Here is a 114150-nt window from a genome sequence, read left to right on the forward strand (position 1 = left end):
TATATTACCTTCAGTTGCGTACCGAGGAGGTACACAACCGAAGGAGAGAGACATGAACAAGGCTCGCATCATCGCCGTCGCAACCATCCTCGCATTCGCCGGTACCAGCCAGGCATCCGCTGGTGGCCTTCTCGGCCTCGGCATTCTCGGCGGCAACAAGACCGGCGGCATCGTCATTGCCCCGAGCGTCGGTGTCGGCGTCGGTAACATCCTCAGCGACAATGACGGCAACAACATCCTGAACGGCGTTCTGAACAACACCCTCAACGGCACGCTGTCCGGCATCCTGAACGGCAACACGCTCGGCATCCTCGGCGGCAGCGACTGCGGCTGCAAGAAGCGCAAACACTGACCGCACCATCCCCGCCCATGCGGTCTGTCGGGAGCCCGGGAGAGCTTCGCTCTCCCGGGCTTTCGGCATTGTGGATTTCAACTGTCAGGGCGCGAAAGCCGTTCTGCGCTCTAAAACAAAAAAGCCCGCGATCATCTCGCGGGCTTCTTCATTTCGTGCGTTTGCCGATCAGTGGTTCATGGCCTTGACGATGTCGTCCGTCATCTTCTTGGCGTCGCCGAGCAACATCATCGTGCCGTCCTTGTAGAACAGCGTGTTGTCGATGCCGGCATAGCCGGAGCCGAGCGAGCGCTTGACGAAGAGGCAGGTTTTGGCCTTGTCGACGTCGAGGATCGGCATGCCATAGATCGGCGAGGACTTGTCGTCGCGCGCGGCCGGGTTCGTCACGTCGTTGGCGCCGATGACATAGGCGACGTCCGCCTGGGCGAACTCCGAGTTGATGTCTTCCAGTTCGAAGACCTCGTCATAGGGCACGTTCGCTTCGGCGAGCAGCACGTTCATATGACCGGGCATACGGCCCGCGACCGGATGGATCGCGTATTTCACCTCGACGCCGGCCTTCTTCAGCGCGTCGGCGAGTTCGCGTACCGCATGCTGCGCCTGTGCGACTGCCATGCCGTAGCCGGGCACGATGATGACCTTGGAGGCATTCGCCATCAGGAAGGCCGCATCGTCGGCCGAACCCTGCTTGACCGTGCGCTGCACGCCGTCGTCACTCGCTGCCGCCCCGCTATCGCCGCCGAAGCCGCCGAGGATGACCGAGATGAACGAGCGATTCATGCCTTTGCACATGATGTAGGACAGGATCGCACCCGACGAGCCCACGAGGGCACCGGTGATGATCAGCGCAAGGTTGCCGAGCGTGAAGCCGATGCCGGCCGCGGCCCAGCCCGAATAGGAGTTGAGCATCGACACGACGACGGGCATGTCCGCGCCGCCGATCGGTACGATCAGCAGCACGCCGAGTGCCAGCGCGAGGATGACGATCAGCCAGAAATCGAAGTGGCTTTCCGACAGCGTCAGGCCGACGATGAAGAAGATGACCGCGGCGAGCAGCACAATGTTGATGACGTGCCGATAGGGCAGCATGATCGGCTTGCCGGACATGCGGCCGTCGAGCTTCAGGAAGGCGATGATCGAGCCGGTGAAGGTGATCGCGCCGATCGCGGCACCGAGCGCCATTTCGACGAGCGCCTGGCCATGGATTTCGCCGACCTGGCCGAGGCCGAAGGAGACCGGAGAATAGAGCGCTGCGGCCGCCACCAGCACGGCGGCAAGGCCGACCAGCGAGTGGAAGCCGGCGACGAGTTGCGGCATCGAGGTCATCGGGATGGAGCGGGCGATATAGGCGCCTGCACCGCCGCCGATGGCAAGGCCGAGCACGATGAGCACGAGGCCGCCGAAGGATGGCGTCGCGAGCAGCAGCGTCGTGCCGATGGCGATGCCCATGCCGATCATGCCGAGCGTGTTGCCACGGCGGCTGGTCGTCGGATGCGACAGGCCGCGCAGTGCCATGATGAACAGCACGCCGGAGACGAGATAGAGGAAGGCTGCGAAATTCTCAGACATCGGCCAGCCTCACTTCTCTTTTTTCTTGTACATCGCCAGCATGCGCTGGGTGACGAGGAAGCCGCCAAAGATGTTGACGGAGGCGAGGATCAGCGCGACGAAGCCGAAGCCGGTCGCGATACCCGAGAGCGAGATGCCGACGGCGAGCAGTGCGCCGACGACGATGACCGAGGAGATCGCGTTGGTGACGGCCATCAGCGGCGTGTGCAGCGCCGGCGTCACCGACCAGACGACATAATAGCCGACGAAGATCGACAGCACGAAGATTGCCAGGCGGAAGACGAAGGGGTCGATTGCCCCGCCGGAAACGCCGTGCGCCGCAACAGCAGCCGCATCAGGCACATATTCGGAGGCCGTGCGCACGGCTTCCACGGCGCGCTCAAGCTCGATGATGGCCTTGTCCAGAAGTTCGTTCGCCATCACTTGGCCTCCCCTAGCTGTACGGCAGCGCTGCCGAAGTTCGGATGCACCACGGAACCGCCATGGGTCAGCATCGTTGCCTTGACGAGTTCGTCCTCGACATTGACCGAAACCGACTTGTTTTCCTTGTCGACCATGGTCTCGAGGAAGGTCAGCAGGTTCTTGGCATAGAGCGCGGAGGCGGAGGCGGCGATGCGGCCCGGCACGTTGAGATAGCCGATAACCTTGACGCCCTCGACTTCGGCGACCTTGCCGGCCTCGGAGCCCTCGATATTGCCGCCGCGTTCAACCGCGAGGTCGACGACGACGGAGCCGTTGCGCATGGCGGCCAGCATCTGGCGCGTCACGAGACGCGGTGCCGGGCGGCCGGGAATGAGCGCGGTGGTGATGACCATGTCCTGCTTGGCGATATGCTCAGCCACGAGTGCCGCCTGCTTCGCCTGATATTCCTTGGACATTTCCTTGGCGTAGCCGCCCGCGGTTTCGGCGGCCTTGAACTCATCATCCTCGACGGCGATGAATTTTGCGCCGAGCGAGGCGACCTGCTCCTTGGCGGCGGGACGAACGTCCGTCGCGGACACGGCTGCACCGAGACGGCGTGCCGTCGCGATGGCCTGAAGACCGGCAACGCCGGCACCCATGACAAAAACCTTGGCGGCCGGAACGGTGCCGGCGGCGGTCATCATCATCGGCATGGCGCGGTCGAATTCGTGGGCCGCGTCGATCACCGCCTGGTAGCCGGCGAGGTTTGCCTGCGAAGAGAGAATGTCCATTGACTGGGCGCGCGTTATGCGCGGCATCAGTTCCATGGCAAAGGCGGAGAGCCCGGCATTGGCCATTTCGGCGATCGCCGCCTCATTGCCATAGGGGTCCATGGTGGCGATGACGATGGCGCCGGATTTGTAGGTGGCGATCTCGGCCGAGGTCGGCCGTCGCACCTTCAGGACGACGTCCGCAGACTTCGCCTCGTCCGGACCGACGATGCGGGCACCGACCGCTTCGTAATCCGCATCCAGGATACGCGACTTGAGACCTGCGCCGGCTTCCACCAGCACATCGAGCCCCAGGCCTTTCAATTTCTTGACAGTTTCCACGGAACCCGCAACGCGGCCCTCCGCCGCGTCGCTTTCCCGCGACACAAAAATACACTGACTCAAACCGTGGTCCTCCCCCCGAGACTGGCCGTGTTGAATCACGACGCCGGATGGCACCGTGACAAACCGCAAATGCGGCTGTTTGGATCAACGCAGCAGAATGAAGCCGGCGACGTTGAGAATGATGAAGAGCAGAACTGCGCTGAAGAAGCCGGCGCTGGTGAAGAAACCGGCGGCCATGGCGACCAGCAGGGCGACGCAGAACAGCGTGCCGAACTTGGCTGCATTGATGAAGAAATTGTAGGTCTTCTCGTGCTCGGGATAATCCATCGGAGCGCCCATTTCGACCGGTCCGGAATGATGTTCAGCCATAGTCACCTTCTCCTAAGCAGCCACACCCGCCAGACGGAAAAGTTCCACCCGATGAGTGCCTAAAACACGCCGGAACCAAAGCATCCCGGCTTTTCCCCCTTGCGCGGCAAGCGCGCGGTCTTCAGGCCATACACAATGGATCGGCAAAGCGCAACGGCAAGGCGGGGGGTGCCGATGCACCTGTATCGTTTCCGAAACAGATCGGGCCGGTTTCGCAAGAAACCGGCCCGCCATGTGACATCAAAACGCAGGTCTCATCCGGCGAAGGCATTGCCGGAAAGCTGGATCCGGCCATCGCCGAAATGGGCGCGGCGGGCCGTCGGGCGCACCGTCAGCGGGCTGAACGTCAGGTCCTCGCCGCGGGCGAACATCATGCGGCGCTCGTAGGGTTCGGACTTGAAGAACGGGAAGCGCTGGTAGAGCGACGGCAGCGTCTCCTTGACGTTGGTCGCCAGCAGCATCAGGTCGATGATGAACTTGCCGTGGTTGCTCTTCGGCGAGGCGACGAAGTCGGCATCGAAGACGCGCTTGTAAAAGGCGGAATGGGCGGGCTTGACCATCTGCAGGCAGCGATCTGCCTGGAAATAATCCGTCGCCATCGTGGCGATGCGCAGCGTCAGATAGGGGATCGCCGGCATCTCCCGCCAGATTTCCGGATCGGCGGCAAGGCGCACGGGATCGATCAGCGACAGGCCTGCATCGAGGAAGGCATTGATTTCGTCCGGGAAAACCTTGCCCGACGAGGTGACGCGATGGTCCGGCGTCACATGATGCAGGCGCACCGTCGAGATCAGCCGCTCTTCATAGTAGATGCCGAAGACATAGGCCTGGCTGTCGAAATCGGAGTCGTCGATCAGCACTGCCTGTTCGTCGAGGTGCATGACGGCGCCGGCCTTGTAGGCCTTGTAGCGGATGCGAGCGACGTCTTCCATGTCCTCGCCCGTCTCGACCCGGCGGTATTCGATCCTGTCGAGCAGTCCCAGAAGCTTGTCCGAAAAGCGATTGGTCGCCGTCTCCACGCTGGCCATTGTCCCCGTATCCCCGATTGAAAAAGCCGCAGCCACCGCGCTGCTATGCTTAACAATCTCCGATATAAGACAATTTGTGTAAAATACCATTCGTTAACCTTAATGAGTGGTTAACGCTAAATTTGAAGAAGCTGATACACGGTATCGAATTTATACGATCCGTTGAAAAGTCAGGGGAGGGTTTTCAGGCGACGCGGCGGCCGCGGCGGCGGGAATCGCCGGGTTTACGGGCGAGGGTCTCGTAAAGATCACGCAGCGCATCCGGCGACATGGGCGCGGCAAAGACGTAGCCCTGCACGAGATCGGCACATTGGTACTTGTTGATAAGTGCAAGCTGCTCGCGCGTCTCCACACCTTCGACGACAATGCGCAGGCCCAGTTCGCGCGAAAGGTTCACCGTGCCGCGTAGCAATTTGAAACGGCGCGGGTCCTCGCCGATGTTGCGCACGAAGGACCGGTCGATCTTGATGACATCGAGCGGCAGCTGGTCGAGATAGCTGAGGCTCGAATAGCCGGTGCCGAAATCGTCGATGGCGATGGTGATGCCGCGTGCGCGCAGCTCCTGCAGGATTGCCTGCACCTTCACCGGCTCCTCCATGAGGCAGCTTTCGGTGACTTCGAGATGCAGCCGGTGCGGCGCGAGTTTTGCGGCCTCCAGTGCCTCGGCGACGAGGTCGATGATGCTGGTGCCGCGCAGGTCCTGCACGGAGAGATTGACCGAAACGCCCATATGCGCCGGCCAGGTCGCGCAGTCGGCGCAGGCCCGCATGACCATGAAGCGGGTGATGTCGGAGACGATGCCCATCTCCTCGGCGATCTGGATGAACACGGTCGGCGGCACGGGGCCGCGCTCCGGATGTGTCCAGCGCGACAGGGCCTCGCAGCACTCGATGCTTGAACCGTCCGGCACGAACATCGGCTGGTAGGCGACCGACAGCGTGTTGCTGGCAAGCGCATCGCGCAGGTCGTCCTTGAGCTTCTGGCGATCCGTATAGCGCTCGTCCATCTCCTGTTCGAAGACGGTGACGCTGCCCTTGGCGCGCGATTTCGTCTCGAAAAGCGCGAGGTCGGCGCGGATCTGCATTTCCTCCAGCCGGAAATCGCCGCTCGGCACGGTCACGCAGCCGGCGCTGAAGGAGACGAGGAAGGTCATGCCGTCGAATTCGTAGTTGCCACGCAGCTGCTCGTGGAAGCGGTGCATGCGCGCCTCGAGATCGCGGCGGTTCGTCTCGTTCGGAAAGAAGACGATGAACTCGTCGCCCATCAGGTGGCCGACGATCATTTTGTCGCTGGCAAGCCGGCGCAGCCGCTCGGTGATGGCGCAGAGCAGCCGGTCGCCGGTGACGTGGCCCTTCATGTCGTTGACATGTTTGAAGTCGTCGACGTCGAGCACCATGAAGCCGACCGTGCCGGGCTTCTTGCGTTCGGCCAGCGCTTCCTGCACGAGATCGGAGAAGTAGGTGCGGTTCGGCAGGCCGGTGAGGCTGTCGTAGCGCACCATGTGCAGGATCTTGTTTTCCGCCCGCACACGCGCCGTCACGTCTTCGAAAATCAGAACTGCGCCGCCGTTTTCACGGGGCGATGCGGTGAATTCCAGATAGAGCCCGTCCGTCACCTGGATGAGCGCACGCGATCGCTCGCCCTTCAGAAGTTCGTCGAGCCGGCGCAGGATCGTCTTGCTCTGCTCGGCGTTGACGAACGTGTTGCGTACGCCGAAGCGCAGGACGACATCGAGATGGCAATCCTTCAGCCGTTCCTGGTTGCCGAGATGAAGAAGCTCGCAGGCCCGGCGGTTGGCGACGAGGATACGATGGTCGGCATCCAGCATGAACAGGCCGTGCGGCATGTTGTTCAGCGCCGTGTCGAAACGGTCGGCAATGATCGAGACTTCGCGCGTCGCCAGCACGTTCCTGTAGAGGAAGTCGCGCACACCGTTCGCCATCATGCGGGTCGTCATCACGAAGGGCAGGATGAGGACGGCGAGCACCGCGTGGTAGAAATCCTGCAGGCCCAGGAAGCCGACGACCATGGGGAAGCAGGCGGTAAAGGTCATGTAGTCGACGGCCCGCTTCGAGCCGCAGTTGCGGCCAACGACGGAGACCATGGTGGCGAGCGTCACCGCAATGGTGGCGAGCTCGGCGAAACTGTCGCGACTGAAGAGCAGGCTGTAGCCGCAGGAGATGCCGAGCGCCAGCGTCGTGCCGACGGCCCCGAGATTGTACCAGTTCTCCCAGTAGCGGATGCCGTCCATGTCGAGCGTGGACTGGTCCACCCGGTCGAAATGGCGCATGCCGACAGCACGCGTCGACCAGATAAGTATGACGAGCCCGCTCCAGATCAGGAAGAAAGGGTCGGCGGTTTTGGCATAGACGAACGAGAACGTGATGACATGCGAAATCATGCCCACGAAGAGGGTCTGGCGGTTCCCGTACAGCGAGCTGACGAACGACAGGTACACATCAGCCGGCAGTGTGTTTTGACCCTTATCCTTCATGGACTAGGCACTCCCTTGACGAGAGAGGGTTACCGACCAAAATTTAATGAATGATTTCGGGAAATTACCCAATAACGAGGGTGCACCCGGGCATTCTTGCACGCTTGTTCAACCGAAGGAAGATAGCTTCAACCTCATATTGTAGTATTGCTGCTTTTCGGCCCATAGATTCAACCTGGCATGGGCATGGCGCGCAATATCCTTACCTGGCAACGACACACAATTACGCGAAAGAAAGGCGAGAAAAATCCATGCCGCAATCGCTGTTTGCAAGGCTTTGGTTAACAACCCCTGGCGGACACTCTGACAGATTTTATCGGTCCCGGCTACGTTGCACAGGCTGTCATACCCCCTGCAACGATTGATCTGTCGTCATTTCGCCAGAATAGGGGAATTGACTGATCGCGGATTTGATAGCAAATCCTCATTTGGTATTTCTTTTTCCGGAGCCCATCATGTCGAAACCCGTCGTCGCCATTCCCGCCGATATCAGGGAGATCGAAGGCAACGTCTGGCAGGCCACCCCGAACCAGTATGTCCGCGCTGCCGTCAAGGGCGCCGACGTCACCGTTTTCCTCGTCCCCGCACTGGATGCCGACAACGATTTCGACGGTATCCTCGATCGAGTGGACGGGCTTCTGGTCAGCGGTTCGCGCACGAACGTGCACCCCTCGCTCTACGGCAAGGAGGCCACGGCGGCGGAAGGCCCCTATGACATGGCGCGCGATGCGACCAGCCTGCCGCTCATCAAGCGGGCGCTCGAGCGCGGCATTCCGCTGCTTGCCATCTGCCGCGGCATTCAGGAGCTGAACGTCGTGCTGGGCGGAACACTCGCCAACGAAATTCAGGAGCAGCCCGGCGTATGGGACCATCGCAAGCCCGACACGCCCGTGCTCGACGTCGCCTACGGCATCCGCCAGAAGGTCACTGTCAAGGAAGGCAGCTGCCTCGCCGCGGTGCTCGGCGCCGGCGAGGTGCAGGTGAATTCGCTGCACCGCCAGGCGATCTCCGAATTGGCGCCGCGGCTTGCGCTGGAAGCGGTCGCCGAGGACGGCACGATCGAAGCCGTCTCCGTTATCGGAGCCAAGGCGTTTGCCGTCGGCGTGCAATGGCACCCGGAATACTGGGTCGGCTCCGACCAGCCGTCGAACAAGCTTTTTGCCGCCTTCGGCGAAGCGGTGCGCGACTATGCGGCTGCCAAGCAGGGCGCAAGCGCTCCCGCCACCGAGGCGGACGTGCTGGCCTTCGGTTCGGTCAAGTCGGCCTGATCCAGACCAGCCCGGCATTCTCCTGCACCCGGCGATGCATGTTCACGAAACACGCGGCCGGGTCTTTGCATAAGAGCGGGCCCAGAGAAGCAATCCGGCCAGGCTAAAAGCCGCTCCGGTGAGGCAGACACCCGTCCAGCCGTAACGGGCATAACTCGCCGTCGAAGCAATGGCGCCAAGTGCACTGCCGGCCGAGTAGAAGACCATGTAGCCGGCGACCAGCCGGCTGTGGGCTTCGGGGCGAGTGGCGAAGATCAGGCTCTGATTGGTGACGTGCACGGCTTGCACGGCAAAATCGAGCAGCACCACGCCGATCGTGAAGACGAAAAGCGCGTGCGGCAGAAAACCGATCGCCACCCACGAGACCACGAGCAGTACCAGTGAAAAACCCGTCGTCCGCTCGGCAAGCCCACGATCCGCCAGACGCCCTGCACGGCTTGCGGCAAGGGCGCCCGCCAGCCCCGCGAGGCCGAAGAGGCCGATGGCGGTGTGAGACAGGTGAAAGGGTGCCGCGCTCAGCGGCAATACCATGGCGGTCCAGAGCGTGCTGAAGCTGGCAAAGATCAGGAAGGCCAGCCCGGCCCGAAGGCGCAGCAACGGCTCCCGCAAAAAGAGGGTGGGAACCGACTTCAGCACCGTGCCGTATCGCTCGGCACTGGCGACGGGAATGTGCCGCGGCAGACTATAGGCCAGAAGCAGTCCCATCAGTAGCATGAGGCCGGCGGAGGAAAAGTAGACGGCTCTCCACCCTCCGGCGTCAGCCAGGACACCGGCGACGAAGCGCGCCGCCAGGATGCCGATCACGACGCCGCTGGTGACCAGACCGACGGATCGGCCGCGCTCCTCCGGTCGTGCCAAGGCGGCGGTCAGCGCCACCAATACCTGAACGACGACAGCCAGCAGCCCCACCAGGACCATGCCGGCGAACAGGAAAGGCGCACCGGGCGCGCTGCCGACACCGGCCAAGGCAACGGCGGACAACAGGGCCTGCGCCACGATCAGCTTGCGCCGATCGACGAGGTCGCCGAGGGGGACGATGAAAAGCAGGCCCGCCGCGTAGCCTATCTGGGTCAGCGTCACGACGAGACCAACACGCGCGGCGTCGATGTCGAAACTCGTTGCGATCGTATCGAGCAGCGGCTGCGCATAGTAGATGTTTGCGACGCTGCTTCCGCAGGTGATGGCAAATACGACCAGCATCCAATGCGGCAGGCCGGACGCCTGCCTGCCGCCGGCGAAGTCGTGACCCGCTCCTTTTCGGCAATCTCTCTTATCCATTGTGTCCATCGTCGTTCTTGCTCCTTTTGGTCTTATAATGAGACTACTTGCGGCAAGATGCTTCCAGTTCTATTTTAGAACCAGTTTTAAGCGCGAGGTCCGGAATGAAACGCAGGAGTTTTCGTGAAGCGGAGTGCCCGGTTGCGCGGACGCTGGATGCCATCGGTGACTGGTGGTCGCTGCTGATCGTCCGTGATGCCTTCGATGGCATCCGGCGCTTCAGCGCCTTTCAGCAAAACCTCGGCATCGCCAAGGGCATGCTGAGCACGCGCCTGCGCGATCTCGTAGAGGCTGGCGTGCTAGCGCTCGCGCCGGCATCCGATGGCAGCGCCTATCAGGAATATGTGCTGACCGAGAAGGGGCGCGGCCTCTTTCTCGTCATCGTCGCCTTGCGGCAATGGGGTGAAGATCATCTCTTTCGGGCGGGCGAGCGGCGGTCCAAGCTAGTGGATGCGGCGACAAACGCGCCCGTCGACCGCCTGAAACTCCACGCGTCCGATGGGCGCGGCCTGACCTGGGCAGATACGCGTCTCGTCGACGCTGCGTCCAACGCCGCAACGGGTTCGGCTAGTCCGCAGAAATCAGCGTAACCATCGCGTCGGCCGGCTCGACCGCTTCATAGGCAAGGCCGTCGCCGTCGACGACGGTCAGGATCGCCTCGCCGCGTGCATCAGCAACGACAACGGTGCCGTCGCCGTTGCTGATCCATGTCCTGGCCGTCGAAAGACCCGGCCAGACCGTCTCGCAATCGGCATTCGCCGAGAACTGTTCACTCCGGCTCGAAATCCGGCTGCCGCGCTCGGCAAGGCAGGCGGTGTTCGCCACCACGTTGGAAATCGTATAGCTATGGCTGCCCGGCGCCTTCGCGGGAATGGAATTCGAGATCACCGGGTCGACCGAAGGTGCCTCGTGCCCGATGACGTTCCAGAGACCCAGCGACACCAGGCCCGCGGCGGCGGTTATCATCAGCGTCTTCATGGGCGTCTCCTTCGCAACGACTCGATCGGGCAAGCATGCATCCACAAACTTGCCGGAGGGTTAACGAAGGCTTTCCAGCCTCTACCCCGTTTTTCGCGTAAAGGGCGTTTCCGGCACCGGCGTCAGCGCCGCCCCACGATCAAACCAGGCAAACAGATTGTCCGCCACCAGATCGGCCATCGCATCGCGCGTCGCCACCGAAGCCGAGGCGACATGCGGCAAAAGCGAGATGTTGGGCAGGTCGAGCAGGGCCTGCGGCACATTCGGCTCGTCATAGAAGACGTCGAGGCCCGCCGCTGCGATGACCTCGTCCTTGAGGGCCGTCGCAAGCGCGTCCTCATCGACCGTCCAGCCGCGGCCGACATTGATCAACACGCCGTTCGACCCCAGCGCCCGCAGAACCTCGGCATTGATCGTCCTGTGCGTTTCCGCTGTCTTCGGTACGATGGCGATCAGGATATCGACGGCCTCCGCCAGCTCCAGCAGCGAGGGATAATAGGCATAGGACACACCGTCGCGCGGGCGGCGCGTGTGATACGCAATATCGACGCCGAACCCTTTCAGCCGTTCGGCGATTGCCATGCCGATACGCCCAAGCCCGTAAATGCCGGCCCTGCGGCCGCGCAGGCTGAGCGGCGCCAGCGGAAAGGCGCCGTCGCGCTTCCAGCGGCCATCGCGCAGCCAGGCTTCCGCCTGCGGGAAGCGGCGCACCGTGTTGAGCAGCAGGCCGATCGTGGTATCGGCGACCTCGTCGTTCAGCACGTCCGGCGTGTTGGTGACGGTGATGCCGCGCTCGGCCGCGGCGGCCGCATCCACGCCATCATAACCAACGCCGAAACTGGCAATGATCTCCAGAGCCGGCAGATGTTCGATCATCGCCGCATCGAAGCCGCCGGAAACGGCAACACCGGCAATGCTTGCCGCTTCCGAGCGCGCGAGCAGCGCCGGGTCCGCCCGGTCGATGCGCACCACGTCGAAGCTTTCCTTCAGGCGATCGAGTACCCGCTCGCGGATCGTGCCGGGCACGAGGATGCGTGTCTTGGCCGACATGGCAAAGCTCCTTCTGTCTGAAATGCCTCAGCCTTCCGGATGTGGCTTCAGCGGTCCGGTGGATTGCCGGATACGCATTTCCGGCTTGATGAGATGGATGCCATCCGGCTCGTGACTACCCGAGAGCTTGTCGAGCAGCGCGCGGGCGGCATTGCGCCCGACTTCGGACTGGCCGTTCCAGACGGTGGTGAGTGCCGGCGTCGCGATCGCCGCTTCCTCCAGGTCGTCGTAACCGGTGACCGAAACGTCGCGGCCCGGCACGAGGCCGGCGCGTGCAATGCCGTTCATCAGGCCGATCGCCACGAGGTCGTTCCAGCAGACGGCCGCCGTCGGTTTCTGCGGCAGCGAGAGGAAGTGCACCGCCGCCTCGAAACCACCCTGCTTGGTGCGGGGGCCGGGAATGCGCAGGCTCGGATCGACGTCGATATTGGCCTTGCGCAGCGCGTTGACATAACCCTGGTAACGGTCGCGACCGGTGGAGGTCTGGTCCGTGCCGCCGACCATGGCGATGGTGCGGTGGCCAAGGCCGATCAGGTGGTTGGTGGCAAGCGAAATGCCATAACTGTCGTCGCCGCGGAAGATCGGTACATCCAGCCCCTCGATCGAGCGCGCGATCAGGATCGCCGGCATGCCATTGTCCTCGGCAAGCTGGATATCCTCGGGCGGCGTGCCGATGGCCGGCGACATGATGACGCCGTCACCACCGAGCTGCAGCAATGTCTCGATGAAATTGCGCTGCTTTTCGACCGAATCGTAGTGGTTGGAAAGGATGAAGGTCTGCCGGTCCCGATCGAGTTCGCTTTCGATCGATTTCAGGATTTCCGCGTAGAACGGGTTCATGATGTCGTGCACGACGACGCCGATGATGCCCGACCGGGAGGTACGCAGGCTCGCTGCCCGGCGGTTGTAGATATAGCCGAGTGCGCGGGCCTGTTCCTTGATCTTGTCGCGGGTGGTCGCCGCGACAAGCGGACTGTCCCTCAGCGCAAGCGATACCGTCGCCGTGGAAACGCCGAGCGTCTCCGCGATGGTGGAAAGCTTGATTTTCTGTGCCACGACCCCTCCCGACGAACGCCAAGCAATGTGACGTTTAAAACCGTTTATTTAAACAGTTTAAATCTCGTCGGCAACAGGCTTTTCGCCGTTGCGGGGCAGCTCCGGCAGCGTTGCGTGCAGGTTTTCGTCCATCGCGCGCAGCAATTTCAGGAGATTGCGCACATCCTTCTCGCTCAATCCCTCTGCCGCCTGCTCCTCACTGAGCCGGCCGGCTTCGGTGATTTGCTCGACGGAGGCCTTGCCGGCCTCGGTGAGGTGGACGACGGTCAGGCGGCCATCCGTCTCGTCCGGCTGGCGCGCGACGAACCCTTGCGCCTCCAGGCGCCCGATCGTGCGCGTCATCGTCGGTGCCTTGACGCCGAGCCGGGTGGCAAGCGCGCCTGCCGTCAACCCGCCGTCTTCCGAAAGCGCCAGGATCACACCGTCCTGTCCGGCATAGAGGCCGGTGGCCAGCAGGTTGCGCGATAGCACTGTGCGCATGGACCGGGCGGCATTGACGACGGCGGCGGCAAGACCCGCACCCGAGACGTCGTCGTGCGATTTCTTCTTCTTGACCTTCTTCCCGTCCTTGCCGTCCTTGTGCTTCTTGCCCATCGATCGCCTCGTTAGAACGTGCTGCCCTTGCATCGCGGGCTCGGGCTTCATATGACTCAGTAAAGCGGCAGGCGGCAAGTGAAGATCGGAGGCCCGGAATGGCGCATCCCAAGATGCGATGGACCGACAACGATCTGGACCTGTCGCCGGAGGCGCGCGCAGGCTGGATCGCCGTATTGCCGCTTGGCGCCCATGAAGGCCATGGCCCCCACCTGCCATTCGAAACGGATACGCTGATCGCCGAGGGCATTGCCGCCCGGCTGGCTGCCGTGCTGCCCACGCATCTGCCGGTAACATTCCTGCCCGCCGAGCCCGTCGGCTATTCGCCGGAACATCTCGACGTGCCGGGTACACGCTCGCTGGGCTACGCCGAGGCCATCGAACGCTGGCTCGGCATTGCAGGGGATCTCAATCGCTTCGGCATCCGCAAGCTCGTGCTGCTCAACGCGCATGGCGGCAATTCGCCCCTGATGACGATCGTCGCGACCGAGGCGCGCATTCGCTTCGACATGCTCGTGGTGGCGACGGCCTGGACTCGTTTCGGCCAGCCGGACGGCTGGATCGCTGCGGAGGACAAGGCAATCGACATCCATGGCGGCGATATCGAGACGTCCGTGATGCTGGCGCTTCATCCGGACCTCGTCCGCATGGACAAGGCGGAGCGTTTCGGCTCTCGACAGGCGGAGTTTGCCGCCCGCTTCGCGCATCTGCGCGCCTACGGGCCGCATGCCTTCGGCTGGAAAATGTCCGACCTCAACCCGCAGGGTGTCGCCGGCGACGCCAGCGCTGCGACAGCGGAAAAAGGCGAGCGGCTGATTGCCCATGCCGTCCGCGGCCTCGTCGCCCTTCTTGAGGACGTCGCCGCATTCGATGCGGATACGCTCCGCTAACGCCATCCGGCATTTGCGCTGGCCCGTTCGATCTCCTATATCAGTCGCCAACCGGACGTCTCAGCCGTCCCTGCTACCGCTCGAGGTTCCCATGACCGAAACAGCCCTTCCCAAGCCCATTCCCGTCACCGTGCTCACCGGCTATCTCGGCGCCGGCAAGACGACGCTGCTCAACCGTATCCTCACCGGCAACCACGGCAAGAAATATGCCGTCATCGTCAACGAGTTCGGCGAGATCGGCATCGACAACGACCTGATCGTCGAGTCGGACGAAGAAATCTACGAAATGAACAACGGCTGCATCTGCTGCACCGTGCGCGGCGACCTGATCCGCGTCGTCGAAGGCTTGATGCGCCGCCCCGGCCGCTTCGACGCGATCATCGTCGAAACCACCGGCCTTGCCGATCCGGTGCCGGTCGCCCAGACCTTCTTCATGGACGACGATGTGCGCCAGAAGACCGAACTCGACGCCGTCGTCGCCCTCGTCGACGCAAAACACCTGCCGCTGCGCCTCAAGGACAGCCGCGAGGCCGAGGACCAGATCGCCTTCGCCGACGTTGTGCTGATCAACAAGACCGACCTCGTTAGCCCGGAAGAGCTGGCGCGGATCGAGGCAACGGTGCGCGTGATCAACCCGTCCGCCCGCATCCACCGCACCACCCGTTCGGAAATCGACCTCACCAAGGTTCTGGATCAGGGTGCGTTCAACCTGGAGCGTGCGCTCGAAAACGATCCGCACTTCCTCGACCATGACCACCCGGACCATGCCTGCGGCCCGGATTGCGGCCATGACCATCATCATCACCACGACCATGATCATGCGCACCATGATCACGATCATCACCACCACGATCATGACCACCATCACCATGACCACGGCGTCTCGCCGATCCATGACGTGACGGTGCAGTCGATCTCGCTGCGCGGTGGCGAGATGAACCCGGACCGCTTCTTCCCGTGGATCCAGAAGATCACCCAGACCGACGGCCCGAACATCCTGCGCCTCAAGGGCATTATCGCCTTTGCCGGCGATGATGAGCGGTATGTCGTGCAGGGCGTGCACATGATCGTCGAGGGCGACCACCAGCGCGCCTGGAAGGATGGCGAGAAGCGCGAAAGCCGCCTCGTCTTCATCGGCCGCGACCTCGACCGCGAGAAGATCGAACGCACCTTCAAGGCCTGCGAGGCAGCCCAAGCATGACGCCGAAAAGTGTGAAGCGGTTTATGGACACCGTCATGTGGACGAAAGACACCTACTGATGCCGACAGTCGCGCCTCTTGATCTCGACGGCCACATTGTTGCGGCCGCCTTCCTCGGCGACGTGCCGTTCTTCGCCTCCGCCTCCGGCGCCATCCATCGCCTCGACCATGGCCAAAAGGTCACCGAGGCGCATGACGGCCTGCTCGCCTGTGTGCGTGATGACGCGAACGACACGCTGATCACCGGTGGCGAGGACGGCAAGGTGCAGCGCATCGCTGCCGATGGCACGGTGACGCTGCTTGCCGAAGTGCCGCGCAAGTGGATTTCCATCGTTGCCGCCGGGCCGCAGGGTGCCGTCGGTTTCGCGGAAGGTCGCACGGCGCGGGTGCGGCTTGCGGACGGCACGATCAAGGAGTTCGTCGAGACACGGTCCGTCGAAGGCGTTGCCTTCGCGCCGAAAGGACTTCGCATCGGCCTGGCGCGCTACAACGGCGCGTCGCTGCATTGGGTAGCCATGGCGGCCCAGCCGGTCGATCTCGAATGGAAGGGCGCCCATACCGGTGTCACTTTCTCGCCCGATGGCCGTTTCGTCGTCACCAGCATGCAGGAAAACGCCCTGCATGGCTGGAAGCTCGATAGTAAACCGGGTGGCGACACCCGTCACATGCGCATGACCGGTTACCCCACCAAGGTGAAGTCGCTCTCCTGGTCCGCCAAGGGCAAGTGGCTCGCCTCCTCGGGTGCACCCGCCGCCATTGTCTGGCCTTTCTCGGCCAAGGACGGCCCGATGGGCAAGCCGCCGCTGGAACTCGGTACCCGCGCCGACGTCATGGTCACGGCCGTCGCCTGCCACCCGGCGGAAGAGGTCGTCGCCATCGGCTACTCCGACGGCATGGTGCTCGCCGCCCGGTTCGCCGACAGCCGTGAAGTGCTGCTGCGCCGTCCCGGCAAGGGTGCCGTTACCTCCATGGCCTGGAGCAAGAACGGAAAACTGCTTGCCTTCGCCAGCGAGGCTGGTGATTGTGGCGTCATCGACCTCGCCGGATAGGAGATCGGCCATGGCGCCCCAGGCGAGCCTGCATGTATTGCCTGTCGCCAATCGCCCGGACGGAGCGATCTGGGCGCAGATGCGCGCCTCCGCCGAGATTATCGGCAATCGCCAGCCCCATCTGGCCGAGCTTCTCCTTCCCGTCCGCAAGGCCTCGACCGGTCGGCAGATGCTGATCGGCACGCTCGCCGCCCGGCTTGCCCATTCGGCCGGCGACCGGGCACTTGCAGTGCAGATTCTCGCCTCCGTCGAAGACGGGGAACTGCTCGCCGAGACGGAAGCCGATCTCATTGCCATCACGACACGCGATCCGGCCAATCCCGATCCGCTTGCCGCGCTCCTCAACCTCAAGGGTTTTCAGGCTCTTCAGGTCCATCGCTTCGCCCACCGCCTGTGGTGCGACGGCCGGATAGAGGGCGCGCGCTGGCTTTCCTCGCAAGCGTCGCTGGTCTTCGGTGTGGACATCCACCCCGCCGCACGCCTCGGCCGCGGCATCATGCTCGACCATGGCTCGGGCATCGTGATCGGCGAAACGGCGGTGGTCGAGGATGACGTTTCGATGTTGCAGCAGGTGACGCTCGGCGGCACGGGCCGCGACAAGGGCGACCGGCATCCGAAGGTGCGCCGCGGGGTGCTCATCGGCGCCGGCGCGCAAATCCTGGGAAATATCGAGATCGGTGCCTATAGCAAGGTCGCGGCGGGCAGCGTGGTGCTGGAAAACGTTCCGCCGCACACCACGGTCGCCGGTGTTCCGGCAAAGATCGTCAGGCAGCATCCTGCGCACGAAGTGCCGGCGGCAACGATGGACCAGCGGATCGATTGAGCGCCGCGGAGCAGGTTCCAGCGGTATCGGGCTCGTCGATCACCCGTTCTTGATGCTGGAAGAGGCCGCATCATCAAAACGCGTTGTACGGAACTCAGAGCCAGGCAAAGGTCGGGAGCCGCGGCCTTGTCGGCATGCGGAATGATGATCACCCTAAACGCGAGAATGCGGGAGCACACCGCAGCGGCATAAAAACGTTATGCCGCCGCTTTTCCGTTTGGTCGATGGGCGGTAGCGATCAGGCCGGCTTGGCGGTGTTGACCGCGCCGCGGGTGCGGGCGAGGCCAGCCTTGGCCGGCGCGTAGTTCGGATCGAGCTTGAGGGCGTGTGAATAGGACTTGGCGGCGCGCGCCATCTCGCCGCGACGCTCATAGATCAGCGCCTGGTTCGCCCAGGATTCGGCCAGCTTGCCGTCGAGGTTGATCGCCGTGTTGAAATCCGAGAACGCATTGTCGTCGTCGCCCTGCGCGGCATAGGAAATGCCGCGGCCGTTATAGGGTTCGGCCGAGTTCGGCGAGAGCGAGATGGCCTTCGAGAAGTCGTCGATCGCCTTGTCGTGCTGGCGGCGGACCTGATAGATCAGGCCGCGATTGTGATAGGCGCGCGGATCGGTCGTATCGAGCTGGATCGCCTTGTTGAAATCGCCGAACGCGTCGTCGAGGCGGCCGGCCTGCCGGTAGAGGTTGCCGCGGCCGATATAGGCGACGTCATAATTGGGGTTGAGCTGCAGCGCCGTGTTGTAGTCGGCTGCCGCCTGCGCCGTGTCGCCCGTGCTGCGCTCGACGAGCGCGCGGTTCGCATAGGCCTGGTAGAGGCGCGGGTTGAGCTCGATTGCACGGTTGAAGTCATCGATGGCACGACGATGCTGACCGGCACGGCCATAGGCCGAACCGCGCACGTTGTAGGCTCCGGCATCCTGCGGATTGGCGGCAATGACGGCCGACAGCGAGGAGATGTTCTCTTCCGAGCCCTGCGCGCGCTCGACCTTCAGCACGTCCGTGGACGTTGCGGTCGACTGGCAGCCGGTGAGCAGCAAGGCGAGGGACGTGGCGGCGACAGCGGCCATCAGGGGGCGGCGCAAGCGGGCGGCCGAGGAGGAGAAACGGTCGATCGGGAACCCGGTAGATGCAGCCATGTCCAAGTGCGAATCCTCAAAGTGGGCTTCTGTCGCGCCTCATGCGCGAAGAAATACGCTACGGCCTTCACAGCGTGACGCGTCATCTATGACACGTTAAGGACGCCGCGGTCCTTTAATTGTTGCTGGTTACCTTTGAAATCGGCGTCGATTGCAGAGGTAACCAGCGGGCAATTCGGGGCAAAGACGCGTAGCTGATACGCCCGAAATCGCACGGGAAGTCTTTCACAATGGTGAAAAAATTCCGATCACGTCAAAAAAGGCGGCGGCGATATGTTCGCCCCCGCCCGGTCTTGCATTCGAAAACGTCGAAATGACGGCCGATTAACGGGCGCCCGGACGAGCAGTGACGCCGCCAGCTTCGCGCTGTGCGCGCTTGCGGGCCAGCTTGCGAACGCGGCGAACGGCTTCGGCCTTTTCGCGCGCACGCTTCTGCGACGGCTTCTCATAGAAGTCGCGCATCTTCATTTCACGAAAAATACCTTCGCGCTGCATCTTCTTCTTGAGAGCGCGGAGAGCCTGATCAACGTTGTTGTCGCGGACTAGTACCTGCACGAGAATCCCGTTCCTTCGGTTGGTTGTAAGCCCGGCGATCAGAGTCCGTCAGGCAAATAGATTGCGTTCGCGCAGCCCGCTGGGCCGGCAATTGGTGGGTCGGATACCAGATCGTCGCGGAGAAGTCCAGCCTCGACCTCGCCGATGTTAAGGATATTTGTGCCAGGCCCCTGCAAAACCGTCGCAGCAGCCTCAATGTGGGTCATGTCGCATGTGGTACAAGGTGCGCCTGATTGCGTCGCAAAGAATACGTTGTCCGGCGCCAGGATTTGCTTTCTATCGAGGCAGGAAACAAGCCGGCCAATGCTGGCGAGACGTTGAGGACTTGGGATGCGCAAATATTCGGTTTTCGCCGTCGCCCGCGAGGCGCTGCGCGGCCACAAGGGGTGGGAGGCACAGTGGACCTCGCCCGAGCCGCGCAAGGAATACGATGTGATCATCATCGGCGGGGGCGGCCACGGGCTGGGCGCTGCCTATTACCTTGCCAAGGAGCACGGCATCACCAATGTCGCGGTGATCGAGAAGGGCTGGCTCGGCGGCGGCAATACCGGCCGCAACACGACGATCATCCGCTCGAACTATCTCTATGACGAGAGCATGGACATCTACGAGCATTCGCTGAAGCTCTGGGAGGGGCTCAGCCAGGACCTCAACTACAATGTCATGTACTCGCCGCGCGGCGTGATGATGCTGTCGCACAATGTGCACGACAAGCAGTCCTTTGGCCGTCACATCCATGCCAATCGTCTGCACGGCATCGACAATGAATGGCTGACGCCGCAGCAGGCGAAGGAATTCTGCCCGCCGCTCGATATCTCCGCGACGGCCCGCTACCCGATCAACGGTGCGGCCCTCCAGCGTCGCGGCGGCACCGCCCGCCACGACGCCGTTGCCTGGGGCTATGCGCGTGCTGCGTCGGATCGCGGCGTGCATGTCATCCAGAACTGCGAGGTCAAGGGCATTCGCCGCGGGCCGGACGGCGCGGTGACGGGTGTGGAAACCTCGAAGGGTTTCATTGGCGCCAAGAAGATTGCCGTGTCGGCTTCCGGCCACAACTCGGTCATCCTGTCGATGGCCGATGTCAAGCTGCCGCTGCATTCCGTGCCGCTGCAGGCATTGGTATCCGAGCCGATGAAGCCGATCTTCCCCTGCGTTGTCATGTCCAACTCGGTGCACGCCTATATCTCGCAGTCGGACAAGGGCGAACTCGTCATCGGCGCGGGCACGGACCAGTACAATTCGTATTCCCAGACGGGCGGTCTGCAGATCATCACGCATACGCTGGACGCAATCTGCGAGCTCTTCCCGATGTTCCGCCGCGTCAAGATGATGCGCCAGTGGGGCGGCATCACCGACAACACGCCGGACCGTTCGGCGATCCAGGGCGTGACGCCGGTTCCGAACCTCTTCGTCAATTGCGGCTGGGGCACCGGCGGCTTCAAGGCGACGCCGGGTTCGGCGCATCTCTTCGCGCATCTCATTGCGAAGGGCGAGCCGCACAAGCTGGCGTCCGGGCTGACGCTCGACCGCTTCCGCACCGGTCGCCTCATCGACGAGGCAGCGGCGGCGGCGGTGGCCCATTGATGCATGGCGTGCTCGTTGCCGGGTTGCTGATGACCGCTGGTGTGGTTCCGGTGAGTTCGATCATTCCTGAACCCGATGATTTCCGGTTTCAGACGATCCACAAGGCGGCGGGCGAGCAGAATTGGCCCTTTATCGCTGAGAGCGGGATGCTGGGATGCGCAAAAATGCTCGGGGAGCGGTTGGTCTACTTCATCCCGGGCGAAGACGTGGAGCGCGCCTATCATATCGACATCAACCTCTTTGCGATGAGCATGGCCAATATCGGAATAACGGACGTGCTGGCCCCCTATGACAACACGGCGCAACTGCTTCATCGGATTGTGCCTTTCGTCACCATGGGCCAACGACTTTGCGACCAGGAACCGGGCACGCACGTGACGGAACCAGAGCTTTAAACAGGTAGGAACCAATGCTGCTGATCTACTGCCCCTACTGCGAGGAAGAGCGCTCGGAGCTCGAATTCCGCCACGGTGGCGACGCGCACATCGCCCGGCCGACCAACATGGCCGACATCACCGACGAGGAGTTCCAGGAATTCTTCTTCCTGCGCGACAACCCGAAGGGCCTGATCTTCGAACGCTGGCGCCATATCCATGGCTGCGGTCGCTTCTTCAATGCGGCACGCGACACGGTGAGCGACAAATTCGTCATGAGCTACAAGGCCGGCGAGCCGAAGCCCGATCTTTCCGGCGCCGCGCCCGCCACGGAAAAAGCCCCCGCTGAAAAAGTGGGCGAAAACTATGAAGCCACGGAAGGAACCGCGCAATGAGCGGTGCTAATCGTATTGCCGGCCAGGGCCGCCTGACGCCCGCCAAGACGGCGCGTTTCACCTTCGACGGAAAGACCTATCAGGCGCTGGAGGGCGATACCGTCGCCTCCGCGCTGCTTGCCAACGGCGTGCACCTCGTTGGCCGGTCGTTCAAGTATCACCGCCCGCGCGGCATTCTTTCGGCCGGTCCGGAAGAGCCGAATGCGCTGATCGACGTGTCGCGCGACGCTGCCCGCCGCCAGCCGAACGTGCGCGCGCCGGTGCAGGAAGTCTTCGACGGCATGAAGGTGGAATCGCAGAACCGCTGGCCGTCGCTGTCGTTCGATATCGGCGGCGTCAACAACCTGATGTCGCCGTTCTTCGCCGCCGGCTTCTACTACAAGACTTTCATGTGGCCGAAGGCCGCCTGGGAGAAGGTCTACGAGCCCTTTATCCGCAAGGCCGCCGGCCTCGGCGTCGCGCCGACCGAAGAAGATCCTGATCACTACGCCAACCGTTATGCCTATTGCGATGTTCTGGTCGCCGGCGGTGGTGTTGCCGGCCTTTCCGCAGCGCTTGCCGCCGCGGAAGCCGGTGCCCGCGTCATCCTCGTCGACGAGCAGCCGGAAGTCGGCGGTGCGCTGCACTACGACACCTCCGTCACCATCGACGGCAAGAGCGGTTACGAATGGGCGCAGGCGACGGCCGCCAAGCTGAAGGCGATGGAGAACGTCACCGTTCTCACCCGCACGACGGCCTTCGGCTACTACAACCACAATTTCGTCGGCCTCGTCGAACGTGTGACGGATCATCTCCCGCGCCCGGACAAGAAGCTGCCGCGCGAACGGCTCTGGCAGGTCCGCGCCAAGCGCGTGATTATCGCCACGGGCTCGATCGAGCGCCACATGGTGTTCGCCAACAATGACCGTCCGGGCATCATGCTCGCGTCGGCGGCGCGCACCTATCTCAACCATTTCGGCGTCGCCGTCGGCCGCAAGATTGGCGTCTATACGGCAAGCGACTCGGCCTATGAAGCCGCGTTCGATCTCAAGCGGGCGGGCGTTACCATCGCCGCCATCGTCGATAACCGCGAAAAGCCGGGCGATGCCGTCCTGACGGAAGCCCGCAAGCTCGGCATCGAAGTGCTCACCGGGCATTCGGTCGTCGACACCAAGGGCAAGCTGCGCGTCTCATCCATCTCGGTCGCCCGCAATGGCGGCGGTTCGGCCCGCGCGATCCCGGTCGATGCGCTCCTGATGTCGGCCGGCTGGACGCCGTCCGTGCATCTGTTCTCGCAGTCACGCGGCAAGGTCGCCTATGACGCGGCCTCCGGCCGCTTCCTGCCGGGCACGTATGCGCAGGACTGCCTTTCCGTCGGTTCGTGCAACGGCACGGACGGCCTTCAGGCGACGATCGAGGAATCGCTGGCTGCCGGCGAGCTGATGGCCCGCGCCACCGGCAACGAAGGCGGCAGCAAGGTCGAGCTTCGCGGTGAAAATGCCTTTGAGTGGACCGGCGGCATGGCAGGTAGCGCCGAGGGTGCTGGCGTCGATACGACGGTGAAGGCCTTCGTCGACTTCCAGAACGACGTCTGCGCCAAGGATATCCGCCTTGCCGTGCGCGAAGGCATGCACTCGATCGAGCATATCAAGCGCTTCACCACCAACGGCATGGCGACCGATCAGGGCAAACTGTCCAACATCCATGGCCTTGCCATTGCCTCCGAAGTGCTGAACCGCGAAATCCCGAAGATCGGCCTCACCACCTTCCGCGCGCCCTATACGCCGGTGACCTTCGGTGCGCTGATCAGCCATTCGCGCGGCGACCTGTTCGATCCGGCGCGCAAGACGCCGATGCATGCCTGGGAGGAGGCGCACGGCGCCGTCTTCGAGGATGTCGGCAACTGGAAGCGCGCCTGGTACTATCCGCGTTCCGGCGAAACCATGCACGATGCGGTCAACCGCGAGTGCCGTACGGTGCGTAACGCCGCCGGCCTGTTCGATGCCTCGACGCTCGGCAAGATCGAGGTGGTCGGCCCGGATGCGGCCGAATTCCTCAACCTGATGTACACCAACGCCTGGGACACGCTGAAGCCCGGCCGCTGCCGCTATGGCATCATGCTGCGCGAAGACGGTTTCGTCTATGACGACGGCGTCGTCGGGCGCCTCGCCGAAGATCGCTTCCACGTCACCACCACGACGGGCGGTGCGCCGCGCGTCATGAACCACATGGAAGACTATCTCCAGACGGAATTCCCGCATCTCAAGGTGTGGCTGACCTCGACCACGGAACAGTGGGCGGTCATTGCCGTGCAGGGCCCGAAGGCACGCGAAATCCTCGCGCCGCTCGTCGAAGGCATCGACATGGCGAATGAGGCCTTCCCGCATATGAGCGTGCGTGAAGGCAAGATCTGCGGCGTGCCGACAAGGCTCTTCCGCATGTCGTTCACGGGTGAGGCGGGCTTCGAAGTCAACGTGCCGGCCGATTATGGCCAGGCCGTCTGGGAAGCCATCTGGGCGCGTGCCGAACCGCTCGGCGCCTGCGCCTACGGCACCGAGACCATGCACGTCCTGCGCGCCGAAAAGGGCTACATCATTGTCGGCCAGGATACGGACGGTACCGTCACGCCGCACGATGCCAGCCTCAGCTGGGCGGTCTCCAAGAAGAAGACCGACTTCGTCGGCATTCGCGGCCTGAAGCGGCCCGACCTCGTCAAGGAAGGCCGCAAGCAGCTCGTCGGCCTGTTGACCAAGGATCCGACCGTGGTTCTGGAGGAGGGCGCGCAGATCGTCGCCGATCCGAACCAGCCGAAGCCGATGACCATGCTCGGCCATGTGACATCGTCCTACTGGTCGGAGAACTGCGGCCGCTCGATTGCCATGGCACTCGTCGCCGGTGGCCAGGCCCGTTTGGGCCAGACGCTCTACGTGCCGATGCCCGACCGCACCATCGCGGTCGAAGTCAGCGACATGGTCTTTGTCGACAAGGAAGGAGGACGCCTCAATGGCTGATCAAGCTCTCCGCAAGGCGCCGCTCGCCGGCCGTCATGGTGGTTCCGCCGGCGCGCGCGTCACGCCCGCCGCCCCCGCAACCCGCCTGTCGCTGCGTGCCGGCACCGACGCCATCGGCACGCTGTCGCTGGCCTTCGGCCTTGAACTGCCGCAGCGGCCCAAAACTTCGGCATCGGTCAGTGGCCGCCGCGCGCTCTGGCTCGGTCCGGACGAGTGGCTGCTGATCGACGAGAACGGCGCCGACCTGATGGCGATCGCCTCCGGCGTTTCGGCGCTGCATTCGGCCACGGACGTTTCCCACCGCAACACGGCGATCCTCGTTTCCGGCCCGGATGCGGCCGGTGCGATTGCCAGCAGCTGCCCGCTCGATCTCGGCAGGACGATCTTCCCGGTCGGTGCCGCCGCCCGCACGGTGCTCGGCAAGATCGAGATCGTGCTCCTGCGCACGGGCGAAGAGGATTATCGCGTGGAATGCTGGCGTTCGTTCTCGTCCTACGCCTTCGGCATTCTTGCCGAGGGTGCGGAAGACGCCGGGCTCTGATCCAGGATCAGAAGAAGCGATAGAAAAACAGGGCTGTCTCTCGCGTGCCGGGGGACAGCCCTTTGTACAGGTACCGGTCATGGCCGCCGAGGGTAAATCCCTGGCGCATGTAGAACCGGCAGGCTGCGACATTGGTCGTCTGGGTCTCGAGCCGGATGCCGGGCAGCTCCTTCTCCTTCGCCCATGTGACCGCCTGCTGCATCAGCCGTTGTGCGGCACCGGTGCCGCGCCATTCCATGTCGACGGCAAGATCATCGATCGAGGCGAGATCGTTCCATTCGCGCGACAGCGCGATATAGCCGACGGGCACCTCGTCGCCGATGACTACAAAGAGGGCCTTGTCATCTGTCACTAGTTGCAGCGCCAGTTCCGCCGGATCGAAGCCATAGTTTTTCGGATAGGGCTCGACCGGGCGCGCATGGGCCAGCCAGTCGCCTTCAAAGGGCGGTGCGGCCTCGCGGGTGATTAGGAAGGAGAAATCGCAGGCGCCAAGCGCTGTCAGATCCTCCAGCGTGGCTGATCGAACCTTCACACGTCCTCCGGACGGTCCTTCGGGTCGAACTGGATGATGGTGATCCAGTCGGCCGTCAGCGCCGGCTTGCGCTCGTCCTCGATCTCGACCGTCACGTCGTAGCGGATCGTCACCATACCGGCACCGCGGAAGCGGGCTTCGGCGAGAACGAAGCGGCCGCGCACGCGCGCGCCGCTCTTAACCGGCGTCATGAAGCGAACTTTATCAAACCCGTAATTGATGCCCATCGTCTGTTCGACGATGCGCGGAACGCAGTCGTAGTTCATTGCCGAGAGCAGTGAGAGCGTCAGGAAGCCGTGGGCGATCGTGCCGCCGAAGGGGGTTTCCGCCGCCGCGCGCACGGGATCGGTGTGAATGAACTGATGGTCTTCCGTGGCCTCGGCAAAGCGGTCGATCATCGTCTGGTCGACGGTGAACCAACGTGACAGGCCGAGCTCCGTGCCGACGAGGGCGGCAATGTCTTTCAGGTGGATATTGTCTGGCATAGGGCTTTCCCGTCGATCGATTCGCGCCCCTTCTAGAGGGGCGGTTTGTCCGGGCAATGAAGATCAATGCTTTTCGACAAAAATCTCGACGCTGCGTGGATGAAGGAGACCAGTCGCGGGATGGTTGGCAGAAAGCAGGCTCGTCCACTCTCGCCCCTCCGGGGGCGGCAAGGCAAGAGCTTGCGCGCCATGAGTCCGGTTGATGGCGAGCGCAAGATGAACGATCCGTTGCTGCTGTAGATCAGGTGTCTTCAAAAGGGCAAGCAGGGTTCCGGCGAACGGCGCTTCCCAGTCGCCGACGGTCATCGGGCTGCCTGCCAGGGTCAGCCACTCGACATCGCCCGCGCCGCTGAGGAATGTCGTTTCGCCGAGCGCGGGAAAACGCTTGCGGATCGCCGCGAGCATGGCGGTGTGCTCGATCAGGCCTTCGTCCAGCCTGTCCCAATGCATCCAGGTGATGGCATTGTCCTGGCAATAGGCATTGTTGTTGCCCTGCTGGCTGCGCCCGCCCTCGTCGCCGGCCGTCAGCATCACCGTGCCGCGCGAGAGGAAGAGGCTGGACAGCAGCGCCTTCACATCGGCGCGGCGGGCGGACAGCACCGCGCCGTCCGTCGTCGCACCCTCGACGCCGTTGTTCCAGGAGTGGTTTTCGTTGTGGCCGTCGCGGTTGTCCTCGCCGTTCGCCTCGTTGTGTTTCACCGTATGCGAAACGAGGTCCATCAGCGTGAAGCCGTCATGGGCGGCGAGGAAATTGACGGTTCGTGTGCTGTCCCCGCCGTGGCGCGAAAAAATGTTGGAGGAGCCGGCAAAGGCCGTGACGAAGGGCCCAAGCCGATGGCTGTCGCCGCGCCAGAAAGTGCGTGTGTCGTCGCGGTAGCGGTCGTTCCATTCCAGGAAGGGGGCGGGGAAATTGCCAAGCTGGTAGCCGCCGGGGCCGATGTCCCAGGGTTCGGCGATCAGCACGCGGTTTTTCAACAGCGGGTCGGCGCAGATTTCGGACAACAGGGCGGCGTGGGCGGAAAAGCCGTCGGCCTCGCGGCCGAGGATCGTCGCGAGGTCGAAGCGGAAACCATCGACGCCGGCATGGCGCACGAAATAGCGCAGGCTGTCGAGCACGAGCTGGCGGACGACGGGGTGCTCGCCGGCGATGGTGTTGCCGCAGCCGGTGTCGTTGATCAGCTCGCCGGGCCGGCCTTCCACATGGCGGTAGTAGGTAAGGTTGTCGAGGCCGCGCATGGAGAGCGTCGCGCCGTGGCGGTCGCTCTCGCCGGAATGGTTGAAGACGAGATCGAGCACGACACCGATATTTTCCGCGCGCAGGGCCGCAACGGTCTCGGCAAGTTCCGTCATGCCGCCCGGCACGAGGCGCGGGTCGAGCGCCATCAGCGCGATCGGGTTGTAGCCCCAGCTGTTGGACAGGCCGAGCGGTGGCAGGTGGCGCTCGTCGATCCAGGCGGTGATCGGCATCAGCTCGACCGCATCGACGCCGAGGCGTTTGAGATGGGCGAGCACGGCGGGGTGGGCCAAGGCTGCGACCGTGCCGCGCATGGCCTCCGGCACGTCCGGATGCAGCATGGTGAAGCTGCGCACGGCAATTTCATAGACGAAGCCGCCGGGACGGAAGATCGGCGGTTTTACGCTGACGGGAACGTCGCGGGTGACGATGGCCTTTGGCACGATATCGGCCGTGTCCGTGCCGAAGAGTGCCAGCCGGCCATCATGCACGAAGGGGCGGTCGAGTTCCTTGGCGTAGGGATCGACCAGCAACTTTGCCGGGTCGAACCACAGGCCGTGATCCGGCGAATAGACGCCGTCCGCGCGAAAACCGTAGCGCGTGCCGGCGGTCGCACCTTCGACGAAGACCCTGTGGAAGCCGTTCTCGTCCCGCCCCATCGTGAGGCGGGCGAGTTCCGTGTTGCCGTCATCGTCGAACAGGCAAAGCTCGACGCGGCCGGCATCGTGCGAATAGACCGAGAACTCCACCCCCTCCCCGGAGAGCGTGGCGCCCGGTGCGAAGGAGGGGGCGATTGTCGTCATCTCAGGTGATCACGGTTGGCGCGTCGCGGCCGGTGCGGCTCTTGATTCCGGCGATCGTGTCGGCGACAGTGATGAGGTCGGAAAGCGCCTCCTGCGTCTCGACGTCATGGCGCGTGGCATCCGGCTCGAAGCGCTCGATGTAAACGCGCAGCGTGGCACCTGACGTGCCGGTGCCGGACAGGCGGAAGACCACGCGGGAGCCACCTTCGAAGAGGATGCGGATGCCCTGGTTCTTGCTCACCGACTGATCGACCGGGTCGTTATAGGCAAAGTCGTCGGCGGTCGCGACGGTGAGGGCACCGAAAGACTTGCCGGGGAGCGTGACGAGCTGGTCGCGCAGGTTCGCCACCAGGCCATTCGCCGCTTCCGTGTCGACTTCCTCGTAGTCGTGGCGGGAATAGTAGTTGCGGCCGTAGGTCGCCCAATGCTGCTCGACGATGTCGAGCACGCTTTCCTTGCGCACGGCGAGGATGTTGAGCCAGAGCAGCACCGCCCAGAGGCCGTCCTTCTCACGCACATGGTTGGAGCCGGTGCCCGCACTTTCCTCGCCGCAGATCGTGGCAAGGCCGGCATCGAGCAGGTTGCCGAAGAATTTCCAGCCGGTCGGTGTCTCGTAGATGCCGATGCCGAGTTTTTCGGCGACGCGGTCGGCCGCACCGGATGTCGGCATCGAGCGGGCGATGCCGGCGAGGCCCGCAGCATAGCCGGGGGCCAAATGGGCGTTGGCGGCGAGCAGCGCGAGGCTGTCGGAGGGGGTGACGAAGATGCCCTTGCCGATGATCAGGTTGCGGTCGCCGTCGCCGTCGGAGGCGGCGCCGAAGTCCGGCGCGTCGTCGGCCATCATTGCCTCGTAGAGGGCGCGGGCATGCACGAGGTTCGGGTCCGGGTGATGGCCGCCGAAATCGGGCAGCGGCATGAAGTTCAGCACCGAGCCCTTGCTCGCGCCGAGGCGGTTTTCGAGGATTTCCTTGGCATAGGGGCCGGTGACGGCGCTCATCGCGTCGAAGACGATGCGGAACCCGCCGGAGAGCAGGCCGCGGATGGCGTCGAAATCGAAAAGCTGTTCCATCAGCGCGGCGTAGTCGGCGACGGGATCGATGACGGTGACCGTCATGCCCTCGACTTCATGGCTGCCCTCAAGGTCGAGGTTGAGATCGTCGGCGTCGGCGATCTTGTAGCTGTCGATCGACAGGGTGCGGGCGAAGATCGCATCGGTGATCTTTTCCGGTGCCGGGCCGCCATTGCCGATATTGTACTTGATGCCGAAGTCTTCGGTCGGGCCGCCGGGATTGTGGCTGGCGGAGAGCACGATGCCGCCAAAGGCCTGGTATTTGCGGATGACGTTGGAGGCGGCGGGCGTGGACAGGATGCCGCCACGGCCGACGAGCACGCGGCCGAAACCGTTGGCGGCGGCCATCTTGATGGCGAGCTGGATGACTTCGCGGTTGTAGTATCGGCCGTCGCCGCCGATCACCAGGGTCTGGCCGGCAAAGCCCTCCAGCGAATCGAAGATCGACTGGATGAAGTTCTCCGCATAGTTCGCCTGCTGGAAGACGGGCACCTTCTTGCGCAGGCCGGACGTGCCGGGCTTCTGGTCGGTATAGGGCGTCGTCGAAACGGTGTTGATGGTCATGGCTTAGACTCGCGAAAGAAGGCTGGAATAGAGGTCGGCATAACGTGCGGCGCTGTTTTCCCAGGAAACGTCGGACTTCATGCCCTGGTTCTGGATGCGGCCCCAGATTTTGGGCTCGCTATAGGCCTTGAAGACCCGGCGCAGCGCGTGTTGCAGGCCCTCGGCATTGATCGGGGTGAACTGGAAGCCCGTGGCGACGCGGGCGGAGAGGGCGGCCTCGTTGGCATCGATCACGGTGTCGGCAAGGCCGCCGGTGCGCGCGACGATGGGAACGCAACCGTAGCGCAGGCCATAGAGTTGGGTGAGGCCGCAGGGCTCGAAGCGCGACGGGATGAGGATCGCGTCGGCACCGGCCTGCATGAGGTGGGACAAGGGTTCGTTATAGCCGATGACGATGCCGATGCGGCCACGATGGCGGGAGGCGGCGGCGAGCAGCGCGCCTTCGAGGCCCTGGTCACCGGAGCCGAGCACGGCAAGCTTGCCGCCCTGCTCGACGATCCAGTCGGCCGTCTCGGCGATGAGATCGATGCCCTTCTGCCAGGTGAGGCGGCTGACGACGCAGAAGATCGGGCCGGTGTCCTGTACGAGGCTGAAACGCTCGGCGAGCGCCTGCCGGTTGACGGCACGCTGCTTGAGGGAGCCGGCGGCATAGGTGCGGGCGATGTGGGTGTCCGTTTCGGGGTTCCACACCGCAGTGTCGATGCCGTTGACGAGGCCGACGAGATCGGAGGCGCGGGCATTCATCAGGCCTTCGAGGCCCATGCCGTATTCCGGTGTCATGATCTCGTGTGCATAGGTCGGGCTGACCGTGGTGATCGACCAGGCTGTGCGCAGCCCTCCCTTCAGGAAGCCGACATCGCCGTAATATTCCAGTCCATCCACGGTGAAGGCCTCCGGTGGCAGGCCGAGGTCCGGAAAAATATCGGCGCCGAACTGACCCTGGAAGGCGAGATTGTGCACGGTGATGATGGTGGGAATGTGCTGGAGACCGGTGTAGCGCATGTAAACGGCCGTCATCGCCGCCTGCCAGTCATGGGCCTGCACAATGTCCGGCTGCCAATCCGGCAAGAGCCCGCGGGCGATTTCCGCGCCCGCGAAGGAGAGCGCTGCGAAGCGGCGCCAGTTGTCGACGAAATCCTTGCCGGTGGCATCGGTATACGGCCCGCCCGGACGATCGTAGAAGCCCGGCGCATCCAGCACGAGGATGTCGAGGCCCTCATGCGTGGTGGCGAGAATGCGTGCCGGCTCGCCGAGCAGGTCGTCGAAAGTGGCGACCACCTCGACGGTGCTCAGGCGCTGCATGACGCCGGGATAGCCGGGCATCAACGTGCGCATCTGCATGCCATGCCCGGCGAGCGCGATCGGCAATGCGCCGGCGACGTCGGCGAGGCCTCCCGTCTTGATGAGCGGGAATACTTCGGATGCCACCGAAAGGATTTTCATTGGTCGACTACAGCTCCAGCTTGTCGATCATCGGTTGGGTGATGAGGCAGATGCCGTTTTCCGACCGACGGAAACGTTTGGCGTCGAGTTCCGGTTCCTCACCGACGACGAGGCCTTCCGGAATGATGACGCCGCGATCGATGACGACATTCTTGAGGTTGGCATGGCGGCCGACCATGACATTCGGCAGAACGACGGCCCCTTCAAGGCGGGCATAGGAATTGGCACGCACGCCGGTGAAGAGCAGGCTGCGGTGCAGCGTCGAGCCGGAAATGATGCAGTCGCCCGAGACCAGCGACGAGATTGCCGAACCGCGGCGGTCCTCGTCGTCATGCACGAACTTCGCCGGCGGCTTGATCTCGGCGAAAGTCCAGATCGGCCAGGTGCTATCGTAGATGTCGAGTTCGGGGGTGATGTGCGTCAGGTCGATATTGGCCTGCCAGTAGGCGTCGATCGTGCCGACGTCGCGCCAATAGGCTTCACGCTCGAAATCCGAACGCACGCAGGACTGGTTGAAGCGGTGGGCGACGGCTTTGCCGTGCTCGACGATGTAGGGGATGATGTCCTTGCCGAAGTCGCGGCTCGACGTCGGGTCGGCAGCGTCGCGGCGCAGCAATTCCATCAGGAACTTGGTGTGGAAGACGTAGATGCCCATCGAGGCCAGCGCCATTTCCGGATTGCCGGGAATGCCCGGCGGGTCGGCCGGCTTTTCCACGAAGGCGATGATCTGGTCCTTCTCGTCGACATGCATGACGCCGAAGCCGGTCGCTTCCATGCGCGGCACTTCCAGGCAGCCGATGGTGACCTGCGCGCCGGAATCGACGTGCTGCTGGAGCATCAGCTCGTAGTCCATCTTGTAGATATGGTCGCCCGCAAGGATGACCATGTATTCGACGCCGTAGTCCTCGATGATATCGATGTTCTGGTAGACCGCATCGGCCGTACCCTCGTACCACTGCGTTTCGGAAACGCGCTGGCTGGCCGGCAGGATGTCGAAGCTTTCGTTACGTTCCGGGCGGAAGAAGTTCCAGCCGCGCTGCAGGTGGCGGATCAGCGAGTGCGCCTTGTATTGTGTCGCGACGCCGATACGGCGGATACCCGAGTTCAGCGCATTGGACAGCGCGAAGTCGATGATGCGCGCCTTGCCGCCGAAATAGACGGCAGGCTTGGCGCGCCGGTCCGTCAGTTCCTTCAGGCGGCTTCCTCGACCGCCGGCAAGAACATAGGCCATCGCGTCACGGGCGAGGGGTTGAATCCGCTTTTGCTCCATAGTGTCCGTCCTCCCGACAGTCGAATTATACGTCCAGCTCCAGCATCAGCGTTGCCAAAGGCGGCAAGGTGAGCGCGGCTGAGATCGTTCCGTTGGCTTGTTTCTTGGCTTGTACTGCACCGCCGTTGCCCTTGCCGCTGCCGCCGTAGATTTCGGCATCGGTGTTGAGGATTTCCCGCCAGCGACCCTCCGCCGGAAGCGGGATCGCGTAATTCTCGCGGTAGACGGGGGTGAAGTTGGTGATGACGGCGATCGGCTTTTCGCCGGGCGCCTTGCGCAGCCAGGCAAAGACCGAGTTTTCCCGGTCGTCGGCAATCAGCCATTCGAAGCCGTCGCCTTCGCAGTCGCGGGCGTGCAACGTGGCCTTGCGGCGATAGGTGCCGTTGAGGTCGCGCACCAGCCGGCGCATGCCTTCGTGCAGCGGATATTCCAGCAAGTTCCAGTCGAGCGATCTCTCCTCGCTCCATTCCTGCCACTGCGCGAATTCCTGACCCATGAAGAGCAGCTTCTTACCGGGATACCCCCACATGAAGCCGTAATAGGCGCGAAGGTTGGCGAACTTCTGCCAGTCGTCGCCGGCCATCTTGGCGATCAGCGAGCCTTTGCCGTGCACGACCTCGTCATGCGACAGCGGCAGCACGAAGTTCTCCGTAAAGGCATAGAGCAGGCCAAAGGTCATATCGTTGTGGTGGAACTTGCGGTGCACCGATTCACGCGACAGATATTGCAGCGTGTCGTGCATGAAGCCCATGTTCCACTTGAAGCCGAAGCCGAGGCCGCCGTCATGCACCGGCGCCGACACCTTGGGCCAGGAGGTGGATTCTTCCGCGATCGTCAGGATGCCGGGATGGCCGGCATAGACGTGGCTGTTCATCGATTGCAGGAAGCGCACGGCCTCCAGGTTCTCGTTGCCGCCATATTCGTTCGGCACCCATTCGCCGTGTTTGCGCGAATAGTCGAGGTAGAGCATGGAGGCGACGGCATCGACGCGCAGGCCGTCGAGATGGAATTTTTCCGCCCAATAGAGTGCGTTGTTGATGAGGTAGGCGAGAACTTCGGCGCGGCCGAAATTGTAGATCGCGGTGTTCCAGTCGGGGTGGAAACCCTGCCGCGGGTCGGCGTGCTCGTAGAGCGCCGTGCCGTCGAACTGGCGCAGGCCATGGGCATCCGTCGGGAAGTGCGCCGGAACCCAATCGAGGATGACGCCGATACCGACCTTGTGGCAGCCGTTGACGAAGCGGGCAAAACCTTCCGGCTCGCCGAAGCGCGCTGTCGGTGAATAGAGGCCGGTCGTCTGGTAGCCCCAGGATGGATCGAACGGAAATTCGGTGATCGGCAGGAACTCGATATGGGTGAAGCCCATGTCGACGCAGTAGGGGATCAGCCGGTCGGCAAGTTCGTCCCAGGTGAGAAATTCCCCATCGCCGTGCCGCTGCCAGGACCCGGCATGCACTTCGTAAATGGAGATCGGCTGCCGGCGGGCATCCGCCGCGGCCCAATGGGCGAGATGCGCCTCGTCGTCCCATTCCTGGGCAATCGGGCCTGTCGTCATCGACGCATTGTTCGGACGCAGTTCCGAGCGGCGGGCAAAAGGGTCTGCCTTCAGCGGCAGCACTTCACCGCTCGGGCCGACGATCTCGTATTTGTAGGCATGGCCCTCGGTGATGCCGGGCAGGAAGATTTCCCAGATGCCGGTGTCGCGGCGTAGCCGCATGGCGTTCAGCCGGCCGTCCCAGTTGTTGAAATTGCCAACGACGGAGACGCGCTTGGCATTCGGCGCCCAGACAGCGAAGTGGAAGCCGTCGATGCCGTCGAGCGTCATCGGATGGGCGCCCATCTTGTCGAAGAGCCTGAGGTGCGAGCCTTCGCGGATATAGTAGTCGTCCATGGGCCCAAGCACCGGGCCGAAGCTATAGGGATCGATGACGATCCATTCGCCGCCTTCGTTGCGGGCGCGATAGCGGATCGGCTGGAACTTCTTGAGGGAAACCTCGCCAGCGAAGATGCCGGCCGGATCGACCTGCCTGAGCACGCCGATCTCCTTGCCTGCCAGGGTTTCGGCTACTGCTTCCGCCGCACCGGGAAGGAAGCAGCGGGCGATAAATTTACCCCCCGCCTCGTGAAGGCCGAGCACTGCGAACGGGTCCCAGTGCCGGCTTTCCAAAATTGCATCAATGTCCGTTTTCGCCAGAAGTTCTGACGGTTGCTCCGTCGTGCCTTTTTTCGGCGGTGCGGTCATCAGGCTCTCCAGATTTCCTTGGCGTATTGACGGATCGTACGATCGGAGGAGAACCAGCCCATGCGCGCCGTGTTGCGAATGGTCTTGGAATACCAGGAAGTCTTGTCGGCCCAGATGGTATCGACATCGCGCTGCGCCTTGGCATAGGCGTCGAAGTCGGCCGCCACCATGAACCAGTCGTGATTGTAGATGCCGTCGATGAGGCCCGTGAAGCGGTTGCGGTCATCCGGTGAGAAGACGCCGGAGGAAATGGCGGCGAGTGCCTGTGACAGCTCTTTCGACTGCTCGATGATGGCGCGCGGATTGTGCCCGTCGGCCCTGACCTTCGCCACTTCATCTGCGGTCATGCCGAAAATCACGATGTTCTCCTCGCCAACATGATCACGCATCTCGACATTGGCCCCATCGAGGGTGCCGATCGTCAGCGCTCCGTTCAACGCGAACTTCATGTTGCCGGTTCCCGACGCTTCCATGCCGGCGGTGGAAATCTGTTCCGAGAGGTCTGCGGCCGGCACCATGATCTCGGCGAGCGAGACATTGTAGTTCGGCACGAAGACGACCTTGAGCAGGCCGCGCACGGACGGGTCGTTGTTGATGACTTTCGCCACGTCGTTGGCGAGCTTGATGATCAGCTTGGCATTGTGGTAGCTCGGCGCCGCCTTGCCGGCGAACAGTTTTACGCGCGGCACCCAGTCGAGTTCCGGATGCGAGCGGATCTGGTCGTACAGCGCCACGGCCTCGATGATGTTGAGGAGCTGGCGCTTGTATTCGTGGATGCGCTTGATCTGGATGTCGAACATTGCGGCAGGATCGATGCGCACGCCCATGCGGCTGCCCACCAGATTGGCGAGACGGTTCTTGTTCTCGCGCTTGATCGCGGCGAAACGCTCCTGGAAGTCCTTCTTGTCGGCGAAGGCGTCGAGTGCCTTCAGCTGCTCGGCATCGTCCATGAAGGCGTCGCCGATCGCTTCGCGGATCAGGTTGAACAGACCGGGATTGCACTGCATCAGCCAGCGACGCGGGGTGATGCCGTTCGTCTTGTTGTTGATGCGGTCCGGGTAGAGCTTGTGCAGGTCGGCGAAGACCGTTTCCTTCATCAGCTCCGTATGCAGCGCGGACACGCCGTTGATCGAGTGCGAACCGACGAAGGCGAGGTTGCCCATGCGTACGCGGCGCTCGCCGGATTCTTCGATCAGCGAGATGCTGCGGATGCGCTGGTCTTCGAAACCCGCTTGTTTGCGGGCTTCGAGTAGAATCTTGGCGTTGATCGCATAGACGATCTGCATGTGCCGCGGCAGCAACCGTTCGAGCAGCGGTACAGGCCAGGTTTCAAGCGCTTCCGGCAACAGCGTGTGGTTGGTGTAGGAGAAGGTGCGGCGGGTGATATCCCAGGCCGCATCGAAATCCAGCCCATGCACGTCAGTGAGGAGGCGTACGAGTTCGGTGACGGAAATGGCCGGGTGCGTGTCGTTGAGCTGGATCGCGACGGCGTCCGGCAGGGACGTGAAATCCGGATATTGCTGGAGATGGCGGCGCAGGATGTCCTGCAGCGAGGCGGAGCAGAAGAAGAACTCCTGGCGCAGGCGCAGCTCCTGTCCGGCCGCCGTGGCGTCGGCCGGATAGAGAACGCGCGTCAGGCTTTCCGCCTTGTTGCTTTCCTTCAATGCCCCGATGTGGTCGCCGGCATTGAACGCGTCGAGCAGGATCGGGTCGATCGGGTTGGCGGCCCACAGGCGCAACGTATTGACACGCTTTGCCCGCCAGCCGACGGCTGGCGTGTCGAAGGCGGTGGCGATGACGCGCTCGGCCGGCTTCCAGACGAAACGCTGCTTGTCCTCGCCGATGTTGATCGTCTCGACGGCGCCGCCGAAGCCGATTTCGTAGGAGCTTTCGCGGCGTTCGAATTCCCAGGGATTGCCGTGCGCAAGCCAGGTTTCGGGCAGCTCGACCTGCCAGCCGTCCGCCATCTGCTGGCGGAAGAGGCCGTGCACGTAGCGGATGCCGTAGCCATAGGCCGGCACGTCCACCGTCGCCATGCTTTCCATGAAACAGGCAGCAAGACGGCCGAGGCCGCCATTGCCGAGCGCGGCATCGGGCTCAAGCTCCGCGATGACGTCGATATCGACACCGTGAAAGGCGAGCGCCTCGCGCATCGCGTCCATGATGCCGGTATTGGTCATCGCATCGCGCATCAGGCGACCGATCAGGAATTCCAGCGATAGATAATAGACGCGCTTTGCGCCGGTCGCGTAGGTGCGGCGGGTGCTGTCCATCCACTTGTCGGTGATGCGGTCGCGCGCGACCAGGATGGCGGCGGTCAGCCAGTCATGCGGCTTGGCGACTTTCGGGTCCTTGCCGATACGGTATTTCAGACGCTCGAGAAGCTCTGTGGCGAGCTGTTCGACGTCGGAAGATCGGAGAGCGGGAGCGAGGTCGTTGTTGGTAACCCGGTTCATCATTGGTGAACTTTGCCCCTTCGCATTCATTGCGTTCGTTTCTTGCGAAAATCACGTTTAAATCAATTTATGCATCTATCCGAAGCGCTTGCAATACGCCTTTTCAAGAAAGGGCGCATGCATTTTCAGCATGCCTGAAATACAAGAAGAATGCTAAAAGGCCCGCCGCATTTGCATGCAGCAGGCCAGTTTCTTGGCGGATTTCGTGGAGGCGTGTCGACTTACTTGGTCAGTCGCGCCATGGCTGCGGCCGTGCGGTCGCCGATCGCCTTGAAGGCGGAGACGAGGGCCGCCATGTTCGTCGCTTCGAAATAGTTCGAGCCGGTGGTCGCGCAGTACTTCAGAAGGGTCTTGCCGCGCTCCGGCGCCATGAAGGCGACGGTATAGACCTCGACCTTGGCGATGCGCGCCGCATCGCAGCTCTTCTTCGTTTCCTCGTCCGATTTCGTATTGTTGGTGGCACCCTTGTAGTGGGTGTTCGCACCGTCGGTCATGAAGACGATATAGCGTGAGGGAACCTGGCCGTTCTTGTTCTTGTGGGTCGTGGCTTCGCTCGGTTCGCTCACCTTTTCCAGGGCTTTCGCGAAGGCGCCGCTGGAATCGGTGCCGCCTAGAGGAACCTTCGGAATGGCGTTGACATAGGTGAGTGCGCCAGCTGTGCCCCACGCCAGGTCGACTGCAGCAAACATCTGGTCATTGTAGGCGACCGCCCCGGTGCGCACGAGCGTGCCCTGCGGATCCGCGGTGTTCAACTGGGTGAAAAGGCTCGCCGCCGCTGTCTTGAGGGCTGCGATCTTGGAAATGTAGCAAGGCGAGGTTTCTTTGAGGTTTTCACTGTACCAGTTCGTCTCGGTATGGTTCTGGCACTTCTTTTTCGGGTCGGCTTCCTTTTCGTCCGTGGTCCATGCCATCGAGCCGGACCGGTCGAGGGCGAGGAACATCGAAAGGGCATTCTTCGATTCCGTGGCACTTTCCGCCGAGCTCGTCGCTTTCATCGTCGTCGATGTCTGGCCGAGCAGGCGCGTGAAGGCGTTGAACTGCAGGACATATTTGGTCGAGACATCGATGCTGAACGACTTGCCGGAGCCAGACAAGGGGGTTTCCTTGATGCTGATGGTCGTGGCCGAGTCGAAATCGTTCTCGTCTTTTTTGGTCTCGCCGTCGCCGGGTATACTGCCCTTGCTGGAAATCTGCGCCTTCAGGAAGCGCATGGCGATTTCCTTCGCTTCCGCTGGGCTCTTGTTGTCGTTTGCGAGGGCGGATGCAGCGGCGAGGGCTGCCGCGTCGGTCGCGTCCTGAAGCTCGCCCCTCGTCATCACCATGTTGGTCAGGTCGATCGCCACGCCGGCGGTCGCAAGTATGACCGGCAGGAGGATTGCCGTCATCATTCCGAAATTGCCGCGACGATCCCGCGATATCCGCGACGTCCACGTCTGTTCCGCAATCTTCTTCGTCATGAGAGCTCACCCGCCATCTTCATAATGTGGCGTGAAGCTAGCAGCGAAGTGTTATTTAACGGTTCGGCCGCGTGGTATAGTTTTCGTAAAATTTTGCCGATCCCGCAGTTCCGGCGTTTGTCGTTGTTTCCAAACGGGATTTCATGCCGTCTGGCGCACCGGTATGACGTCGACGGCCTGCGTCGTCTTGTGCTGGCCGTAGCCTTTGAGGACGCCGATGACCGGCGCCACGTCGGCATAGTCGCGGCCATAGGCGACGACGATGTGGTCCGTGCCGGCGGGAATGTTGTTGGTCGGGTCGAGCTCCATCCAGCCGTTCACCCGGCCGCACCAGAAGCGCACCCAGGCATGCATAGCGTCGGCGCCCTCCAACCGCTCCTTGCCCGCTGGCGGAATGGTGCGCAGGAACCCGCTGACATAGCCGGCCGGAATTCCGAGGCTTCGGAGCGCCACGATCATCACATGGGTGAAATCCTGGCACACGCCGCGCTTCAGCTTGAAGGCCTCGCGCGGGGTGGTGTCGACATTGGTCGCCTTCGGATCGTAGGTGAAATCCTTGTGGATGCGGGCGCAGATCGCGGTCGCGATGGCGCGGATCGTCATGTCCGGCTTGGCGATGGCACGGGCGTAGTCGGCGATCCCGGGGCATTCCTTCAGGCGCGGGCTCGGCCCGGTATAATGGTGCGGCGAACCGGCATCGAGCGACCAGTAGTTGGCGATATCCTCCGGCAGGTCGGCGACGCGTGGCGAGAAATCGGCGGCCTGTTCCGGCATATCGACATGGACGCGCGCCTGCATGCGGATATCCAGCCGCTCATGCGCATTGCGAAAGAGGATCGCGCTCATCGGGTTGTCGAAGAAGTCGTTGTGATCAACCCGCTCGCCGGGACCCGGATTGACGCCGACCGTGCCGGCGACGAGCCGCTGGCGGCCGCCGATCGACAGCGGCAGCACACGCACGATGTGCCGCCCGCCGGAGACTGGCGTGTCGTAGAGATAGCTGATGGTGAGGTTGACGTCGTAGAGCATGGTCACAGCGTCTCCCTCCCGCTCAGCTCAGATAGGTCTGCGCGAGGATGTCGGAAAGTTTTTCCATCTCCGCCTCGAGCCGCTTGTAGGTCGCGTCCGTCATGGTTTCCGGCGTCATCACCGCCAACCCGGCATGCAGCCGCATGGCCTCTCGGTAGAAGGGCGACATCTGGCCGTTTGAATAGGCGTTCGGCAGCTGCTCGACCTCGTTCTTGATCTCGTTCAGCTGGTAGAGGATCGAGCGCGGGTTGAGGGCGTCGAGCGCCAGGAGGTCGGTGACCGTCAGCCGCGCCGTCGCCACATTGTAACGGCGGCGGTGGGTCATCACGCTGTCGCCGATCTCTAGCAGCATGTCGAGTGCGCCATCGGGTGCATCCTCGCCGGACATATGGCCGAGCAGGCGCGTCATGTGCAGGCCGCGTTCGAGGTGGCGGCCGATCGACAGGAAGCGCCAGCCGGTGAAGCGGTACATGTTTTCATGCACGAGACCCGCGAAACCCGCGAGCTTGCGCAAGAGCACGGTCATGGCGCGGGTCGTGTCGTCGCCGGCCTGGACGCTGAGATGGAAGCGGCGGGCGGTTTTCGAGAGGTCGTTCAGCGCCAGCCAACCATCGGGCGAGAAACGGTCGCGGATGTTGCTGGCGGAGAAGACGGCGCTGTCGATGCTGCGGATCAGCGTGGTCGGCACGGCTTCTGCCGTGTCGATGCCGAGCGCGTCGAGATAGTCGCTGACGTCCTTCAGGAGGGGCTGTTCGGGATTGGCATATTCGGCATAGCGGCCGTGCCAGGCGCGCAGGATGCGCAGTGCCCCTTCCGCCCGCTCGATATAGCGGCCGAGCCAGAACAGGTTGTCGGCGGCGCGGCTCGGCAGGCTGCCGGGCATGTTGCGCGTAAATTCCGCTTCCGCGGGTAGAAGCGAGGTGCGCTCGACCGGCTTGGGGCTGACGATCCAGACGTCCGCCGCCGAGCCGCCCTCCTGCATGGCGATGGCCGCGACATTGTTGCCCGCGCCGATCCGGGCGAAACCGCCTGGCATGATCTGCCAGCCGTCGCGGGTGCGGGCGGCGAAGACGCGTAGCGACATCGGTCGCGGCACGAGCTTGCCGTCCACCCAGGCGGGCGTGGTGGAGAGCGTGACCGCCTCCTGGCCGACCAGCTTGGCGCCGTCGGAGGTGAGCCATTCGGCGACCGACTGCTTGGCGGTGTCGCGCAGCGATGAGCCGAGCACGGATTGTTCGTTGTCGTCGAAGAACGGTCGGGTCGAATAGGCTGGTCCGATCACCATGCGCTCGATGTTTTGCGCCACGTGCTCCCGCTCGTTCTTCTGTCCGCACCACCAGGTGGCAATGGACGGAAGGATCGGCTCAACGCCGAGAAGCTGGCGACAGATGTTCGGCAGGAAGGCCAGCATGGCGCGTGTTTCCACGACGCCGGCGCCCAGCGCGTTGACGATGCTGACGGAGCCGGACCGCAGGGCCTCGACGATGCCGGGCGTACCGATATGGGAATTCTGGTTGAGTTCCAGCGGGTCGGCGAAGGAGGCATCGAGACGCCGCCAGAGCACGCCGATCGGCTTGAGGCCGGCGACGGTGCGCACCATCACCTTGCCGCCGACGACCGTCAGGTCTTCGCCTTCGAGCAGCATGAAGCCGAGATAGCGGGCGATATAGGCGTGTTCGAAATAGGTTTCGTTGGCAAGGCCCGGGGTGAGAACCGCGATGCGGTCCTCCGCCGATTTGTTGCCTTGTAGCGTGCTGCGGAAGGCGCCGAAAAAGCCGGCGAGGCGATGGGCGTGGGTTTCCGCATAGACGTCGGAGAAGGCGCGCGTCGTCGCCACGCGATTTTCCAGCGCGAAGCCGGCGCCGGAGGGGGCCTGCGTTCGGTCGGAGAGCACCCACCAGTTGCCGTCCGGCCCGCGGCCGATCTCGAAGGAGACAAAATGCAGGAAGTGCTGGCCGGCCGGCTGAACGCCGACGAGCGGGCGCAGGAACTCGCTGTTGGAGGCGACGAGGGCGGGTGGCAGCAGGCCGTTTGCGACGAGTTCGTTCTTGCCGTAGATATCGGCGACGACGGCTTCCAAAAGTTCCGCGCGCTGGGTGAGACCGCGCGAAAGGGCTTCCCACTCGGCTTCATCGATGAGCACGGGAATGTGCGACAGCGGCCAGGCACGCTCGGTGCTCGCTTCCTTGCCATAGGCACGGTAGAAGACGCCGGCATCGCGCAGATACCGGTCGGCGCGGGCGAAGCGGCCGGCAAGGTCCGTTTCGTCCATGCGGTCGAGCGCTTTCAGGAAATGCCGCCAGACGGGACGCACTTTGCCATGCGTATCGACCATCTCGTCGGCCACGCCCGGAAGCGGTGCATAGACACGCGACGACGTTTCCGTTGCGTCGGCCTTGATGCGTTCTGCCTCCACACTCGTGGTCTTCAATCAATTTCTCCTGCAGGAGGCTTGGGGCGTCTTCGCTTCTCTTCGAATCGCGAAAACGCCCCAAGCCATTTGTCTTTACGCAGCTCCGGACGCAAAACCGCTTCGCACTTTTGCTGGACTGCTTAGATACCGGGCGGTCGTCTCAGATCCAGTGTCAGCGGAAAATCCGCCGATGCTGTTTCCGGCCATAGCGTATAGCCGCCCGCTCTGTGCCCCCAAGGCTCGAATCGCGCCAGCCGGCGCGCCTCGGCCTCGTTTCCGTTCACCGGGAAGGTGTCATAGTTGCGTCCGCCCGGATGGGCAACGTGGTAAATGCAGCCCCCGATCGCCCGCCGCGACCATGTATCATAAATGTCAAATGTAAGCGGTGTGTTGACGGGCAGTCCCGGATGCAGGCCGGAGGCGGGCTGCCAGGCCTTGTAGCGCACGCCGGCGACGGAAACGCCCCGCGCGCCGGTCGATTTCAGCGGGATGGGCCTGCCGTTACAGGTGACGGTATAACGCTCCGGATTGGCGGTCTCCAGCTTGACCTGAAGCCGCTCGACGGACGAATCGACATAGCGCACGGTGCCGCCGACCGCGCCTTGTTCGCCCATGACATGCCAGGGTTCGAGCGCCTGGCGGACTTCCAGGTTGGTGCCCTCGTATTCCACTTCGCCGCAGAAGGGGAAACGGAATTCGAGCTGGGCGGCAAACCATTCCGGGCGCAGGTCGAAGCCGTTGCCCTTGAGGTCCGCAAGCACATCGAGAAAGTCCTGCCAGACGTAATGCGGCAGCATGAAGCGATCATGCAGCGTGGTGCCCCAGCGCACCAGACCACCGTCCGCCGGGTTCTGCCAGAAGCGGGCGATGAGCGCGCGGATGAGAAGTTGCTGTGCAAGGCTCATGCGTGCGTTCGGCGGCATCTCGAAGCCACGGAACTCGACGAGGCCGAGGCGTCCGGTCGGGCCGTCCGGCGAAAAAAGCTTGTCGATGCAGATTTCCGAACGGTGGGTGTTGCCCGTGCCGTCGGTGAGTAGGTTGCGGAACAGTCGGTCGACCATCCACGGCAAGGGTTGCTGTGCCGTGCCGGGAAGCGGCACCTGCGCAAACGCGATTTCCATCTCGTAGAGCGTGTCGTGTCGCGCCTCGTCGATACGCGGCGCCTGGCTGGTCGGGCCGATGAACATGCCGGAAAAGAGATAGGACAGCGAGGGATGCCGCTGCCAGTGCAGGATGAGGCTCTTCAGCAGGTCCGGCCGGCGAAGGAACGGGCTGTTGTTGGGGTTGTCGCCGCCAACGACCACATGGTTGCCGCCGCCAGTGCCGGTGTGGCGGCCGTCGATCATGAACTTGTCTGCGCCGAGCCGGGTGAGGCGAGCCTCCTCGTAGGTCGCGGTGGTGATCGCCACGCAATCCTGCCAGTTGCTGGCAGGATGGATGTTGACCTCGATGACACCGGGATCGGGGGCGACGCGCATGACGTTGATGCGCTCGTCCTGCGGCGGCGCATAACCTTCGATATGGACCGGCAGGCCGAGATCGGCTGCGGCCTTCTCGGCGGCGGCGATCAGGTCGAGATAGTCCTCGATGCGTTCGACCGGCGGCATGAAGACGCACAGGCGGCCGTCGCGCGGCTCGACGCTCAGCGCAGTGCGTACCGCGCCGCGAATATCGCCCGTCGATCCGGCGATGTTCTGCTCATTGCGGTCCTGCTGCGGCTCGCTTGCCCGAAGCGATGCCTGCGCCAAGGTCCGCGCCGGAGCGCTGTAGTCGGGCAGGGGGTCGCGCGGGATCGAGGGATCGGCCTGGTGGATATAGGGATATTGCGACGGCGGCACATAGGGCAGGGTGCCGAGCGGCATGCGGAAGCCGATCGGTGAATCGCCGGGGATGAGGAAGATCTTGCCACGACGGGTGCGCCATCTCTCGCTCACCCAGCGTGGGCCGCCGGCCTTGGCGTTCCAGGCCTGTACCGGCAGGATGTAGCCGGTCGGCGTCGTCAGACCCCGCTCGAACACCTTGGCGATACGCGCCCGCTCCTCCGGGCTTTCGAGCTTGGAGTTCGAGGGGTCGACATTTTCCGGCAGGCTGCCTTCCTTGATGATCCATTCCGCCGGGTCCTCGAAGGCGGGGATGATCATGTCCTCCTCGATCTCGAGCTCGGCGGCGATGCCGGCGAGGAGAGCCGCTGCCTGCTTGTCGGTGACCTCGGTGTCGGCGCCCTCCGTGGCGATCAGCTCCGGGTTGTGCCAGATCGGCTTGCCGTCCTTGCGCCAGTAAAGCGAGAAGGTCCAGCGCGGCAGGCTTTCGCCGGGATACCACTTGCCCTGGCCGTAATGCAGGAAACCGCCGGGGGCGAACCGTTCGCGCAGCCGGCGGATCAGTTCGTCGGCCTTCTCGCGCTTGGTCGGGCCGACGGCGGCGGTGTTCCATTCCTCCGATTCGAAATCGTCGATGGAGACGAAGGTCGGTTCGCCGCCCATGGTGAGGCGCACGTCGTTGCTCGCCAGCACGGTGTCGATTTCGCGGCCAAGGGTGTTCAATGCCTCCCAGCTTTCGTCGGAAAACGGCTTGGTGATGCGCGGATGCTCGGCCACGCGGGTCACGGTCATGGCGAAGTCGAATTCGGTGTTCGCCTCGCCGAAATAACCGCCGCTGATCGGCGCGGCGTTGCGGAAGTGCGGCGTGGCGGCGAGCGGAATGTGGCTTTCGCCGGTGAGCAGGCCCGAGGTCGGGTCGAGGCCGATCCAGCCGGCGCCGGGCAGATAGACCTCGCACCAGGCGTGCAGGTCGGTGAAGTCGACCTCCGTGCCGGAGGGGCCGTCGAGCGCCTTCAGATCCGGTGCGAGCTGGATGAGGTAACCCGAGACGAAGCGGGCGGCGAAGCCGAGATTGCGCAGAATCTGCACGAGCAGCCAACTCGAATCGCGGCATGAGCCCAGCGCACTCGTCAGCGTCTGCTCGGGCGTCTGCACGCCCGGCTCCATGCGGATGACATAGCCGATCTTCTGCTGGAGGTTCGCATTGAGGCCGACCACCATATCGAGCGTACGCTGCTTTGGCGTGCGGTCGACGGTCTTCATGTAGGCTTCGAGCGCCGGGTCCATCGGCTCGGGTGCGCGATAGATCTTGAGGTCCTCGCGCAGATCCTCCGGATAATCGAAGGGCCAGTGCTCGGCCTCCTCTTCCACGAAGAAGTCGAACGGGTTGTACACCGTCATGTCCGCGACGAGGTCCACTTCGATCTTCAGTTCGGTGACCGGATCGGGAAAGACGTAGCGGGCGAGATAGTTGCCGTAGGGGTCCTGCTGGAGGTTCACGAAGTGGTTTTCGGGCGAAACCTTCAGCGAGTGGCTGATGACCTTGGTCTTGGAATGTGCTGCCGGCTTCAGCCGGATGATCTGGGGTCCGAGGCGGACCGGGTTGTCGTACTTGTAATGGGTGAGGTGGTAGATACCGGCCTTGATCGACATGCGCGCTCTGTTCCCCTCGGGCGGTCTGATGCCGCCATCGAGGGGAGTTTGTGCAATGCGAAGAGAGATTGCAAGCGCGTTCGTTTCCGGCGGCTACAGTCGATCAGGCGATACGCCGCAGGTGCGGTCTGGCCGCCGGTTCCTGCCTTGCCTCGTTGCGGGGCATCTCGAACTGGCCGACCAGCCGCGCGAGCGTCGCGGATTCTTCCGAAAGGCGATGCGTAACCGCGCTGCTCTCTTCGACCATCGCGGCATTCTGCTGCGTCACCGCATCAAGCTGACGGATCGTCGTGTTGATCTCGTGAATACCGACGGACTGGTCGCGTGCGGCGCGGGCGATCTGCTTGATCTCCGTATCGATCGCATTGATCTTGCCGGCGATATCGCGAAGCACGGTGCCGGTCTTGCGCACCAGGCCGGCTCCGCGAGCCACTTCGTCGGCGGATTTGGTGATCAGCGCCTTCACTTCGCGCGCCGCACTGGCCGTGCGTTGCGCAAGTTCCCGTACTTCCTGCGCAACAACGGCAAAGCCCTTGCCGGCTTCACCCGCGCGTGCCGCCTCGACGCCGGCGTTCAGCGCCAGCAGGTTCGTCTGGAAGGCGATATCGTCGATGACGCCGATGATGTTCCCGATCTCGTGCGAGGAGGTCTCGATCTTGCCGATGGCGTTGACGACATTGTCGACGACCTGTTCGGAGGCCGCCGAACTCTTCTTGGTGTCCGAGGCGAGGCGCTCGGCGGTCGTCGTGCGCTCGGCGGCGGATTGCACGGCCTGCGTCATTTCCGCAAGCGCCGTCGCGGCCTCGCCAAGCGACGCTGCCTGCCGCTCGGTGCGGCTGGAGAGCTGGACGAGCGCTTCCTGCATTTCGCTGGAATCGTCGCGGATGCGGTGCGTGTTGATGCGAACCGTCGTCATCGCCTCGGCGAGCCGCTCGATGGAGGCATTGTAGTCCGTGCGGATCCGGTCGAGCGAGGGGATGAAGGGGGTGTCGATGCGTTGTGTCAGGTCGCCGCGCGCAAGGTGCTGTAGCGCCTCGGCGAGGCGAGTTACGGTCTCTTCCGTTTCGGCGTCATGTGCCTGTTTGGCCGCATCGCGCGCCGCCCGTTCGCTATCGGCTTCCTCACGCATCGTCGCCGTTTCGCGCTGAAGGCGTTCCTTCTCGATTGCGGCATCCCGGAAGACCAGCACGGAACGCGCCATGTCGCCGATCTCGTCGCGACGGCTTTCGCCGTTGCAGGCAATCGTCGTGTCGCCGCTCGCCAGCCGGTTCATGTCCGAGACAAGGGCGGTGATCGGGCGCGACAGGCGATTGGCAAAGAGGAAGCCGACGGCCGCCGTTACCGCGAGCACGCAGAGCGAAATGAGCAGCGTCCAGTTGATGAGGCGCGTGAGGCCGGCGAAGACTTCGCTCGACGCCATGACGGCGGCGATGGTCCAGGTGCGGCCGAGGAAATCGAAACTGGCAGCGGCAAGCTTGACCTCGCGGCCACGATGATCGGGCAGGGTCGCTTGGGCGATCGCCGCGCCGTCGCCGGGAATGAGAAGCTCCGGCGCGATACGCATCGTGAGCACATCGGCATCCGCGCCATGCGAGGGACGGGTGAGGAGATAACCGTCGGCATTCAGCAGCATGGCTTCTCCGGTCTCTCCGAGGCCGACCGGATTGTTCAATTTGGCGGCGATGCGTTCTGTCGGCAGCGCCACGACGAGCACGCCGATCTTGCCGGCGACGGAAGAGACAGGGGTCGCGAGGAAGGCCGTGGCGCGACCGGCCGGGGCATAGGGCTGGTAGTCACTAAAGGCGACGATGGCGGTTTCCGTGCTGGGCGCCGCTTCGGCAAAGACCTTGGCAAGGCCGGTCTCAGCGAACCGCGCATCGCTCGTCAGGTTTGCGCCGAAATCATCGTGTTTTTTCAGAGCATAGACGATGTCGCCGCTGAGATTGACGAGCAGCATGTCGTCGAAACCCTGCGCCTCTGCATTGCGCTGGAAGAAGCCGTGGTAGCGGCCGTGCAACTGGTCGAATTTGTCGGTCTCGGCGGATTTCAGCTCGGCCTTGCCACCATAGCGACGCTGCAACTCGCCCGCGCGATCACCCTCGATGGCACCGAAGGCGCCGGACAGGTCATCGAGCGCCTTGGCGACGACCTTCTGGCCCGCGAGGTCACGTGTTTCCTTGACGATCGATTGCAGATATTGCGCGAGTTCGTTGCGCCGGCCGTCGGCCAGCGTTTCAAGCTTTGTCACGGCCGCCTCGGTCGACTGGCTGGCGCTGAGGTAAAGGCTCGCGACGCTGGTTGCGGAAATGGCAATGACGGCCAGCAGCAGGGCTGCAAGCGAAAGCTTTATGGAAAGACGCATGGGGGTGATTTCTAAAAAAATACGCAGCTACAGATCATGCCGATAGCGGCTGCCAGAAAGCGCATCCTGCGGCCGGGGCGACGCCCGGTTCTGACCATCGTCAATATGACCATCGGTCATGACGGGTCTGTGACGGTTTTGTGAAAGCTGCGCGGAGCGGCCAGGGCCGCTCCACTTGGGCACAGGTTCTAGCGGGTCATGGAGACCAGCGAGAAATACGCGCCCTGCGGATCGAGGCAATTTAGGATCCAGGCGCCGCCGGGAACTTCCATCGGCTCCATCATGATGCTGCCGCCGCCGTCCGTGACCCGCGCTCCGGCGGCATCGAGGCCCTCGACGACGAAATAATAACCCCAGCAGGGCGGGACGGGCGAACCGGGCGGGTTCGTCATCATGCCGCCGATCGCGTTCCCGCCGCCTGCGGCAAAGGTCTGGTAGGTGCCCATGCCGGCGTCCGACATGTCGATTGCCTTGTCCTTGGTCCAGCCGAAGGTTTTCGCGTAGAAGCCCCAGGCAGCGTCGAGGTCGCCGGCCATCAGCTCGTTCCAGCCGACACGGCCGGGTTCCATCATGCCGGGCTGGGCGGGGCCTTCATCCTCGGTGGTGAAGAGCGAGAAGACCGCGCCGTGCGGATCGGCCACGACGGCAAAGCGTCCAACGCCCGGAATGTCGTCCGGCGCGCGCATGATCCTGCCGCCATTCGCGGCAATGTCCTTCACGGTGTCCTCGATCCGGTCCGTGAAGATGTAGCCCATCCAGGCGGGCGGCATCCCCTTGGCTTCCTGCGGAAGCTCGGCGATACCGGCAGCCTGTGTCTCGCCGATGTAGGCGAGCGTATAGTTCATGCCCGGCATGCCGGAATCATGCATCGACCAGCCGACGACCGATGCGTAGAAGCGTTCGGCGGCGGGAACATCCGTCGTCATCAGTTCGTACCAGCAGAACTTGCCATAATCCTTGTGCATACGTCTTCCCTTCTGTTCTTTTTTTGCGGCGGAGGTCGATCTCTATCGATCAGTCGCAGCAGGAATGGGCCTTCGGCGCATCGGCATATTCGTCCTTGCGCTTGACGAAGCTCAGCGTGCCGGTCTCGTTGCGGCCTTTTGGTGCGCGGTCGAGGATCATCAGGGTGCCGAGGGCTTCTTCGCCGCCACGGGCATAGTCGGAATAGGTGTGGTAGACGGTGCCGTCTTCGTCCTTGAAGAAGGCGCTAAGGCCGGGAAGTTCGTCATGCGCATCGGCTGCGTCGGTCTCGCGGTAATTGTACATGACCTTGCCGCCGGCCAGCTCCTCCTTGGTGAAGGAGACATGGTAGTCGAAATTGAAGTCGCTGCCGAAGGACGAGACCCAGGGGAATTCCCAGTCCATACGCTTTTTGTAGGCCAGAAGCTTGTCCAGCGGCGCGCGGGCGACGGCGATCATCGTCACGTCGTGATTGTTGAGATGCGGCAGCATGCCATCGATATGGTCGCCCATGAAGGAGCAGCCGGGGCAGCCGGCATCCCAGTCGGGGCCATACATGAAATGGTAGACGATGAGCTGGCTGCGGCCGTCGAACAGCTCTGCCAGCGTCTTGCGGCCATCGGGCGTGTCGAAGGTGTAATCCTTCTCCACCTTGACCCAGGGCAGGGTGAGGCGTTCGGCGCGCACCTTGTCGCGCAGCTTGGTCTCTTCCTTTTCCAAGGCCAGCAGGGCCTTGCGGGCGGCGAGCCATTGTTCCTGGGATACTATTTCATGGTTCGGTCTCATGCTCGGAACTCCTCTTTCACGGGCTTTCGACAAATAAGTTGGTATCAACATTCATGGTCCGTGTCAAAGCGTCGACCGGTTTCAGTCGTTCGGCACGGACTGTTTCTCAACGGCCTGTAACGCCGTGATGACGGTCTCGGTTGCTTCGCGGAGCTGCTTTTTATCGAAGAGTTCGCCCAGTGCATTGGCCCAGACGGCCTGGCGGGCCTTGATGGCGTCGAGCGTCGCCTTGCCTGCGTCGGTCAGCACCATCAGCTTGGCGCGCTGGTGGGCGGGGTTTTCCGCATAGAGGATCAGCCCGTCCTTTTCGAGCAGGTCGGCGACCCGCTGCACGCCCTGCCGCGTCATGCCGAGCGCCCGGCCGGCATCAGCCACCGACATCGGTGCATGGTCGGCGGCGGCGAGTACCTGCCAGCGCGCACTGGTCTGGCCGGCGGGCTTGGCCAGTGCATCACCGGCCGTCTGCAAGTGTCCAGCAAGACGCAGGACGGAGATGGCGAAGGCGGCGAAAGCGTCGCCAGAGGGGGTGCGGTCAGGATTCATATTGACAACATACTGTCATTCTGCAAGGGTGAATTTGACAGCAAATTGTCATTTTAGGCCGACGGACGCAAGCGAGGAGAGCATTATGTTGAAGACCTATAAGGGAAGCTGCCATTGCGGGAAAATCCGGTACGAGGCCGATATCGACCTCTCCGCCGGCACGGGGCGGTGCAATTGCTCGATCTGCTCGAAGAAGCGCTATTGGGGCGCCCAGATCAAGCCGGAGGCCTTTCGCCTGCAATGCGATGAGGCCGACCTCGGCGATTACCAGTTCAACACGATGAGCGGGCACCATCATTTCTGCAAGAACTGCGGCGTGTCGCCATTCGGTCGGGGTTATGTCGAGGCGATTGGCGGCGCCTATGTCTCGATCAATGTCGCGTGTCTCGACGATATCGAGCACAGCGAACTGGCGGCCCTGCCGATCCAGTATTTCGATGGGCGGAACGATGCCTGGTGGAACACGCCGGCCGAGACGCGGCACCTCTGACGTGAGGCCGGGCGCGAAACATGTTCCGCGCCCGGCAAATATTTATTCCGGCAGGATGCGCACGGCGCCCTTGTCGGCGCTGGCGGCGAAGGCGGCATAGGCCTTCAGCGCCGTCGTGACATTGCGCTTGCGGGGGGCGGCCGGCTTCCAGCCGAGCTTGTCCTGTTCGGCGCGGCGGCTTGCCAGTTCTTCCTCGGAAACGGCGAGGTTGATCGTGCGGTTCGGGATGTCGATCTCGATCAGGTCGCCGTCGCGTACCAGGCCAATGGTGCCGCCCTGCGCCGCTTCCGGCGAGGCGTGGCCGATCGACAGGCCCGAGGTGCCGCCGGAGAAGCGGCCATCGGTGACGAGCGCGCAGGCCTTTCCGAGACCCTTCGACTTCAGGTAGCTCGTCGGATAGAGCATTTCCTGCATGCCGGGGCCGCCCTTCGGGCCTTCGTAGCGGATAACGACGACGTCGCCGGCCTTCACCTCGTTGCTGAGGATGCCCTTGACCGCTGCGTCCTGGCTTTCGAAGACGACGGCCGGACCGGAGAACTTCAGGATCGATTCATCGACGCCGGCCGTCTTCACGATGCAGCCGTCGAGCGCGATGTTACCGGACAGAACGGCGAGGCCGCCATCCTTCGAGAACGGGTGTTCGACGGAGCGGATGACGCCGTTTTCGCCGTCCGTATCCAGCTCGTCCCAGCGCGCCGACTGGCTGAAGGCGACCTGGGTCGGGATGCCGCCCGGTGCCGCGCGGAAGAAAGTGCGCACCGTCTCGCTGGTCGTGCGGGTGATGTCCCAGCGATCGATCGCATGGCCGAGCGTTTCGGCATGCACGGTCGGCGTGTCGCGGTGGATGAGGCCGCCGCGGTCGAGTTCGCCGAGGATGCGCATGATGCCGCCGGCACGGTGCACGTCTTCCATGTGCACGTCCTGCTTGGCGGGCGCGACCTTGGAGAGGCACGGCACCCGGCGCGACAGCTGGTCGATGTCATCAAGGTCGAAATCGATGCCGCCTTCATAGGCGGCTGCGAGGATGTGCAGCACCGTGTTGGTCGAGCCGCCCATGGCGACGTCGAGCGACATGGCGTTTTCGAAGGCGCGCTTGTTGGCAACCGAGCGCGGCAGGATGCTGTCGTCTTCCTGCTCGTAGTAGCGGCGGGCGAGATCGACGATCAGGTGGCCGGCTTCGACGAAGAGGCGCTTGCGGTCGGCATGCGTCGCCAGCGTCGAGCCGTTGCCCGGCAGCGACAGGCCGAGGGCTTCGGTCAGACAGTTCATCGAGTTGGCGGTGAACATGCCGGAGCAGGAGCCGCAGGTCGGGCAGGCGGAGCGCTCGATGACGGCGACGTCCTCGTCGGAAATCTTGTCATCCGCCGCAGCGACCATGGCGTCGACGAGGTCGAGCGCGTGCGTCTTGCCGTGCAGCACGACCTTGCCGGCTTCCATCGGGCCGCCGGAGACGAAGACCGACGGGATGTTGAGGCGCATGGCAGCATTCAGCATGCCGGGGGTGATCTTGTCGCAGTTCGAGATGCAGACCATGGCGTCGGCGCAATGCGCATTGACCATGTACTCGACCGAGTCGGCGATGATCTCGCGCGACGGCAGCGAGTACAGCATGCCGTCATGGCCCATGGCGATGCCGTCGTCGACGGCGATCGTGTTGAATTCCTTGGCGACGCCGCCGGCAGCCTCGATTTCGCGCGCGACGAGCTGACCGAGGTCCTTCAGATGCACGTGGCCGGGCACGAACTGCGTAAAGGAGTTCACCACCGCAATAATCGGCTTGCCGAAATCCGAATCCTTCATGCCGGTCGCGCGCCAGAGGCCGCGGGCACCGGCCATGTTGCGGCCGTGAGTGGTGGTTCGGGAGCGATATGCAGGCATGGGTCTATTCCTTGACATCGGACATGGTTCGCATATGGCCCTTGGAGGGCCGGATTGCGAGCCTTGGAAGGGTTTCCCTAGCGCAAAATGCCTCCGGCGTCACGAAAGGAATGACGATTTTTTGACGCTGCGGCGCAATTTCCTTGCCGACGATCGGTGCCGGACATGACCGTTGTCGGCACAAGGCATTCATGCCATGGTCCGCGCCATGAACGGCACGGGTCAGGTTTTGGCAGAAGCGGGCGCGGAAAGCCCCGAGGCGGCGCTCGACAAGAGCCCGCTTTATCTGCGTATTCGCGATGTGCTGGCAGATGCCATCTCCTCGGGCCGGCTGCCCAAGGGTGCGCTGCTGCTCGAAGGGCCGGTCGCGACCGTCTTCGCCTCGACGCGCACACCCGTTCGCCAGGCTTTTGCACTTCTCGAAACGGCCGGTCAGATCCGGCGGTTCGACGGGCGCGGTTTTCTGGTGGGGCAGGGGCGCAGCGGGCCGAAACGCGTGGCGTTGACGCCGGACATGCTCGGCCTCGACGAGGAGGCGCCGGGCCTGCGCAAGGCGCCGGCCTGGGAGGCGATCTACGAGAGCCTGGAGCGGGAACTGGTGCACCTCTCGGTCTTCGGGCGACATAGGATCAACGAGGTGGAACTGGCGCGTGCGCGCGGCGTCGGCCGGCAGGTGGCGCGCGATGCGCTGACCCGGCTCGAAGCGCTCGGCATCATGGAAAAGGACGAGCGCATGCGCTGGACGCTGGTGCCGCTCGACGAGAGCCGCATGCGCGACCTGCATGATATCCGCGTGGCGCTGGAGCCGATGGCGTTGAACAGGGCAGCACCCTTCATCCCGCCCGCCGAGCGGCACGCCATGACGCATCGGCTGGAAGAGGCGCTCGCCGTCTATCCCGGCCTTTCCGTCGAGGCGATGGACGATCTCGAAACCGACCTGCACATCACCTGCCTCGGCTATTGCCCGAACCGGGAGCTGCTGATCGCGCTGCGCCGTGCGCGCTTCATGCTCAATGTCAGCAAGCATATCATCGGCGTCTCGCACCGCATGCCCGCCGACGAGCCGTTCATCGCCGAGCACCTGGCGGTGTTCCGGGCGCTGGACGTGGACGATAGCGCGCGCGCGGCCGAGACGCTGCGCCACCACATCACCGTTTCGCTACCCAAGGTCATCGCACGCGTCGCGGAACTGCGCGACGCGCACCGGCCGGAGATGCCGGTCTATGCGGCACCCGCCTCGCGCTGAGGAGATTGGAATGAAAGTCAAACGCATTGTCGCGAACATCGAAACGGCCGAGCCTGCGGCGGTCGCGCGGTTCTACAAGGATATTCTCGGGCTGGACCTGCTGATGGATCACGGCTGGATCGCCACCTATGGGGTCGCGGGCAGTACGATGCCCTTGCAGGTGAGCTTCGCCTCCGAAGGCGGCGCGGACACGCCGGTGCCGGGGCTGTCGATCGAGGTGGATGACGTGGACGCCGTTCATCGTGCCGTGCTCGCGGCCGGGTATGCGATCGAATACGGGCCGACGGACGAGCCCTGGGGCGTACGGCGGTTTTTCGTGCGTGATCCGGCCGGCACGCTTGTCAATATCCTGATGCACGCCTGACGGTCAGGTAATTGCGCCGATCTGCCAGGGCACGAATTCGTTGTCGCCGTAGTCGAAGGCTTCGCTTGCGGTCTTGCGGCCGGAGGCGGTCGCGATGACGAATTCGAAGATGCGGCGACCGGCCTGTTCGATCGTCTCCGTGCCGTCGACGATCGTGCCGCAATTGATGTCCATGTCTTCCTTGATGTGCTCGTACATCGGCGTGTTGGTGGCGATCTTGATGCAGGGTGCCGGCTTGTAGCCGGAAACCGAGCCGCGGCCGGTGGTGAAGGCGACGAGGTTACAGCCGCCGGCGATCTGGCCGGTCACGGCGGCCGGGTCGTAGCCGGGCGTATCCATGAAGACGAAGCCGGGCTCCGTCACCTCTTCGGCATATTCATAGACGGCGTTGAGCGGCATCGAGCCCCCCTTGGCGACGGCGCCGAGCGACTTTTCCAGAATGGTCGTGAGCCCGCCCGCCTTGTTGCCGAAGGAGGGGTTGTTGTTGAGTTCGGCATCGTTTTTCGCCGTGTAGTCCCGCCACCAGTCGATGCGGGCGAGCAGTTTTTCCGCGACCGCCGGACGGGCGGCGCGTCGGGTGAGAAGATGCTCGGCGCCATAGATTTCCGGTGTTTCGGACAGCACGGTGGTGGCGCCTTCCTGCACGAGAAGGTCGGAGGCGATGCCGAGTGCGGGGTTGGCGGAAATGCCGGAATAGCCGTCCGAGCCGCCGCATTCAAGCGCCAGCTTGATGCCGGAGACGGGCAGCGGGGTGCGGCGGATGCGGCCGACATCCGGCAGCATGTCGTCGATCATCGCACACGCGGCCTCGATGGTCTTGCGGGTGCCGCCCTGTTCCTGGATCATCATCTTGCGGAAGGTTTTTCCTTCCTCCAGCCCGGCTTCCTCGACCAGCGGGCCGTATTGAAAGGTTTCGCAGCCGAGGCCGATCATCAGGATGCCGCCGAAATTCGGGTTGCGGGCATAGCCCTTGAAGGTGCGGGTGAGGATGCGCCCGCCCTCGGATTTGAGGTTCAGCGCGCAGCCGCCACCATAGGTGAGCGCCACCACGCCGTCGATATTGTCGTGGCCGGTCTCGCGGAATTTGCGGACATAATGCTCGGCAACGTAGCGCGAGACCGTGGCGGAACAGTTCACCGTCGAGAGGATGCCGATATAGTTGCGCGTGCCGATGCGGCCATTGCCGCGATCATAGCCATCGAAGGTGCGGCGCTCGGCTTCCGGCACCATCACGGGCGGGGCGTTGTCGATGCAGAATTCGTGTTTCAGCGCCACATCGAGAATGGCGAGGTTTTGCAGGTGCACATGTTCGCCGGGGCGGATCGCCTTCGTCGCATAGCCGATGATCTGGCCGTATTTCAGGACCGCCGCGCCTTCCGCGATCGGTGCGATCGCCACCTTGTGGCCGCGCGGAATGCGCTCGATCGCCGCGACACCGTTCACCAGCGCCCGGCCGGCATCGATATTGGCGGGCACGACCCCGACATTGTCTTTCGCGTTGAGGACGAGCACGGCGGGGAGTTCGGCGAGCATGGCGGCTCCTGCGGTTGGGTTTGGTGCATTATGCACTTTGTCAGCAAAAGTCAATAATGCGAATAATGGCCGAATGAGCGGGGTGGGTCATGGTCTTCGCCATCAATTTGTCATATGATTTGCTTGTAATTGTACGATGATTAACACCAGCCGATGGGGATGGCGTGGCGGACAAGGCAAAGAGACAGGCGCAGCGGCCGCAATCGCGTCGCCCGCGTGTGCGCCGCAACGTGACGGCGGCGATCGGCGCGGACATTTGCGGCGGGCGTTTTCCGCCGGGCACGGTTTTGCCGCGCGAGAGCGACCTTTGTGAGACCTATGGCGTCAGCCGCACCGTCATTCGCGAATCCCTGAAGGTGCTGGAGACAAAAGGCCTTGTGCATGGCCGGCCCCGCGTCGGAACGCTCGTCCTGGACCGGTCCGAATGGAACGTGCTCGACGCGCAGATTCTCGAATGGATGGGGCCGGACGTGCTGTCGACAGAGCTTTTAAGCTCGATCCTGGAGGCGCGCCGCACGGTGGAGCCTGCGGCTGCCTTTCTTGCTGCGTCCCGCGCGACGGCACAGGAAATCGCCGACCTCGAACGGGCCTGCGACGAAATGGGAGACGCGGAAGGCGATCTGGAGGCCTTCACCGCGGCGGACACCCGCTTTCACGAGACCCTCCTCAAGGCGAGCCACAACAAAGTGTTTCACCAGCTCTCCTCGATCATTCATGCGGCCCTTTCCCATGCGCTGCACGCTTCCAATCGGGCCTCTGGGAAACGCGACGAGGCGTTGGGCGTGCACCGCGAGCTGGTCGATGCGCTGCGCATGCGGGACGCCACGCGGGCAGAGACGTGCTCGCGCAACATTCTCGATCTCGCCGCGCGTGATCTTTCCGGCCTGATTGGCAGGGCCGGCTGATGAACTCCGCGGGCGAAAAGCCCGTGACGGAAGACAAACCGACGAGGGATGAAACGACATGAAGATCACCAAGCTGACGACCTACATCGTGCCGCCGCGGTGGATGTTCCTGAAGATAGAGACGGACGAGGGCATCGTCGGCTGGGGCGAGCCGGTGGTGGAGGGGCGTGCGCTGACCGTGGAAGCGGCCGTGCATGAACTGTCGGACTACCTTGTCGGCAAGGATCCGTTGCTGATCGAGGACCATTGGCAGGTCATGTACCGCGCCGGCTTCTACCGCGGCGGAGCCGTGCACATGTCGGCGATCGCCGGCATCGACCAGGCGTTGTGGGACATCAAGGGCAAGGCCTATGGCCAGCCGGTCCATGCGCTGCTCGGTGGCCAGGTGCGTGACAAGATCAAGGTCTATTCCTGGATCGGCGGCGACCGGCCGGCCGACGTCGCCAACAATGCCAAGGAGGTCGTCGCCCGCGGCTTCAAGGCCATCAAGCTCAACGGCTGCGAGGAAATGCAGATCGTCGACACCTGGGACAAGGTGGAAAAGGCGGTCGAGACCATCGCGACGATCCGCGAGGCGATCGGCCCCTATATCGGCATCGGCGTCGATTTCCACGGCCGCGTGCACCGGCCGATGGCCAAGGTGCTGGCGAAGGAACTCGAGCAGTTCAAGCTGCTCTTCATCGAGGAGCCGGTGCTGTCCGAAAACCGTGAGGCGCTGAAGGAAATCGCCAACCATTGCTCGACGCCGATCGCGTTGGGTGAACGCCTCTACTCGCGCTGGGACTTCAAGTCGGTCCTGTCGGACGGCTATGTCGATATCCTCCAGCCGGACCTCAGCCATGCCGGCGGCATCACGGAATGCCGCAAGATCGCGGCGATGGCGGAGGCCTACGACGTGGCACTGGCGCCGCATTGCCCGCTGGGACCGATCGCGCTTGCCGCCTGCCTGCAGATCGATGCCGTCTCGCACAATGCCTTCATCCAGGAGCAGAGCCTCGGCATCCACTATAACAAGGGCAACGACATCCTCGACTACATCTCGAACAAGGAGGTGTTCCACTATGCGGATGGCTTCGTGTCGATCCCGCAGGGGCCAGGTCTCGGCATCGAGGTGGACGAGCAATATGTCATCGAGCGGGCCAAGGAAGGCCATCGCTGGCGCAATCCCGTCTGGCGTCACGAGGATGGCAGCGTCGCCGAGTGGTAGATTTGCAGAAGCCCGGCATGGCGCCGGGCTTTTCTATTCGCGTCGTGGTGGACGGAATCATCCCGCATGCCTATGTGTTACGGGCACACCATAAAGGAGAGGTCCATGCGTCCCATTTCCGGTTTCGTCGTCGTCGCATTTGCGGTTCTGACCCTTGCGGGTTGCAACACGACTGGGGCCAGCAGCAACACGACCTATGCCCGTCCGCCGGTCTCCGGTGGCGGCCTGAGTGTTCCGCTGAACTGAGCCGATAGCGGCTTGCGATCCGCCTGGAGGCCCGCAGGCCTTCAGGCCGTCCGGAACGGCAACGTGATGACGGCCTGGTAGCGGCCCCCATCCACCGGACCTGACGAGAAGCACCACCGGCTGCCGAAACGCGCTTGCAGCCGGTCGCTGATATTCCGGAGACCGACGCCCATGCCGGCCGGCTTGCGCGCTCCCTGCGCGTCCGGCAGATCGTTTTCGACGCTCAGCACCAGCCGATCCCCCTCCCGTTTCGCTTCCAGCACGATGGTGACGCGCTTTCGCGCGGGAGCAACGCCATGCTTGACCGCGTTCTCGATCAGCGGCTGAAGGATGAGGTTGGGAACAAGCGCCGGCCCGAGATCTGCCGGAAGGCGGATGTCGAAGGCCATGCGGTCGGCGAACCGCTCATGCTCGATTTCGAGGTAGTCGCGCTGAAGGGCGATCTCTTCTGCCAGTGGCACGTCATGCAACGGATCGAGCGAGAGTGTCGTGTGCAGGAAACGCGAGAGCGACAGCACCATGCGGTCCGCCCGCCCGCCCGATCCTTCCTCGATCAGGCCGGCAATGGAATTCAGCGTGTTGAAGAGGAAATGCGGATTGAGTTCGTAACGCAGCGCCCGCAATTCCGCATCCAGCTTGCGGCGCTGCGCATTGAGCAGCGAGAGCGCCGCCACATAGAAGCCGAAAACGATGGCATTCCATATGAAGCTGAAGCGGAACTGCAGAATGGCCTTGCCCCATGTATCGGCGAGGGCAAAGCCCGGCACGCTCAGGCCGCCCGGCAATGCATGCGGGCCGACCATCATGATCACCGCGATATCGAACACGGCCTGGCTGACAGCGGCAACGAGGACGGCGAGAATGCCGAAGCCGATGGCCAGCTTCTTCGGCAGGGTTTGAAGATGGTGGAGCAGCCTTGCCAGGACGAGGGCGAGCAGAATGCAGCTCAACCAACCGGGCACGATGATCGGCAGGCCGCCGGGCAGCATCAGGATGTCGTTGATGGAAAGCGCCGTCCACAGGGTGACGGCCAGAACGAGGGCCTCGCGCCAATTCCATATGCCGACCATGAAAGCTCCCGAAGCCGCCATTTCCTGGCGCTCTAACTGCCATGTCCCTGCTATGCCTTGGAAGCGGCCGCAGGAAAATGCCGGAGCAGACATTGTTCACGGAAAAACCCGGCTTGCGATCTGCAAGCCGGGTTTGTTTGAAAGCCGTAGGCTCAGTGCGAGTCGGCCAGGCGTGCGGCTTCGACGGCGTCGGATTGCGCGAAGCTCGTGCCGTTGAAGAAGGCATTCAGCAGCACTGCGGCAATCGAGGCGAGCACGATGCCCGATTCGATGATGGGATGGATCGCATGCGGCATCCACATCAGGTAGTTCGGTGCGAGCAACGGGATGAGGCCGAAGCCGACCGACACGGCAACCACGAAGAGGTTGTTGCGCGACGACTTGAAATCGACATTCGCAAGAATGCGCACACCCGTTGCCGCGACCATGCCGAACATCACCAGACCCGCACCGCCGAGCACGAAGGTCGGCACGGCTTCGACCAGCGCACCCATCTTCGGGATGAGGCCGAGCGCGATCATGATCACGCCGGCAGCGACACACACGTAGCGGCTCTTGACGCCGGTGACGCCGACGAGACCGACATTCTGCGAGAAGCTGGTATAGGGGAAGGTGTTGAACAGGCCGCCGATCATCGTGCCGATGCCATCGACGCGCAGGCCGGCGGTCAACTGCCGCTGGGACACCGGCTTGTCGGTGATTTCACCAAGCGCGAGGAACATGCCGGTCGATTCGATCATCACGACGATCATCACCAGCGTCATGGTGGCGATCAGCACCGGATCGAAGATCGGCACCCCGAAGCGGAAGGGCGTGACGACAGCGAACCAGCCGGCATCGCCAACGCGGTCGAAATGCATCATGCCGAGCACGGATGCGGCAAGGCAGCCGATGATGACGCCGGCGAGCACCGCGATGTTGCTGATCAGGCCGCGACCGAAGCGGGCGATGAGCAGGATGGAGACGAGCACCAGCGCCGATAGCGCGATGTGGCTCGGTTCGGCATAGACCGGGTTGGAGACGGTCGGCGCGATGGCGAAGCCGTCCGGAACCGCCGGGCCACCGCTCTCGGCGAGCGTCTTCATCTGGGCCAGCCACTCGGCATGCGTCGGGTTGATCAGCTTGGGGGCTGTCGGGCCGAAGGGGTTGCCGAAGGTCCAGTTGATGCCGACGCGCATCAGCGACACGCCGATGACGAGGATGATCGTGCCGGTCACGACGGGCGGGAAGAAGCGGAGCAGCCGACCCATCAGCGGCGCGATCAATAGCGCCAGGAAACCGGCCCCTATGATGGCGCCAAAGATCATGCGGGCGCCCTCCTGGCCGGGGGCCATGGTGGCCATCGAAACCATCGGGCCGACCGAGGCGAAGGTGACGCCCATCATGACGGGCAGCCGGATGCCGACATGGCGGCCGACGCCCAGCGACTGGATGATCGTGACGAGACCGCAGACGAAAAGGTCGGCGGAAATCAGGAATGCGACGTCCTGCGGGCTGAGCTGCAAGGCCCGCCCGACGATCAGCGGCACCGCGACGGCGCCGCCATACATGACGAGAACATGTTGAATGCCCAGCGTTGCGAGCCTGCCGACGGGCAGCTTCTCGTCCACCGGATGTATGCTGGATGCGTCGTTCATGGATACTCCTCCTATCACGTCGACCCTACCTGTCCCGTCCTCCAACGGGGTGCGCTATCTCTCGCGCTGCGGTAGAGCGCTACAAGCATAGCCAGGCAATAAACACTTTACGTATTCCAGGGGTAATCGTGCGATGGGGAGTATTCGCAGCATACGCATTCGCTGGCGAATTCGAATGCCTTTTCACATGGTTGGCATCGTTTCCCGGCGCAAGGATCGACTTGAACCAGCCATCATTTGAGCGCAAAACACCCACCGCCGTCAACTGTTTCCTGCACGGCATATGTGTCTTTCCGCCGAGCCACCTGCTGCGGTGCGAAAATAGCCGAAGGAGCGCAGCATGGCGCGCAAACAGCCGGAAAATCCAAGGGAGGCCGAGGCTCTCGCTCTGGCGCAGAAGGGGATCGAGGCGGGCGCCGACGAACGCTATGCAGAGGCGGCCGAGCATTGGAAGGCCGCCTCGGACTACGTGGATGCCCACTTGCCGGGCGCCGATATCTATTACTGGATCAAGAGCGGCTTTGGCGCGGCTCTCTATGATGTCGGCGCATACGAGAAAAGCATTTCCGTTGCAAAGCTGGCGCTCGACTGGTGCTCTTCCCACAAACGTCCACTGCCTGCGCTGACGATGGCCAGATGCTATCGCCGGTTGGGTGATCACGCCGCGGCGCAGACCCATATCGATCTTGCCCGCGGTCTGGTCGGTGAGGCGGTTGTGAAGGAGTGGGCCGAAACGTCGGACAACTAAGCCGAAAGGAGAAAAGCGCACTCAATGCGCCGACCTGCAGCGCGCCGCCACCGAAAGTGTGACGCAAGTCCGGGGCATGAGGATTGTCCAGAGATAGGCGGCCACTTACCGGACTGGGGGTAAGCGAGGGCAGAGCGTTTGAGGACGCCTCGCCCGCTCTGCAGATCACAGAATGAAATCGCCTTTGACAAACTCGATCGTCGTGTCGAGCCAAACTGAGAAATCGATCTTGCCGTCACCGTTGGCGTCACCGTGGAGATAGGTATCGCCATTGGTATTGGTGTAGCGCAGTTCACCGGCCTTGTTGCTGAAGGCCTTTTCGCCGACAAATGTGAAGGCCTGGTTGCCGGCAATCTTCGTATTGGCATCGATGGCCGCCAGGTCGATCTTGTCGCCCTGGCTGCGATTGAAGTCGACGATGAAGTCCCGACCGGACGCGGCGAGGGTTGAATCGCTAAGGTTGGAGAAGACGAACTGGTCGGCGCCAAGCCCGCCGACCAACTTATCGGCGCCGGCGCCGCCGGAAAGCTTGTCCGCACCGGCTCCTCCATTGAGGTTGTCGTTGCCACCGTTACCCCAGACGACATTGGCACCGGCATCGCCGCGAAGGACGTCGTTGCCCGCGCCGAGGATTACGGCTTCAATAGAGTACAGATGCTGAGTATCGCCGAGCGAGCCTTTCGCGGTACCTGCGGCCGCTCCCTTGAGCGTTATAACCGCGTTGCCCTTGTAGTCGAAGTAGTCGAGGGTGTCCCAGCCCCCGTCACCGTAGAAGGTGTCTTCGCCCGCGCTGAAGATGAATCTGTCGTCGCCGTCGCGCCCGAAGAACGTGTTGGCGCCGGCATCGCCGCGCGCGATGTCGTTGCTGTTGCTCAGGATCACGGCTTCGATCGAGTAGAGGCTTTTGACGTCGCCGAGCGAGCCCTTCGCGACGCCCTTGCCCTCTCCGTTCAGCATCACGCTCACGCTGCCCGTGTAATGGAAATAGGAGAGGGTGTCCCACCCCGCGCCGCCATACATGGAGTCGTTACCGCCGCTGACGACAAGCTTGTCGTCGCCGGCAAGCGCCATATAGGTCTCGTTCAAGTCGGTACCGTACACGGTATCGTTGAGCTGGGTCCCTGTTACGATGCGAGACATGGTCCGCCGATCCTTTTAAAGCAAGCGCCTGGCCGAAGCACTAGCGCCTCTGCGTGCGGCTGGAAAGGAATCGGCAAATCTAGTTCGCGTTAATCTTAACAAAGAGCGGAGCCGGCCAAGACCGCCCTACATTCGCACGACGCGCGAAAGCGGATGGGCACACCGTCCTGTTTTGGTGCGGCTGTTGCGCCGATGAGATGGAATTGTACGACCGCCTCGCCTCCTTTGTGGAGGGCGACCGCACCTACAACGAGCGTGGTCTGGTCACCTTTCCCCAAGGGGCGCTTGCAGGCGAATGGGAGGTACTGGGGTGAAGTCTGGTCCGGTCCCAGCCTCTCGTAGCTAAGGCACCAACGTGCCAGGCCCCAGAAACGGAAAAATCCGCCACGGCGGATTTCTCAAAATCATCAGAAGATCGGATGGTGGGCGTGACAGGGATTGAACCTGTGACCCCTACGATGTCAACGTAGTGCTCTCCCGCTGAGCTACACGCCCATCCGATGAGCCGCATAGACCACAAAACATCTGGCGGCGTCAATAGGCTTTTTTAGCTTTTTTTACGCGCCGATTTTGTGGTCTTTTCCGGGGCTTAGGCGGCCAGCATCTTGTTGACCTCGTCGACGAGATCACGCAGGTGGAACGGCTTGGAGAGGACCTTTGCGTCCTTCGGAGCCTTGGAATCCGGGTTCAGCGCGACGGCGGCGAAGCCGGTGATGAACATCACCTTGAGGTCCGGATCGAGCTCGGTGGCGCGGCGCGCCAGCTCGATGCCGTCCATCTCCGGCATCACGATATCGGTGAGGAGCAGCGAGAAGGGTTCTTCGCGAAGCCGGTCGTAGGCGCTGGCGCCGTTGTCGTAAGACAGCACCTGGTAGCCCGCCTTTTCGAGCGCCTTCACCAGAAAGCGGCGCATGTCGTTGTCGTCTTCAGCGAGGAGAATCTTGGGGGTCATGGAATTCGGGAACCATTGCTAAAAGGGTGTCTGCCCGCGAACGGGCGGTTCTGTTAAGAGAGCGTATTCCGGTAAATATCCGGTGAATGGGGCATGGCAAGGCCTTATCCCTCGTTTCTCAGTATGGACACGGGGTGAGGCCGCTGGCAACATGAACGACGTAATGATTTAGAGGCATGGTAAAGGACGGCAATGGCGGAGGCTCTGAGCGAAAACAGCCACTTCGAAGTGCTGGAGCCGGTTTCGCAGAGCGTGCCCCTCGTCTTCAACTCGCCACACAGCGGGCGGCGTTATCCACAGGGCTTCCTCGATCAGTCGCGTCTCGATGCGCTCGGCATCCGCCGTTCGGAAGACCATTATGTCGATGAGCTGTTTTCGGTGGCGCCCGCGCTCGGCGCGCCGATGTTGATTGCGCATTTCCCGCGCGCCTGGCTCGACGTCAACCGCGAGCCCTATGAACTCGATCCGCGCATGTTCGAAGGTGCTCTTCCGTCCTATGCCAATATCAGCTCGATCCGGGTCGCCGGCGGGCTCGGCACGGTGCCTCGAGTCGTGGCGGAAAACATGGAAATCTACCGCCACCGTTTCCCCGTCGAGGAGGCGCTGGAGCGGGTGGAGACGGTCTACAAGCCCTATCACGCGTGCCTGCGTCGGCTTGTCGTGCGCACCCATGTGGCCTTCGGCTTCTCGGTGCTGATCGATTGCCATTCCATGCCCGGCAATATCCGGGTGTCCGGTTCGGGGTTGCGGCCGGATTTCATCATCGGAGACCGCTACGGCACCAGCGCCTCGGGTGAGTTGTCGCGCACCGCGATGCGGCTTCTGGAGGACATGGGCTTTTCCGTCGTGCGCAACAAGCCCTATGCGGGCGGCTTCATCACCGAGCACTATGGGCGGCCGGCCAAGGGGCTGCACGCACTGCAGATCGAGGTGAACCGCGGCCTCTACGTCGATGAGACGACGCTTGCCAAGAAGCCGGATTTCGCGGTGCTGCAGACGGCGATTGCCGCGTTCCTGCAGGATTTTTCCGACCATGTGGAAGATTATGCCGCGGACCGAGCACTGGCGGCCGAATAGGCCCGGTTTCCTCTCAAAAAAAACCGCGCTTGTGGCGCGGTTCAAGTCTAGGGAGGAAACACCCAAGGAGGGTATTTACAGCCACGAGTGACTGTAAGAAAAGTGTAATGTTGCGCTGCACAAGTGTCAAGCGCAACTGCGGAATAAATTTGCGATCCGTTAAGCAATTTTCTTACGCGGGTACTTCTTCGTGCCGATACGCATTGCGGTTCCGTTTTCCGGGCCGATGCAGTATGTCAATGGCATCCACAGTTCCTCCGAGAGATCCCCATGCTGCCTGATCGCGCCTTCTTCGACCGCCTTGCCGATGCTGCAAGGCAAGAAACCCTGCCGCGTTTCCGCGTTGGTGCCGATGTCGTCAACAAGGAGGCCTCCGGCTTCGATCCGGTGACGGAGGGCGACCGCGCGGCGGAAGCCGCAATCCGCGTGCTCATCGAGCAGCATTTTCCCAACCATGGCATCCTCGGCGAGGAGCACGGTTCGGTTGGTCTTGACCGCGAATATGTCTGGGTCATCGACCCGATCGACGGCACGCGCGCCTTCATTTCCGGCGTGCCGGTCTGGGGGACGCTGATCGGGCTCTACCGCAATGGCGAGGCGATCATGGGCCTGATCGACCAGCCCTTCACGGGGGAGCGCTACTTTGCGGACGGCAAGGTCTCGCACTATGCCGGGCCGGATGGCACCAAGACGCTCTCGACGCGGCCGTGCAACAGCCTGTCGGACGCGATCATGTTCACTACCTCACCGCATCTCTTCACCGATACGGCCAAGACCCGCTACGAGGCGGTGCAGGACAAGGTGCGGCTCTTCCGTTACGGCTGCGATTGCTACGCCTACGCGCTGCTCGCCGCCGGCCATATCGACCTCGTGGTCGAATGCGGACTGAAGCCCTATGACGTCGGCGGCCTCATTCCGGTCATCGAGCAGGCGGGCGGTATCATCACCAATTGGGATGGCGGTCCGGCGGAAATGGGCGGCGAGATCATCGCGGCCGGTAGCCGCAAGGTCTATGACGAGGCGATGGCGCTTCTGAGAAGCTGATTCGACTCAGGCGCCGAGGCCGGTTTCCTCGGCGTCGCTTCCCGGAATAAAGGCCTCGATTGCGGCAAGCGCCTGCGCGCGGAACCGGTCGGCTTCTTGAAAGAGTTCATGGCGTGCGCCATCGATCTCGATCAGGCGTGCGGCGCGGAAGATGCGTGCGAGATTGCCGATTGCCTTGCGCGGGACGAGGATGTCGGCCGTCGGGCACAGCAGCAGCGTGGGGATGCGGATGCGTGTCAGGTGGTCCTGATGCGTCACGCGGGCCATGGTCGCGATGGTCTCGTTCAGCCAGCGCGCGCTCGGCCAGCTGATCGAAAGCTCGGGATGTTCGGCGTAGATAGCGGCGTTGCGGGCAAAGCGGCGCGCGTCGGACGTCACGACGTTGTTGGCGAAATCGAATGTCGGATCACCCTTGCGGAAGGTGTGGTTGCCAAGGCCGGTGAGCGAGGCGAGGCGCGCGATGATCGCGATCTTGCGCTGGCTCATCGATTGCCCGGCAAGCGCCACGAAGGGTGCGGCGAGAACCATGCGCTCGATGCGGTTCTCCAGCGCCGGCGCCTGCGAGAGTGCGACGAGCGCGCCGGTGGAATGCGCGACGATGAAGAAGGGCAGGCGGGCGTCCGGCAGCACGATCTTTTCAAGGAAGAGCGAGAGGTCTGCCTCGTAATCGGCAAAGCGCGCGACATGGCCCGCCCGGCTGCCGGTGATGAGCCGGTCGGAACCGGCCTGGCCGCGCCAGTCGAATGTCGCGACCCAGAGGCCGCGGGCGGTGAGGTCGTTGATCGTCTCGAAATATTTCTCGATGCACTCGCTGCGACCCTGCAGCAGCACGACCGTGCCCTTCGCCTGGCGTTCCTTCGAGCGGAACACGGCATAGCGGATTTTCACGCCGCCGCGACCTTCCAGGAAACCCGCGACGTGGTTTTCCGGAACGGGATTGTCGGCGGTGGCGTGCAGGATGGAATCCATCGGGCGATGAGGTCTCGGCAGGCGTCGATGATTGATGGATAGGCGCTCGCCCTTGAGCCGTCAAAGAAAAAAGCCGGCTGCATGCGGCACGGGGGTACAACACATGCAGTCCGGCGCAATTTGACCGGGGAGGAAGGGACGTTACACCCCAGTCGTCGAAAGTTTTCGCTTCCGATGCTGCGGTTTTAGCAAGGGCAAGCTGAACGCTGCCCGAAGCCATCGTTCATCCGGCGTTCATCCGTAAAGAATTCGGGACGATCGCTGCTAAGGTGGGGAGCGGTTAACCGCCGACCCATTGCTCGCGCGTCACCTCATACCAAACCTCGCCGTGCTCGCTGCCGGGAATGGGATCGGGCCAGTCGACGGAGACCGTGCGTGCGTAGTGCATGCCGATCTTTTCCATCACGCGGCGCGACGCCTGGTTTACCGCCATCGTGGTCGCGACGACCTTCTCGTATCCACCGTTCCTGAATCCCCAGTCGACAAGTGCAGACGCCCCTTCCGAGGCCAGTCCCTGACCCCAATCCGCCCTATGCAGGCGGTAGCCGAGTTCGGCGAGGGTTTCGCTTTCCGGCCACAGGCAAAACCAGCCGACGAACGCGTCGTTCGTGGTGCGGCGCGCCGTCCAGACATAGGGCTCCGTTCCTCTCGGCATAAGGAACGTTGCGTTCGGATCGATCTCCCGGTGGTTTACGGCGTGTCCACCATTGAGAAAGCGCATCACCTCCGGATCGCGTTCAAGCGCCATGAAGTCAGTGCGGTCACGCGGGCAGCAGGGACTGAGCGTCAACTGCGTCGTCTGCAAAACAGCCATTTTCAAGCTTCCTTCCGTCGCACGGCCAATATGTTCTGATTCGCCCGTTGTTTGCCCCCTTGAACAGCGAAAACGGCATTCCCATCTCATCCTCACGGGCGCCGAAAGGGTCCGTCGAGGTCTCCGTCGCCAAAAAGGGTCGGGGACCGGTCAACCGGGCTGCACCTTTGGAAATCAGGGGCAGCCTTCAGAAAGATCGCAACCGTTGCTCTGAAGGAGGACACCATGCGTCACGTCGATTTCTCCCCCCTCTACCGTTCCACCGTTGGTTTCGACCGTCTCTTCACCATGCTCGATAGCCTCGGCCAGCCCGAGCAGGCCCCGAGCTATCCGCCCTACAACATCGAACGCACCGGCGAGACCACCTACCGCATCACCATGGCGGTTGCCGGTTTCGACGAAAGCGAACTGTCGATCGAAGCGCGCGAACATGCGCTGACCGTCAAGGGCGAGAAGAAGGACGATGCGGCCGAGGAAACCCAGTTTCTTTACCGCGGCATTGCCAAGCGCGCCTTCGAGCGCCGCTTCCAACTCGCCGATCACGTGGAAGTGCGCGCCGCTTCGCTGAAGAACGGACTTCTCCACATCGATCTCCTGCGCGAAATCCCGGAAGCCGCCAAGCCGCGCCGTATCGAGATTGCAGCCGTCAACCGCGAAGCCAAGCAGATCGAAGCGCAGACCAGCTAATCTCTGCTTCGTTCGGGAATGAAGAAGGGCGGTGCCGCAGGGCGCCGCCTTTTTTGTTGTCGGTCTTCTTGGTGTGCAAGGCGATCCCCCGCCCACCACGTCATCCTCGGGCTTGACCCGAGGATCCATCGACGTCTTCGAAGGTGGATGGTCGGGTCAAGCCCGACCATGACGGAGGAGAGGGCGCGGACTTTTTGTGTCTCAAAGTGCCGAGAGAAAATTGTCGACATCCGCTTCGGTGGTGGCGAAGCTGGTGACGAGGCGGATGAGGGTTTCGTCGTCGCGCATGGTGGCCTTCACGTCCGGGCCGGCCGGCCAGTCGTAGAAGACGGCGCTCTTGTCCTGCAATGCCTTCATCGCATCGTTGCGGATGATGGCGAACAGTTCGTTCGAGCCGGTCGGCCAGGCGAGGCGGGCCTTGTCGGACGTGGCGAAGCCGGCCGCGAGGCGGGCGGCCATGCCATTGGAGTGGCGGGCGAGGGTGAGCCACAGGCCATCGCGGAAATAGGCGTCGAACTGCGCGGCGATGAAGCGGGATTTTGAGAAGAGCTGGGCCGAGCGCTTGCGCAGGAAATGCATCTGCTGTGCCTTACCCGGATCGAAGAGCACCAGGGCTTCCGCGCACCAGCAGCCGTTCTTCGTGCCGCCGAAGGACAGGATGTCCACGCCGCGTTTCCAGGTCATGTCTGCCGGCGTCGTGCCGAGATGGGTAAGCGCGTTGGCGAAACGCGCGCCATCCATGTGCAGCGGCAGGTTGGCCTTCTTCGTGACGTCGGAGAGGGCGGCGATTTCGTCCAGCGTATAGGCGGTGCCGGCTTCCGTCGCCTGCGTTATGGTGACGGCCATCGGCTGTCCGCCATGCACGAAATCCGGCGGGAAGCGGCCGATCGCGGCGGCGAGCGCCTGCGGCGACAGTTTGCCCGCCTGACCGTCGATCGGCACGAGCTTGGCGCCGGTCGCGAAGAATTCCGGGGCGTTGCATTCGTCGACATTCACGTGGGCTTCGCGGTGGCAGAAAACTTGCCCGCCGGGGCGGTTGAAGCTCGCGAGCGCCAGCGAATTCGCCGCGGTGCCGGTGCCGACGAAGAACACCGCGACGTCGCGCTCGAAAATTGCGGAAAACGTCTTTTCCACACGCTTGTCGAGATCACTGGTACCATAGGCGGAGGCAAAACCGCCGGCCGCATCGACCAGGCTCTTTGCGATGTCGGGATGGGCGCCTGCCCCGTTGTCGGAAGCGAAAAACATGCGGTTTCCAATGCGAAAATGGGTCTTCGAGGGACCATAATGGAGAAATGATGGCGATCAATCGCCGGAATCGGCGGAAAGCGCCATCCTCCCGAAGAATGAAAGGAACGGAAACAAAACGTCGAAGTGTCGTAATTTAATTTCAAGCCTTCGACGGTGCGGGCAATTTTTCTTCATGACATGGTGATTATTTGGCATGATGGCCTTGCAGGGCTGGGGTGTTTCTGGCATAGAACACATGAAATAGGACAGTGTTGCTGTCCTATTTCGGTCAAGAGACCGAGCAGGCGCCTCCCGCGACCGCGAGAGAGTGCCGCACACGGCGCCGGGTGATGGAGAGGTTCTCTCCTGAAAAGCCCGCCGCCTTGACGGTCCCGATGACATGTCTGGTCGGCCGTCGTCTTTTTACGGTCGGATCAGGTCCATACAAGAGACGCTCGCGTGGCCGTACTTGCGACAAGGCAAACGGCTGCCACGTGGGCGAAAACGGTTGCCCGCACGATGCCGGGCCTAGAAGGAGGGACGACGATGACGGACATGACGCCATCAAACGGGTTTAGGCAGAACCGGACGCAGATTACTGCGACGGACGCCAAAACGCGTCCCTCCACGACAGGCATGCCGAAACGGCAGGGCCTTTATGATCCGCGCAACGAGCACGATGCCTGTGGCGTCGGCTTCGTCGCACACCTGAAGGGCCAGAAATCGCACCAGATCGTCAAGGACGGGCTCTTCATGCTCGAAAACCTGACGCATCGCGGCGCTGTCGGCGCCGATCCGCTGATGGGTGACGGTGCCGGCATCCTCGTGCAGATCCCGGACCGCTTCTTCCGCGAGGAGATGGCGATACAGGGCATCACCCTGCCGAAGGCCGGCGAATATGCCGTCGGCCACATCTTCATGCCGCAGGACGAAAAGCTCGTCGATTATTTCAAGAAGGTCATCGGCGACGTCATTGCCGAGGAGGGCCAGGTCCTCATCGGTTTCCGCGACGTGCCGGTCGACAATGCCTCGCTCTCGAAGGCGCCGGAAATCGCCGCCACCGAGCCGCGCCACGTCCAGGTGTTCGTCGGCGCCGGCCGCGAAGCCGCGACCAATGCGGAATTCGAGCGTCGTCTCTTCACCCTGCGCAAGGTGATCTCCAACCGCATCTATGACGAATATGAAGGCGAGGAGAGCAACTTCTACCCGGTCTCGCTGTCATCGACGACGATCGTCTACAAGGGCATGTTCCTCGCCTACCAGGTGGGTGCCTACTACAAGGACCTGGCCGATCCGCGCTTCGAATCGGCCGTCGCCCTCGTGCATCAGCGCTTTTCCACCAACACCTTCCCGTCTTGGAAGCTGGCGCACCCCTACCGCATGGTCGCCCACAACGGCGAAATCAACACGCTGCGCGGCAACGTCAACTGGATGGCGGCCCGCCAGGCCTCCGTCTCCTCGCCGCTCTTTGGCGACGACATCACCAAGCTCTGGCCGATCTCCTATGAGGGCCAGTCGGACACCGCCTGTTTTGATAACGCGCTCGAGTTCCTCGTGCGCGGCGGTTACTCCATGGCCCATGCGGCGATGATGCTGATCCCGGAAGCCTGGTCCGGCAACCAGCTGATGAGCCCAGAGCGCAAGGCATTCTACGAATACCACGCGGCCCTGATGGAGCCGTGGGATGGCCCGGCCGCCGTCGCCTTCACGGATGGCCGGCAGGTCGGCGCGATGCTCGACCGCAACGGCCTGCGCCCGGCCCGCTATCTGGTGACCGACGACGACCGTGTCATCCTCGCCTCCGAAGCCGGCACGCTGCCGGTCAAGGAAGAGAGCATCATCAAGAAGTGGCGCCTCCAGCCGGGCAAGATGCTGCTTATCGATATGGAAGAGGGGCGCGTCATCTCCGACGACGAGGTGAAGTCCGCGCTTGCCTCCAAGCATCCCTACCGCGACTGGCTGGGCAACACCCAGATCATCCTGGAAGAACTCGGCCCGGTCGAACCGCGGGCGCTACGCCGCGATGTGTCGCTGCGCGACCGCCAGCAGGCCTTCGGCTACACCCAGGAGGACACCAAGCTGTTGATGTCGCCGATGGCGACGACGGGGCAGGAGGCGATCGGCTCCATGGGCACGGATACGCCGATCTCGGCCATGTCCGACAAGACCAAGCTGCTCTACACCTATTTCAAGCAAAACTTCGCGCAGGTGACGAACCCGCCCATCGACCCGATCCGCGAGGAACTGGTCATGAGCCTCGTCTCCTTTATCGGGCCGCGCCCGAACATTCTCGACCATGGCGGTGCGGCGAAGGCCAAGCGCATGGAAGTGCGCCAGCCGATCCTCACCAACGGTGATCTCGAAAAGATCCGCTCCATCGGCCATGTCGAGGACCTGTTCGACACCAAGACGCTGGACTTTACTTATGACGTCTCGCGTGGCGCCGAAAGCATGCCGGAAATGCTCACGCGGCTCTGCGAGCGTGCCGAGCAGGCCGTCAACAACGGCTACAACATCATCGTGCTCTCCGACCGCCAGATCGGGCCGGACCGCGTGGCGATCCCGGCGCTGCTGGCGACTGCCGCCGTGCACCACCACCTGATCCGCAAGGGCCTGCGCACCTCGGTCGGCCTCGTCGTCGAAACCGGCGAACCGCGCGAGGTCCATCATTTCTGCCTGCTGGCCGGCTATGGCGCGGAAGCGATCAACCCGTATCTCGCCTTCGATACGCTCACCGACATGCACAAGCGCGGCGAGTTCCCGAAGGAAGTCGACGGGGAAGAGATCGTCTACCGCTACATCAAGGCGATCGGGAAGGGTATCTTGAAGGTCATGTCCAAGATGGGCATCTCGACCTACCAGTCCTATTGCGGCGCGCAGATTTTTGACGCCATCGGCCTATCGTCCGAGCTGGTCGACAAGTATTTCTTCGGCACGGCGACGACCATCGAGGGCATCGGCCTCGAACAGATCGCCACGGAGACCTTCAATCGCCACAAGGCCGCCTTCGGTCGCGATCCGCTGCTCGCCAACACGCTCGATATCGGCGGCGAATATGCCTACCGCATGCGCGGTGAAGATCATGCCTGGACGCCGGATGTCATCGCCTCGCTGCAACATGCGGTGCGTGGCAATGCGGCCGATCGCTACAAGGAATTCGCCGAACTGGTGAATGCCTCGTCGCTGCGCATGAACACGATCCGTGGCCTCTTCGCCATCAAGGGCGCCGAGGCTGCCGGCCGCAAGCCGATCTCCGTCGACGAGGTCGAATCGGCGGCGGACATCGTCAAGCGCTTCTCGACGGGCGCCATGTCCTTCGGATCGATTTCCCGCGAAGCGCATACGACGCTCGCCGTCGCCATGAACCGGATCGGCGGCAAGTCGAACACCGGTGAGGGCGGCGAGGAAGCCGACCGCTACCTGCCGCGGCCGGACGGTTCCGCCAACCCCGAGCGTTCGGCGATCAAGCAGGTCGCATCCGGCCGTTTCGGCGTGACGACGGAATACCTGGTCAACGCGGACATGCTGCAGATCAAGGTTGCGCAGGGCGCCAAGCCCGGCGAGGGCGGCCAGCTGCCCGGTCACAAGGTGGATGCGACGGTCGCAAAAACCCGTCATTCCACGCCGGGCGTCGGCCTCATCTCGCCGCCACCGCACCATGATATCTACTCGATCGAGGACCTGGCGCAGCTCATCTACGACCTGAAGAACGTCAACCCCGAGGCCGATATCTCGGTCAAGCTCGTCTCGGAGGTCGGCGTCGGCACGGTTGCCGCCGGTGTTGCCAAGGCGCGTGCGGACCATATCACGATCGCAGGTTTCGATGGCGGCACGGGTGCCTCGCCGCTCACCTCGCTGAAGCATGCCGGTTCCCCCTGGGAAATCGGCCTTGCCGAAACGCACCAGACGCTCGTGCTGAACAAGCTGCGTTCGCGCATCGCGCTGCAGGTCGATGGTGGCCTGAAGACCGGCCGCGACGTCGTCATCGGTGCGCTGCTGGGCGCCGATGAGTTCGGCTTTGCCACCGCGCCGCTGATTGCGGCCGGCTGCATCATGATGCGCAAGTGCCACCTCAACACCTGTCCGGTGGGGGTTGCGACGCAGGACCCGGTTCTGCGCAAGCGCTTCAAGGGCGCGCCTGAGCATGTCATCAACTACTTCTTCTTCGTTGCCGAAGAGGTGCGCGAAATCCTGGCTTCGCTCGGCGTTCGTTCGCTGAACGAGATCATCGGCGCCTCGGAACTGCTCGAGAAGGAGACGATGATTTCGCACTGGAAGGCCAACGGCCTCGATTTCAGCCGCATCTTCCACAAGGTCGATGCGCCGAAGGAGGCAACCTACTGGACCGAGCGGCAGAACCACCCGATCCATGACATCCTCGACCGCAAGCTGATCGAGCAGGCCAAGCCCGCGCTGGAATCGAAGACGCCCGTCGCCTTCGAGGTCGATATCAAGAACGTCGACCGCTCGGCCGGCGCGATGCTCTCCGGGGCCGTCGCCAAGCGTTACGGCTTCAAGGGCCTGAAGGACGATACGATCTCGGTGAAGCTGCATGGCACGGCCGGCCAGTCCTTCGCCGCGTTCCTGGCCCGGGGTATCACCTTCGACCTCGTCGGCGCCGGCAACGACTATGTCGGCAAGGGTCTTTCGGGTGGCCGCATCATCGTGCGTCCGCCGGAAGACAACCGGGCGGTACCGCATGAGTCGATCATTGTCGGCAATACGGTTCTCTATGGGGCGATTGCGGGCGAGTGCTACTTCAACGGCGTGGCCGGCGAGCGTTTTGCCGTGCGTAACTCCGGTGCGGTCGCCGTCGTCGAGGGCGTGGGCGACCATGGCTGCGAATACATGACGGGCGGTGTCGTCGTCGTTATGGGCCAGACCGGGCGCAACTTCGCGGCCGGCATGTCGGGCGGCGTTGCCTATGTGCTTGACGAGGCCGGTGATTTCGCCCGCCGCTGCAACATGGCGATGGTCGAACTCGAGCCGGTGCCGGAAGAGGACGACATGCTGGAGAAGCTGCACCACCACGGTGGCGACCTCATGCACAAGGGCATGGTCGACGTGTCCGACGACATGACGCGCCATGACGAGGAGCGGCTTTATCAGCTGATCTCGAACCACCTGCACTATACGGGCTCGCCGCGGGCCAGGGAGATCCTCGACGACTGGGTCGAGTATCGCCCGAAATTCCGCAAGGTGATGCCGGTCGAGTACCGACGCGCGCTCGAAGAGATGGAGCGCATGAGGATGGGGGTCGCTGCCGAGTGAGGCAGCGATTCATCAACCTTCACCGGCTGGTTTCGCTGGGCTTGGTTGTCGCGGTCCCCGGGATCGCGACCCTCGTGAACGGCGAGATCAGGATCGAATTCATCGTACTGGGTTTGGTGGTTGGAGCCGCCTACTGGTACTGGGGGCCTGCGGGCGCCCCGCTTTGAACAAGGATTTTTGAAGTGGGCAAGGTAACTGGTTTCATGGAAATCGACCGACAGGTGGCGAAGTATCAGCCGGCCTCCGACCGCATCCGCCATTTCCGCGAATTCACCATCCCCATGTCGGACCCGGAGGTCCAGAAGCAGGCCGCGCGTTGCATGGACTGCGGCATTCCCTATTGCCACGGCCCGACCGGGTGTCCGGTGCACAACCAGATCCCCGACTGGAACGACCTCGTCTATAACGGCAACTGGGAAGAGGCGATCCGCAACCTGCATTCGACCAACAACTTCCCGGAATTCACCGGCCGCGTCTGCCCTGCACCCTGCGAGGAAGCCTGCACGCTGAACCTCGAGGATGCGCCGGTCTCCATCAAGACCGTCGAACAGGCGATCGCCGACAAGGCCTATGAGATGGGCTATATCGTGCCGCAGCCGGCAACGGTGAAGACCGGCAAGAAGGTCGCGGTCATCGGTTCCGGTCCCTCCGGCATGGCGGCTGCTCAGCAGCTCGCCCGCGCCGGCCACGAAGTCCATCTCTACGAGCGCGAATCCAAGGCCGGCGGCCTGCTGCGCTACGGCATCCCGGACTTCAAGATGGAGAAGAACTTCATCGACCGTCGCGTCGACCAGATGCGCGGCGAGGGCGTGACCTTCCATTACGGCGTCAATGTCGGCGTCGACAAATCGATGGACGAGATGCTCGCCGAGCATGACGCAGTTCTCTACTGCGGCGGCTCCGAAACGCCGCGCGACGCCGGCATTCCGGGCGTCGAGTTCGCCGGCGTGCATGATGCCATGCCCTATCTCGTGCAGCAGAACCGTCGTGTCGGTCGCGAGAACATCGACAGCGTCGGCTGGCCGTCCGATCCGATCCTTGCCGGTGGAAAGCATATCGTCGTCGTCGGCGGCGGTGACACGGCGTCCGACTGCGTCGGCACGGCGTTCCGCCAGGGTGCGGTGAAGGTCACCCAGCTCGACATCCGCCCGCAGCCGCCGGAAAAGGAAGACAAGCTCGCCGTCTGGCCGTTCTGGGCGACGAAGATGCGCACCTCCTCCTCGCAGGCCGAAGGCGCCGTGCGCGAATTCCAGGTCGGTACGCTCGAATTCGTCGGCGACGAGGATGGTGTCCTCATCGGCGTAAAGTGCTGCCAGGTGGACGACCGCCGCAAGCCGATTGCCGGCACGGAGTTCATCATCAAGGCCGACCTCGCCTTCATCGCCATCGGTTTCCGCGGTCCCTTCACCGACAGCGTGCTGAAGGACCTCGGCGAGAAGCTTGCGATCAACACCGACAAGCGCGGCTCGTCCAACGTCATCGCCAACGAGCGTGACTACAAGACCTCGGTCGACAAGCTGTGGACTGCCGGCGACGTGCGTCGCGGCCAGTCGCTCGTCGTCTGGGCGATCCGTGAAGGCCGCCAGGCCGCACGCGCCATCGACGAAGCGCTGATGGGCGCGACCACGCTGCCGCGCTGAGCCTGAAGAGACAGAAAAGGGCGCGTCGGTTTCCCGACGCGCCCTTTTATTTTAAGCCGCTCGATCAAGGCGTCGCGGTCTTGTCCAGACGGAAATCGTCGACGCGGCCGAGCGGCGCATCGGCGATCTCGCCCTTCTCGACCAGCTTTTCGCGCAGGCTCTTGCCATTACCCTTGGTCGTCACGCCGCCGAGCAGGACGGTGCCGCCGTCGAGCGCCGGGTCGGCCAGGCTGATCGGCTGCGTCTTGGTAATCTCCGCATCCTCGACCGGGGGTGTGGCGACCACGAGATCCTTGAGGTCGCCTTGGAGGCCGGGACCGTCTGCAGCGGCATCCCCCAGAAGGCGGCGGATTTCCTTTTCGACGTAGAAGGCGAGCTTGCGTTTGCCGGCCTTCGTGAAGTTGATGCCATCCGAGCCGCGCAGGCGCACCTGCTGGCCGTTGATATCGGAGCCGGACGTCACGAACTTGCCGTTCTCGTCGACGAAGCCATCCCAGATATCGACGAATTCGCCGCCCGTTTTCTCGACGCTTGCACGGTAGATGGTGTTGAGCGTGGTCATGTCCGCGGTGAGCGCTGAGGACTGGAAGGCCGGCATGCCGACCCAGAGCATAGGTTTGCCGCTATCGCGCGCCAGCGTCGCAAGCCGGGCGACACGCGCCTCGTATTCCTTCGTCCACGCCTCGGAGCGGAACTTTTCCTTTTCCCCCGCAACGGGCATCTGCTGGCGGTCATTGGCCCCCATGCTGATGACGACGAGGGCGGGCTTGGTTTCGGCGATCAGGCCGGGAAGGGAAGCGGGCCAGTCGTAATAATCGTCGCGGACGATGCCGGAGGAGCCGTTCGTGCGGCGTTCGACGACGATGCCGGGCGTTGTCTCGAAGGCGGTGGCCAGGCCTTCGCCCAGGCTGCCGGCGATGAAGTCGCCGACGACCAGCACGACCTTGGCGTCAGGCAGTTTTTCGATCTCGACCGGCGCCGGCTTGGCGACGACGGCCGTCGGCTGTCTCTTCTTGCGCGTGACGGTGCGCGGCTTCCTGATTTCCGGTTCGCGGATCACCTCCTTGCGCTTCGGTGTGCCGAAGAGCAGCTGGAGGATCGTCTTGCGTTCGGTGCGCTCCTGCGCGCCGGCCGGCACGGCGGTCACGACGACACTTGCCGAGACGGCGAGGGCAAAGCCCAGGCGTACGAACCGCACTATCGTCTTCATGCTCATGAACTCCGGCCTCCACCGCGATCCTGAAGGATTTCGGTGGCGGCATGATGGCAAAAGCAGGCGGCGAACGGAAGCGGCCGGCAGCAAAAAGGGGCGCCGAAGCGCCCCTGATCTCATAGCAGGCCGATGTTAGCGGCGCAGCGCCTTGAGAAGCTGCTGGCTTGGCTCTCCGTCCGCCGCCAGGCCCATGCGGTTCTGGAAGGCCTGGATCGCGGCTTTCGAGCCGGAGCCAAAGTTGCCGTCGACCTCACCCTCGTAGTAGCCAAGCTCCTTCAGGCGGGTCTGAAGCTCGAACTTTTCCGTAATGTCGAGCGTGCCGTCCGGGCGCGGCCAGCGCTGCTTGACGCCGCTATAACCGGCGAGCTGGTCTGCCAGCATGCCGACGCCCATGGCGTAGGAATCGGAGGCATTGTAGCGCTTGATGACGAAGAAGTTCTTGGTCATCAGGAAGCCCGGGCCGCCATTGGCCGGTAGCTTGAGTTCCGCGCGGTCGGCGCCGTTCTTGAAGCCGCTGCCGTTCGGACGCGTGAAGCCGAGTTTCGCCCACTGGGCGAGCGTCTTCGTCTGGCCGGAATATTTGCTGCCGCCCTTGGGCACGATGGTCTCGTAGCCCCAGGTCTTGCCCGCCTGCCAGCCGTTCTTGGCAAGCAGGTTCGCGGCGGTCGCCAGCGCATCCGGCACGGAGTTCCAGATGTCGCGGTGGCCATTGCCGTCGGCATCGACGGCATAGATCAGGTAGCTCGTCGGAATGAACTGGGTATGGCCCATCGCGCCGGCCCAGGATCCGGTCATGTCGGCAGCATCGATGTCGCCGCGCTGGATGATCTTGAGGGCGGCGATTAGCTGCGTGCGGGCAAATTTCGCACGCTTCTTGTCGGCATAGGCAAGCGTTGCCAGCGCGCGCGGCACGTAGTGCAGCCGCTCGCTCTTCTCGAGCACTGCGCCGTAGTTCGATTCCATCGACCAGATGGCCAGCAGGATGTTGCGGTCGACGCCGAAATGGCGCTCCAGCGCTGCCAGCGTGCGGCCGTGCTTTGCCGCCATCTCCTGGCCGATGCGTACCGTGTAGGGGTTGACGCGCGAGTCGAGATAGTCCCAGATCTTGTGCTTGAATTCAGGCTGGTAGGCCGCCTTCTCCAGCACGTCGGGATCGGGTGTCTTGACGCCGGAAAACGCCTTCTGGTAGGTCGACTTGGTGATGCCGGCCTCGGCTGCCGTCGCGTAGAAATCGGCGACCCACTTCTGGAAGCGGGCGTCCGCGCGAGCGACGCCGGCCTGGGCGAAAAGCCCGGCCGAGAGAAGGAGGGTGAGCGCAGATCGGCGCAGAACGGTCTTCAGATTCTGGGTCATCGGCTATCATGTCCGTTTCTTAAATTTCGGTACGATGGCTTGAAACCACCGGCTGAACGCAAAACTTATAAAAACGAAGTCAACAAATTCTTTACCATCAAACTTTTGTCTCGTCTTCCTTTGCAAAAAAATAGCAATTGGCTTCTATTCCGGCACAGATGCGCCCTGACCATGAGGGTAACGGGCTCAAAGAGGTGAATAATGTCCCAGACACGTAAGGTTCGCAAAGCAGTCTTTCCAGTGGCGGGCCTCGGCACGCGCTTCCTTCCGGCAACGAAAGCCGTGCCGAAGGAGATGCTGACCGTCGTGGACAAGCCGGTGATCCAGTACGTGGTCGACGAGGCGCTGGACGCCGGCATCGAGCACCTGATCTTCGTGACCGGCCGCTCCAAGGCGGTCATCGAGGATTATTTCGACATCCAGGTCGAGCTCGAACAGACGCTGCGCCAGCGCAACAAGACGGCCGAGCTGACGCTGCTCGAAAGCATCCTGCCGGTCGCCGGCTCGACGAGCTTTACCCGCCAGCAGGAACCGCTCGGTCTCGGCCACGCCGTGTGGTGCGCCCGCGAACTGGTCGGCAACGAGCCGTTCGCACTTCTTCTGCCCGACATGATCATGAAGGCCGAGAAGGGCTGCATGAAGGGCATGGTCGAGCTTTTCGAGCACAGCGGTGCGAATGTCATCGCCGTTGAGGAATGCGCGCCCGACCAGGCCCACAAATACGGCATCGTCGGCGTCGGCGAGAAGGTCGGCGATGGTTTTGCCATTACCAAGATGGTGGAAAAGCCGGCGCCGGGCACGGCACCCTCCAACTTCTTCATCAACGGCCGCTACATCCTGCAGCCGGAAATCTTCCCGATCCTCGCCAATCAGGAGCGCGGTGCCGGCAACGAGATCCAGCTCACCGATGCCATGGTGAAGCTTGCGGGCGACCAGGCGTTCGCCGCCTACCACTTCCGCGGCGAGACCTATGACTGTGGTGCGAAGGACGGGTTCATTCTCGCCAACATCGCCTTCGCCCTTGCCCGCGCGGACATCCGCCCCTCGGTGGAAGGGCCGCTCAAGGACCTAGTCGCCAAGCTGAAGTAAAGGTCAGCGGCGCAGAACGAGACCGATACCGGCACGCGTGATGCCGGTGTCGGATGCGCCGGACTGCTTGGTCAGTTCGTAGGACACGTCGCCGGTCATCGCCAGCCAGCGATTGAGGTTCCAGGTGAGGCCGGTGCCGATCTGGTAGACATATTGGTCTTCGGTCGCTGACGACGAGAAATCACGCCACGTATAGATGCCGCTGAGGCGCGCGACCAAGTTGTCGCGCAGTTCGTGCGTCAGTTCGGCATTCGTTTCGTAGGTCACATAACCGCTCTCGAGGGCCGTGGTCGACGGTTCGATTTCCGAGCGCAAGCCGAGACGCAGGTCCGTGCCGCGCCGCGGCGACCAGAAGACCGAACCGTCTATCGTCACCGCCTCGATTGCCGCTAGGTCGCGGTCTTCGAACGTCGCGCGCTTGAAGCCGATGCCGAGATCGCCGCGCAGCTTTTCCCCGAGATCGATTTCCATGCCGGCACGACCGCCGAGCGTGGAGGAGGAGCGGGCAAAGCCTTCCCGATCGCGCTTCTCGTCATAGATCGACTTGCCGACCGAGGCTTCGAGATAGGGGATCAGGGCCGGCGAGAGTTCATAGCCGATGCGGCCGGTCAACGTGCCTTCGGTATAATTCCGATCCGACATGACGAACCTGGTGCCATTGGAGGCTGTCGCGGAACCATAGACTTCGCGCTGGAGATCGACGCCGATCGTGCCGCGGATCAACCCGAAATCCCGTGTCACACGCGCGCCGCCGGTGAAACCGTGCACCGTGGACCTCGCGCCGTTGATGGCATTGGGGTCCGTCGTACTTTCGCGCTCGAAGCTGTAGCCGGCCGTGAGATTGGCGATCGTGTCGCCACTGAGGTCCAGTCTCAGGTCGCTGTTGATGCGCAACTCCGGCTCGGTTTCGCCCACACCGCTGATGTTTCGCTGATAGACGCCCTCGGCGTCGATGGTCCACTGATGGCGCGACCAGTCGGAGGTCAACGATCCCCGGAACCCCGTCGTGGAGAAGGTCCGGCTGGTGGAGGACGAGCCGACCTTCGTCTTCTCGTAGCCGATGCCCTGGGAAACCGACGGCCGCAGCACGAAGCTGCCGAGCCGGATGCCGGTCGGCTCATAGGGATCGCCGAACGCGCTGCGGGCACCGCCTACGCTGCCTTCCGGCGCGTTCAGCCGTTCCGTCTCGCTCCCGACACGGCCGACCGCGCCATCGTCGGCCGCCGTGGCGAGGGCGTCCTGCTGTTCGTCGGTCAGGGCCGGAACGCTGTTCGTGGTGGTGGCGGTATCCGGCGTAGCATCGCCGCCATCGGCGGGCGGCAGGGCAAGCGGGTCGGTCAAGGCGGTGGGATCAGCGAGCGTCTGTTCCTGTGCGAAGGCCGGAACGGACGCGAGCACGGTGCCGGCGAGCAAAAGCCCGGCCACCCGCCGCGACAGGCGGAGCTGTGCTGCTCCGCGATCCATTCCATTTGCCAATGCCATGATGGGCCTGCGAATCCTCGAGAATTTCCTAAACGAACGTAAACCGTCGTGGTTAACGCTTGGTTGCTATTGGCGATTCACTCGCGGTAACGCTCTGCCTTCATTCGTGCATGGACAGTTCCCTGCAAAAGCGTTAACGAGGCGCATGATCAAAAGACAGGCAAAAATCGAGAGCGACGGCGCCATCGCCTCCGCGCTACGGACCGTTGAAACAGAAAAAGCCGGCCTTGTTGCCCTTTCGGCAGCCCTTGAAGGCGGCCTTTACGACGCCTTCTGTGAGGCCGTGCGTCTGATCGGCGACATCAGCGGACGCGTTGTCATCACCGGTATCGGCAAGTCCGGTCATATCGGCGCGAAGATCGCAGCGACCTTCGCCTCGACCGGCACGCCGTCCTTCTTCGTGCATCCCGTGGAAGCCAATCACGGCGACCTCGGCATGATCGCGCGCGACGACGTCATCCTCGCCATCTCCTGGAGCGGCGAGACCGCCGAACTTCAAGGCATCGTTTCCTATTCCCGCCGCTTCTCGATCCCGCTGATCGCCATGACCTCGGGCGAGCGCTCGGCGCTGGCGCGCGAGGCCGATACGCTGCTGCTGCTGCCGAAGGCGCAGGAAGCCTGCCCGCACGGACTGGCGCCCACGACATCGACGCTGATGCAGCTCGCGCTTGGCGATGCGATCGCCGTCGCCCTTCTCGAGGCGCGCGGGTTTACGGCAACGGATTTCAAGACCTTCCACCCCGGCGGTAAGCTGGGGGCGAGCCTGTCGCATGTCGGCGACATCATGCACAGCGGCGAAAACATGCCGCTCGTGGCGCTCGGCACCTCGATGCCGGATGCCGTCATGCTGCTTGCGCAGAAGCGCTATGGCTGCGTTGGCGTCATCGATGACGACGGCACCCTCGTCGGTATCGTGACGGACGGCGACATAGCGCGCAATCTCTCGCGCAACCTCGCCGAGCTCGACGTCGACGATATCATGACGCGCAGCCCGAAGACGGTGAAGCCGACGACACTGGCGACCGCTGCCCTCGGCTTGTTGAACCAGCACAACATTTCGGCGCTGATCGTCACCGACGAGACCTTCCGCCCCATCGGTATCGTGCACTTCCACGACTTGCTCCGGATCGGCGTCGCCTGAGCCTTCTCAGATCGCCTCGACCATGAGATCACGGCCATTGCTGGCCGTGACGCGCACGCGCGCGCCGACCGGCAGGTCCGGTCCCTGAACGCTCCACATCGTATCGTCGAGACGAATGCGGCCGCGGCCTTCGGTGATCGGATGCTCCAGCGTGGCGGTGCGGCCGATGAGGCTTTGGCCGCGCTGGTTGAGATGCGGTTGGTCGGTCACTTGTCCACGGGCGCTGACGATGCGTCTGCCGATGACGGCCGCGATCAGCGACAACACCGCGAAGACCAGCCATTGCACCTGCCAGGCCCAGAATGTCTGCTCCCACAGGAGAAGCGACAGGGCACCCGTCACGATCGCCGCGATGCCGATCCAGACGAGGAAGACGCCGGGCATCAGCACTTCGAGGATCAGCAGGACGATGCCGAGCACCCACCAGGCCCAGGGGCCGAGTTCGGTGACGATGCGTTGGATCATGCTCAGCTTCCCTGCGACGTCGGATCAAACGGGTTGCGGAAGGCAGGCGTCGAGGCTGTGGTGGTCGCGGCCGACGTCGCCTGGCGTGCGCGCGCCGGGGTGCCGGCAGGCGCCGAGCCGTCACCGAACACTTCCCGCGCGATCGCACCGATGCCGCCGAGCGAGCCGACGAGCGCGGAGGCCTCCATCGGCATCAGCACGATCTTCGAGTTCGGCGCCTTGCCGATCGCGGCCATGGCTTCGGTATATTTCTGCGCGACGAAGTAGTTGATCGCCTGCACATTGCCGGCGGCGATCGCCTCCGACACCATCTTCGTTGCCTTGGCTTCGGCCTCGGCGAGGCGTTCGCGGGCTTCGGCGTCGCGGAAGGCGGCTTCGCGCTGGCCCTCGGCCTCAAGGATTGCGGATTGTTTTGCGCCTTCGGCCCGCAGGATCTGCGCGTTACGCGCGCCTTCGGCTTCCAGCACCTGCGCACGCTTCTCGCGCTCGGCCTTCATCTGCCGCCCCATCGAATCGACGAGATCCTTCGGCGGCGCGATGTCTTTGATCTCGACGCGGGTGATCTTGATGCCCCAGGGATTGGCGGCTTCGTCGACGACGCGCAGCAGCTTGTCGTTGATCACGTCGCGGTTGGAGAGCAGTTCGTCGAGATCCATCGAGCCCATGACCGAGCGGATGTTGGTCATGGTGAGGTTGAGGATGGCGTTTTCCAGATTGGCGACCTGGTAGGCGGCCTGAGCGGGGTTGAGCACCTGATAGAAGGCGACGCCGTCGGCTGCGACGCTGGCATTGTCACGGGTGATGACTTCCTGCGTAGGGATATCGAGCACCTGCTCCATCACGTTCATCTTCGCACCGATGCGGTCGATGAAGGGGACAATCAGATTGAGGCCGGGTTCAAGCGTGCGCGTATAACGGCCGAAGCGCTCCACCGTGTACTGATAGCCCTGCGGGATCGTCTTGATCCCGGCAAACAGGATCAGGATGACCAGGACCACGAGGGCGATGACGACGATATCCAATCCGGCCAAATTCATGGCGTTCTCCCAAAAAGCAGGTCGGTGCACAGCGGTTGCGGCAGCGACAAGCGTCAATCCAAAAGCTAAAGCGTGCGAACGCTTTAGATGCGGCGCGGCGCCACTGTAAGGAATACGGGCCGCGACGCCAGTCTATTTGGACGGGAACAAGATTTATCGATCAAACCCAACCGCCGAGTTCCCGGCGCACGACTTTTTCCAGCACGGCCATGCCTTCGGGCGAGTCATTCAGACAGGCAATGTGTGTGAATTTCTCGCCGCCATTGTGGTGGAAGCTTTCCGCGGCCTGCTCGGCGATCTCTTCCAGCGTCTCCAGGCAGTCGGAAACGAAGCCGGGATTGAGCACGGCGATGCGCTTGATGCCATCCTGCGCGAGCTTTTCCACGGTCTTGTCCGTGTAGGGCTGCAGCCATTCTTCCGGTCCGAAGCGGGACTGGAAGGTGATCATCAGCTTCTCTTCGGACCAGCCGAGCCGCTCGCGCAGCAGGCGCGTGGTCTTCTGGCACTGGCAGTAATAGGGGTCGCCCTTCTCGAAGTAGCTCTTCGGAATGCCGTGGAAGGAGGTGAGCACCCGCTCCGGCTCCCAGTCGAGCGTCGCCAGGTGTTTCTCGATCGAGACGGCGAGCGCGTCGATATAGGCCGGATCGTCGTGATAGGGCGGCACGGTGCGCAGCGCCGGCTGCCAGCGCAACTTGAGCAGCGTTTCGAAGGCCTTGTCGTTGACCGTTGCGGTGGTCGCTGCCGCATATTGCGGATAGAGCGGGAAGACCAGGATGCGCTCACAGCCCTGTTTCTGGAGGTAGTCCATGCGGGACGCGATGGAGGGCTGGCCGTAGCGCATGGCCCAGTCGACGACGACCTCGGAATGCTCGGCAAGCGCCTTTGCCATCAACTCGGCCTGGCTGCGCGTATAGGTGCGCAGAAAGCTCTCGTTCTTTTCCTTGTTCCAGATCGTCTCATAGGCCTTGCCGACCTTGCCGGGGCGGGTGTTGAGCACGATGCCGAACAGGATCGGATACCAGGCGAAGCGCGACCATTCGATCACGCGCCGGTCCATCAGGAATTCCTTCAGGTAGCGGCGCATGGAGGTGTAGTCCGTGCCATCAGGCGTGCCGAGATTGACGAGCAGCACACCCACCTTGCCGTGCTTGACGGTCGGGTGGCTGGCGGGCTTTGCGGCGAGGTCCTGCATGGGGCGATCCTGTGCGTGCGGGGTGTCGGTCATAGCGCTTCTACGCGGTAGCAGCCGATTGGTTCAGAATCGTTCTAAAAAGAAATGCCGGCCCGGGAAAGCCCGGACCGGCAGAAAAAGTGGAGACAAATTGTCCTTATTTGGTCGGGATCGACAGCTCCGTGCCGATATGCAGCGCGCGCGGCCGCGGATTGTTGTTGGCCTCGGCAATCTTGCGCCACAGCGTACCGTCGCCATAGGCCGCCTTGGCGAGATCCCACAGCGTGTCGCCGCGGGCAATCACGTGCTTGCCGCCGGCGGTCGCCGCCGCGGTGTCGGATGTCGTGGTCGTGGCTTCCGAACCGGTCGCCGTGGTGGTTGTGGCAGATCCGGACGCAGCTTCACCCGTTGTCGCCGCCCCTTCGACGGTTTTTGCCGCCGTGTCCGTGGAGGTTGCCGTCTCACTCGTGGCTGGCTTGGCCTCGGTGCTGGTTGCGGTCTCGGCGGTTGCCGGGGTTTCAACGACCGTGGCTGCCGCGACCTCGGTGATGCGGCCGTCGGTATAGGGCTTGTAGGGGCGGTTCGCTGCTAGATAGTCGGCGACGACCAGTTCGAGGTTCGGGCCGAAATCGTAGGCGTTCATGCCGGCCTTGGCGAAGACGGAGTAACCGTCGCCGCCCGAGCGCATATAGTTATTCGAGACCACGCCGTAGGTCTTGGCCCGATCGAGCGGCACGAAGGCGTCGCCCTCCTTGACCTCGACGGAGACGACGCGGCTGCCTGGTGGCTTCGACTTGTCGAAGGAATATTTCATGCCGGAGACCTGCGGGAAGCGCCCGGCGCCTTCCTCGATCTGGCCGAGACCGTTTTCGAGGGCGGCGACGATATCCGAGCCCTTGAGCTGGAAGGTCGCGACGGTGTTCTGGAACGGCAGCACCGAGAGCACTTCGCCCATCGAGACCGGGCCGCCGTCGATCGAGGCTCGCAGACCGCCGCCATTGGTGATGGCGATCGTCATGCCCTGGGCCTTGGTGCGGTCAAGGATGGCGTCCGTCACGAGGTTGCCCATGGCGCATTCGGCCGCACGGCAGACTTCGCGCGAGCCGTCGATCGGCGAGGCACTCTCGGCGACGATCTTGTTCTTCAGTTCCTCGATCGGGCCACCGAGTTCCTTGATGCGGGCCAGCACGGCTTCATCCGGCTTGATGGAGCTGTCGATCAGGATCGGCTCACCGGACGATGCCTTCACGACGCCGGCGTCGTCGAAGACGACCTTCAGGTTGCCGAGATACTTCGAATAGGCGCCGGCCTGCACGACGGGCACCTTGTAGCCGCCGGGATTGTCGACCAGCGTCGGATAGGGGCCTTCCGCCTTGTCCGAGGTGTTGGAAAGAAACGTGTTGGTGTGGCCGCCAACCACGACGTCGACATCCGGGATTTTGGCGATTGCGGCCAGGTCGCGTGGATAGCCGACATGGGTGAGTGCGATGATTTTGTTGACGCCCTGTTTCTTCAGCTCGCCGATGGCGGCGGTGATATCGGCGACGTCGTCGCCGATCAGCACGTTCGGGCCGGGGGAGGAGAGTTCCGCCGTGTCGTTTGCCACGGCACCGACGATGCCGATCTTTTGGCCGCCCTGGTCCAGTACGATGAACGGCTTGATGCGGTCACCGAGCTTCGAGCTTGCGCTGGCCGCAACATTGGCGGTGACGACCGGGAACTGCACCTTGTCGAGGAAGGTTGCCAGCCCGTCGTCGCTGTCGTCGAATTCATGGTTGCCGACGGTCATGGCGTCGAACTTCATCAGGTTCAGGAACTCGGCTTCCACCGCACCTTTATAGGTCGTGTAGAACAGCGAGCCCTGGAAATTGTCGCCGGCATTCAGCAGCAGCACATTCTTGCCGGTCAATGCCTGGCGCTGGGCATCGATCGCAGCCTTGAGGCGCGCGACGCCGCCGAAGCATTCACCCTTGCCTTCCTCCTCGGCCGAGCAGGTCGAATCGAACTTGTTGATTGCCTCGATGCGGGAATGCAGATCGTTGATATGCAGGATGTTCAGCTCGTAATCGGCAAGCGCCGAGCCGCTGGAGAGCGCGATAAGGGAGGCGGCCAGAAGGCCGGATCGGAAAATCGTCATGGTCCTGTTCTCCTTGTTTGCCCGCTGCCGGCGGCGCGGGAAGGCCTGTCCGTTCCTGGGTAAACTGGAAACATGACAGCCGGCCGGTGGATGTTTTCACCGGTCGCGGGCAACTTCAAGAGAAAAGACGGCGGGCTGAGCCGATCGCCTGTTTATGCGCGGAAACGAAAAAAGGGCCTTGCGGCCCTTTGATCCGGATGGTGCCGTCGTTCAGGCGCGGCGGGCGAGCGAGAACTGCGCGCCTTCGGCGGTCGTGCAGTTGAGCTGGCTCTGGCTGACGAGCGCACAATTGACCTTGGATTGCGTGTTGCGCACCAGCGAAGTCATGTTGATCTCGACCAGCGTCGGCGAGGTCTTGATGTAGGTGCCGGATGCGAGAAGCTGGTTGGTGTCGGTCGTGCGCGTCGTGAACGTGCCGCTTGCGAAGGTGGAAACGATACCGTTCGGATCAACCCAGGCGCCATCCACACCAGTCTGCTGCTGGCGGACGGGCGGCAAGTCGCGTGGCGCGCGGTCCGATTGGCACGCGGTAAGTGCCACGGCGGCGGCCAGCAGGCTGAGGGCTGTGATCGGCTTCATTCGCATCTCCCAGGGTCACGGCGGGGCGAACCACCTGTCCAATTCGCCAGACCATGCCGCGAAGAGGCGGCGAAAGCAAGACGCGCTGCCCGGCGAGCGGGCATTATCCCATTGAAAGCGAAGACGCCCGCGGGTTTGCCGCGGGCGTCTGCATTCGGGTTTTATCGGGCTGTTCAGCGAACGAGAACGTTCTTGAACTGCCACGGATCCTTCGTGTCGAGGTCTTCCGGGAAGAGGCCCGGGCGGCCTTCGAGCGGGGTCCAGTCGGTGTAGTGGCCTTCGACCGGGCCGAGATAGGGCGTCTGCACTTCGAGGCAGCGCTTGTAATCGACCTCGTCGGCCTCGACGATGCCGGCCTTCGGGTTTTCCAGCGCCCAGACCATGCCGGCGAGCACGGCGGAGGTCACCTGCAGGCCGGTTGCGTTCTGGTAGGGGGCGATGCGGCGGGTTTCTTCCAGCGACAGGCGCGAACCATACCAGTAGGCGTTCTTGTCGTGGCCGTAGAGCAGCACGCCGAGTTCGTCGACGCCGTCGACCAGTTCGTTCTCGTCGAGAACGTGCAGGACAGGCTGCTGATGGCCGCCATTGCCGAACATTTCGTGCAGCGACAGCACGGCATCGTTCGCCGGATGGTAGGCATAGTGGCAGGTTGGGCGGTAGGTGACGTCACCGTCCTTGTCGCGCACCGTGTAGTAGTCGGCAATCGAGATCGACTCGTTATGGGTGACGAGGAAGCCGTATTGCGGGCCGGGCGTCGGGCACCAGGAGCGCACGCGCGTGTTGGCGCCGGGCTGTTCCAGGTAGATCCCGGCCTTGCAGCCCTTCTTGTGCTTCTTGGCGTTCTTCGGCATCCACTCTTCGTGCGTGCCCCAGCCGAGTTCGGCTGGCTGCAGGCCTTCCGAGATGAAGCCTTCGACCGACCAGGTGTTCCAGAAGGTGTTGAACGGCTTCGGGTTCTTGGTGCGCTGGGTGTCGCGCTCGGCGATGTGCACGCCCTTGACGCCGACCTTCTTCATCAGCTTGGCCCAGCCTTCGCGGTCGTCCTGCGCCGGCTCTTCGACCTTCAGGTCGAGATCCTTGGCGAGGTTGATCAGCGCCTGCTTGACGAACCAGGAAACCATGCCCGGATTTGCACCGCAGGTGGAAACGGCCGTGGTGCCGCCCGGATGCTTTTCCTTCTCGCGGCGAAGCGTTTCGCGCAGCGCATAGTTCGTGCGGTCGGCGTTCTTCATATCCTTGTCGAAGTAGAAACCGAGCCAGGGTTCGATGACCGTGTCGATGTAGAGCACGTCGAGCTTGCGGCAGAGCTTGATCAGGTCGACGGAGCCGGTATCGACGGAAAGGTTGACGCAGAATGCCTGGCCGTCGCCTTCGGTGAGCAGCGGCTTCAGGATGTCCTTGTAGTTTTCCTTGGTGACATGCGCCTTGACGTGGCGCACGCCGTGGCGGGCGTAGATTTCGGCGTCGGCAGCGTCTTCACGCGGCTCGATGACGATCAGCCGGTTCCGGTCATACTTGAAGTGGCGCTCGATCAGCGGCAGCGTGCCGCGCCCGATGGAGCCGAAACCGATCATCACGATCGGACCGGTGATTTCGCCATGTACCGGATAGGTGCTGTCTGCCATTTGGTTCTCCTGCGGACGGCCCGCTTTTCGCAAAAACAGGGCCTCTGAGGGCCCCATAGCATAATATGACAGCGCTAGAGCACAGTTTTCTGTCACAATAAAGGGAGAGCGCGGTCTTCGGCAGCGATATTCTTAATGCCCGTTTGACGACAGGGCTCTGCTTGCCAGGCTGGATTTACGCGAGGAGCTTTCACGCGGCCCGGCCAGGAATGCGATTCGGTGGAAGATCGGCCAAACCATGCCGGGTCGCGCTTCAATCGGTCTTGCGATTCTCACACGGCAGCGAGTTGGGCCAGGTGCCCCAGCAGATCTGTTCCCGCGCCGCCTGCGTTGATGGTTTCGAAATAGTCGTGCCATCCGGATGCCGCGATGCCGGAGACAAGTGCGCCGAGCGCCGCTTCGTCGGGGCAGCGCCACAGGGCAAAAAAGCTTTGCGGCGGGGCATGCAGAACCTTTGTGTCAACCTCCCCGAGAGCGATCGGCTCGACACCGAGAGCCGACAATCCGGCCATGCCGGCGCCGATGCCGGCGAAGAAGCTCTGCCGGTCTTGCGCGTCGAGAGCTAGCCATGCGGGTTTCGGGGTGTAAAGCTCAGCCAGATAGTGCGTCATACAATGTCCTTCCATGTCAGCGGTCGCGGCTGATGAACCGGAGCGCGTGCTTGCGGATTCGAGTGGCTGTCCGTTTTGTCAGGGGTAGGCTTTGGTCCTGCCGGCGTCGGTCTTCTGCCAGACACGATCGAGCAACATGCTCAGCAGGCGGCTTTCATCGGCACTCAGGTCCGAGAAAAGCGAGCCGATCCATTCGGCATGCTCGCGAAAGAGGGCGGCGGCCGTCGTCTCGCCTCTCTCCGTCAGGCGCACTGTGATCTTGCGGCGATCGTCGGTCGCATGATGACGGGTCAAGAAACCGTCCCGCTCCAGGCCATCGAGAAGCCCGGTTATCGTCGCGCGCGTTACGCCTGCCCGTTCGGCCAACTCATGCGGGGAAAGTCCGTCCGGCTGGTCCCGCAACAGGAACAGCAGAACAAACCTGCCTTCGGACAATTGGTGCGGGGCCAGGCGCGCGGCACAATCGCGATCGATTGCGGCGGTCAGCGCGAGCAGTTCAAAACAAAGCCGAAGCTCGCCGACACCGGAGTGGCCTCGGCGCTGCGCCTCCTCAAGCATGGCGTGGTGTTTTTGTTCGATATTCATACGTCGCCGTATAGTATGGCGGCTAACTATATGTCAACCTGCATGCTCGCTCGGGATCAGTCCGCGCAAAGAATTGCCGACGAAAACTATGCCATGGGCAAGGTCCTCCGGCCGCAGGACCTGCTCGACGGCCTTGCCGCTTTCGAGCAGTTCTTCCCGCAATATGCCGGCAAGCAGGCCGCAGGCGAGCGGCGGGGTTTTCAGGATGCCGGAACCATCATCCAGGAAGAGCGAGGTGATGGTGCCCTCGCAGAGTTCACCGTGCTCGTTGGCGAGGATCACCTCGTCGGCCTCCGTTGCCGGGAATTCGGCGCGGGCCGCAGCATAGGCCGCGCGGCGGGAGGTCTTGTGACGCAGCAGCGGGTCGGTGGAGGCGAGGCGGGTGGTGGCGACCTTCAGACGCCATGTCACGTCGGGGGCGAGGGGGGTGAACGCGGCTGTCTGCACGTCGATACGACCGTCCGCAAACAGTTCGAGGCGGACGCGCAGGGCGGCTGATGCATGGGTCGGAATGGCCGCGGTTAGCGCATCGCGTGCTTGCTCGCTGTTCGTGAACTTCAAGTCTTTTGCCGACCGCACCAACCGTGCCAGATGCCGCTCCAGCCGCACGAAACCGCCGTCCGGCTCCCAGCGCAAGGTCTCGATCAGCGAGAGATCCATTGATCCCCCACCGCATAGCGCGCCTTTAGCAGGGCTTCCTCGTATTCGGCTTCCGCGGTCGAATCGAAGACGATGCCGCCGCCGACGTTGAAGATTGCTTCGCCGCCCTCGTAGAGCGAGATGGTGCGGATCGCGACGTTGAAGCGCATGGTGCCATCCGGCACGATCATGCCGATAGCGCCGCAATAGGCGTCGCGCGGGCCATCCTCCAGGTCGTGCAGGATTTCCATGGCGCGCATTTTCGGTGCGCCGGTGATCGAGCCGCAAGGGAAGAGGGCGGCGAAGATGTCGCGGATCGAGGTGCCGGGCGTGAGCTTTGCCCGCACATGGCTCACCATCTGGTGCACGGTCGGGTAGGTCTCGACGGCGAAGAGTTTTGGCACATGAAGCGTGCCGACCTCGGTGATGCGTGAGATGTCGTTGCGCAGCAGGTCGACGATCATGCGATTTTCGGCCTGCGACTTGGGGTCGGCCTGCATGGCGGCGATGATCTCCGCATCCTCTGCCGCATTGGCGCCGCGCGGCGCCGTGCCCTTCATCGGATGCGTCTCGATCCAGCCGTCGCTGTCGATATCGAAAAACAGTTCCGGCGAGCGGGAAAGCAGTTGCGGCCCGTCGAGCGAGACGAACGCGCCGTAGCGCACCGGCTGGCGTTCGATCAGCGACCAGAAGGCGGCGAGCGGGTCGCCGGTCCAGCGGGCGCGGATCGGCATGGTGAGGTTCGCCTGGTAGCAATCGCCTTGTCGCAGATGCTGGTGAAGGCGGTCGAAGCGGCTGCGGTAGGTCTCGAAATCCCAGTGGGCTTTCGGCTCGGTGAGAAAAGGCTCGTTCTCGGTGCGCTGGCGCGGCTTCGTGAGCGGATGATCGTCCGCCGGCTTTTCGAAGATGCCGAAACTCATCAGGGGCGTCGGCCGGTTTTCGATGGCCAGCGGGGCCAGCTTCTCTTCGAAGAGATGGCCGGCCTCATAGCTCATGAAGCCGGCGATCCAATGGCCCTTTTCGTGCGCTGCCTGCAGGGCCGCAAAGGCGGGCTCGAAGCCGGCGCGGTCGCGCACGGTGACGACCGCGATCGGATCGGCGAAAACCACCGTCCGATCCTCGCGGTCGTCCCTGAGGAGCACATAGCGTTCGCGGTCGGTCATGCGGGCGTCCGGCTTCTTTTAAGAGGAGGCCTTATCAAGCGCTTCCAACTCGTCGATCAGCCCCTCGATCATCGACAGTCCCTTGCTCCAGAACGACGGATCGCTGGCATCGAGGCCGAACGGCTTCAGGAGCTCCGAGTGATGCTTGGTGCCGCCGGCCTTGAGCAGGTCGAAATACTTGGTCTGGAAGCCCGCGTCGGCTTGGCTGTAGACGGCGTAGAGCGAGTTCACCAGGCAATCGCCGAAGGCATAGGCGTAGACGTAGAAGGGCGAGTGGATGAAGTGGGGGATGTAGGCCCAGTAGGTCTCGTAACCCTCGGAAATCCGGATCGCCGGGCCGAGGCTTTCCTCCTGCACGGAGAGCCAGAGGTCACCGATCTGGTCGGAGGTCAGTTCGCCCTCCTTGCGGGCGGTGTGCAGCTTGCGCTCGAATTCATAGAAGGCGATCTGGCGCACGACCGTGTTGATCATGTCCTCGACCTTCTGGGCGAGCATGGCCTTGCGTTCGCGCTTGTCCTTCGTCTTGTCGAGCAGGCTGCGGAAGGTCAGCATTTCGCCGAAGACAGAGGCGGTCTCGGCAAGTGTCAGCGGCGTCGACGCCATCAGCGCGCCCTGGCCGCCGGCGAGCACCTGATGCACGCCATGGCCGAGTTCGTGGGCGAGCGTCATCACGTCGCGCGGCTTGCCCATGTAGTTGACGAGCACATAGGGATGCGCAGACGGCACGGTCGGATGCGCGAAGGCGCCCGGCGCCTTGCCGGGGCGTACCGGCGCATCGATCCAGCCCTTGTCGAAAAAGTCCTTGGCAATGTCGGCCATCTCAGGCGCGAAGGCGCCGTAGGCTGACAGTACGGTGTCGCGCGCCTCGTCCCAGGAGATTGTCGCGTCGGATGTCTCGGGAAGGGGCGCATTGCGATCCCAGAACTCCATCTGCTCCATTCCGAGCCATTTCGCCTTCATCGCATAATAGCGGTGGGAGAGGCGCGGATAGGCTTCGCGCACGGCCGCGGCAAGGGCTGCGACGACTTCCGGCTCGACGCGGTTTGCCAGGTGCCGGCTGTCGGCGATATCGGCGAAACCACGCCAGCGGTCGGAGATTTCCTTGTCCTTGGCGAGCGTGTTGGTGATCAGCGTGAAGGTGCGGATGTTTTCCTTGAAGGTCGCGGCCAGCGCCTGCGCCGCCGCGCGGCGGGCGTCGCGATCGGGCGACTGGAGCTGGTTGAGGGCGATTTCCAGCGGCACTTCTTCGCCGTCGATCGTGTAGCGCAGCGACGCCATGGTCTCGTCGAAGAGCCGGTTCCAGGCGGCCGCACCCGTCATCGACTTTTCGAGGAAGAGCTGCTCCGTCTTGTCGTCGAGCTGGTAGGGCTTGTCCTTGCGCAGGTCCTCGATCCACGGGCGATAGTGTCCCGCGAGCGCATCATTGTTCAGCGCCGCGTCGATGCGGTCATCCGCTATCCTGTTGAGTTCAAGCGAGAAAAACAGGAGATGCGCGCCGAGATCGGTGAGCTTCGACTGCATGTCGCCGTAGAACTTGCCGTTCGCCGGATCGGTCGTGTTGGTGAAATAGGTAAGGCCGGCAAAGGAGATGATGCGGCCCATCACGTCTTCCAGTGCTTCGAATTCGCGCACGGCGGCACCGATGCCGTCGTCACCGGTCTTTTCCGTCGCGGCGTCCAGCTTGCCCTTCCATTTGGCTTCGAAGGCAAGCGAATCCGCTTCCGCCTTCTTCATGTCGTTCTGGAATTCCGGCGAGGCCTGCGAGGGGTAAAGATCACCGAGGTTCCAGCCCGGAAGATCGCCCAGCTCGGCGGCAGCGGCAGCGTCGGCCGGTGCGAAGTCGATACGGGGTTCAACAAAATTTCGGGTCATATTCCATCTCTCTTCCAGGTGGTCGGATCGGTCGCCTTGCTTGCGTCGGCAATGGTTAAAATGCAAGCCTTTCTCAAAACGGCATGTTCAACCCTTTCTGCCAAGGTTCGCTGGTGTTCAGTTCCCTTGGGCATGCATGATGCATGTCTAGAGGCAAGGAGGTTCCAGTGACGGCCCATATTCTTGTCATCGACGATGATCCTGTCCAGCGCAGGCTGTTGAAGAACATGATCGAGCGCTCCGGCCATGTCGCCCATATGGCGGAAAACGGCCGCGCCGGCCTTGATATGCTCGATCGCAAGGGCGGCCTGATCAATGTGATCCTGCTCGACCTGATGATGCCGGAAATGAACGGTTCGGCCTTCCTCGACGCCCTCGCCGAGCGGGAGAATACCATTCCCGTGATCGTGCAGACCGGGCAGGGCGGCATCGAGACGGTCGTCATGGCCATGCGCGCCGGTGCCTTCGATTTCGTGGTGAAGCCGGTTTCGCCGGAACGTCTCGGTGTTGCCGTCGGCAATGCCTTGAAGATGGACCAGCGCGAAGGTCGCAGCCGCGGCGGACGCCGCAACCGCACCGAGAGCGTGCATTTCGACGACATCGTTTCGGCCAGCCCCGAAATGCTGCGTGTCATCGAACTCGGCCGCCGCGCCGCACAGTCGAACATTCCTGTGGTGCTGGAAGGCGAATCGGGCGTCGGCAAGGAAATGGTGGCCCGTGCCATCCAGGCGGCGAGCGAGCGGGCACACAAGCCCTTCGTCACCGTCAATTGCGGCGCCATCCCGCACAATCTGGTCGAAAGCATCCTGTTCGGCCACGAGAAGGGTGCCTTCACCGGTGCGACCGAGCGGCATACCGGCAAATTCATGGAAGCCGATGGCGGCACACTGTTCCTCGATGAGATCGGCGACCTGCCGCTCGAGGTGCAGGTGAAGCTGTTGCGCGCCGTGCAGCAGGGCGAGATCGAGACGATCGGCGCGCGCTTCCCGCAGAAGGTCAACGTACGCCTCATCTCCGCGACCAACCGCGACCTCATCAACGAGGTGCGCGAAGGCCGCTTCCGCGAAGACCTCTATTATCGCCTGAACGTCTTCCCGATCACCATTCCGGCGCTGCGCAAGCGCAAGGAGGACATTCCGGTTCTCGTGCGCGCCTTCGTGCAGCGATTTGCCGGTGAGCAGAAGCTTGCCCGTCCGCTCGGTGTTTCCGCCGACGCCATGGCGTTGCTGACCTCCTATGACTGGCCGGGCAATATTCGCCAGCTCGAAAACGCGATCTTCCGCGCCGTCGTGCTGTCGGAAGGTGCCGAGCTGAATGCGGCCGACTTCCCACAGATCGCCGCGCAGGTTCCGGGCTATGGGCTCGCCGAAGATGGTGCCATCACCTGGGAAGCGACAAGCCAGCGCCTGCCCGATCCCGGTTCGGAATCCCGCCTGCCGAGCGTCTATCCGGACTTCCGGCCGGCCGAATCAGCAAGCGCCGATACCGGCCCGGACAACGCCATTCTCAGCGTCGACAAGGGCGGCCATGTGCGCAAACTCGCCGAGGTGGAAGAGGAATTGATCCGCTTTGCCCTGAAATTTTATCATGGCCAGATGAGCCAGGTTGCCCGAAAATTGGGCATTGGCCGTTCGACTCTCTATCGCAAACTAAAGGACTATGGCATCGACCCAGACAATCCTGTGAAAGAAGCTGCGTAAAAACCCTTGGAATCCCGGCCACTTGCGATTTCTCGATTGCCGTTTATTTCCTGTTAGTGGATTGTTCACTATAACGGGTGCGGGATGACGAGTGTGGCGGATTTGCCATGCTCTCACCGCAATTGGCAGTCATTTGGGATAACGGACGTTCGTTGTCCTTCGGACGGGGAAAGAGTTGGCAAATTTGTTCGCATCGATGAAGCGCCCAGGGGCCTCCCTGCGCAGCCTCTGCAAAGCACTGTTGCACAAGCTGCCCAAGGCGCTGTCTACGGCCGTGCTTTCTGCCGCCCTCATTCTGCCCACGGCCTTTCCTGCGACGGTTCAGGCCGAGAGCGGCAACCGCACGCTCAAGCTCTATTTCATCCATACCAAGGAAAAAGCCGAGATCACCTTCAAGCGCAATGGCCGTTATGACCAGCGCGGCTTGAAGCAGCTCAATACGTTTCTGCGCGATTGGCGCCGCAACGAGCCGACGAAGATGGATCCGCGGCTTTTCGACCTCGTGTGGGAAGTCTACACCAAGGCTGGCGGCACGGGTTATATCAACGTCGTTTCCGCCTATCGCTCGCCCGCGACGAACGGCATGCTGCGTTCGCGCTCCAAGGGCGTCGCGAAGAAGAGCCAGCACATGCTCGGCAAGGCGATGGACTTCTATATTCCGGGCGTCAAGCTCGCGACGCTGCGCGCCACCGCGGTCAAATTCCAGGTCGGCGGCGTCGGCTATTATCCCACCTCCGGTTCGCCCTTCGTGCATCTCGACGTAGGCAGCGTGCGCGCCTGGCCGCGCATGAGCCGCCAAGAACTCACCCGTATCTTCCCGGACGGCAAGACCATGCACCTGCCGACCGATGGCAAGCCGCTACCGGGCTACCAGCAGGCGGTTGCGGATTACAAGCGTCGCGTCGGCGCAAACACCATCGAGGTTGCCGGTGGCGGCTCGACGCCGAGCGCATCCAAGCGCAAGGGCGGCTTCCTTGCTGCGCTCTTCGGCGGCGGTGGCGACGAGGATGAAGAACCCGAAATGATTGCAAGCAGCAACGTCACGATTGCCGATTCCTTCGATGAAGGTGGTGCATCGGGCGGTGCGACGGCGAAAGCCGTTGACGACAAGAAGCCGATCGCGACCGAGGCCGAAACGGAATTGGCGTTCACGGCGCCGGTTCCAGGCAGCCGTCCGGCCTTCAAGGCCGCCGAGACGACGACCAGCGAGCTTGCGCTTGTTGCTCCGACGACGAGCGGCGCTGTTGCAGCCCTCGAAGCGGCGACGGTCGAAGAGCAGAAGCCTGAATTCGAGGACCTTGCCTCCTATAAGATCCCGGTTCCTGTCACGCTCGGTGCACGCAACCAGGCCGGCGACGCCGTGCCGGGCGATGCTCAGGCTGGCACTGTCATGACTGCCGAAGCGGCGGTCGAGGATGCCGAAGAACTGGCCATGGTTCCCGTTCCGGGCCTGCGTCCGCAGGTCGAGCTGGACCAGTCGCAGACGGCGCTGATGGCGGCTGCGGAAGCGGATGTCGCATTGCCGCGGTCTGCCGATCGCTCCGGCCTTGCCGCACTTGCTGACCCGACGGTGGGCGAGACGCAGGGCAACCCGGTCGAGATGGCGGCGCTCGTTTCGACGCGAGACAGCGGCAGCCGTTCGATTGCCGGCCTCGATGCCTTTGACGGCAAGCCTGCCGAGGAGAGTGCATCCAAGGGCGGTCGCCCGAAGAAGAAGGATGCTGACGCGGCAAGCCGCGGCGCGATCCGCACCGAGCCGAAGCTGAACCAGAAGATTCTCTCGAAGTGGGCGCTGACCCAGGACCGCGTCGCGACGCTGTCCAAGCCGGTCAAGGCACCGCGCTTCGTCAGCCGGAAACTGCGGGCAGCACCGACCACCGTCTACATGGCCGGCTTCCAGCCGGAGGAGAAGTCGATCGATGCCGGCCGCTTCAGCGGCACTGCGGTCAACTTCATGGAAGTCCGCAAGTTCGAAGGCCGCGAAAACTAAGCGCCGGAAACAATCCAACAAAAAACCCCGCTGGAGCGATCCGGCGGGGTTTTTCTTTGGGTGCTTCGCGAGACGCTTATTCAGCTTCCGGCGGCAGTTCGAGCATGCCGAGGGCCTGGAGGTAGGTGTCGAGGATCGCTTCCTGTTCCATGCGCTCGTCCTTGTCCTGCTTGCGGATCTGGATGACCTTGCGCAGGATCTTGGCATCGAAGCCGGTGCCCTTGGCTTCGCCATAGACGTCCTTGATGTCGTCGGCGATGGTTTTCTTTTCTTCCTCGAGACGCTCGATGCGCTCGATGAATGCGCGAAGCTGGTCGCGTGCGACGCCGTGGGCATCCGACATGATGTTCTCCTTGGATAGGCTAGAAATTCAAAGGTGCCGTGACTTGCCGCGAACTTCCGGCAAGATCAAGGCCTATCGCGCGTTGCCTGGAGCAATCCCAGCAAAAGTGCGTAGCGATTTTGCGTCGGGAATTGCGTAAAAACAAAGAGGTAGAGCTTTTTCGCGATTCGAAGAAAAGCGGAAATACGCTAAGGATTTTCCCGCACGCGGCGTCATTCCTTCGGGCGGTTGACCTCGAAAGCTGTTTTCTGGGCATCGCTCGCCTCGCGCTGGTAGCGTTCGCGCCATTGTTCATAGGGCATGCCGTAGACGATTTCGCGCGAAGCGTCCTTGTCGAGCGGAACGCCCGCCTCGTTTGCCGCATCACGATACCAGTTGGACAGGCAGTTGCGGCAGAAGCCGGCAAGGTTCATCAGGTCGATGTTCTGCACATCGCTGCGTTCGCGCAGATGATTCACAAGGCGCCGGAAGGCTGCCGCCTCGAATTCCGTCTGCTGCTCTTTGCTCAGATCGCTCATCGTCTCATCCTCGGGGCTCAATAGGGCCCGGTGCGGGAGGGGAATATCTCGTATGTGTGCAGGGTCTCGTCGGCGTTCAACCGGCCGAGGATGGGAACAAGCCGCTCGACCCAGTTTGCAATGCCGGCCTCACTGCCGATTTCGTCCTGCCGGATTTCGATGAGCGCATGCGCGATGCCGGGCTTCATGCAGTGGCGAAACATCGTGTCGCCGCGCAGTGCCCCGTCATAGGGCTCGTTGTCGCCCACCACGACGTCGCCGAGCGCTTCCAGTTCGGAGAGCAGGGGGCGGACGGCGCGGTGGTCGCTATCCCAGAGTACCGTCACCTGCCAGGGCCGCGCCACGCCTTTCCAGGCGGGTGTGAAGGAATGCATGGAGATGACGAGCGGTGCCTTGTTGGTCTTTTTTGCCACCGCGCCGATCGTGCGGGACACGGCATCGTGATAGGGGCGGTGGAAGCTTTCCAGCCGGTATTGCCATTCTTCTGATGTGATTGGGTGATTGCCTGGAACGATCGCGCCGTCGGAAATGCGCATAACGAGCGTCGGGTCGTCCTCGCCGCGATTGGGGTCGATCAGCAGCCGGGAAAAGCGGCTCATGACGACCGGCACGTTCAGCCGGGCGTTCAGGCCGCGCACCACGCCCTCGACGCCGATATCGTAGGCGATATGGCGTTCGAAAGCGCTGTCCGGCAGGCCGAGCCGGCCGTAACGCGAAGGAAGAAGATTGGTGGCATGGTCTGCCAGAACGACGAGCCCGAGACCCGTGTCGCCGTCAATGATCTCGAAAGGGGAATGGTCGTGCATGTCTTTTGCCGATTGTGCGCTGCGCCTGCGACTGATTGCATGAGGCGACCCGGCTCGCAAGCTTCGGGAGCCTGCGGTTGCAGAAAGATTCCTTCTCCTTTTGTGAAAATGTAATCGATTGATGTTGCGTTGACATTCATGCCCCGGCGTCGCAAGAAAGCGCTTATTCAAATCAACGGAGTTCCATCGGAAGCCGTGAGAACCAAGAGCTATCGCCCGTTTTTCCCGAAAGCCAGCCGCCTTTTCCAGGCTGGGCTTTTCCTGTTTGCGGGCTTCTTCGCCCTTTCCGTTCCGGATGAGGCGAAGGCGGAATTCCGTGTCTGCAACGGTACGCAAAACCTTGTCGGCGTCGCCATCGGCTACCGCGCCAAGGAAGGTTGGATGACCGAAGGCTGGTGGCAGGTGCCGGCAACGACCTGCGCCACGCTGATCGAGGGCGAATTGCAGTCGCGCTATTACTACCTCTATGCCGAAGACGCCGCCCGCGGCGGCCGCTGGACCGGGGACGTCAACATGTGCGTCGCCGAAAACGAGTTCAAGATCACCGGCGTCGAGGATTGCTTCGCGCGCGGGTTCCAGCGCATGGGCTTCAAGGAATATGACACAGGACGGCAGGGAAGCTGGATGGTACAGCTTTCCGATACGCCAGGGACGCAGGAGAGCCAGAACTGATGAGACGGAACAGAAAAGTCAAAATCCTCGCCACGCTCGGGCCGGCATCGTCTGACGAGCAGATGATCCAGAAGCTGCATGAGGCGGGAGCAGACCTGTTCCGCATCAACATGAGCCATGCCAGCCACGATGTGATGCGCTCGCTGATCAGCCGCATTCGTGCGGTCGAAGCGCGCTGCGGCAGACCGATCGGCATCCTTGCCGACCTTCAGGGCCCGAAGCTGCGCGTCGGCAAGTTTGCCAACGGTTCGGAAGAGCTGAAACCCGGCCAGACCTTCACGCTCGACAACAAGGACGAGCCCGGCGACAACAACCGCGTCTACCTGCCGCATCCGGAAATCCTAGAGGCGGTCAAGCCCGGCCATCGCCTTCTGATCGACGACGGCAAGCTGCACCTGCGCGCCGAATCGTCCGACGGCAAGTCGATCGTCTGCACGGTTGTCTCCGGCACCAAGATCTCCGACCGCAAGGGCGTCAGCCTGCCCGACACGCTTCTCGGCGTCGGTGCGCTGACGGAAAAGGACCGCATCGATCTCGATGCCGTGCTTGCGACCGGTAGCGTCGACTGGGTTGCGCTCTCGTTCATCCAGCGTCCGGAGGATCTGGTCGAAGTGCGCAAGATCGCGCGCGGCCGCGTCGGCCTGATGTCGAAGATCGAAAAGCCGCAGGCCGTCGAACGCATCGACGAGATCATCGAGCTTTCCGACGCGCTGATGGTGGCGCGTGGCGATCTTGGCGTGGAAATGCCGCTGGAAGCCGTTCCCGGCATCCAGAAGCAGCTCATCCGCGCCTGCCGCCGCGCCGGCAAGCCGGTGGTCGTCGCAACGCAGATGCTGGAATCGATGATTTCCGCACCGGTGCCGACCCGCGCCGAAGTGTCGGACGTCGCAACCGCTGTCTTCGAAGGCGCGGACGCCGTCATGCTCTCGGCCGAGTCCGCCTCGGGCGACTATCCGGTCGAAGCGGTCTCCACCATGGCCTCGATCGCCAGCACGGTCGAGCGCGACCCGCATTATCCGGGCATCATCTACGCCCAGCGTGCAGCACCGGAAGCCACCGGCGCCGATGCCATCTCGCTCGCCGCCCGCCAGATCGCCGAGACGCTGAAGCTGTCGGCTATCGTCTGTTACACCTCGTCGGGCACGACGGGCCTGCGCGCCGCGCGCGAGCGGCCGGAAGTGCCGGTGCTGGCGCTGTCGCCGGTCATCGAGACGGCACGTCGCCTCTCGGTCGTCTGGGGACTGCACTGCGTCGTCACGGGTGACGCGGAAAATCTTGACGACATGGTCAACCGCGCCTGCCGCATCGTCGTTGCGGAAGAATTCGGCAAGCCGGGCGACCGCATCATCGTTTCGGCCGGCGTTCCGCTGCGCACGCCCGGTGCGACGAACATGCTGCGCATCGCCTATATCGGCGCCGACGGTGTCAGCGGCGTCTGATCGGAGTTGTTTTACTCTTCATGATCCTTTGCAAGGCGGGCTTCGGCCCGCCTTGCTGATTCCTGGAGGTCGCGATCCTTGCCGGCGATCTTCTCAAGCGCTTCGATGGCAAGGTCGGTCACGACGTAATCCGGCTTGTGGCCGAGATTGCGGATCCAGACGAGTTCCGATCCCGCGATGTCGCGCGCCAACCCGCGTGAGTGGATTTCCTCATAGACGACACCATCCTTGTCCCCGGTGATGATGACCGTGGGCGTGTGGATCTCGTGGTAGCGCGGCTGCACGCGGCCGACATAGTCAAGCAGGCTCGCGACGTCGATTGCATTGTTGCGGAAGGTGGTCGGCCGCAGCACGAGTGCGGGGGCTGTGGCTTCGATGTAATCGTCCGGGCGCGGGTTCGGGGCGAAGACGAAGCGGGTGCCGGTCTCGATGCGCGACAGGCCGGCGGGTAGCGCCGCGATGCGGGTGAACAGCCAGCCGATGACCGGCATCTTCGCCAGATCATAGTACCAGTCGACGCCGCCGGGCCAGGGATGGGTTGCCGGCGCGAGGAGGAGCAGGCCGGCTGTCTTGTCCGGGTGCCCCAGCGCGAAGCTTGCGGCCGTGGCGCCGCCGAAGGAATGGCCGACAATGATCGCCTTGCCAATGCCGCGCTTGTCCATCAGCCGCGCGATGGCGTTGGCCTGGCCGTCCGGCCAGGCGTTCTCCGGTCCGCCCCGGTCCGAGTAGCCGTGGCCCGGCCGGTCGAGGAACAGCAGGTCCGCCCGCCCCTCTAGCTTTTGCCGGAAGGCATGCATCGGGTCACGAAGGTTGCCGCTCGCGCCATGGATGAAGACGATGGGCGGCAGGTCGGCCGTGGCACCGGCCGGGACGAACACGCTGTTCATCGTGAGGCCGCCCACGTTGATGCGTTCGCCGATGTTCGGGAACTGCCGTTCGATGGCGCGCGTCTTCCACGCGGTGAAGACGAAACCGGCGAGCGCAAGAGCAAAGGGCGCGGCGAGAAGGACTGTCAGCATGAGGCGGATAGGGGAGGGCAAGGAAGGGTCCGGGTTGGAGTATCGATACCGATATCGCCGCGATCGGCGCAATGCCGCCGCTCCGGCACGGCAATCAGGTCCGCTGGCCGGTCAGCTTTTCCGCGAGCTCGCCCAGCTCCTTCTGTGCCTGCCGCTCGGTGGGGTAGACCTCCAGGAAGCGTTCCCACGCCTTCAGTGCCATCTCGTCGCGGCCGGTCTGCTGCATGATCGCCGCCATGCCGGCGAGCGCGCCGAAGTGGCGTGGCTCGATGGCGAGCACCTGGTTTATGTCGGACATCGACTTGCGATAGTTGCCCATCTTGAAATGCAGCGTTGCGCGGCGGTTCCAGCCCTCGACATAGTCCGGCTTCAGGCGGATCGCCTCGTCGAGGAAATCGAGCGCCGCGGCGTTCTTTTCCTCGCTCACGGCCTTGTCGGCCCACTGGATGATCAGGTTGATCGTGGCACTGCCGGAATCCTGCCATTCCCGACGGATCTGGTTCGAAATGCCGGTGGCCGCGTCCGGATTCGCCTCGCGCTTCAGTTCGCCGAACAGTTTGTCGAGGCGCTGGGCAGGCGTCGTGAAGGCGCCGGAGGAGGCGTCAAGCGAGGCCTTGTCCGCCGACTGCGCAAAAGCAGCGGTCGGTGCGGAGCCGATGAGAGAGAGGGAAAGGCAGATTGTACAAAGCATGAAAAAGCGCATGGCGGCCATGGTAGACCGCCAGCGCCGAACTTCAAATCAATATTTCTCGATCACCACAGGTGACCGCGACGCTTGATCAGCCCTGACGAGCCTTGAAGCGCGGGTTCTGCTTGTTGATGATGTAGATGCGGCCCTTGCGGCGAACAAGGCGGTTTTCGCGGTGGCGAGCCTTGAGCGACTTGAGCGAATTCTTGATCTTCATTTTTCTGATCCGCGTATTGCAGGGCGATACGAGCTCGCCGGATTTCTTCAATCAAAAACGCGCCGTTTCGGGCGCGCTTTCGGGTTGGCAGGCATGTACCCTGTGGTCTTTGTCCTGTCAACCGCAAGCGGCGGGTTTTCCGCGCTTCCGGCTGGTTTTCCAGTCTGTCTCAGTCGAGAATTTGCGTGATATGCCCCATTTTTCGACCGGGACGGGCTTCTGTCTTGCCGTAGAGATGGACCAGCACGCCGGGCTTGGCGAGCCAGGCGGGAACCTCGTCGATGTCGTCGCCGATGAGATTCTGCATCACGCAATCCGAATGGCGGCGGGGATCGCCGAGCGTGTGACCGGCGACGGCACGGATATGCTGCTCGAACTGCGAGACGATGCAGGCGGCCTCCGTCCAGTGGCCGGAATTGTGCACGCGCGGTGCGATCTCGTTGGCGACGAGCCCGCCATCCGCAAGCACGAAGAATTCCACGCCGATGACGCCGACATAGTCGAGCTGGTCGAGAATCGCCCGTGCCGCCTTGCGTGCCTGGTCCACCGTCGATTCGTTCACCAAAGCGGGCAGGGTGGAGGTGTGCAGGATGCCGTTGAGGTGGACGTTTTCCGCCGGGTCATAGCAGGCGATCGTGCCGTCGCCGTCACGTGCGGCAATGATGGAGATTTCCCGCTCGAAGGGCACGAAGCTTTCGAGAATCAGCGGTACGCCGCCAAGCGCCTCGAAGGCGCCATCGCGGCTTTCGGCCGGCGAGCGGAAGAGGCGCTGCCCCTTGCCGTCATAACCGAGCCGGCGCGTCTTCAAGACGCCGACGCCGCCGAAGCGGTCGAGGGCTGCCTCGAGGTCGGCCTGGCTGTCCACCGCGGCGAAATCGGCGGTGACGATGCCGCAATCGCGGATGAAACTTTTTTCGACCAGCCGGTCCTGCGAGACTTCCAGCGCGCGCGGCGGCGGGTAGACGGGAACGGCACTTCCCAGCGCTTCGGCGGCCGAGACGGGCACGTTCTCGAATTCGTAGGTGACGACGTCGGAGAGACGGGCAAGCTCGGCAAGCGCATCCGGGTCGTCATAGGCGGCGACGATCTGGGCGTTGGCAACCTGGGCAGCCGGACAATCGGCCTGCGGTTCCAGAATGACGGTGCGCAGGTTGAGGCGAGCTGCGGCCATGGCCAGCATGCGGCCGAGCTGGCCGCCGCCGACGATGCCGATCGTGCGGACCGTCATAGCGGGCCGTCCACGGGATATTCTGCTACAGCGTTCGACTGGTTTTCGCGCCATTCGTCGAGGCGATGGGCCAGTTCCGGATCGCTCAGCGCAAGCACGGCGGCGGACAGCAGCGCGGCGTTGACGGCGCCGGCCCGACCGATGGCGAGCGTGCCGACGGGAATGCCGGCGGGCATCTGCACGATGGAGAGCAGGCTATCCTGGCCAGACAGCGCCTTGGATTGTACCGGTACGCCGAAGACCGGCAGCGGCGTCATCGCCGCCGCCATGCCCGGCAGGTGCGCCGCGCCGCCTGCACCGGCGATGATGATCTTGAAGCCTTCCGCCTTGGCGCCGCGCGCGAAGCTGTAGAGCCGGTCCGGGGTACGGTGCGCCGAAATGATGCGGGCCTCGTAGTCGACACCGAGCGCATCCAGCGTATCGGCAGCGTTCTTCATCGTCTCCCAGTCGGACTGGCTACCCATGATGATGGCGACGGGGGGCGTTTCTGTTGTGTCCAAGGCTTCTCGTCCGGTTCAGGCGATGATGTCGGGGATGATCTGGTCTTCCAGTCTGGAGATCTTGTCCTTCAGGCCCAGTTTCTTCTTCTTCATGCGCTGGATTCTGAGGGCTTCGCTGCCGATCTGGATCATGGCGTTGATCGCGGCATCATAATCCTCGTGTTCTTGGCGCAGCCGTGCAACGGCAAGCCGCAATTCAGCCTGGTCCTGGTCTGGCATGCTATTCGTTCCCCTCGGCGGAGAGGTGGTTCGCCCACCTGTCTCCATTCTCGATAAAGGGTGCTCCTACCACGAAACCCCTGGTAACGGGAAGTTATCCCTTGCCACGTTTTCGCCTTCGACAAATGAAAAATGACATGGCACACTAGTTCTGTTGCAACCTGGACCACCCGGCGTGTGAATGACCGGGCGTAAGCAAAAGGAAGGAACTGTCACATGACGATTGAGGCCCATCTGGCTACGCTGGAAAAGAAGCATTTTGCTCTGGAGGAAGAGCTGCATGCTGCAGTTATCCGCCCCTCCTCGGAGGACCAGACGATCGCGGACATCAAGCGTCGCAAGCTGCGCATCAAAGATGAGATTGAGCGTCTTCGCTCCTCAGCTCACTGAAAAGACAGGGATTTTTCCAGAAATTTAAAGGGAGGCATGTCGCGAATACACATGGTCTGTATGGGAGGACCAGGGTAGGAGCCCGTTTCGCGAAACCACTTCCGTAAAATGAAATCGTAGACGTCGAGACGCCCTGGCCCGCTTGAAACGCGCGCCGGGGCGTTCTGTTTTAAGACGGGGCGGTGGGCTCTGTTCAGGCCCAGAACTGGTCGAGCCAGAGATTGAGCCCGTCGAAACCCTTGGCGTTGATCGCGTAGATGCGCTTTGTGCCCTGGGATTTCACGCTGACGAGATTGGAATCGAGCAGCGCCTTCAGGTGCTGGGAGACGGCCGGGCGGCTGATCGGCAGACCTTCGGAGAGTTCATTGACGGTGCGCGGTGCACGCCGCAGTTCCTCCAGCAGGAACCTGCGGTTTGGATCGGCAATCGCAGCGAAGGGATCGGGGTGCGCCATGGCTGAACGCTATGGCAAAGCAGCATTTGCGGCAAGTATTTTGTGCGCTGCAAAGTAACGCTTTAGACGAAGGCGCCCACGCCGTCATAGACAAGCTTGAGGCCTGCGATGAAGGCCATGGCGTACATGAAGGGATAGAAGACTTCCGGCTTCATGCGCTTGACCATGAACCCGCCGAGAGCCGTCGCCACGATGGCAAGCGGCACGAGCGTGGCAGAGATGGTGAGATTTGTCGTGTCGAGCTGGCCGAGCGCGAAATAGGGGCCGAGCTTGATGAAGTTGAGGATGGCGAAGAAGCGTACGGCGGCGCCGGTATAGTCGCGCGGCGGCAGTTTCAGCGGCAGGCCATAGACCTGGAAAGGTGCGCCGCCGGCATGCGCGACGAAACTGCCGTAGCCGGAAAGCGTGCCGAAGAAGGCGGCGGGGAGGAGGCGATGCGGTTTCGCCTGCACGATATGGCCGTGGCGCGCACGCCAGCTGATATAGAAATAGCGAACGGCGAAGAGCACGGTGATGAGGCCGATGATGAGGCGCAACGCATCGCGCGGCACATAGGCCGAGGTCGCCCAGCCGATGGCGATGCCGAGCAGGGCGCCGGGCAGCAGCATTTTCAAGAGCGTGCGGTCGTTGTGCTCGCGCCAGATCCAGAGCGAGACGCAGTCCATCACGACGAGGATCGGCAGCAGGATCGCGGCGGCCTGCACCGGCGGCACGGCCATGGCGAGCAGCGGTACGCCCATCAGTGCCAGCGCCTCACCCATCCCGCCCTTCGTCAGGCCGACCAGGAGAACCGCAGGGATGGCAGCGTAGTAGATGGAGGGGTCGATGGACATGGAGGGCGATTGATCCTGTTCGTTCTTCCGTCTAACCGCTTTGATCTGTTATGACGAGCCCCGACTATCTGAACCCAAGGGAAGTGCCCATTCATGTCCGACGTCGAAAACCGCTGCCGCCTGGTGTTGATCCTGCCCGAGGGCGACGACCTTTCCGCGCGCGCCGCAATGCTGGAAGGCGCGCTGAAGGGCGGTGACGTTGCCTCGGTGATCCTGCCGCAATACGGTCTCGATGACGGCCTGTTCCAGAAACATGCCGAAGTGCTGGTGGCGATCGTGCAGAATGCTGGCGCCGCGGCCCTTGTCGCCGGCGATACGCGGGTCGCGGGCCGTGTGAAGGCCGATGGCATTCATGTGACGGGTGCCGTCGGGGAGCTGGCCGAGGCCGTGGAGAAGTTCACGCCGCAGCTTATCGTCGGCGGCGGCAACGCCACCGACCGGCACAAGGCGCTGGAGATCGGCGATGTGCAGCCGGATTACATCTTCTTCGGCAAGATCGGCGGTGACATCAAGCCGGAAGCGCACCCGAAGAACCTGGCGCTTGCCGAATGGTGGGCCTCGATGGTGGAAATTCCCTGCATCGTGCTCGGCGGCACGGATCCGCAGTCGGCGCTTGCCGCAGCCGAGACCGGCGCGGAGTTCGTGGCGCTCGACAAGGCGGTGTTTGCCGATCCCGCGCAGGCGCCGCATGTAATTGCTGCCGTCAACGCTCTCCTTGACGAAAAAGCGCCACGGTTTGGGGAATAGTAGGCGCTCATGATCAGGGCCATGTTCTTTCAAGCTTGCCGTATGGTGCCGGTGGCGTTTCTCGCCACGGGCGTTCTCGTGGTTGCGCCCGCCTGGGCGCAGACAGTGAAGAAGGGACCGTCCGTCACTGCCGGCGACACCGGAGCGGAAGCGAAAGACCAGACGCCCGCGGTCGAGCCTGCATCCGTCGAAGACAAGCCTGCCGCGAAAACCGACAAGGACAAGCCTGCCGATGGCCCGTCGTCCGGGCTTTCGGTGCTGGACCGCATGGGTGTGGACCTGCCGGCGCTGCCGAAGGAAAAGCCCTTCGCCGGCAAGGTCGACGAGGCCTATGGCGCCTTCCAGCGCGGCCACTACCTGACGGCGATGGAGCTCGCGCTGCCGCGCGCGCAATTGGGCGATCCGGCGGCGCAGACGCTAGTGGCGGAAATTCTCGATCGCGGCCTCGGCGTGAAGCGTAACCGCGACCAGGCCATGTTCTGGTACGAGCAGGCGGCCGGCGGTGGCGATCCGACCGGCATGTTCAAATATGCGGTCCTCCTGATGGAGCGCTCGGGCTCGAAAGAGGACCGCAAGAAGGCCGACGAACTGATGAAGAAGGCGGCCGACCTCGGCAATGCCTCGGCACAGTTCAACTATGGCCAAGTGCTGGTTGCCGATAGTCCCGGTGAAAAGGGCCTGCGCGATGCGTTGCCCTACTACGAAAAATCCGCCGAGCAGGGCATTGCGGACGCGCAATATGCCCTGTCGCAGATCTACATCAACCTCACCGACCTGCCGGAAGAAAAGACCAAGCGGGCGCGTGAATGGCTGCTGCGTGCGGCGCGTGCCGGTTTCGATACCGCCCAGCTCGATCTTGGCATGTGGCTGGTGAACGGCACCGCCGGCGAACGCGACTACGATGCCGGCTTCAAATGGATGAAACGGGCGGCTGACGGCGGCAATCCGGTAGCCCAGAGCAAGCTTGCCCAGCTTTACATCCATGCACTTGGGACGCGGCCGGATCCGGTCGAGGCGGCGAAATGGTTCGTGCTGGCGCGCCGCGCCGGCCTCAACGACCCGTCGCTGGAGGACTTTTATCTCGGCCTCAACGACGAGCAGCAGAAGGCGGCGGTCACCGCGGCGAACAAGTATCGCTCGGGCTCTTAACCACCCCCATTTACCCTGTTGCACGATGCGATACCCTGCATTGCAGCGGATGCAGGGGCTCAAGACTTGAAACTTCGGGGGATTTGTGGTCTTGAGGCCTCAAATCCCGGTCCCGGTGCGTTTGCGCGCCGCGGCTCTTGCCGTCCCCGAGCGCCGGATATTCCCGAAGGACTTAAGTTTATGGCTCGTTCAGCTCTTCTCAACGTCATGGTTCAGGCCGCTTTCAAGGCCGGAAAGTCGCTCTCCCGTGATTTCGGCGAAGTGCAGAACCTGCAGGTCTCGGTCAAGGGGCCGGGTGAATACGTCGCGCAGGCCGACCGCAAGGCGGAAAAGCTGATCCGTGACGAGCTGCTGAAGGCGCGCCCGACCTATGGCTTCCTCGGCGCCGATGGCGAAGAGAGCATCGGCACGGACGGTGCGCATCGCTGGATCGTCAACCCACTCGACGGCACGACGAATTTCCTGCACGGCATTCCACTTTTTGCCAGCACCATCGCGCTGGAGCGCAACGGCGAAATCGTCGCGGCCGTGGTGCTGAACGCCGCGACGGACGAGCTTTTCACCGCCGAGCGCGGCGGTGGCGCCTTTGTCAACGATCGTCGCCTGCGCGTCGCGGCCCGCAAGAGCCTCTCCGATGCCGTCATCGGTTGCAGCGTGCCGCATCTCGGCGATGGTAACCACGGCAAGTTCCTCATCGAGCTGCGCCATGTGATGGGCGAGGTCGCCGGCGTGCGTCGCCTCGGCTCCCCCGCACTGGACCTCGCCTATGTCGCGGCCGGCCGTTTCGATGGTTTCTGGGAACGGGACCTCGCGCCGTGGGACATTGCGGCAGGCATTCTCCTGATTCGCGAAGCCGGCGGATATGCAAGCGATCTCGATGGTGGTAGCGCGATGTTCGACACCGGCACGATCGTCGCCGGCAACGAATATATCCATAAGGCGCTGCGCGACGTCGTGCACCGCCCGGTGCCCACCCGTTAAAAGCCTGTATCCGGGCGGCGCATTCCGCGCCGCTGTTGCTGCTAAGCCCTTCAATTCGGCTTAATCTTCCTCTAGTCTCCGCCGCGACGAGGAAGTGGAGATGCGACGACATGGCGAAGCTTGGGCTGTCGGGCTGGGGAGGATCAGCCGGGACCGGGGACGATTACCCCCACAAACTCTCAAGCCCCATGGCCTTCTTCTGGACGATGGTGATCTTCCTCATCATCGTCGGCTTTGTGGCCGCTATCCTCTTCCGCCAGGCGCAGACGGCCTTCCTCAGCAATCCGGGCCTGAACGGTCTGATTATCGGCGTGCTGCTGATCGGCATTCTTCTGGTCTTCAACCATGTGCTGGCGTTGCGGCCGGAAGTTCGCTGGTTCAACTCCTTCCGCGCGGCCGGCAGCGCCGAGAAGGTCGGGCGCGATCCGGTGCTGCTTGCGCCGATGCGCGCGCTGATCGGCCGCCGGCATTCCGTCGCACTCTCGGCCAATGCGTTGCGCTCGATCCTCGATTCCATCGCGACCCGCCTCGACGAATCCCGTGATACGTCCCGCTACCTGATCGGCCTCCTCGTCTTTCTCGGCCTGCTCGGTACCTTCTGGGGTCTGCTCGGCACGATCGGCTCGATCAGCGCGGTCATCCAGTCGCTCGATGCCGGTGGCGGCACCACGAACGACATCCTGACCGCCCTGAAGCAGGGCCTGTCCGCACCGCTCGAGGGCATGGGAACGGCCTTCTCCACCTCGCTTTTCGGTCTGGCAAGCTCGCTGATCCTCGGCTTCCTCGATCTGCAGGCCGGGCGCGCGCAGAACCGGTTTTATACCGAACTGGAAAACTGGCTTTCCTCGGTCACGGATGTCGGCTCCGAACTCCAGCCCGTTGCTGATATGGCTGCAGGCTCTTCTTCCGCCGACGTGCAGGCTCTGGCGGAGCAGATCCTGAAGCTTGCGCATGACGGCGGCGGCAGCCACCGTTCGACGGCGGCGATGGCAAGCCTTGCAGAAGGCATCCAGGGTCTCGTCAAGAACATGCGCAGTGAGCAGCAGATGCTGCGCGACTGGATCGAGGCGCAGCAGGAAGAAGCCAAGGCGCTGCGCCGCACGCTCGACCGGCTTGCGGCGCGCAGCGGCGAGAAAAATGTCGAGCGGCTGCCCGAGCGCACGACGGAGAAAGCCCACAAGGCCGGGGGCGAGTAGAGATGGCGCTCGCCCGCAACCGGCGCAGCCAGCGCACGGTCGATTACTGGCCGGGCTTCGTCGATGCGCTGTCGACGCTCTTGCTCTCCATCATGTTCCTGCTGACGGTGTTCGTGCTCGCACAGTTCTTCCTGAGCCGCGAAATCTCCGGCAAGGACGATGTGCTGAACCGGCTGACCAGCCAGATCAACGAACTGACCCAGCTTCTGGCGCTCGAAAAGAGTGGCAAGCAGGATATCGAGGATGCGCTCGCCAACCTGCAGGCGTCGCTCGCCCAGTCGGAAAGCGACCGTTCCCGCTTGCAGCAATTGCTCGACAGCGGTTCGGGCGTTTCGGACCAGGCGACCGCACGCGTGACGACGCTTGAAGGCGAACTCGATTCGGAAAAGCAGGTCAGCGCCCGCGCCATGAGCCAGATCGAACTGCTGAACCAGCAGATCGCCGCGCTGCGCAGCCAGATTGCAGCAGTGGAAGAGGCGCTTCAGGCCTCGGAGGCAAAGGATAGTTCGTCGCAGGCGAAGATTGCCGATCTTGGCCGTCGCCTCAACGTTGCGCTGGCGCAGCGTGTGCAGGAACTCAACCGCTATCGCTCCGACTTCTTCGGACGCCTGCGGGAAATCCTCTCCGATCGCGAAAACATCCGCATCGTCGGCGACCGGTTCGTCTTCCAGTCGGAAGTGCTGTTTCCGTCCGGCGGCAACGAGTTGAACCCGGAAGGGCAGGTGGAGATGCGCAAGCTCGCTACCGCGCTGCTCGATCTCGCCAGGGAAATTCCGTCCGAGATCAACTGGGTGCTGCGCGTCGATGGCCATACCGACAACGTGCCGCTCTCCGGCACGGGGCGCTACCGCGACAACTGGGAGCTTTCCTCGGCGCGTGCGACCTCGGTAGTCAAATTCCTGATTGCCAATGGCGTGCCAGCCAATCGGCTCGTCGCGGCGGGTTTCGGCGAATTCCAGCCGATTGCCGAAGGCAGCGACGATGCCGCCCGCGCCACCAATCGCCGCATCGAGCTGAAGCTCACCGAACGATAGTCGCCTCGCGCCGTCCGGCGCGACCATTCTCATCGGCATGTTGATCTTACGCGTACGTACGCGTAAGTTTTTTCGACATAGCGACGGGAGGCGGTTTATGGATTGCGACCTGCTGGTGATCGGAGCGGGGCTGGCTGGCCTCGTGGCGGCGACGGAAGCGGCAGCGCGGGGCCTCAAGGTGATCATCCTTGACCAGGAAGGCGAGCAGAGCCTTGGCGGGCAGGCCTTCTGGTCGCTCGGCGGCCTTTTCTTCGTCGACAGTCCGGAACAGCGGCGTTTGCGCATCCGTGACAGCATGGCGCTCGCCCGGCAGGACTGGTTCGGCTCCGCGGGTTTCGACCGGCCGGAGGATCATTGGCCGCGTCGCTGGGCGGAGGCCTATCTCGATTTTGCGAGCGGTGAGAAACGCGCCTGGCTGCACGCCATGGGGATGCGCTGGTTCCCGGTCGTCGGCTGGGCCGAGCGCGGCGGCGGGCTTGCGACCGGCCACGGCAATTCCGTGCCGCGCTTCCACGTCACCTGGGGCACTGGCCCCGGCGTGCTTGCGCCGTTCATCCGGCGGGCGCAGGGCCTTCGGGCCTCCAATGCGCTGGCCTTCCGTTTCCGCCACCGGGTCGATGGCCTGATCGTCGAAAACGGTGCCGTCGTCGGTGCACATGGCTCCGTGCTGGCGCCGGACGTTGCGGAGCGCGGCCGGTCAACGTCTCGCGACGTGACTGGCGATTTCAGTTTCCGGGCAGGCGCCGTGCTCGTGTCCTCCGGCGGCATCGGTGGCAATCACGAATTGGTGCGGCGGAACTGGCCGCGTGATCGTCTGGGTGAGCCGCCTGCCTTCATGGTGAGCGGCGTGCCGGCCCATGTCGATGGACGCATGCTGGCGATCTCGCAAGCTGCCAGCGGTTCGGTCATCAATGGCGACCGCATGTGGCATTATACGGAGGGTTTGAGGAACTGGGATCCGATCTGGCCCGGTCACGGTATCCGCATCCTGCCGGGTCCGTCGTCGCTCTGGCTGGACGCACGCGGGCGGCGTTTTCCAGCGCCGGCCATGCCGGGCTTCGACACGCTGGCAACGTTGAAGGCCATCCGCGCAACGGGACATGACCATAGCTGGTTCATCCTCACGAAGGCGATCATCAAGAAGGAATTTGCCCTGTCGGGCTCCGAGCAGAACCCGGACCTGACCGGCAAGGATATTCCACTGCTCCTGAAGCGGCTTGGCAAGAACCCGCCCGGCCCCGTGCAGGCCTTCATGGACAAGGGCGCGGATTTTGTCGTGCGCAACGATCTTGGCGACCTCGTCTCCGCGATGAACACGCTGACGGGGGAGGCGTTGCTAGACGTCGAGCAGGTGCGGGCCGAGGTGGAAGCGCGCGACCGCGAGATCGACAATCCCTTCTCGAAGGATGCGCAGGTGACTGCCATCCGCGGCGCACGCGCCTATCTTGGCGACAAGCTGATGCGCACGGCGCGGCCGCACCGTCTGCTTGATCCGAAGGCGGGACCT

At 63.2% G+C, this 114150-nt stretch carries 99 protein-coding genes, 1 tRNA gene and 1 pseudogene (1 of these 101 cut by a window edge); 37 read left to right on the forward strand and 64 right to left on the reverse strand.

From position 1 onward, the window contains the following. The first annotated feature begins 52 nt into the window (after positions 1-52). Positions 53-352 carry a hypothetical protein gene (locus AC1RT2_RS10090; RefSeq protein WP_069061099.1) on the forward strand — a complete coding sequence of 100 codons (300 nt, stop codon included), beginning with the start codon at positions 53-55 and terminating at the stop codon, positions 350-352. A 168-nt stretch (positions 353-520) separates the two neighbouring features. Here AC1RT2_RS10090 and AC1RT2_RS10095 read toward each other — a convergent pair whose 3' ends face one another. The 6 genes from AC1RT2_RS10095 to AC1RT2_RS10120 all read right to left on the reverse strand — a co-directional run bounded on the left by AC1RT2_RS10095 (position 521) and on the right by AC1RT2_RS10120 (position 7329). Continuing rightward, entirely contained in the window at positions 521-1921 is a 1401-nt protein-coding gene (locus AC1RT2_RS10095) for an NAD(P)(+) transhydrogenase (Re/Si-specific) subunit beta (protein WP_493101586.1), read from the reverse strand. A gap of 9 nt (positions 1922-1930) precedes the next feature. Continuing rightward, positions 1931-2341: an NAD(P) transhydrogenase subunit alpha part 2 gene (locus AC1RT2_RS10100; protein WP_069061101.1), complete on the reverse strand. Its 411-nt coding sequence runs from the start codon at positions 2339-2341 to the stop codon at positions 1931-1933. Next, on the reverse strand, positions 2341-3498 hold the full coding sequence (locus AC1RT2_RS10105) for a Re/Si-specific NAD(P)(+) transhydrogenase subunit alpha (RefSeq protein WP_069061102.1): 1158 nt from the start codon (positions 3496-3498) through the stop codon (positions 2341-2343). Before AC1RT2_RS10105 ends, AC1RT2_RS10100 begins: the two co-directional genes overlap by 1 nt. Before the next feature lie 84 nt (positions 3499-3582). Further along, positions 3583-3807 (reverse strand): aa3-type cytochrome c oxidase subunit IV, encoded by a 225-nt coding sequence (locus AC1RT2_RS10110; RefSeq protein ID WP_444799139.1) that lies wholly within the window; start codon positions 3805-3807, stop codon positions 3583-3585. 254 nt (positions 3808-4061) lie between these two features. Next, a complete protein-coding gene (locus AC1RT2_RS10115; RefSeq protein WP_069061104.1) occupies positions 4062-4835 on the reverse strand; it encodes an N-acyl amino acid synthase FeeM domain-containing protein in 774 nt (257 codons plus the stop codon). Between the two features lie 184 nt (positions 4836-5019). After that, a complete protein-coding gene (locus AC1RT2_RS10120; RefSeq protein ID WP_493101587.1) occupies positions 5020-7329 on the reverse strand; it encodes a putative bifunctional diguanylate cyclase/phosphodiesterase in 2310 nt (769 codons plus the stop codon). A 455-nt stretch (positions 7330-7784) separates the two neighbouring features. Here AC1RT2_RS10120 and AC1RT2_RS10125 point away from each other — a divergent pair, with 455 nt between their 5' ends. After that, positions 7785-8597: a gamma-glutamyl-gamma-aminobutyrate hydrolase family protein gene (locus tag AC1RT2_RS10125; protein ID WP_069061106.1), complete on the forward strand. Its 813-nt coding sequence runs from the start codon at positions 7785-7787 to the stop codon at positions 8595-8597. Between the two features lie 42 nt (positions 8598-8639). Here AC1RT2_RS10125 and AC1RT2_RS10130 read toward each other — a convergent pair whose 3' ends face one another. Continuing rightward, positions 8640-9875 carry an MFS transporter gene (locus tag AC1RT2_RS10130; protein ID WP_493101589.1) on the reverse strand — a complete coding sequence of 412 codons (1236 nt, stop codon included), beginning with the start codon at positions 9873-9875 and terminating at the stop codon, positions 8640-8642. Positions 9876-9979: 104 nt separating this feature from the next. Here AC1RT2_RS10130 and AC1RT2_RS10135 point away from each other — a divergent pair, with 104 nt between their 5' ends. Beyond that, entirely contained in the window at positions 9980-10465 is a 486-nt protein-coding gene (locus AC1RT2_RS10135) for a winged helix-turn-helix transcriptional regulator (protein WP_493101591.1), read from the forward strand. Here the strand turns inward: AC1RT2_RS10135 and AC1RT2_RS10140 are convergent. The 4 genes from AC1RT2_RS10140 to AC1RT2_RS10155 form a co-directional block, all read right to left on the reverse strand. After that, a complete protein-coding gene (locus tag AC1RT2_RS10140) occupies positions 10443-10853 on the reverse strand; it encodes a hypothetical protein (protein ID WP_493101593.1) in 411 nt (136 codons plus the stop codon). The two genes, AC1RT2_RS10135 and AC1RT2_RS10140, sit on opposite strands and share 23 nt — an antisense overlap. Before the next feature lie 81 nt (positions 10854-10934). Continuing rightward, the gene (locus AC1RT2_RS10145) at positions 10935-11903 is read right to left on the reverse strand and encodes a 2-hydroxyacid dehydrogenase (RefSeq protein ID WP_493101595.1); all 969 of its coding nucleotides are present in this window, start codon (positions 11901-11903) and stop codon (positions 10935-10937) included. A 27-nt stretch (positions 11904-11930) separates the two neighbouring features. Next, complete coding sequence (locus AC1RT2_RS10150; RefSeq protein ID WP_069061111.1) at positions 11931-12959, reverse strand: LacI family DNA-binding transcriptional regulator; 1029 nt, start codon at positions 12957-12959, stop codon at positions 11931-11933. Positions 12960-13016: 57 nt separating this feature from the next. Beyond that, a complete protein-coding gene (locus AC1RT2_RS10155; RefSeq protein WP_493101597.1) occupies positions 13017-13553 on the reverse strand; it encodes a MarR family winged helix-turn-helix transcriptional regulator in 537 nt (178 codons plus the stop codon). A gap of 98 nt (positions 13554-13651) precedes the next feature. Between AC1RT2_RS10155 and AC1RT2_RS10160 the strand changes: the two genes are divergently transcribed. The 4 genes from AC1RT2_RS10160 to cysE all read left to right on the forward strand — a co-directional run bounded on the left by AC1RT2_RS10160 (position 13652) and on the right by cysE (position 17515). Beyond that, positions 13652-14443 (forward strand): creatininase family protein, encoded by a 792-nt coding sequence (locus AC1RT2_RS10160; protein WP_493101599.1) that lies wholly within the window; start codon positions 13652-13654, stop codon positions 14441-14443. Between the two features lie 91 nt (positions 14444-14534). Further along, positions 14535-15644: a CobW family GTP-binding protein gene (locus tag AC1RT2_RS10165; protein ID WP_493101601.1), complete on the forward strand. Its 1110-nt coding sequence runs from the start codon at positions 14535-14537 to the stop codon at positions 15642-15644. 58 nt (positions 15645-15702) lie between these two features. Further along, entirely contained in the window at positions 15703-16692 is a 990-nt protein-coding gene (locus tag AC1RT2_RS10170; protein ID WP_493101603.1) for a WD40 repeat domain-containing protein, read from the forward strand. Between the two features lie 10 nt (positions 16693-16702). Continuing rightward, a complete protein-coding gene (gene cysE, locus AC1RT2_RS10175; RefSeq protein ID WP_493101605.1) occupies positions 16703-17515 on the forward strand; it encodes a serine O-acetyltransferase in 813 nt (270 codons plus the stop codon). Between the two features lie 238 nt (positions 17516-17753). Here the strand turns inward: cysE and AC1RT2_RS10180 are convergent, their stop codons facing one another. After that, positions 17754-18650: a tetratricopeptide repeat protein gene (locus tag AC1RT2_RS10180; RefSeq protein ID WP_069061117.1), complete on the reverse strand. Its 897-nt coding sequence runs from the start codon at positions 18648-18650 to the stop codon at positions 17754-17756. 324 nt (positions 18651-18974) lie between these two features. Continuing rightward, a complete protein-coding gene (gene rpsU, locus AC1RT2_RS10185) occupies positions 18975-19205 on the reverse strand; it encodes a 30S ribosomal protein S21 (protein WP_069061118.1) in 231 nt (76 codons plus the stop codon). Between the two features lie 330 nt (positions 19206-19535). On the opposite strand from rpsU, the gene AC1RT2_RS10190 reads away from it, so the two are divergent. The 5 genes from AC1RT2_RS10190 to AC1RT2_RS10210 are packed head-to-tail and all read left to right on the forward strand — an operon-like array spanning position 19536 to position 25089. Next, a complete protein-coding gene (locus AC1RT2_RS10190) occupies positions 19536-20789 on the forward strand; it encodes a sarcosine oxidase subunit beta family protein (protein WP_069061119.1) in 1254 nt (417 codons plus the stop codon). After that, positions 20789-21184, forward strand: coding sequence for a hypothetical protein (locus AC1RT2_RS10195; protein WP_069061120.1), 396 nt, complete (start codon positions 20789-20791; stop codon positions 21182-21184). The genes AC1RT2_RS10190 and AC1RT2_RS10195 overlap by 1 nt, the downstream gene beginning before the upstream one ends. A gap of 14 nt (positions 21185-21198) precedes the next feature. Beyond that, a complete protein-coding gene (locus AC1RT2_RS10200) occupies positions 21199-21558 on the forward strand; it encodes a sarcosine oxidase subunit delta (RefSeq protein WP_493101609.1) in 360 nt (119 codons plus the stop codon). After that, positions 21555-24548 carry a sarcosine oxidase subunit alpha gene (locus AC1RT2_RS10205; RefSeq protein WP_493101611.1) on the forward strand — a complete coding sequence of 998 codons (2994 nt, stop codon included), beginning with the start codon at positions 21555-21557 and terminating at the stop codon, positions 24546-24548. The genes AC1RT2_RS10200 and AC1RT2_RS10205 overlap by 4 nt, the downstream gene beginning before the upstream one ends. Beyond that, positions 24541-25089, forward strand: a complete 549-nt coding sequence (locus AC1RT2_RS10210; protein ID WP_493101613.1) for a sarcosine oxidase subunit gamma — start codon at positions 24541-24543, stop codon at positions 25087-25089. Before AC1RT2_RS10205 ends, AC1RT2_RS10210 begins: the two co-directional genes overlap by 8 nt. A gap of 7 nt (positions 25090-25096) precedes the next feature. On the opposite strand, the gene AC1RT2_RS10215 is transcribed toward AC1RT2_RS10210, so the two are convergent. The 16 genes and pseudogenes from AC1RT2_RS10215 to AC1RT2_RS10290 form a co-directional block, all read right to left on the reverse strand. Further along, a complete protein-coding gene (locus tag AC1RT2_RS10215; protein ID WP_493101615.1) occupies positions 25097-25621 on the reverse strand; it encodes a GNAT family N-acetyltransferase in 525 nt (174 codons plus the stop codon). Further along, positions 25618-26106, reverse strand: a complete 489-nt coding sequence (locus tag AC1RT2_RS10220) for a MaoC family dehydratase (RefSeq protein ID WP_069061125.1) — start codon at positions 26104-26106, stop codon at positions 25618-25620. The genes AC1RT2_RS10215 and AC1RT2_RS10220 overlap by 4 nt, the downstream gene beginning before the upstream one ends. 63 nt (positions 26107-26169) lie before the next feature. Then, the gene (glgX, locus tag AC1RT2_RS10225) at positions 26170-28143 is read right to left on the reverse strand and encodes a glycogen debranching protein GlgX (RefSeq protein ID WP_493101617.1); all 1974 of its coding nucleotides are present in this window, start codon (positions 28141-28143) and stop codon (positions 26170-26172) included. Position 28144: 1 nt separating this feature from the next. Continuing rightward, on the reverse strand, positions 28145-29776 hold the full coding sequence (locus tag AC1RT2_RS10230) for an alpha-D-glucose phosphate-specific phosphoglucomutase (RefSeq protein WP_493101619.1): 1632 nt from the start codon (positions 29774-29776) through the stop codon (positions 28145-28147). A gap of 3 nt (positions 29777-29779) precedes the next feature. Beyond that, positions 29780-31219, reverse strand: a complete 1440-nt coding sequence (gene glgA, locus AC1RT2_RS10235; RefSeq protein WP_493101621.1) for a glycogen synthase GlgA — start codon at positions 31217-31219, stop codon at positions 29780-29782. Between the two features lie 7 nt (positions 31220-31226). Then, on the reverse strand, positions 31227-32489 hold the full coding sequence (glgC, locus tag AC1RT2_RS10240) for a glucose-1-phosphate adenylyltransferase (RefSeq protein ID WP_069061129.1): 1263 nt from the start codon (positions 32487-32489) through the stop codon (positions 31227-31229). A gap of 25 nt (positions 32490-32514) precedes the next feature. Further along, a complete protein-coding gene (gene glgB / locus AC1RT2_RS10245; protein WP_493101623.1) occupies positions 32515-34728 on the reverse strand; it encodes a 1,4-alpha-glucan branching protein GlgB in 2214 nt (737 codons plus the stop codon). After that, positions 34728-37187 carry a glycogen/starch/alpha-glucan phosphorylase gene (locus tag AC1RT2_RS10250; protein ID WP_150130001.1) on the reverse strand — a complete coding sequence of 820 codons (2460 nt, stop codon included), beginning with the start codon at positions 37185-37187 and terminating at the stop codon, positions 34728-34730. Before AC1RT2_RS10250 ends, glgB begins: the two co-directional genes overlap by 1 nt. A 218-nt stretch (positions 37188-37405) precedes the next feature. Continuing rightward, complete coding sequence (locus AC1RT2_RS10255) at positions 37406-38641, reverse strand: pilus assembly protein TadG-related protein (protein WP_493101625.1); 1236 nt, start codon at positions 38639-38641, stop codon at positions 37406-37408. A gap of 141 nt (positions 38642-38782) precedes the next feature. After that, positions 38783-39670, reverse strand: coding sequence for a transglutaminase family protein (locus AC1RT2_RS10260; RefSeq protein ID WP_493101820.1), 888 nt, complete (start codon positions 39668-39670; stop codon positions 38783-38785). A gap of 22 nt (positions 39671-39692) precedes the next feature. After that, a pseudogene (locus AC1RT2_RS10265) lies at positions 39693-42035 on the reverse strand (circularly permuted type 2 ATP-grasp protein); the annotation flags it as partial. A 188-nt stretch (positions 42036-42223) separates the two neighbouring features. Next, complete coding sequence (locus AC1RT2_RS10270; RefSeq protein ID WP_493101627.1) at positions 42224-45556, reverse strand: transglutaminase family protein; 3333 nt, start codon at positions 45554-45556, stop codon at positions 42224-42226. Positions 45557-45659: 103 nt separating this feature from the next. Beyond that, entirely contained in the window at positions 45660-47918 is a 2259-nt protein-coding gene (locus AC1RT2_RS10275; protein WP_493101629.1) for a methyl-accepting chemotaxis protein, read from the reverse strand. A 188-nt stretch (positions 47919-48106) separates the two neighbouring features. Beyond that, positions 48107-48883: a VOC family protein gene (locus AC1RT2_RS10280; protein WP_493101631.1), complete on the reverse strand. Its 777-nt coding sequence runs from the start codon at positions 48881-48883 to the stop codon at positions 48107-48109. A 49-nt stretch (positions 48884-48932) separates the two neighbouring features. Next, positions 48933-49667 (reverse strand): DUF899 domain-containing protein, encoded by a 735-nt coding sequence (locus AC1RT2_RS10285; RefSeq protein ID WP_493101633.1) that lies wholly within the window; start codon positions 49665-49667, stop codon positions 48933-48935. Between the two features lie 81 nt (positions 49668-49748). Then, positions 49749-50210: a MarR family winged helix-turn-helix transcriptional regulator gene (locus AC1RT2_RS10290; protein WP_493101635.1), complete on the reverse strand. Its 462-nt coding sequence runs from the start codon at positions 50208-50210 to the stop codon at positions 49749-49751. Between the two features lie 85 nt (positions 50211-50295). Between AC1RT2_RS10290 and AC1RT2_RS10295 the strand changes: the two genes are divergently transcribed. Continuing rightward, positions 50296-50700 carry a GFA family protein gene (locus AC1RT2_RS10295; protein ID WP_069061138.1) on the forward strand — a complete coding sequence of 135 codons (405 nt, stop codon included), beginning with the start codon at positions 50296-50298 and terminating at the stop codon, positions 50698-50700. Between the two features lie 42 nt (positions 50701-50742). On the opposite strand, the gene ilvD is transcribed toward AC1RT2_RS10295, so the two are convergent. Then, complete coding sequence (gene ilvD, locus AC1RT2_RS10300) at positions 50743-52578, reverse strand: dihydroxy-acid dehydratase (RefSeq protein WP_069061139.1); 1836 nt, start codon at positions 52576-52578, stop codon at positions 50743-50745. 172 nt (positions 52579-52750) lie between these two features. Here ilvD and AC1RT2_RS10305 point away from each other — a divergent pair, with 172 nt between their 5' ends. Further along, positions 52751-53824 carry a GntR family transcriptional regulator gene (locus AC1RT2_RS10305; protein ID WP_493101637.1) on the forward strand — a complete coding sequence of 358 codons (1074 nt, stop codon included), beginning with the start codon at positions 52751-52753 and terminating at the stop codon, positions 53822-53824. Between the two features lie 10 nt (positions 53825-53834). Further along, the gene (locus AC1RT2_RS10310; RefSeq protein WP_493101639.1) at positions 53835-54188 is read left to right on the forward strand and encodes a VOC family protein; all 354 of its coding nucleotides are present in this window, start codon (positions 53835-53837) and stop codon (positions 54186-54188) included. A 3-nt stretch (positions 54189-54191) separates the two neighbouring features. On the opposite strand, the gene AC1RT2_RS10315 is transcribed toward AC1RT2_RS10310, so the two are convergent. Further along, a complete protein-coding gene (locus tag AC1RT2_RS10315; protein WP_493101641.1) occupies positions 54192-55721 on the reverse strand; it encodes a UxaA family hydrolase in 1530 nt (509 codons plus the stop codon). A 164-nt stretch (positions 55722-55885) separates the two neighbouring features. Here AC1RT2_RS10315 and AC1RT2_RS10320 point away from each other — a divergent pair, with 164 nt between their 5' ends. The 3 genes from AC1RT2_RS10320 to AC1RT2_RS10330 all read left to right on the forward strand — a co-directional run bounded on the left by AC1RT2_RS10320 (position 55886) and on the right by AC1RT2_RS10330 (position 58079). After that, positions 55886-56626, forward strand: coding sequence for a FadR/GntR family transcriptional regulator (locus tag AC1RT2_RS10320; RefSeq protein WP_493101643.1), 741 nt, complete (start codon positions 55886-55888; stop codon positions 56624-56626). A 58-nt stretch (positions 56627-56684) separates the two neighbouring features. Then, complete coding sequence (gene dgoD / locus AC1RT2_RS10325; protein WP_069061143.1) at positions 56685-57833, forward strand: galactonate dehydratase; 1149 nt, start codon at positions 56685-56687, stop codon at positions 57831-57833. Positions 57834-57938: 105 nt separating this feature from the next. Then, entirely contained in the window at positions 57939-58079 is a 141-nt protein-coding gene (locus tag AC1RT2_RS10330) for a hypothetical protein (protein ID WP_171902433.1), read from the forward strand. A 41-nt stretch (positions 58080-58120) separates the two neighbouring features. On the opposite strand, the gene AC1RT2_RS10335 is transcribed toward AC1RT2_RS10330, so the two are convergent. After that, the gene (locus AC1RT2_RS10335; RefSeq protein WP_493101646.1) at positions 58121-59149 is read right to left on the reverse strand and encodes a sensor histidine kinase; all 1029 of its coding nucleotides are present in this window, start codon (positions 59147-59149) and stop codon (positions 58121-58123) included. A gap of 152 nt (positions 59150-59301) precedes the next feature. Next, on the reverse strand, positions 59302-60786 hold the full coding sequence (locus tag AC1RT2_RS10340) for a nucleobase:cation symporter-2 family protein (RefSeq protein WP_069061145.1): 1485 nt from the start codon (positions 60784-60786) through the stop codon (positions 59302-59304). A gap of 340 nt (positions 60787-61126) precedes the next feature. Between AC1RT2_RS10340 and AC1RT2_RS10345 the strand changes: the two genes are divergently transcribed. Beyond that, complete coding sequence (locus AC1RT2_RS10345) at positions 61127-61534, forward strand: hypothetical protein (RefSeq protein ID WP_493101648.1); 408 nt, start codon at positions 61127-61129, stop codon at positions 61532-61534. Positions 61535-61699: 165 nt separating this feature from the next. Here the strand turns inward: AC1RT2_RS10345 and AC1RT2_RS10350 are convergent, their stop codons facing one another. The 3 genes from AC1RT2_RS10350 to cpdR1 form a co-directional block, all read right to left on the reverse strand. Continuing rightward, a complete protein-coding gene (locus AC1RT2_RS10350) occupies positions 61700-62674 on the reverse strand; it encodes a calcium-binding protein (RefSeq protein ID WP_493101650.1) in 975 nt (324 codons plus the stop codon). 420 nt (positions 62675-63094) lie between these two features. Beyond that, positions 63095-63169 (reverse strand) — tRNA-Val (locus tag AC1RT2_RS10355). Between the two features lie 94 nt (positions 63170-63263). After that, positions 63264-63626 carry a response regulator CpdR1 gene (cpdR1, locus tag AC1RT2_RS10360; protein WP_069061148.1) on the reverse strand — a complete coding sequence of 121 codons (363 nt, stop codon included), beginning with the start codon at positions 63624-63626 and terminating at the stop codon, positions 63264-63266. 192 nt (positions 63627-63818) lie between these two features. On the opposite strand from cpdR1, the gene AC1RT2_RS10365 reads away from it, so the two are divergent. Both AC1RT2_RS10365 and hisN read left to right on the forward strand, forming a co-directional pair. Next, positions 63819-64703, forward strand: a complete 885-nt coding sequence (locus AC1RT2_RS10365) for an N-formylglutamate amidohydrolase (protein ID WP_493101652.1) — start codon at positions 63819-63821, stop codon at positions 64701-64703. A gap of 270 nt (positions 64704-64973) precedes the next feature. Continuing rightward, positions 64974-65747, forward strand: a complete 774-nt coding sequence (gene hisN / locus AC1RT2_RS10370) for a histidinol-phosphatase (protein WP_493101654.1) — start codon at positions 64974-64976, stop codon at positions 65745-65747. Positions 65748-65753: 6 nt separating this feature from the next. Here hisN and AC1RT2_RS10375 read toward each other — a convergent pair whose 3' ends face one another. Both AC1RT2_RS10375 and AC1RT2_RS10380 read right to left on the reverse strand, forming a co-directional pair. Beyond that, positions 65754-66716 (reverse strand): alpha/beta fold hydrolase, encoded by a 963-nt coding sequence (locus tag AC1RT2_RS10375; RefSeq protein ID WP_069061151.1) that lies wholly within the window; start codon positions 66714-66716, stop codon positions 65754-65756. Positions 66717-66996: 280 nt separating this feature from the next. Beyond that, positions 66997-67530, reverse strand: coding sequence for a GNAT family N-acetyltransferase (locus AC1RT2_RS10380; RefSeq protein WP_493101656.1), 534 nt, complete (start codon positions 67528-67530; stop codon positions 66997-66999). A gap of 225 nt (positions 67531-67755) precedes the next feature. Here AC1RT2_RS10380 and AC1RT2_RS10385 point away from each other — a divergent pair, with 225 nt between their 5' ends. Continuing rightward, on the forward strand, positions 67756-68217 hold the full coding sequence (locus AC1RT2_RS10385) for an Hsp20 family protein (RefSeq protein WP_069061153.1): 462 nt from the start codon (positions 67756-67758) through the stop codon (positions 68215-68217). 201 nt (positions 68218-68418) lie between these two features. Here the strand turns inward: AC1RT2_RS10385 and AC1RT2_RS10390 are convergent, their stop codons facing one another. After that, the gene (locus AC1RT2_RS10390; protein WP_493101659.1) at positions 68419-69465 is read right to left on the reverse strand and encodes a threonine aldolase family protein; all 1047 of its coding nucleotides are present in this window, start codon (positions 69463-69465) and stop codon (positions 68419-68421) included. Positions 69466-69993: 528 nt separating this feature from the next. On the opposite strand from AC1RT2_RS10390, the gene gltB reads away from it, so the two are divergent. Together gltB and AC1RT2_RS10400 are read left to right on the forward strand one after the other, a co-directional pair. Further along, positions 69994-74718 carry a glutamate synthase large subunit gene (gene gltB / locus AC1RT2_RS10395; protein ID WP_493101661.1) on the forward strand — a complete coding sequence of 1575 codons (4725 nt, stop codon included), beginning with the start codon at positions 69994-69996 and terminating at the stop codon, positions 74716-74718. Positions 74719-74900: 182 nt separating this feature from the next. Then, entirely contained in the window at positions 74901-76358 is a 1458-nt protein-coding gene (locus AC1RT2_RS10400; RefSeq protein ID WP_493101662.1) for a glutamate synthase subunit beta, read from the forward strand. 64 nt (positions 76359-76422) lie between these two features. Here AC1RT2_RS10400 and AC1RT2_RS10405 read toward each other — a convergent pair whose 3' ends face one another. Together AC1RT2_RS10405 and AC1RT2_RS10410 are read right to left on the reverse strand one after the other, a co-directional pair. Then, the gene (locus AC1RT2_RS10405) at positions 76423-77574 is read right to left on the reverse strand and encodes an SGNH/GDSL hydrolase family protein (protein ID WP_493101664.1); all 1152 of its coding nucleotides are present in this window, start codon (positions 77572-77574) and stop codon (positions 76423-76425) included. A 129-nt stretch (positions 77575-77703) separates the two neighbouring features. Further along, complete coding sequence (locus tag AC1RT2_RS10410; protein WP_069061158.1) at positions 77704-78924, reverse strand: lytic murein transglycosylase; 1221 nt, start codon at positions 78922-78924, stop codon at positions 77704-77706. A 201-nt stretch (positions 78925-79125) separates the two neighbouring features. Between AC1RT2_RS10410 and galU the strand changes: the two genes are divergently transcribed. Continuing rightward, positions 79126-80013, forward strand: a complete 888-nt coding sequence (galU, locus tag AC1RT2_RS10415) for a UTP--glucose-1-phosphate uridylyltransferase GalU (RefSeq protein WP_069061159.1) — start codon at positions 79126-79128, stop codon at positions 80011-80013. A 3-nt stretch (positions 80014-80016) separates the two neighbouring features. On the opposite strand, the gene AC1RT2_RS10420 is transcribed toward galU, so the two are convergent. Continuing rightward, positions 80017-81477 (reverse strand): outer membrane beta-barrel protein, encoded by a 1461-nt coding sequence (locus tag AC1RT2_RS10420; RefSeq protein WP_493101667.1) that lies wholly within the window; start codon positions 81475-81477, stop codon positions 80017-80019. 163 nt (positions 81478-81640) lie between these two features. On the opposite strand from AC1RT2_RS10420, the gene AC1RT2_RS10425 reads away from it, so the two are divergent. Continuing rightward, positions 81641-82636, forward strand: coding sequence for a KpsF/GutQ family sugar-phosphate isomerase (locus AC1RT2_RS10425; RefSeq protein ID WP_069061161.1), 996 nt, complete (start codon positions 81641-81643; stop codon positions 82634-82636). 6 nt (positions 82637-82642) lie between these two features. On the opposite strand, the gene AC1RT2_RS10430 is transcribed toward AC1RT2_RS10425, so the two are convergent. The 11 genes from AC1RT2_RS10430 to AC1RT2_RS10480 form a co-directional block, all read right to left on the reverse strand. Beyond that, positions 82643-83101, reverse strand: a complete 459-nt coding sequence (locus AC1RT2_RS10430; RefSeq protein ID WP_069061162.1) for an NfeD family protein — start codon at positions 83099-83101, stop codon at positions 82643-82645. A 2-nt stretch (positions 83102-83103) separates the two neighbouring features. Next, positions 83104-84138 carry an SPFH domain-containing protein gene (locus AC1RT2_RS10435; protein ID WP_493101669.1) on the reverse strand — a complete coding sequence of 345 codons (1035 nt, stop codon included), beginning with the start codon at positions 84136-84138 and terminating at the stop codon, positions 83104-83106. A gap of 160 nt (positions 84139-84298) precedes the next feature. Further along, the gene (gene hemH, locus AC1RT2_RS10440; RefSeq protein ID WP_493101822.1) at positions 84299-85330 is read right to left on the reverse strand and encodes a ferrochelatase; all 1032 of its coding nucleotides are present in this window, start codon (positions 85328-85330) and stop codon (positions 84299-84301) included. Between the two features lie 136 nt (positions 85331-85466). After that, entirely contained in the window at positions 85467-87446 is a 1980-nt protein-coding gene (locus AC1RT2_RS10445; protein WP_493101671.1) for a 5'-nucleotidase C-terminal domain-containing protein, read from the reverse strand. A 210-nt stretch (positions 87447-87656) separates the two neighbouring features. Further along, positions 87657-88025, reverse strand: coding sequence for an outer membrane lipoprotein Omp10 (omp10, locus tag AC1RT2_RS10450; RefSeq protein WP_069061165.1), 369 nt, complete (start codon positions 88023-88025; stop codon positions 87657-87659). A gap of 173 nt (positions 88026-88198) precedes the next feature. Next, positions 88199-89650 carry a homospermidine synthase gene (locus AC1RT2_RS10455; RefSeq protein WP_069061166.1) on the reverse strand — a complete coding sequence of 484 codons (1452 nt, stop codon included), beginning with the start codon at positions 89648-89650 and terminating at the stop codon, positions 88199-88201. A 272-nt stretch (positions 89651-89922) separates the two neighbouring features. Then, complete coding sequence (locus tag AC1RT2_RS10460) at positions 89923-90261, reverse strand: DUF6616 family protein (RefSeq protein ID WP_493101674.1); 339 nt, start codon at positions 90259-90261, stop codon at positions 89923-89925. Positions 90262-90339: 78 nt separating this feature from the next. Then, positions 90340-90819 (reverse strand): MarR family winged helix-turn-helix transcriptional regulator, encoded by a 480-nt coding sequence (locus AC1RT2_RS10465; RefSeq protein WP_493101676.1) that lies wholly within the window; start codon positions 90817-90819, stop codon positions 90340-90342. A 60-nt stretch (positions 90820-90879) separates the two neighbouring features. Beyond that, positions 90880-91506, reverse strand: a complete 627-nt coding sequence (locus AC1RT2_RS10470) for an aminotransferase class IV family protein (RefSeq protein ID WP_493101678.1) — start codon at positions 91504-91506, stop codon at positions 90880-90882. After that, the gene (locus tag AC1RT2_RS10475) at positions 91491-92648 is read right to left on the reverse strand and encodes an aminodeoxychorismate synthase component I (RefSeq protein WP_493101680.1); all 1158 of its coding nucleotides are present in this window, start codon (positions 92646-92648) and stop codon (positions 91491-91493) included. The genes AC1RT2_RS10470 and AC1RT2_RS10475 overlap by 16 nt, the downstream gene beginning before the upstream one ends. Before the next feature lie 18 nt (positions 92649-92666). Next, positions 92667-94520: a M3 family oligoendopeptidase gene (locus tag AC1RT2_RS10480; RefSeq protein WP_069061171.1), complete on the reverse strand. Its 1854-nt coding sequence runs from the start codon at positions 94518-94520 to the stop codon at positions 92667-92669. 167 nt (positions 94521-94687) lie between these two features. Here AC1RT2_RS10480 and AC1RT2_RS10485 point away from each other — a divergent pair, with 167 nt between their 5' ends. Both AC1RT2_RS10485 and mepK read left to right on the forward strand, forming a co-directional pair. Then, positions 94688-96220 carry a sigma-54-dependent transcriptional regulator gene (locus AC1RT2_RS10485; protein ID WP_069061172.1) on the forward strand — a complete coding sequence of 511 codons (1533 nt, stop codon included), beginning with the start codon at positions 94688-94690 and terminating at the stop codon, positions 96218-96220. Between the two features lie 175 nt (positions 96221-96395). Then, the gene (gene mepK / locus AC1RT2_RS10490) at positions 96396-98210 is read left to right on the forward strand and encodes a peptidoglycan L,D-endopeptidase MepK (RefSeq protein ID WP_493101682.1); all 1815 of its coding nucleotides are present in this window, start codon (positions 96396-96398) and stop codon (positions 98208-98210) included. 76 nt (positions 98211-98286) lie between these two features. Here mepK and AC1RT2_RS10495 read toward each other — a convergent pair whose 3' ends face one another. From AC1RT2_RS10495 to AC1RT2_RS10505, 3 genes are all read right to left on the reverse strand, one after another. Further along, on the reverse strand, positions 98287-98553 hold the full coding sequence (locus tag AC1RT2_RS10495; RefSeq protein WP_493101684.1) for a DUF2312 domain-containing protein: 267 nt from the start codon (positions 98551-98553) through the stop codon (positions 98287-98289). A 212-nt stretch (positions 98554-98765) separates the two neighbouring features. Further along, positions 98766-99071, reverse strand: a complete 306-nt coding sequence (locus AC1RT2_RS10500) for a DUF1244 domain-containing protein (protein ID WP_493101686.1) — start codon at positions 99069-99071, stop codon at positions 98766-98768. 17 nt (positions 99072-99088) lie between these two features. Further along, positions 99089-99877: an N-formylglutamate amidohydrolase gene (locus tag AC1RT2_RS10505; protein ID WP_493101688.1), complete on the reverse strand. Its 789-nt coding sequence runs from the start codon at positions 99875-99877 to the stop codon at positions 99089-99091. Between the two features lie 261 nt (positions 99878-100138). On the opposite strand from AC1RT2_RS10505, the gene AC1RT2_RS10510 reads away from it, so the two are divergent. Next, positions 100139-100549: a DUF1036 domain-containing protein gene (locus tag AC1RT2_RS10510; protein WP_493101824.1), complete on the forward strand. Its 411-nt coding sequence runs from the start codon at positions 100139-100141 to the stop codon at positions 100547-100549. Next, complete coding sequence (pyk, locus tag AC1RT2_RS10515; RefSeq protein ID WP_069061177.1) at positions 100549-101988, forward strand: pyruvate kinase; 1440 nt, start codon at positions 100549-100551, stop codon at positions 101986-101988. Before AC1RT2_RS10510 ends, pyk begins: the two co-directional genes overlap by 1 nt. An 11-nt stretch (positions 101989-101999) precedes the next feature. On the opposite strand, the gene AC1RT2_RS10520 is transcribed toward pyk, so the two are convergent. From AC1RT2_RS10520 to AC1RT2_RS10545, 6 genes are all read right to left on the reverse strand, one after another. Beyond that, complete coding sequence (locus tag AC1RT2_RS10520; protein ID WP_493101826.1) at positions 102000-103007, reverse strand: alpha/beta fold hydrolase; 1008 nt, start codon at positions 103005-103007, stop codon at positions 102000-102002. 94 nt (positions 103008-103101) lie between these two features. Further along, positions 103102-103719, reverse strand: a complete 618-nt coding sequence (locus AC1RT2_RS10525; protein ID WP_069061179.1) for a tetratricopeptide repeat protein — start codon at positions 103717-103719, stop codon at positions 103102-103104. Between the two features lie 67 nt (positions 103720-103786). Further along, complete coding sequence (gene ykgO, locus AC1RT2_RS10530; protein WP_024271182.1) at positions 103787-103912, reverse strand: type B 50S ribosomal protein L36; 126 nt, start codon at positions 103910-103912, stop codon at positions 103787-103789. A gap of 169 nt (positions 103913-104081) precedes the next feature. Further along, entirely contained in the window at positions 104082-105140 is a 1059-nt protein-coding gene (locus tag AC1RT2_RS10535) for a 5-(carboxyamino)imidazole ribonucleotide synthase (RefSeq protein ID WP_493101691.1), read from the reverse strand. Next, entirely contained in the window at positions 105137-105604 is a 468-nt protein-coding gene (gene purE, locus AC1RT2_RS10540; protein ID WP_069061632.1) for a 5-(carboxyamino)imidazole ribonucleotide mutase, read from the reverse strand. Before purE ends, AC1RT2_RS10535 begins: the two co-directional genes overlap by 4 nt. Positions 105605-105655: 51 nt before the next feature. Then, a complete protein-coding gene (locus tag AC1RT2_RS10545) occupies positions 105656-105859 on the reverse strand; it encodes a YdcH family protein (protein ID WP_069061181.1) in 204 nt (67 codons plus the stop codon). A 216-nt stretch (positions 105860-106075) separates the two neighbouring features. On the opposite strand from AC1RT2_RS10545, the gene AC1RT2_RS10550 reads away from it, so the two are divergent. Beyond that, entirely contained in the window at positions 106076-106249 is a 174-nt protein-coding gene (locus AC1RT2_RS10550) for a YdcH family protein (protein WP_069061182.1), read from the forward strand. Between the two features lie 193 nt (positions 106250-106442). Here the strand turns inward: AC1RT2_RS10550 and AC1RT2_RS10555 are convergent, their stop codons facing one another. Further along, positions 106443-106703 (reverse strand): ArsR/SmtB family transcription factor, encoded by a 261-nt coding sequence (locus tag AC1RT2_RS10555; protein ID WP_069061183.1) that lies wholly within the window; start codon positions 106701-106703, stop codon positions 106443-106445. A gap of 62 nt (positions 106704-106765) precedes the next feature. Continuing rightward, positions 106766-107536, reverse strand: coding sequence for a sulfite exporter TauE/SafE family protein (locus tag AC1RT2_RS10560; RefSeq protein ID WP_069061184.1), 771 nt, complete (start codon positions 107534-107536; stop codon positions 106766-106768). 93 nt (positions 107537-107629) lie between these two features. On the opposite strand from AC1RT2_RS10560, the gene AC1RT2_RS10565 reads away from it, so the two are divergent. The 6 genes from AC1RT2_RS10565 to AC1RT2_RS10590 form a co-directional block, all read left to right on the forward strand. After that, positions 107630-108283 (forward strand): thiamine phosphate synthase, encoded by a 654-nt coding sequence (locus tag AC1RT2_RS10565; RefSeq protein ID WP_493101694.1) that lies wholly within the window; start codon positions 107630-107632, stop codon positions 108281-108283. A 21-nt stretch (positions 108284-108304) separates the two neighbouring features. After that, on the forward strand, positions 108305-109432 hold the full coding sequence (locus AC1RT2_RS10570) for a tetratricopeptide repeat protein (protein WP_493101696.1): 1128 nt from the start codon (positions 108305-108307) through the stop codon (positions 109430-109432). Positions 109433-109612: 180 nt separating this feature from the next. Next, positions 109613-110413, forward strand: a complete 801-nt coding sequence (locus AC1RT2_RS10575) for an inositol monophosphatase family protein (protein WP_069061187.1) — start codon at positions 109613-109615, stop codon at positions 110411-110413. A 110-nt stretch (positions 110414-110523) separates the two neighbouring features. Continuing rightward, the gene (locus tag AC1RT2_RS10580; protein WP_069061188.1) at positions 110524-111609 is read left to right on the forward strand and encodes a MotA/TolQ/ExbB proton channel family protein; all 1086 of its coding nucleotides are present in this window, start codon (positions 110524-110526) and stop codon (positions 111607-111609) included. Positions 111610-111611: 2 nt separating this feature from the next. Beyond that, the gene (locus tag AC1RT2_RS10585) at positions 111612-112643 is read left to right on the forward strand and encodes a peptidoglycan -binding protein (protein WP_493101699.1); all 1032 of its coding nucleotides are present in this window, start codon (positions 111612-111614) and stop codon (positions 112641-112643) included. Positions 112644-112740: 97 nt separating this feature from the next. Then, on the forward strand, positions 112741-114150 hold the 5' portion of the coding sequence (locus AC1RT2_RS10590; RefSeq protein WP_493101701.1) for an FAD-binding dehydrogenase. Its footprint extends 234 nt past the window's final position; the window shows 1410 of its 1644 coding nt (coding positions 1-1410); the start codon lies at positions 112741-112743; its stop codon lies beyond the right edge, outside the window.

This window comes from Shinella sp. GW821-FHT11G07, from assembly GCF_058808115.1.

Coding starts and splice junctions, on each gene's coding strand:
- AC1RT2_RS10525 (WP_069061179.1), bottom strand. CDS start 103,719: ATGGCCGCCATGCGCTTTTTCATGCTTTGTACAATCTGCCTTTCCCTC.
- AC1RT2_RS10205 (WP_493101611.1), top strand. CDS start 21,555: ATGAGCGGTGCTAATCGTATTGCCGGCCAGGGCCGCCTGACGCCCGCC.
- AC1RT2_RS10470 (WP_493101678.1), bottom strand. CDS start 91,506: ATGGATCTCTCGCTGATCGAGACCTTGCGCTGGGAGCCGGACGGCGGT.
- AC1RT2_RS10350 (WP_493101650.1), bottom strand. CDS start 62,674: ATGTCTCGCATCGTAACAGGGACCCAGCTCAACGATACCGTGTACGGT.
- cysE (WP_493101605.1), top strand. CDS start 16,703: ATGGCGCCCCAGGCGAGCCTGCATGTATTGCCTGTCGCCAATCGCCCG.
- AC1RT2_RS10505 (WP_493101688.1), bottom strand. CDS start 99,877: ATGCACGACCATTCCCCTTTCGAGATCATTGACGGCGACACGGGTCTC.
- AC1RT2_RS10155 (WP_493101597.1), bottom strand. CDS start 13,553: ATGGGCAAGAAGCACAAGGACGGCAAGGACGGGAAGAAGGTCAAGAAG.
- AC1RT2_RS10100 (WP_069061101.1), bottom strand. CDS start 2,341: ATGGCGAACGAACTTCTGGACAAGGCCATCATCGAGCTTGAGCGCGCC.
- AC1RT2_RS10315 (WP_493101641.1), bottom strand. CDS start 55,721: ATGCTCGCCGAACTCCCCGCCGTGCTCGTCCTCAACGCGAAAGACAAT.
- galU (WP_069061159.1), top strand. CDS start 79,126: ATGTCCCAGACACGTAAGGTTCGCAAAGCAGTCTTTCCAGTGGCGGGC.
- AC1RT2_RS10140 (WP_493101593.1), bottom strand. CDS start 10,853: ATGAAGACGCTGATGATAACCGCCGCCGCGGGCCTGGTGTCGCTGGGT.
- AC1RT2_RS10145 (WP_493101595.1), bottom strand. CDS start 11,903: ATGTCGGCCAAGACACGCATCCTCGTGCCCGGCACGATCCGCGAGCGG.
- cpdR1 (WP_069061148.1), bottom strand. CDS start 63,626: ATGACCCCCAAGATTCTCCTCGCTGAAGACGACAACGACATGCGCCGC.
- AC1RT2_RS10310 (WP_493101639.1), top strand. CDS start 53,835: ATGAAAGTCAAACGCATTGTCGCGAACATCGAAACGGCCGAGCCTGCG.
- glgA (WP_493101621.1), bottom strand. CDS start 31,219: ATGAAAATCCTTTCGGTGGCATCCGAAGTATTCCCGCTCATCAAGACG.
- AC1RT2_RS10425 (WP_069061161.1), top strand. CDS start 81,641: ATGATCAAAAGACAGGCAAAAATCGAGAGCGACGGCGCCATCGCCTCC.
- AC1RT2_RS10275 (WP_493101629.1), bottom strand. CDS start 47,918: ATGCGTCTTTCCATAAAGCTTTCGCTTGCAGCCCTGCTGCTGGCCGTC.
- AC1RT2_RS10445 (WP_493101671.1), bottom strand. CDS start 87,446: ATGACGATTTTCCGATCCGGCCTTCTGGCCGCCTCCCTTATCGCGCTC.
- AC1RT2_RS10210 (WP_493101613.1), top strand. CDS start 24,541: ATGGCTGATCAAGCTCTCCGCAAGGCGCCGCTCGCCGGCCGTCATGGT.
- glgX (WP_493101617.1), bottom strand. CDS start 28,143: ATGACGACAATCGCCCCCTCCTTCGCACCGGGCGCCACGCTCTCCGGG.
- AC1RT2_RS10500 (WP_493101686.1), bottom strand. CDS start 99,071: ATGAGCGATCTGAGCAAAGAGCAGCAGACGGAATTCGAGGCGGCAGCC.
- gltB (WP_493101661.1), top strand. CDS start 69,994: ATGACGGACATGACGCCATCAAACGGGTTTAGGCAGAACCGGACGCAG.
- AC1RT2_RS10365 (WP_493101652.1), top strand. CDS start 63,819: ATGGCGGAGGCTCTGAGCGAAAACAGCCACTTCGAAGTGCTGGAGCCG.
- AC1RT2_RS10260 (WP_493101820.1), bottom strand. CDS start 39,670: ATGCTCTACGACGTCAACCTCACCATCAGCTATCTCTACGACACGCCA.
- AC1RT2_RS10115 (WP_069061104.1), bottom strand. CDS start 4,835: ATGGCCAGCGTGGAGACGGCGACCAATCGCTTTTCGGACAAGCTTCTG.
- AC1RT2_RS10405 (WP_493101664.1), bottom strand. CDS start 77,574: ATGAGCATGAAGACGATAGTGCGGTTCGTACGCCTGGGCTTTGCCCTC.
- AC1RT2_RS10465 (WP_493101676.1), bottom strand. CDS start 90,819: ATGCTTGAGGAGGCGCAGCGCCGAGGCCACTCCGGTGTCGGCGAGCTT.
- AC1RT2_RS10110 (WP_444799139.1), bottom strand. CDS start 3,807: ATGGCTGAACATCATTCCGGACCGGTCGAAATGGGCGCTCCGATGGAT.
- AC1RT2_RS10570 (WP_493101696.1), top strand. CDS start 108,305: ATGTTCTTTCAAGCTTGCCGTATGGTGCCGGTGGCGTTTCTCGCCACG.
- AC1RT2_RS10565 (WP_493101694.1), top strand. CDS start 107,630: ATGTCCGACGTCGAAAACCGCTGCCGCCTGGTGTTGATCCTGCCCGAG.
- AC1RT2_RS10520 (WP_493101826.1), bottom strand. CDS start 103,007: ATGCTGACAGTCCTTCTCGCCGCGCCCTTTGCTCTTGCGCTCGCCGGT.
- AC1RT2_RS10335 (WP_493101646.1), bottom strand. CDS start 59,149: ATGGTCGGCATATGGAATTGGCGCGAGGCCCTCGTTCTGGCCGTCACC.
- AC1RT2_RS10410 (WP_069061158.1), bottom strand. CDS start 78,924: ATGACCCAGAATCTGAAGACCGTTCTGCGCCGATCTGCGCTCACCCTC.
- AC1RT2_RS10435 (WP_493101669.1), bottom strand. CDS start 84,138: ATGAATTTGGCCGGATTGGATATCGTCGTCATCGCCCTCGTGGTCCTG.
- AC1RT2_RS10255 (WP_493101625.1), bottom strand. CDS start 38,641: ATGACGAAGAAGATTGCGGAACAGACGTGGACGTCGCGGATATCGCGG.
- dgoD (WP_069061143.1), top strand. CDS start 56,685: ATGAAGATCACCAAGCTGACGACCTACATCGTGCCGCCGCGGTGGATG.
- AC1RT2_RS10220 (WP_069061125.1), bottom strand. CDS start 26,106: ATGCCAGACAATATCCACCTGAAAGACATTGCCGCCCTCGTCGGCACG.
- AC1RT2_RS10160 (WP_493101599.1), top strand. CDS start 13,652: ATGGCGCATCCCAAGATGCGATGGACCGACAACGATCTGGACCTGTCG.
- AC1RT2_RS10290 (WP_493101635.1), bottom strand. CDS start 50,210: ATGAATCCTGACCGCACCCCCTCTGGCGACGCTTTCGCCGCCTTCGCC.
- AC1RT2_RS10460 (WP_493101674.1), bottom strand. CDS start 90,261: ATGACGCACTATCTGGCTGAGCTTTACACCCCGAAACCCGCATGGCTA.
- AC1RT2_RS10375 (WP_069061151.1), bottom strand. CDS start 66,716: ATGGATTCCATCCTGCACGCCACCGCCGACAATCCCGTTCCGGAAAAC.
- AC1RT2_RS10535 (WP_493101691.1), bottom strand. CDS start 105,140: ATGACGGTCCGCACGATCGGCATCGTCGGCGGCGGCCAGCTCGGCCGC.
- AC1RT2_RS10480 (WP_069061171.1), bottom strand. CDS start 94,520: ATGACCCGAAATTTTGTTGAACCCCGTATCGACTTCGCACCGGCCGAC.
- AC1RT2_RS10420 (WP_493101667.1), bottom strand. CDS start 81,477: ATGGATCGCGGAGCAGCACAGCTCCGCCTGTCGCGGCGGGTGGCCGGG.
- AC1RT2_RS10230 (WP_493101619.1), bottom strand. CDS start 29,776: ATGACCATCAACACCGTTTCGACGACGCCCTATACCGACCAGAAGCCC.
- AC1RT2_RS10090 (WP_069061099.1), top strand. CDS start 53: ATGAACAAGGCTCGCATCATCGCCGTCGCAACCATCCTCGCATTCGCC.
- AC1RT2_RS10120 (WP_493101587.1), bottom strand. CDS start 7,329: ATGAAGGATAAGGGTCAAAACACACTGCCGGCTGATGTGTACCTGTCG.
- AC1RT2_RS10330 (WP_171902433.1), top strand. CDS start 57,939: ATGCGTCCCATTTCCGGTTTCGTCGTCGTCGCATTTGCGGTTCTGACC.
- AC1RT2_RS10385 (WP_069061153.1), top strand. CDS start 67,756: ATGCGTCACGTCGATTTCTCCCCCCTCTACCGTTCCACCGTTGGTTTC.
- AC1RT2_RS10195 (WP_069061120.1), top strand. CDS start 20,789: ATGCATGGCGTGCTCGTTGCCGGGTTGCTGATGACCGCTGGTGTGGTT.
- AC1RT2_RS10555 (WP_069061183.1), bottom strand. CDS start 106,703: ATGGCGCACCCCGATCCCTTCGCTGCGATTGCCGATCCAAACCGCAGG.
- purE (WP_069061632.1), bottom strand. CDS start 105,604: ATGGGTAGCCAGTCCGACTGGGAGACGATGAAGAACGCTGCCGATACG.
- AC1RT2_RS10495 (WP_493101684.1), bottom strand. CDS start 98,553: ATGTCGGATGCCCACGGCGTCGCACGCGACCAGCTTCGCGCATTCATC.
- omp10 (WP_069061165.1), bottom strand. CDS start 88,025: ATGAAGCCGATCACAGCCCTCAGCCTGCTGGCCGCCGCCGTGGCACTT.
- AC1RT2_RS10455 (WP_069061166.1), bottom strand. CDS start 89,650: ATGGCAGACAGCACCTATCCGGTACATGGCGAAATCACCGGTCCGATC.
- glgC (WP_069061129.1), bottom strand. CDS start 32,489: ATGGAGCAAAAGCGGATTCAACCCCTCGCCCGTGACGCGATGGCCTAT.
- AC1RT2_RS10545 (WP_069061181.1), bottom strand. CDS start 105,859: ATGCCAGACCAGGACCAGGCTGAATTGCGGCTTGCCGTTGCACGGCTG.
- AC1RT2_RS10170 (WP_493101603.1), top strand. CDS start 15,703: ATGCCGACAGTCGCGCCTCTTGATCTCGACGGCCACATTGTTGCGGCC.
- AC1RT2_RS10280 (WP_493101631.1), bottom strand. CDS start 48,883: ATGCACAAGGATTATGGCAAGTTCTGCTGGTACGAACTGATGACGACG.
- AC1RT2_RS10380 (WP_493101656.1), bottom strand. CDS start 67,530: ATGGCTGTTTTGCAGACGACGCAGTTGACGCTCAGTCCCTGCTGCCCG.
- ilvD (WP_069061139.1), bottom strand. CDS start 52,578: ATGCCTGCATATCGCTCCCGAACCACCACTCACGGCCGCAACATGGCC.
- AC1RT2_RS10430 (WP_069061162.1), bottom strand. CDS start 83,101: ATGATCCAACGCATCGTCACCGAACTCGGCCCCTGGGCCTGGTGGGTG.
- AC1RT2_RS10125 (WP_069061106.1), top strand. CDS start 7,785: ATGTCGAAACCCGTCGTCGCCATTCCCGCCGATATCAGGGAGATCGAA.
- hemH (WP_493101822.1), bottom strand. CDS start 85,330: ATGCAGGACCTCGCCGCAAAGCCCGCCAGCCACCCGACCGTCAAGCAC.
- glgB (WP_493101623.1), bottom strand. CDS start 34,728: ATGACCGCACCGCCGAAAAAAGGCACGACGGAGCAACCGTCAGAACTT.
- AC1RT2_RS10095 (WP_493101586.1), bottom strand. CDS start 1,921: ATGTCTGAGAATTTCGCAGCCTTCCTCTATCTCGTCTCCGGCGTGCTG.
- AC1RT2_RS10340 (WP_069061145.1), bottom strand. CDS start 60,786: ATGAACGACGCATCCAGCATACATCCGGTGGACGAGAAGCTGCCCGTC.
- ykgO (WP_024271182.1), bottom strand. CDS start 103,912: ATGAAGATCAAGAATTCGCTCAAGTCGCTCAAGGCTCGCCACCGCGAA.
- AC1RT2_RS10130 (WP_493101589.1), bottom strand. CDS start 9,875: ATGGATAAGAGAGATTGCCGAAAAGGAGCGGGTCACGACTTCGCCGGC.
- AC1RT2_RS10250 (WP_150130001.1), bottom strand. CDS start 37,187: ATGATGAACCGGGTTACCAACAACGACCTCGCTCCCGCTCTCCGATCT.
- hisN (WP_493101654.1), top strand. CDS start 64,974: ATGCTGCCTGATCGCGCCTTCTTCGACCGCCTTGCCGATGCTGCAAGG.
- AC1RT2_RS10135 (WP_493101591.1), top strand. CDS start 9,980: ATGAAACGCAGGAGTTTTCGTGAAGCGGAGTGCCCGGTTGCGCGGACG.
- AC1RT2_RS10580 (WP_069061188.1), top strand. CDS start 110,524: ATGGCGAAGCTTGGGCTGTCGGGCTGGGGAGGATCAGCCGGGACCGGG.
- AC1RT2_RS10190 (WP_069061119.1), top strand. CDS start 19,536: ATGCGCAAATATTCGGTTTTCGCCGTCGCCCGCGAGGCGCTGCGCGGC.
- AC1RT2_RS10585 (WP_493101699.1), top strand. CDS start 111,612: ATGGCGCTCGCCCGCAACCGGCGCAGCCAGCGCACGGTCGATTACTGG.
- AC1RT2_RS10285 (WP_493101633.1), bottom strand. CDS start 49,667: ATGAGACCGAACCATGAAATAGTATCCCAGGAACAATGGCTCGCCGCC.
- AC1RT2_RS10390 (WP_493101659.1), bottom strand. CDS start 69,465: ATGTTTTTCGCTTCCGACAACGGGGCAGGCGCCCATCCCGACATCGCA.
- AC1RT2_RS10345 (WP_493101648.1), top strand. CDS start 61,127: ATGGCGCGCAAACAGCCGGAAAATCCAAGGGAGGCCGAGGCTCTCGCT.
- AC1RT2_RS10550 (WP_069061182.1), top strand. CDS start 106,076: ATGACGATTGAGGCCCATCTGGCTACGCTGGAAAAGAAGCATTTTGCT.
- AC1RT2_RS10180 (WP_069061117.1), bottom strand. CDS start 18,650: ATGGCTGCATCTACCGGGTTCCCGATCGACCGTTTCTCCTCCTCGGCC.
- AC1RT2_RS10475 (WP_493101680.1), bottom strand. CDS start 92,648: ATGACCGACCGCGAACGCTATGTGCTCCTCAGGGACGACCGCGAGGAT.
- AC1RT2_RS10295 (WP_069061138.1), top strand. CDS start 50,296: ATGTTGAAGACCTATAAGGGAAGCTGCCATTGCGGGAAAATCCGGTAC.
- AC1RT2_RS10560 (WP_069061184.1), bottom strand. CDS start 107,536: ATGTCCATCGACCCCTCCATCTACTACGCTGCCATCCCTGCGGTTCTC.
- AC1RT2_RS10165 (WP_493101601.1), top strand. CDS start 14,535: ATGACCGAAACAGCCCTTCCCAAGCCCATTCCCGTCACCGTGCTCACC.
- pyk (WP_069061177.1), top strand. CDS start 100,549: ATGAGACGGAACAGAAAAGTCAAAATCCTCGCCACGCTCGGGCCGGCA.
- AC1RT2_RS10200 (WP_493101609.1), top strand. CDS start 21,199: ATGCTGCTGATCTACTGCCCCTACTGCGAGGAAGAGCGCTCGGAGCTC.
- AC1RT2_RS10270 (WP_493101627.1), bottom strand. CDS start 45,556: ATGTCGATCAAGGCCGGTATCTACCACCTCACCCATTACAAGTACGAC.
- AC1RT2_RS10575 (WP_069061187.1), top strand. CDS start 109,613: ATGGCTCGTTCAGCTCTTCTCAACGTCATGGTTCAGGCCGCTTTCAAG.